55 protein-coding genes, 1 tRNA gene and 24 pseudogenes (1 of these 80 running past the window's edge) are annotated in these 115,343 nt (G+C 46.5%); 52 read left to right on the forward strand and 28 right to left on the reverse strand.

Annotated features, from left to right (window positions below):
* Positions 1–183: 183 nt before the first annotated feature.
* The 3 genes and pseudogenes from JCM16496_RS05230 to JCM16496_RS05240 form a co-directional block, all read right to left on the reverse strand.
* Positions 184–372, reverse strand: a complete 189-nt coding sequence (locus JCM16496_RS05230) for a hypothetical protein (RefSeq protein WP_005826290.1) — start codon at positions 370–372, stop codon at positions 184–186.
* Between the two features lie 91 nt (positions 373–463).
* Positions 464–4,019: pseudogene (gene nifJ, locus JCM16496_RS05235) on the reverse strand (pyruvate:ferredoxin (flavodoxin) oxidoreductase).
* A gap of 41 nt (positions 4,020–4,060) precedes the next feature.
* Positions 4,061–5,239, reverse strand: a complete 1,179-nt coding sequence (locus tag JCM16496_RS05240; RefSeq protein WP_025832821.1) for an ATP-binding protein — start codon at positions 5,237–5,239, stop codon at positions 4,061–4,063.
* A gap of 128 nt (positions 5,240–5,367) precedes the next feature.
* Between JCM16496_RS05240 and JCM16496_RS05245 the strand changes: the two are divergent.
* Positions 5,368–6,575: pseudogene (locus JCM16496_RS05245) on the forward strand (hypothetical protein).
* Here the strand turns inward: JCM16496_RS05245 and JCM16496_RS05250 are convergent.
* A pseudogene (locus JCM16496_RS05250) lies at positions 6,559–8,015 on the reverse strand (glycoside hydrolase family 10-like protein). The pseudogenes JCM16496_RS05245 and JCM16496_RS05250 overlap by 17 nt on opposite strands.
* Before the next feature lie 122 nt (positions 8,016–8,137).
* On the opposite strand from JCM16496_RS05250, the pseudogene JCM16496_RS05255 reads away from it, so the two are divergent.
* From JCM16496_RS05255 to JCM16496_RS05265, 3 genes and pseudogenes are all read left to right on the forward strand, one after another.
* A pseudogene (locus JCM16496_RS05255) lies at positions 8,138–9,579 on the forward strand (carbon starvation CstA family protein).
* Positions 9,580–9,584: 5 nt separating this feature from the next.
* The gene (locus tag JCM16496_RS05260) at positions 9,585–9,809 is read left to right on the forward strand and encodes a hypothetical protein (RefSeq protein ID WP_025832823.1); all 225 of its coding nucleotides are present in this window, start codon (positions 9,585–9,587) and stop codon (positions 9,807–9,809) included.
* 25 nt (positions 9,810–9,834) lie between these two features.
* Positions 9,835–10,323 (forward strand): outer membrane beta-barrel protein, encoded by a 489-nt coding sequence (locus tag JCM16496_RS05265; protein ID WP_025832825.1) that lies wholly within the window; start codon positions 9,835–9,837, stop codon positions 10,321–10,323.
* A 698-nt stretch (positions 10,324–11,021) separates the two neighbouring features.
* On the opposite strand, the pseudogene uvrA reads toward JCM16496_RS05265, so the two are convergent.
* Positions 11,022–13,802 (reverse strand): annotated as a pseudogene (uvrA, locus tag JCM16496_RS05270) (excinuclease ABC subunit UvrA).
* A 184-nt stretch (positions 13,803–13,986) separates the two neighbouring features.
* Between uvrA and JCM16496_RS05275 the strand changes: the two are divergent.
* Positions 13,987–15,936: a sensor histidine kinase gene (locus JCM16496_RS05275; protein WP_025832827.1), complete on the forward strand. Its 1,950-nt coding sequence runs from the start codon at positions 13,987–13,989 to the stop codon at positions 15,934–15,936.
* Between the two features lie 40 nt (positions 15,937–15,976).
* A pseudogene (locus JCM16496_RS05280) lies at positions 15,977–17,487 on the forward strand (glycoside hydrolase family 10-like protein).
* 66 nt (positions 17,488–17,553) lie between these two features.
* On the opposite strand, the gene JCM16496_RS05285 reads toward JCM16496_RS05280, so the two are convergent.
* The 7 genes and pseudogenes from JCM16496_RS05285 to JCM16496_RS24575 all read right to left on the reverse strand — a co-directional run bounded on the left by JCM16496_RS05285 (position 17,554) and on the right by JCM16496_RS24575 (position 29,037).
* Positions 17,554–18,102: a chromate transporter gene (locus JCM16496_RS05285; protein ID WP_025832830.1), complete on the reverse strand. Its 549-nt coding sequence runs from the start codon at positions 18,100–18,102 to the stop codon at positions 17,554–17,556.
* A gap of 2 nt (positions 18,103–18,104) precedes the next feature.
* A pseudogene (locus JCM16496_RS05290) lies at positions 18,105–18,694 on the reverse strand (chromate transporter).
* Between the two features lie 17 nt (positions 18,695–18,711).
* The gene (locus JCM16496_RS05295; protein ID WP_025832831.1) at positions 18,712–22,755 is read right to left on the reverse strand and encodes a hybrid sensor histidine kinase/response regulator transcription factor; all 4,044 of its coding nucleotides are present in this window, start codon (positions 22,753–22,755) and stop codon (positions 18,712–18,714) included.
* Positions 22,756–22,889: 134 nt separating this feature from the next.
* Positions 22,890–26,634, reverse strand: a pseudogene (gene purL / locus JCM16496_RS05300) (phosphoribosylformylglycinamidine synthase).
* Positions 26,635–26,822: 188 nt separating this feature from the next.
* Complete coding sequence (locus JCM16496_RS23525) at positions 26,823–27,656, reverse strand: discoidin domain-containing protein (protein ID WP_369346655.1); 834 nt, start codon at positions 27,654–27,656, stop codon at positions 26,823–26,825.
* A gap of 12 nt (positions 27,657–27,668) precedes the next feature.
* Positions 27,669–28,345, reverse strand: a pseudogene (locus tag JCM16496_RS24570) (beta-N-acetylhexosaminidase); the annotation flags it as partial.
* Positions 28,297–29,037: a family 20 glycosylhydrolase gene (locus tag JCM16496_RS24575; protein ID WP_262482758.1), complete on the reverse strand. Its 741-nt coding sequence runs from the start codon at positions 29,035–29,037 to the stop codon at positions 28,297–28,299. The pseudogene JCM16496_RS24570 and the gene JCM16496_RS24575, both read right to left, overlap by 49 nt.
* Before the next feature lie 176 nt (positions 29,038–29,213).
* Between JCM16496_RS24575 and JCM16496_RS05310 the strand changes: the two genes are divergently transcribed.
* The 7 genes and pseudogenes from JCM16496_RS05310 (at position 29,214) to JCM16496_RS05340 (ending at position 34,770) form a co-directional block, all read left to right on the forward strand.
* Positions 29,214–29,867 carry a LysE family translocator gene (locus JCM16496_RS05310; protein ID WP_025832834.1) on the forward strand — a complete coding sequence of 218 codons (654 nt, stop codon included), beginning with the start codon at positions 29,214–29,216 and terminating at the stop codon, positions 29,865–29,867.
* A 58-nt stretch (positions 29,868–29,925) separates the two neighbouring features.
* Positions 29,926–30,465, forward strand: a complete 540-nt coding sequence (locus tag JCM16496_RS05315; protein ID WP_025832836.1) for a DUF4924 family protein — start codon at positions 29,926–29,928, stop codon at positions 30,463–30,465.
* 42 nt (positions 30,466–30,507) lie between these two features.
* Positions 30,508–31,360: pseudogene (rfbD, locus tag JCM16496_RS05320) on the forward strand (dTDP-4-dehydrorhamnose reductase).
* Between the two features lie 21 nt (positions 31,361–31,381).
* Positions 31,382–32,956 carry a peptide chain release factor 3 gene (locus tag JCM16496_RS05325; protein WP_005826320.1) on the forward strand — a complete coding sequence of 525 codons (1,575 nt, stop codon included), beginning with the start codon at positions 31,382–31,384 and terminating at the stop codon, positions 32,954–32,956.
* Between the two features lie 145 nt (positions 32,957–33,101).
* Positions 33,102–33,383: a hypothetical protein gene (locus JCM16496_RS05330; protein WP_025832839.1), complete on the forward strand. Its 282-nt coding sequence runs from the start codon at positions 33,102–33,104 to the stop codon at positions 33,381–33,383.
* Entirely contained in the window at positions 33,380–33,691 is a 312-nt protein-coding gene (locus tag JCM16496_RS05335) for a type II toxin-antitoxin system RelE/ParE family toxin (protein WP_025832844.1), read from the forward strand. The genes JCM16496_RS05330 and JCM16496_RS05335 overlap by 4 nt, the downstream gene beginning before the upstream one ends.
* A gap of 53 nt (positions 33,692–33,744) precedes the next feature.
* Positions 33,745–34,770: a helix-turn-helix transcriptional regulator gene (locus JCM16496_RS05340; protein WP_025832846.1), complete on the forward strand. Its 1,026-nt coding sequence runs from the start codon at positions 33,745–33,747 to the stop codon at positions 34,768–34,770.
* Between the two features lie 129 nt (positions 34,771–34,899).
* On the opposite strand, the gene JCM16496_RS22640 is transcribed toward JCM16496_RS05340, so the two are convergent.
* Positions 34,900–35,058 (reverse strand): hypothetical protein, encoded by a 159-nt coding sequence (locus JCM16496_RS22640; protein WP_159102437.1) that lies wholly within the window; start codon positions 35,056–35,058, stop codon positions 34,900–34,902.
* 386 nt (positions 35,059–35,444) lie between these two features.
* On the opposite strand from JCM16496_RS22640, the gene JCM16496_RS05355 reads away from it, so the two are divergent.
* The 4 genes and pseudogenes from JCM16496_RS05355 (at position 35,445) to JCM16496_RS05370 (ending at position 39,493) form a co-directional block, all read left to right on the forward strand.
* Positions 35,445–35,957 carry an HU family DNA-binding protein gene (locus JCM16496_RS05355; RefSeq protein WP_439644517.1) on the forward strand — a complete coding sequence of 171 codons (513 nt, stop codon included), beginning with the start codon at positions 35,445–35,447 and terminating at the stop codon, positions 35,955–35,957.
* 160 nt (positions 35,958–36,117) lie between these two features.
* Positions 36,118–36,375: an OadG family protein gene (locus JCM16496_RS05360; protein WP_025832852.1), complete on the forward strand. Its 258-nt coding sequence runs from the start codon at positions 36,118–36,120 to the stop codon at positions 36,373–36,375.
* 45 nt (positions 36,376–36,420) lie between these two features.
* A complete protein-coding gene (locus JCM16496_RS05365; RefSeq protein WP_025832853.1) occupies positions 36,421–38,259 on the forward strand; it encodes a biotin/lipoyl-containing protein in 1,839 nt (612 codons plus the stop codon).
* Positions 38,259–39,493, forward strand: a pseudogene (locus tag JCM16496_RS05370) (sodium ion-translocating decarboxylase subunit beta). Before JCM16496_RS05365 ends, JCM16496_RS05370 begins: the two are co-directional and overlap by 1 nt.
* Positions 39,494–39,580: 87 nt before the next feature.
* On the opposite strand, the gene JCM16496_RS05375 reads toward JCM16496_RS05370, so the two are convergent.
* The 7 genes and pseudogenes from JCM16496_RS05375 to JCM16496_RS05405 form a co-directional block, all read right to left on the reverse strand.
* Complete coding sequence (locus JCM16496_RS05375) at positions 39,581–40,846, reverse strand: TolC family protein (RefSeq protein WP_128809461.1); 1,266 nt, start codon at positions 40,844–40,846, stop codon at positions 39,581–39,583.
* A gap of 61 nt (positions 40,847–40,907) precedes the next feature.
* Positions 40,908–42,883, reverse strand: a pseudogene (locus JCM16496_RS05380) (efflux RND transporter permease subunit).
* Positions 42,884–42,965: 82 nt separating this feature from the next.
* Positions 42,966–43,931: pseudogene (locus tag JCM16496_RS24880) on the reverse strand (efflux RND transporter permease subunit); the annotation flags it as partial.
* Positions 43,932–43,981: 50 nt separating this feature from the next.
* Entirely contained in the window at positions 43,982–45,034 is a 1,053-nt protein-coding gene (locus JCM16496_RS05385; RefSeq protein ID WP_025832856.1) for an efflux RND transporter periplasmic adaptor subunit, read from the reverse strand.
* A gap of 150 nt (positions 45,035–45,184) precedes the next feature.
* Positions 45,185–47,502 (reverse strand): annotated as a pseudogene (locus JCM16496_RS05390) (family 65 glycosyl hydrolase domain-containing protein).
* A gap of 221 nt (positions 47,503–47,723) precedes the next feature.
* Entirely contained in the window at positions 47,724–49,097 is a 1,374-nt protein-coding gene (locus JCM16496_RS05400) for an MFS transporter (RefSeq protein ID WP_025832858.1), read from the reverse strand.
* A gap of 19 nt (positions 49,098–49,116) precedes the next feature.
* Positions 49,117–50,119: pseudogene (locus tag JCM16496_RS05405) on the reverse strand (LacI family DNA-binding transcriptional regulator).
* Between the two features lie 225 nt (positions 50,120–50,344).
* Between JCM16496_RS05405 and JCM16496_RS25225 the strand changes: the two are divergent.
* From JCM16496_RS25225 to JCM16496_RS05500, 21 genes and pseudogenes are all read left to right on the forward strand, one after another.
* Entirely contained in the window at positions 50,345–51,322 is a 978-nt protein-coding gene (locus JCM16496_RS25225; RefSeq protein WP_439644518.1) for a ligand-binding sensor domain-containing protein, read from the forward strand.
* Positions 51,261–54,233, forward strand: coding sequence for a hybrid sensor histidine kinase/response regulator transcription factor (locus tag JCM16496_RS05410; RefSeq protein ID WP_439644519.1), 2,973 nt, complete (start codon positions 51,261–51,263; stop codon positions 54,231–54,233). Before JCM16496_RS25225 ends, JCM16496_RS05410 begins: the two co-directional genes overlap by 62 nt.
* 232 nt (positions 54,234–54,465) lie before the next feature.
* Positions 54,466–57,534, forward strand: a complete 3,069-nt coding sequence (locus JCM16496_RS05415; RefSeq protein WP_025832860.1) for a SusC/RagA family TonB-linked outer membrane protein — start codon at positions 54,466–54,468, stop codon at positions 57,532–57,534.
* Positions 57,535–57,570: 36 nt separating this feature from the next.
* Positions 57,571–58,863: a RagB/SusD family nutrient uptake outer membrane protein gene (locus JCM16496_RS05420; RefSeq protein WP_369346653.1), complete on the forward strand. Its 1,293-nt coding sequence runs from the start codon at positions 57,571–57,573 to the stop codon at positions 58,861–58,863.
* Complete coding sequence (locus JCM16496_RS24885) at positions 58,860–59,168, forward strand: RagB/SusD family nutrient uptake outer membrane protein (RefSeq protein WP_369346654.1); 309 nt, start codon at positions 58,860–58,862, stop codon at positions 59,166–59,168. Before JCM16496_RS05420 ends, JCM16496_RS24885 begins: the two co-directional genes overlap by 4 nt.
* 18 nt (positions 59,169–59,186) lie before the next feature.
* The gene (locus JCM16496_RS05425) at positions 59,187–60,290 is read left to right on the forward strand and encodes a SusE domain-containing protein (protein ID WP_244440256.1); all 1,104 of its coding nucleotides are present in this window, start codon (positions 59,187–59,189) and stop codon (positions 60,288–60,290) included.
* Positions 60,291–60,383: 93 nt separating this feature from the next.
* Positions 60,384–61,493: a glycosyl hydrolase 53 family protein gene (locus JCM16496_RS05430; protein ID WP_025832862.1), complete on the forward strand. Its 1,110-nt coding sequence runs from the start codon at positions 60,384–60,386 to the stop codon at positions 61,491–61,493.
* A gap of 77 nt (positions 61,494–61,570) precedes the next feature.
* Positions 61,571–62,746, forward strand: coding sequence for a glycoside hydrolase family 53 protein (locus tag JCM16496_RS05435; RefSeq protein WP_025832863.1), 1,176 nt, complete (start codon positions 61,571–61,573; stop codon positions 62,744–62,746).
* A 28-nt stretch (positions 62,747–62,774) separates the two neighbouring features.
* A pseudogene (locus JCM16496_RS05440) lies at positions 62,775–65,248 on the forward strand (glycoside hydrolase family 2 TIM barrel-domain containing protein).
* A gap of 80 nt (positions 65,249–65,328) precedes the next feature.
* Positions 65,329–67,052, forward strand: a pseudogene (locus tag JCM16496_RS05445) (AAA family ATPase).
* Between the two features lie 276 nt (positions 67,053–67,328).
* Positions 67,329–70,330, forward strand: a pseudogene (locus JCM16496_RS05450) (SusC/RagA family TonB-linked outer membrane protein).
* A gap of 11 nt (positions 70,331–70,341) precedes the next feature.
* Positions 70,342–71,961, forward strand: a complete 1,620-nt coding sequence (locus JCM16496_RS05455; protein ID WP_025832865.1) for a RagB/SusD family nutrient uptake outer membrane protein — start codon at positions 70,342–70,344, stop codon at positions 71,959–71,961.
* A 24-nt stretch (positions 71,962–71,985) separates the two neighbouring features.
* On the forward strand, positions 71,986–73,596 hold the full coding sequence (locus tag JCM16496_RS05460; protein ID WP_025832866.1) for a SusE domain-containing protein: 1,611 nt from the start codon (positions 71,986–71,988) through the stop codon (positions 73,594–73,596).
* Between the two features lie 81 nt (positions 73,597–73,677).
* Complete coding sequence (locus tag JCM16496_RS05465; RefSeq protein ID WP_025832867.1) at positions 73,678–75,003, forward strand: alpha-amylase family glycosyl hydrolase; 1,326 nt, start codon at positions 73,678–73,680, stop codon at positions 75,001–75,003.
* Between the two features lie 752 nt (positions 75,004–75,755).
* Positions 75,756–77,288, forward strand: a complete 1,533-nt coding sequence (istA, locus tag JCM16496_RS05470; RefSeq protein ID WP_025832869.1) for an IS21 family transposase — start codon at positions 75,756–75,758, stop codon at positions 77,286–77,288.
* Complete coding sequence (gene istB / locus JCM16496_RS05475; protein WP_025832871.1) at positions 77,285–78,085, forward strand: IS21-like element helper ATPase IstB; 801 nt, start codon at positions 77,285–77,287, stop codon at positions 78,083–78,085. Before istA ends, istB begins: the two co-directional genes overlap by 4 nt.
* Positions 78,086–78,164: 79 nt before the next feature.
* Positions 78,165–79,502 carry a group II intron reverse transcriptase/maturase gene (gene ltrA / locus JCM16496_RS05480; protein ID WP_244440257.1) on the forward strand — a complete coding sequence of 446 codons (1,338 nt, stop codon included), beginning with the start codon at positions 78,165–78,167 and terminating at the stop codon, positions 79,500–79,502.
* 903 nt (positions 79,503–80,405) lie between these two features.
* Positions 80,406–81,257: a hypothetical protein gene (locus JCM16496_RS05485; RefSeq protein WP_025832874.1), complete on the forward strand. Its 852-nt coding sequence runs from the start codon at positions 80,406–80,408 to the stop codon at positions 81,255–81,257.
* A complete protein-coding gene (locus JCM16496_RS05490) occupies positions 81,244–82,914 on the forward strand; it encodes a response regulator (RefSeq protein WP_025832876.1) in 1,671 nt (556 codons plus the stop codon). The genes JCM16496_RS05485 and JCM16496_RS05490 overlap by 14 nt, the downstream gene beginning before the upstream one ends.
* Positions 82,892–84,784 (forward strand): transporter permease, encoded by a 1,893-nt coding sequence (locus tag JCM16496_RS05495; RefSeq protein ID WP_025832878.1) that lies wholly within the window; start codon positions 82,892–82,894, stop codon positions 84,782–84,784. The genes JCM16496_RS05490 and JCM16496_RS05495 overlap by 23 nt, the downstream gene beginning before the upstream one ends.
* 229 nt (positions 84,785–85,013) lie before the next feature.
* The gene (locus JCM16496_RS05500) at positions 85,014–87,593 is read left to right on the forward strand and encodes an alpha-amylase family glycosyl hydrolase (protein ID WP_025832880.1); all 2,580 of its coding nucleotides are present in this window, start codon (positions 85,014–85,016) and stop codon (positions 87,591–87,593) included.
* Between the two features lie 12 nt (positions 87,594–87,605).
* Here JCM16496_RS05500 and JCM16496_RS05505 read toward each other — a convergent pair whose 3' ends face one another.
* Positions 87,606–88,589, reverse strand: a complete 984-nt coding sequence (locus tag JCM16496_RS05505; protein ID WP_025832882.1) for a GNAT family N-acetyltransferase — start codon at positions 88,587–88,589, stop codon at positions 87,606–87,608.
* A 104-nt stretch (positions 88,590–88,693) separates the two neighbouring features.
* On the opposite strand from JCM16496_RS05505, the gene JCM16496_RS05510 reads away from it, so the two are divergent.
* The 6 genes from JCM16496_RS05510 (at position 88,694) to JCM16496_RS05535 (ending at position 92,981) form a co-directional block, all read left to right on the forward strand.
* Positions 88,694–89,974 carry a DUF4026 domain-containing protein gene (locus JCM16496_RS05510; protein WP_025832883.1) on the forward strand — a complete coding sequence of 427 codons (1,281 nt, stop codon included), beginning with the start codon at positions 88,694–88,696 and terminating at the stop codon, positions 89,972–89,974.
* Positions 89,975–90,066: 92 nt separating this feature from the next.
* A complete protein-coding gene (locus JCM16496_RS05515) occupies positions 90,067–90,603 on the forward strand; it encodes a nitroreductase family protein (RefSeq protein ID WP_025832885.1) in 537 nt (178 codons plus the stop codon).
* A gap of 2 nt (positions 90,604–90,605) precedes the next feature.
* A complete protein-coding gene (locus JCM16496_RS05520; protein WP_025832887.1) occupies positions 90,606–90,941 on the forward strand; it encodes a hypothetical protein in 336 nt (111 codons plus the stop codon).
* A 4-nt stretch (positions 90,942–90,945) separates the two neighbouring features.
* Positions 90,946–91,743: a Rossmann-like and DUF2520 domain-containing protein gene (locus tag JCM16496_RS05525; RefSeq protein ID WP_025832889.1), complete on the forward strand. Its 798-nt coding sequence runs from the start codon at positions 90,946–90,948 to the stop codon at positions 91,741–91,743.
* A 79-nt stretch (positions 91,744–91,822) separates the two neighbouring features.
* Complete coding sequence (locus JCM16496_RS05530) at positions 91,823–92,353, forward strand: KdsC family phosphatase (RefSeq protein WP_025832890.1); 531 nt, start codon at positions 91,823–91,825, stop codon at positions 92,351–92,353.
* A 46-nt stretch (positions 92,354–92,399) separates the two neighbouring features.
* Positions 92,400–92,981, forward strand: a complete 582-nt coding sequence (locus JCM16496_RS05535) for a Maf-like protein (RefSeq protein ID WP_025832892.1) — start codon at positions 92,400–92,402, stop codon at positions 92,979–92,981.
* Here JCM16496_RS05535 and JCM16496_RS05540 read toward each other — a convergent pair.
* From JCM16496_RS05540 to pheS, 6 genes and pseudogenes are all read right to left on the reverse strand, one after another.
* On the reverse strand, positions 92,978–95,170 hold the full coding sequence (locus JCM16496_RS05540; RefSeq protein WP_025832893.1) for a tetratricopeptide repeat protein: 2,193 nt from the start codon (positions 95,168–95,170) through the stop codon (positions 92,978–92,980). The genes JCM16496_RS05535 and JCM16496_RS05540 overlap by 4 nt on opposite strands.
* Positions 95,171–95,251: 81 nt before the next feature.
* A pseudogene (locus JCM16496_RS05545) lies at positions 95,252–96,275 on the reverse strand (porin).
* Between the two features lie 76 nt (positions 96,276–96,351).
* The gene (locus JCM16496_RS05550) at positions 96,352–97,611 is read right to left on the reverse strand and encodes a phosphoglycerate kinase (protein ID WP_025832896.1); all 1,260 of its coding nucleotides are present in this window, start codon (positions 97,609–97,611) and stop codon (positions 96,352–96,354) included.
* 88 nt (positions 97,612–97,699) lie between these two features.
* Positions 97,700–98,374 carry an endonuclease III gene (gene nth, locus JCM16496_RS05555; protein ID WP_025832898.1) on the reverse strand — a complete coding sequence of 225 codons (675 nt, stop codon included), beginning with the start codon at positions 98,372–98,374 and terminating at the stop codon, positions 97,700–97,702.
* Positions 98,371–99,566 (reverse strand): annotated as a pseudogene (locus JCM16496_RS05560) (MFS transporter). Before JCM16496_RS05560 ends, nth begins: the two are co-directional and overlap by 4 nt.
* A 144-nt stretch (positions 99,567–99,710) precedes the next feature.
* On the reverse strand, positions 99,711–100,745 hold the full coding sequence (pheS, locus tag JCM16496_RS05565) for a phenylalanine--tRNA ligase subunit alpha (RefSeq protein WP_016273196.1): 1,035 nt from the start codon (positions 100,743–100,745) through the stop codon (positions 99,711–99,713).
* A gap of 356 nt (positions 100,746–101,101) precedes the next feature.
* Here pheS and JCM16496_RS05575 point away from each other — a divergent pair.
* The 3 genes and pseudogenes from JCM16496_RS05575 (at position 101,102) to JCM16496_RS05585 (ending at position 108,430) form a co-directional block, all read left to right on the forward strand.
* Positions 101,102–103,746 (forward strand): annotated as a pseudogene (locus JCM16496_RS05575) (zinc-dependent metalloprotease).
* Positions 103,747–103,780: 34 nt separating this feature from the next.
* A pseudogene (locus tag JCM16496_RS05580) lies at positions 103,781–107,073 on the forward strand (SusC/RagA family TonB-linked outer membrane protein).
* Between the two features lie 19 nt (positions 107,074–107,092).
* Complete coding sequence (locus tag JCM16496_RS05585; protein ID WP_025832899.1) at positions 107,093–108,430, forward strand: RagB/SusD family nutrient uptake outer membrane protein; 1,338 nt, start codon at positions 107,093–107,095, stop codon at positions 108,428–108,430.
* A 1,224-nt stretch (positions 108,431–109,654) separates the two neighbouring features.
* Here JCM16496_RS05585 and JCM16496_RS05605 read toward each other — a convergent pair.
* Positions 109,655–109,728 (reverse strand) — tRNA-Ala (locus tag JCM16496_RS05605).
* Positions 109,729–109,831: 103 nt separating this feature from the next.
* Between JCM16496_RS05605 and JCM16496_RS05610 the strand changes: the two genes are divergently transcribed.
* The 5 genes and pseudogenes from JCM16496_RS05610 to JCM16496_RS05630 all read left to right on the forward strand — a co-directional run.
* Positions 109,832–110,137, forward strand: a complete 306-nt coding sequence (locus JCM16496_RS05610) for a DUF4286 family protein (RefSeq protein WP_005826379.1) — start codon at positions 109,832–109,834, stop codon at positions 110,135–110,137.
* Positions 110,134–110,702, forward strand: a pseudogene (ruvC, locus tag JCM16496_RS05615) (crossover junction endodeoxyribonuclease RuvC). Before JCM16496_RS05610 ends, ruvC begins: the two are co-directional and overlap by 4 nt.
* Before the next feature lie 34 nt (positions 110,703–110,736).
* Positions 110,737–112,733, forward strand: a pseudogene (gene pulA / locus JCM16496_RS05620) (type I pullulanase).
* A 10-nt stretch (positions 112,734–112,743) separates the two neighbouring features.
* On the forward strand, positions 112,744–114,216 hold the full coding sequence (locus tag JCM16496_RS05625; protein WP_025832903.1) for an ATP-binding cassette domain-containing protein: 1,473 nt from the start codon (positions 112,744–112,746) through the stop codon (positions 114,214–114,216).
* Between the two features lie 123 nt (positions 114,217–114,339).
* A protein-coding gene (locus tag JCM16496_RS05630) for an LTA synthase family protein (protein ID WP_025832904.1) crosses the window boundary here: on the forward strand, positions 114,340–115,343 show its 5' portion. It continues 895 nt past the right edge of the window; the window shows 1,004 of its 1,899 coding nt (coding positions 1–1,004); the start codon lies at positions 114,340–114,342; its stop codon lies off the right edge, out of view.

Here is a 115,343-nt window from a genome sequence, read left to right on the forward strand (position 1 = left end):
AAAAGCACATGAACGCTTTCATGATGTTATAATATTAGAAGGCGCGGATTACGCGGAATAGCGCGGATTCAGTAAAATAAATCCGTGAAATCCGCGTAATTCGCGCCTAAAAGAAAGTGTTAAGAGGGTTTTGACCCTCTCTTAATACATTTGTTTACTTCTGTTTGATGATACCGGAACTTATTATTTCAGTATTTGAGGCAGGTTTTCCCTTCCCCAGAAGTAGTAAACACAGATTCCAATCCAGCTTGTGAGCAGGATGATAATTGCAACTAATAGTTTCTTCACGCCGTCTACCGGCCACTTCATGATTTCAAGTACGGCTTTGACACACAGAACCACACCGATAATCCAAATGATAAATCCAATCATAACCTGTGATATTTAGTATTGTTAGTTAAAAACAAATAGAGACTACGCCTTATTCAGGAGCAGCCTCTATTTTCTATTTAGTAATTAGGAATTACTCTGTAACTTCAGCGCCCCAGTTTTCTTTGGAAAGACGCTTGTAGCTGTTGTAGCGCCATTTAGCGTTTTCTTCAGCTGCCTTGAACAACTCGTCGGCTTCCTGCGGATATTGCTTCATTACGGATGCGTAACGAACTTCGCCCTTCAGGAAGTCTTGGAATCCGCTCCAATCCGGTTCCTTGCTATCCAGCGTGAACGGATTCTTGCCTTCAGCTTCCAAAGCCGGGTTGTAACGCCACAAGTGCCAGTAACCACACTTAACGGCCTTTTCTTCTTCAGCCTGGCTCTTGCCCATACCTGCCTTCAGACCGTGGTTGATACACGGAGCGTAAGCGATGATGAGTGACGGACCGGGATATGCTTCTGCTTCACGGATAGCCTTCAAAGTCTGAGCTTGGTCGGCACCCATGGCGATTTGAGCAACGTATACGTAACCGTAAGTAGTAGCCATCAGACCGAGGTCTTTCTTGCGTACACGCTTACCGGCAGCGGCGAACTTGGCGATGGCACCTACCGGAGTAGCTTGGAAGACTGACCACCTGTATTGGAGTAAACCTCAGTATCCAGTACGAGGATGTTGACGTCCTTACCGCTTGCAATTACATGGTCGAGACCACCGTAACCGATGTCGTAAGAGGCACCGTCACCACCGATAATCCACTGGCTGCGTTTTACCAGGTATTGAGACAGACCGGCGATGGCCTTGCAGCTGTCGCACTTGTCTTTGGCTGCTTCTACCATCGGAATGATCTTTTCGGCCAGTTCCTTGGTCTTGTCTGCATCGTACATGTTTTCAATCCAAGCCTGGAATACTTCTTTGTATTCAGCCGGAGTTCCTTCTGCTGCGATGGCATCTTCCATAGCCTTCACGATACGTGCGCGCATCTTTTCGTTGGCAAGCTCCATACCCAGACCGAATTCGCAGAAGTCCTCGAACAATGAGTTTGCCCAAGCAGGACCGTGACCCTTTTCGTTCTTGGTATAAGGAGTAGAAGGTACTGAACCGGAGTAGATGGAAGAACATCCTGTTGCGTTGGCTACCATTTCGCGGTCACCGAACAACTGGGAAATCAGTTTAACGTACGGAGTTTCACCACAACCGGAGCAAGCGCCTGAGAACTCGAACAACGGAGTAGCGAACTGAGAGTTCTTCACGTTGGCCTTGATGTCAACCAAATGTTGTTTGCTCTTCACGTTTTCAGCACAGTAGGTCCAGTTGGCAGCTTCCGGCAATTGGCTTTCGAGGTGTTTCATAGTCAGAGCCTTGCCACCCTTCTTCGGGTTGCCCGGACAAACATCGGCACAGTTGCCGCAACCCAGACAGTCGAGAACGTCTACCTGAATACGGAATGTCATACCGTCGAATGCTTTACCTACAGCCTTCAGTTGAGTGAAGTTGGCACCCTTCTGCTCTTCAGCATCGAGTACGAACGGACGGATGGAAGCGTGAGGACAAACGTATGCACACTTGTTACACTGGATACAGTTTTCAGCATTCCATTCGGGAACGAATGCAGCTACACCGCGTTTCTCATATTTGGCAGTACCTTGTTCCCAAGTACCGTCTTCGATACCCTTGAATGCAGATACCGGCAATAAGTCACCGTCTTGTGCGTTGATAGGACGAACCACTTCGTTGATGAATGCTGGGTCGTTGTTTTCAGCCTTGGCATCGTCTGCCAGATTGGCCCAAGCCGGGTCAACGGTCAGCTGCTTGTATTCGCCGCCACGGTCAACAGCTGCATAGTTCTTGTTGACAACATCTTCACCCTTCTTGCCGTAAGACTTAACGATGAACTTCTTCATCTGCTCTACAGCCAGGTCAACCGGAATAACGCCGGTGATACGGAAGAATGCGGATTGCAGGATGGTGTTGGTACGGTTGCCCAAACCGATTTCCTGTGCAATCTGGGTTGCATTGATATAGTAAACAGTGATATTGTTTTGTGCAAAGTACTTCTTCACTTTGTTAGGCAGGTTCTTGGCCAGCTCTTCGCCTTCCCAGATGGTGTTCAGCAAGAAAGAGCCGTTTTTACGCAAGCCGCGGGTTACGTCGTACATGTGCAGGTAAGCCTGAACGTGGCAAGCCACGAAGTTAGGCGTATTTACCAGGTATGTAGAGCGGATAGGAGTGTCACCGAAACGCAGGTGCGAGCAAGTGAAACCGCCTGATTTCTTGGAGTCGTAAGAGAAGTAGGCCTGGCAGTGCTTGTCGGTGTTGTCACCGATAATCTTTACGGAGTTCTTGTTGGCACCTACTGTACCGTCAGCGCCCAAACCGTAGAATTTGGCTTCGAACATGCCTTCGCCGCCCAATGCGATTTCTTCTTCCTGGGGCAGAGAAGTGAAGGTAACGTCGTCCACGATACCGATAGTGAAGTGGTTCTTCGGCATCGGCATAGCCAGGTTCTTGTAAACGGCGAGGATTTGAGCAGGAGTAGTATCCTTGGAACCCAAACCGTAACGGCCGCCTACGATAACCGGAGCATTCTCTGCACCGTAGAAGCAGTCTTTTACGTCGAGGTACAACGGTTCGCCGTTAGCACCCGGTTCTTTCGTACGGTCCAGTACGGCAATCTTCTTGGCAGTCTTGGGAACGGCGGCAAGGAAGTGCTTGGCAGAGAACGGACGATACAAGTGAACGGCAACCAAACCTACCTTTTCGCCATTGGCAACGAGGTGGTCGATAGCTTCGCGGGCAGCTTCCGTTACAGAACCCATGGCGATGATAACGCGTTCTGCATCTTCTGCACCGTAGTAATCGAACAAACCGTACTTGCGGCCTGTGATTTTGGAAATCTCGTTCATGTATTCCTCAACGATAGCCGGAACTGCTTCATAGTAGTTGTTGCAAGATTCACGGTGTTGGAAGAAGTGATCAGGATTTTCGGCCATACCACGGGCAACCGGGTTCATCGGGTTCAATGCACGTGCGCGGAATTCAGCCAAAGCTTCCTGGTCGATAAGCGGAGCGAGGTCTTCGTTCTCCAGCATTTCAATCTTCTGGATTTCGTGAGAAGTACGGAAGCCGTCGAAGAAGTTCATAAACGGAACACGGGCCTTGATGGTGGCCAGGTGGGCAACACCTGCCAAGTCCATAACTTCTTGTACAGAACCTTCGGCCAACATGGCGAAACCAGTCTGGCGTGCAGACATAACGTCCTGGTGGTCACCGAAGATACACAGTGCATGGCTTGCCAATGTACGTGCTGATACGTGGAATACACAAGGCAGGAATTCACCGGCAATCTTGTACATGTTCGGGATCATCAGCAACAGACCTTGTGAAGCTGTGTAAGTAGTAGTCAGCGCACCGGCTTGCAGAGAGCCGTGAACGGCACCTGCAGCACCGCCTTCTGACTGCATTTCCTGTACCAATACTGTTTCGCCGAAGATGTTCTTGCGACCTGCGGCAGCCCATTCGTCTACGTATTCAGCCATCGTAGAAGAGGGGGTGATGGGTAGATGGCAGCTACTTCGGAGAACATATACGAGATATGTGCAGCAGCCTGGTTACCATCACAAGTAATGAATTTCTTCTGTTTAGTCATAACTAAATTGAATTATTTATTTAAGTAAAAAAATCTCTCTCTTAATACAAGAAACCGAATAACCAGAGAGGTATTTGGTTGCCTCGGCCTATTTCCGCTTTATGCAGTACATAAGTAACTCCCGGATTATTCTTTATCTTTGTTCCTTCCGGACAAATCTTGAAAGGCATTACCTCATCTACCATGAAGGAGATGTTCTTGTCGCCCTTGTTCACTTTGTGGTCCTTCCACATTGTGTTGGCAAAGAAAGTGTCCAGTACATCTTGTTCTTCCACCTTGACGGGATAGATGGAATACATCAGATTTGAATTGTGCATCATTATCTTCGACGGCTTCTTGGGGAATTCTTCTCCCTTCGGATAGACCATATTGATGAGCCGTGCGTCGGCCAGATACTTGATGTAATTCATTACTGTGGCGCGGGAGGTCTGTATGTCGTTTGCCAGTTGGCTGACATTCGGCGCTTTCGGCCCGTCCACGGCCAACAAATATAGTAATTTCTTTATCTTCGAAAGGTATTTCAGCTCAATTTGTTTGATGAGCAGGATATCCACTTCCACCATCATGTTCATTGTCTTGAGCAGATTCTCCGAAAAGTTACGCTTTTCAAGGAAGAAAGGGTAGAAGCCGTGGTGCATATAGTCTTGCATGTAGTCCAATGGACGTACTTTGGAGAGGATGCCTTTGGCTATCTGTTCGTGGTTGCTCAGGATTTCTTCCAACGGATAGGCATGGAACTTCATGCCCGTCTGCAGGTTCAGGTATTCGCGGAAGGAGAATCCGCGCAGGTTGTAGCTTTTCACAATGTCGCGCAACTCCAGATTCTCTTCTTTCAGGCGCATTACGGAGGAACCGGTGAATACGATTTTCAAGTTGGGGAAACGGTCGTAGCACATGCGCAGCTCCTTACTCCACTCCGGGTACTTGAATACTTGGTCTATCAACAGCACTTTTCCTCCGCGGCGCTGGAATTCGGCGGCGAACTCCACGATACCATGTCCGGAGAAGTAGAAGTTGTTCATGTTGATGAAGAGGCAGGAGCGGTCTGTGCCGAATTTCTCTTTGGCATATTGCAGCAAGAAAGTAGTCTTACCTACGCCTCTTGTGCCTTTGATACCGATAAGACGGTCATTCCAGTCTATTTCGTCCATTAGGTCGCGGCGTACGGGGGCATTGGTATGCTCTACGAGATAAGCGTGTGTACGGTAAAATGCTTCCATGCTTTAAATTCGGTTTATCGGGCGACAAATATACAACTTTTTTATAGATTTGCAAAGTAGAGATGGCAAAATATTATATAACTTTGCACTCTCATACAAAACGTGAGTAATTGGTTAACATTTGAAATATGAAACTTTATGTGTTCAATCCTGATGCAGATATGGCATTGGGAAATAATGAAGAGAATTATATGGCGCCCGCTACCATCCGCCGTATGGCCGAAGACCTGGCTTTGTTGCCGATTTGGTATGCCCAGCCGGGTAGTGGTGTATTGGCTCCTTCCGCCTATAATGCGGAATATCTGAAACGGATGCAACAGCTGTTCCGGCTGGACGTGCAGTTGGTGACAGAGCCGGAGCTGGCCGATTATGCTGATGTGCTGGTGATACCTTGGGGATGGAATCCCGCTATCCGTAAACGATTGCTGAAGGGGGGATTCTGGAACGGAGACTTCCCTGTGCGGAGTACATGAGCCTGTACCGCAATCTGGCCTCCCGTTATTCCAGCCTGCTTTTGTTTTACCTTTTGAAAAGGTTTGGTTCTGATTATGTTCATGGCGAATGCCCCATTCTGTACGATGGAAGCAAGGGCAAAGAACTGCTCTCTGAGATAGATGCTAAAATGTTCGATAAAGGGTTTGTCATGAAGTCGTTATGGTCGGGCAGCGGCAAAGGGTTGCGCTGGTGCCGTCAGAAAGTAACGGAGTCTACTTACAAGTGGTGCGCCAGGATGTTGAAAGAGGATGGTGCTTTCATTATAGAACCTATATATGATAAGGTGGAGGATTTTGCAATGGAGTTCTATTCGGATGGCAATAAAAAGGTGCGTTTCATGGGCTACTCCCGCTTCACGACGGACAACAAGGGCGCTTATCGCAGCAACCTTCTGACTTCGGACAGCCAGGTGGAGGAGTGGATTCAGCAATATGTTCCTTTGGAGGCTTTAATAAAGCTGCGCGATGACTTGCAGGATTTTTTGGAACCGCTAGTTGGTAGACTTTATGTAGGATATTTTGGAATAGACATGCTGGTTTACCGTCAGAAAAAAGGACATCCGTATGCCATTAATCCTTGTGTCGAGATAAACATGCGGATGAATATGGGCGTTGTAGCCCACACCGTCAATAAGAATTTCGTGGCTCCGGGCAGCGGGGGCAGTTTCTCCATTGACAGCTTCCCGACCAACGAAGCTTTGCAGGAGCGGCATAAGCGGGATATGGAAAACCATCCGCTGGTAGTGAAAGACGGCAGGGTTGTTTCCGGCTATCTGCCTTTGGTACCGGTCACTCCGAAGAGCCGTTACCGGGCTTTCGTCTGTGTCACTGCTGCTGAATAGCTTCGCTTTCGTTCCCGCAACGGTCTATGGCTGTCACTGCAAAATATTTCCGGGCAGTCCACGGGCGGATGGGGGCATAGGTATATTCCGTGCCTTGTACTCGTTGTGCCAGGATATTCTCCGGATTGGAGGTATCTACGGGATAGGTGTCCGAACCGTAGATTACATACATCGGAGCATTCCGCTTGTCATTGTCCGTGGCAGGTTGCCAGCTTAGTTTCCAATAGCCGTTTTCCGGTGTTTCCACCGTGAGTCCGGCGGGAGGTGTAGGAGCTGCATTGTCTATCCACGGCATGGCGGGTTGCAGGGCCGGGGCGGTATAGAAGTCTTCTTCCAGCGCATCATAAAGCCCTTGCGTATTGTCCATCAGATACTTCACGCGGTAGTGTGCCTCGCCCGCCAGACCGTGGGCGCGGATAAAGTGCATCTGCCGTTCAATCTCGTCCAGCGTCCAGTTCCCTTCGCTGGGGTCGAGGAAGTAGATGCCCAGACCGGGAATGATTTGGCGTCCGTTGCTTTGTTCCTGCCAGTCGAGGGCAAAGGGATAGAAATGGTTGCCACGGAAATAGAGCATCGGATAAATCTGGTCCTGGATGCCCTCGCCCAGCCAACCCTGCACGTCTTGATAGACGGTGTGGAAGGCATTCCAGCCACGGGAGGGGTAGCGGGAGGTGTCTTTGTACTTTCCTACCGGGCAGGTGCTGACCTTTACCCAGGGTTTCATGGCTTTTACACCTTTATATATATAGCGCACTATTTCCGTCAGGTTGTCCCGGCGCCATTGGGCAAGGCTGCGTCCTTTGCTGTATTTGCGGTAGTCGTAGCTGTCGGGAAAACGGGGGGCGTTTTCCGGATAGCGCAGGTAGTCGAAGTGTACCCCGTCTACATCGTAGCGTTCCACTACTTCGCGGACAAGGCTCATCAGGTACTCTTTGGTTTGCGGATGTCCGGGATTCAGGAAGTATTCGCGTTTGTAGGGTACGCAGATGGCGCGTTTCTTCTTGGTGACGGATTCTTTGCCGAGGGCGGCTACATGCTTGCGGTTGCTAGAGGGATGGTCACCATCCAGGCATGGCACTCCATACCGCGCTTGTGGCATTCGGCTATGGCAAAAGCCAGCGGGTCGTAGCCGGGGTCGCCGCCCACCTTTCCGGTCAGTATGGAGTTGTAGGGCTCGATGGCCGATTTGTAGAGGACATCTCCCCGTGTACGGGTCTGGAACAGTACTGTGTTGAAATTGGCGGCTTTCAGTCTGTCCAATATTTCAATCAGTTCGGCCTGTTGCTTGCGGATGCCTTCGGGCGAAGTGGCGCGTGTCTGCGGCCAGTCCAGGCCATAGACGGCGGTTATCCAGGCGGCACGCACTTCATGCTTGGGCGGTTGCGCAGCCAGTGGCAGCAAGACGGCCATATATAGTAAAATGGAAATAATTCGTTTCATTTTTCTCTTTTCTTCTTTATTTCTGTCATATTTCTCGGCGAAGATAAGCAAAACACCCGATTATTTTGTGCTGTTTACTTGGAAACTGTTACATTTGCATACATTAAAGATATTAACACGCCATGATTACATTTACGCTTTGCCTGCTGGCGTTGATAGCCGGCTATTTTATCTACGGAGCTTCATAGAACGCGTCTTTGGTCCCGATGACCGCAAAACACCCGCCCTTACAAAAGCCGACGGTGTGGATTACATTCCACTGTCTACCTGGAAAATCTTTATGATACAGTTTCTCAATATTGCCGGGTTGGGACCTATCTTCGGTGCCATCATGGGAGCCAAGTTTGGTACGGCATCCTATCTGTGGATTGTACTTGGCAGTATCTTTGCCGGTGCAGTGCACGACTATCTTGCCGGTATGCTCTCCTTGCGGCATGACGGGGAAAGTCTGCCGGAAATCATCGGACGCTACTTAGGACTGACCACCAAGCAGGTGATGCGCGGCTTTACCGTCATCCTGATGATATTGGTGGGAGCTGTCTTTGTGGCCGGGCCGGCCGGTCTGCTTGCCAAGCTGACCCCCGAAAGCTTGGATACCACCTTCTGGATTATTGTTGTCTTCGCTTATTATATCCTTGCCACTTTGCTGCCGGTAGATAAGATTATCGGTAAGATATACCCGCTGTTCGCCGTTGCCCTGCTGTTTATGGCGGTCGGTATTCTGGTAATGCTTTATGTCACCCATCCTGCATTGCCGGAGATATGGGACGGATTGCAGAACACGCATCCCGATGCGGTTGCATTGCCCATCTTCCCCATCATGTTCGTCAGCATAGCCTGCGGTGCCATCAGTGGTTTCCATGCCACGCAGAGTCCGCTGATGGCGCGTTGCATGACAAGCGAGCGCCACGGGCGTCCCGTTTTCTATGGGGCAATGATAACCGAAGGCATTGTTGCCCTGATATGGGCTGCCGCCGCCACTTATTTCTTCCATGAGAACGGGATGGGGGAGACGAATGCCTCTATCATTGTAGACGCCATTACAAAAGACTGGCTGGGTGCCGTAGGTGGCGTACTGGCCATTCTGGGTGTCATTGCCGCACCTATTACCAGTGGCGACACGGCTTTCCGTTCGGCGCGCCTCATTGTGGCGGATTTCTTGGGAGTGGAACAAAAAAACATGCGTCGCCGTTTATATATATGTATACCGATGTTTCTGGTAGCCATTGGCTTGTTGCTTTACAGCCTGCGGGACAAGGATGGATTTGACATGATTTGGCGTTATTTTGCCTGGGCCAATCAGACTTTGTCTGTCTTTACGTTGTGGGCCATTACGGTCTATCTGGTACGCGAGAAGAAAGGACGTTATTATTACGTCACCTTTCTCCCCGCCTTGTTCATGACGGCAGTATGCACTACTTACATCTGCATTGCTCCCGAAGGTCTGGGGTTGCCGCTGCACGTATCTTATGCAACCGGGCTTTGCGCTTTGCTGGTAGCGGTGGCGTGGTTCGTAGCTGGAAGCGTAGGCTTTTACGTCAATAATCTTGAACGTTTAAAATAAAGAATATGAGAAAGAAGATAAAGAAATCCACCGGGCTCACCATAGCCCTGCTTATTTACGTTTCTGCTACTGCCGCTTATTTCCTTCCCCGCAATACGGAAATCAGCGATACAGAGAAGTATGTCACCGTAGCAGCTTCGTACCTCATCGTATTTGTGCTGTGGCTGGTACTCCGCAAGAAGGAGGCGCTGCAACGCAAGCGATTCGAAGAAGACAATAAACAACATTGATTATTTACTCAAAAAACAGAACAAGATGAAAAAACTGGCATTATTCGTTTGCTTGCTTGTTGTCACAGTGGCAGCTCAGGCACAGTTTGAAAAAGGTAAGTGGATTTTGAACCCGTCCATCACCGGTTTGGAATTTTCTCATGACACGGGAACCGACAAGACAAGTTTTGGCCTTGAAGCCAAGGGAGGTGCTTTCCTGCTCGACAACGTTGCCTTGCTGGTGCATGCCGGAGCTGCTTGGAATACCGGAGGGTCTGACCTCGATGTCTATACGCTGGGTGTAGGCGGACGTTATTATTTCGACAAGATTGGCGTGTATCTGGGTGCCGATGTCAATGTGGACCGTTGGGATGCGGGACACGATTTGGACGATACCAAGTTCTCTTTCGGTCTGGAAGCCGGTTATGCGTTCTTCCTGACCCGCACGGTGACCATCGAGCCTGCGGCTTATTGGAATATTAACGACGACCGTTCTAAATTCGGTCTGAAGGTAGGTTTCGGATTCTACTTCTAATCTCGTTTTGCTACTCCTCCACAGAGTTTGTTTTTGCAAAACATCTGTCATGCTATCACGCGAGGGGGGGTATTCGTCTGACTACAAATGCCTTATCGCGTGATAGATGGGTGTGATAGATAAATATTCTTACAAGTATCTGTCACGCCCATTTTCGTTCCCATTCCGATTGTACTGCATACGTCTTTCATTGATGCTATTATCTTAGTTATCAGTTCTTTCTTACTGCAAAGTCCTGCAAACTTTTTGCAGTGCCACTGCAAAGGTGTTGCAGCGCCACTGCAAAGGTGTTGCAGCATCACTGCAAAGGTGTTGCAGTGTCACTGCAAAAGGAGTGCAGTAACTTTGCAGTGGCGATACAGTGCCGCTTTAGCCGTTATCTTTCCTATTCTCATGCCGCTATTGCATGTATTCCTTCTATAGTCTTACGAAATTAGGAGTTTTCTTTGTGATTGCGGGAATGAGTATATTTGTATCTGATGCTATGAACCTGAAATGCAAAATGCCATGAATAGAGTTTGTATTGCTTTGCTACTTGTTGTCTTGCCGAATGAATAAGACGGAACGTATGGAGACGCTTGAAGATTCCGCAGGTACAGTACGGATAGACCAAGGAATTAAACACAAGCACGTAGGCGCAGGTATGTTATTCAGAATGAAAGAATAAGGCTCTGTGTCTCCGTGCCTCTGTGTTCTATTTAAGGAAGCGAGGGGCTTAACTTCTCCCTCAAGAATTGTCCCGTATAACTTGCCGCACACTTCGCCACTTCCTCCGGTGTACCGGTAGCTACGATGTTTCCTCCTTTGTCTCCTCCTTCGGGTCCGAGGTCTATCACATGGTCCGCACACTTCACCACATCCAGATTATGTTCGATGATGACAATGCTGTGCCCGCGGCGTATCAGGGCATCGAAGGCTTCGAGCAGTTTCTTGATGTCATGGAAGTGTAGTCCGGTGGTCGGTTCATCGAAGATGAATAGGGTCGGGTCTGCTTTCTCCTGGCTGAGGTAGAAGGCGAGTTTCACGCGCTGGTTCTCTCCACCGGAGAGGGTGGAGGAGGCTTGCCCCAGTTTGATATATCCCAAACCTACATCCTGCAAGGGTTGCAGCTTTTTCACTATCTTTTTCTGTCCGTGTTGCGTAAAGAATTCGATGGCTTGGTTTACGGTCATCTCCAATACGTCGTAGATATTCATGTCGTGGAACTTCACTTCCAGCGTGTCTGCCTTGAAGCGTTTGCCGTGGCAGGATTCGCATTCCAGTACAAGGTCTGCCATGAATTGCATCTCCACCGTGATGGTGCCTTCACCCTTGCATTCCTCGCAACGGCCGCCTTCGCTGTTGAAGCTGAAGTATCCGGCACTGTATCCCATCTGCTTGGCAAGCGGTTGGTCCGCCCATAGTTTACGGATTTCATCGTAGGCCTTGATGTAGGTCACGGGGTTACTTCTCGATGACTTCCCGATAGGATTCTGGTCAACAAACTCTACATTGCGCAGGTTCTGCAAGTCTCCTCCAATGGAAGTGAACTCGCCCGGACGTTCGTTGCATTCATCCAACTCCCGTTTCAGGCGCGGTAGAAGATGTCGCGTACCAGCGTACTCTTGCCCGAACCGCTGACACCGGTGACTACGGTCATTACATTCAGCGGGAACCGTGCCTCTACACCCTTCAGGTTGTTTTCGCGGGCGCCTTTTATCTCTATGTAGTTGTTCCACGGGCGGCGGTGCTCCGGCAGGGGGATGGTTTCTTCGCCCAGCAGATAGTGCACGGTATAGCTGTCACTGTCTTTCCGGAGGTCTTTCATATCTCCTTGGTAGACGACCTCCCCTCCCAGGCGGCCTGCCCGGGGACCGATGTCGATGATATAGTCGGCAGCGCGGATAATCTCTTCATCATGTTCCACTACCACTACCGTATTGCCCAACTGTTGCAGCTGGCGGAGCACGTGTATCAGTTTGTCCGTATCGCGGCTATGCAGGCCGATGCTCGGTTCGTCAAGAATATACAGACTGCCCACCAGGCTGCTACCCAGTGAAGTGGCAAGGTTGATTCGCTGGCTTTCACCGCCGGAGAGCGAGTTGCTGAGGCGGTTCAGCGTGAGGTATCCCAAACCGACATCCAATAGGAACCGGATGCGGCTGTTGATTTCTGCCAGGATGCGGCGGGCTATGTCGGCGTCATGCGGGTCCAGCTGCAGGTTGTCGAAGAAGAGCTTCAACTCAGTGATGGGTAAATCTACCAGTTCGGAGATGCAGCGTCCTCCCACGCGTACGTAGTTTGCTTCGGGTTTCAGGCGGGTACCGTGGCATTTGGGGCAGAGCGTCTTTCCGCGGTAGCGTGCCAGCATCACACGGTATTGTATCTTGTACTGGTTTTCCTGCACCATCTTGAAGAAGGCGTTGATGCCCTCAAAGTAGGGTGTCCCTTCCCACAGCATCCGGCGTTGCTCGTCGGTCAGTTCATAATAGGGAGTGAAGATGGGGAAGCCGGCTTTCTCGGCTCCGTGTATCACCATATCCCTCCATTCGCCCATCTTTTCGCCCCGCCAGCATACTACAGCACCGTCATAGACGGACAAGGAGCGGTCGGGTATCACGAGATGCTCGTCGATGCCGATGACCCGTCCGAATCCCTCGCATACGGGGCATGCGCCGATGGGAGAGTTGAAGGAGAACATCTGGTCGTTCGGTTCTTCGAAGGTGATGCCGTCTGCCTCGAACTTGGTGCTGAAACGATAGAGGCAGGTACTCCCGTCGCTGGTAGAAACGCAGCAGGCAGGCACCGTCTCCTTCGTACATGGCTGTTTCGGCCGAGTCGGTGAGGCGGCTGACGGAATCCTTTTCTGAAGAGGCTGTCATACGGTCAATCAACAGAAAAACAGTGTCTCCGGCTTTCAGCTTGTATTCGTCGATGCGCATCATTTCACCGTTCACTTCCAGACGGGTGAAACCTTGCTTCATGTCTATCTCCAGTTGTTGTTGCAGGGTGCGGTCTTCGCGCAGCAATATCGGGGCGAGCACGGTATATCTGGTTCCTTCCGGATATTCCAGCATGCACTTCACGATGTCTTCTGCCGAGTGTTTCTTCACTTCTTGTCCGCTGACCGGACTGAAGGTCTTCCCGACACGTGCGTAGAGCAACCTCAGATATTCGTATATTTCAGTGGAGGTACCCACGGTGGACCGTGGGTTACGGCTGCTTACTTTCTGCTCAATGGCAATGGCAGGTGGAATCCCTTTGATGAAATCGCATTCGGGCTTGCTCATACGTCCCAGAAACTGGCGGGCATAACTGCTCAGGCTCTCCACGTAGCGGCGCTGCCCCTCGGCATATAATGTATCGAAAGCAAGTGAGGATTTTCCGGAACCGGACAGTCCGGTGATGACTACGAGTTTGTTACGGGGAATCTCTACGTCAATGTTCTTGAGGTTGTTGACACGGGCTCCCTTTATGATAATCGATGTATTTTCTGCCATATAAAAGTCACTTATGTGATTTAGGATTTGCAAAGATAATGCAAACCGGGGTAGAATAAAACGAACCTGCTGGAAAAATCGCATCAGATAGGCAAGGTTAAGATTTGTTATACTTTAGGATGACTGCTAATTTACATTAAATAAAAGCACTAAATTCGCATCCGACTCCTTTTAATGTCCGAACATGGTAAAGCGTAATATAAAATGGCTTCTTGTGGTGCTGGTATTAGGTTTATATCCCTCAATCCTGCATGCCGAAGACCCTTATGGAGAGATGAAAGCTCTGGCAGATAGTGCGCAGAAAGTGTTGGGACAAGACCGACTGCCTTCCATCAATGCCCGGTGGATGAAACTTGCCCGCGAACTGAACGATACGGTACAGATTAGTGATGCCCATAACAACTTGATTTCTCATTATTATCAGTTGGGGGACATTGACCACTTGAAAGCCGCAACCTATGAATATATGGACTGGTGCCGGAAATACCAACGGACACGAGACCGGTATATGGCGTGGCGGCAGTACATTCAGCGCATGACGGAGAAAGGTATGCAGGAGGAGGCGATGGCTGAAACCGTCAGGCTCCATCAGGATGCCGAGCAGGCCCGGGACAAATACGGATTGGCATGTGGCGAAATGTGCATCGGGTATAACCATCGGGTCTTTGGAAACAACGTAAAACTGTGTATAGAGAATTACAACAATGCACTGAAACTTTTTGAGGAGGGCAGCTATTATCGTGACGCATACGTGGTGTTGCTTAATATTATCCAGACTTATCTTTCACGCAGTGAGTATGCCGAAGCCGGCGAGTATCTGAGTAAATTGTCGCAGCTGGAGGACAAACTGAACCGTAAACAAGTCAGCATAGACCCTTCCCTGCACTTGCGTTTCTGTGAATTCAGGGTTATAGGCTTATTGGCCAATGAAGGTAGAAAGACTGCTGAGCCTTATATTGAGGAGACCGACCGCTTCTACCGTCAGCATCCGGAGAGCTCGACGCCCGAAGCATGGTTTGGCTATAAGATAATGTGTTGCCGTATCCTCGGTGATTTGAAAGGTAACATTGCTTACGTGGATTCACTCATGGATTATCAGCATTCACTGGGGCTTTGCTATCCTTATAACCATTATATGAAAGGAGAACTGCAGGAACAGTTGGGCGATTATCGTGCGGCTTGCCGCAGTTATGCCAGATATGCCGCCGTGAGTGACTCCGTGCGTACGGCAGAAATGGATGACAAGCTAAGCAAATATACGGCACAGTTTGAGGTGGACCGGTTGAAGATGGAGAAGCTGGAACTGAGTGCCAGATTGAACAAGGAACGACTGATGATAGCCTTGGCCGTTGGCGGACTGGTATTGTTGCTTTTGCTGCTCATTACTTATCTGTATATCCGCACCCTCTCCATGAACCGTAAGTTGGAAGCTGCACGCAGGGCGGTGAAGAAAATGAGTCAGGTCAAAAGTTCCTTTATACAGCATATCACCCATGAAATCCGTACTCCGTTGAATTCCATTGTCGGCTTTTCTACCTTGCTGGCTCAGGAGAAACTGGATGATGTGGAGAAGCGCGAGTATGTTGAACAAGTGGAGAGCAACAATACATATCTGTTGAGCTTGATGGAGAATATACTCAATATTGCGGATATGGATTCGCAAGTGTGGGAGGTGCCGCGGGAGGAGATAGAGGTGGATGCGTGTTGCAAGGAATGTATTGAGAGCTTCCGCCAGGAACTGAAGCCGGGAGTTGAACTGGAATATGTGCCTGCTTCCGGCATTACGGCCTTTTATGCAGCCCGGCAATGGCTGAAAATGGTGCTGGTGTCTTTGTTGGATAATGCGGTGAAGTTTACGGAAGAAGGTCATATACGCGTTTCCTGTGAGGAAGATAAGTCCCGACATGTATTGCGCTTCGTGATAGAGGATACCGGTATAGGCATCAGGCCGGACGAATCGGACCGTATTTTCGAACGTTTTTATAAAGTGGACACGTTTACCAAAGGGTCCGGATTGGGGCTTGCCATAGCCAATGAGATAATGGAGTTGGTGGGAGGCCGGATTTATCTGGATGACACCTATTGCGGAGGATGCCGCTTTATTGTGGAATGGCCGATGAAGGACAAACCTTAATTATAAACTATTTTAAGTATTAAAAAGCTGTAATTAGAGAATGAGAGTAAAATCCCTTTTATGTGTATTCTTCTTGCTGCTAATGGCGGGAGGAGCATTTGCGCAAGTGCAGACCGGGTCTGCCTATCCTAAACGTGAATTTCGTGCAGCATGGATACAGTCAGTAAACGGACAGTTCCGTGGAATGCCGACCGAAAAGCTGAAGCAGAATCTGATCGGGCAGTTGAATTCCTTGCAGAAGGCGGGAATAAACGCCATAATTTTCCAGGTACGTCCCGAAGCGGATGCTCTGTATGCTTCCAGACTGGAACCGTGGAGCCGTTTCCTTACCGGAGTGCAGGGTAAAGCGCCCGAACCTATTGGGACCCTATGCAGTTTATGATTGATGAATGCCATGAGCGTGGTATGGAGTTTCATGCATGGATTAATCCGTATCGCACGAAGACAACCTTGAAGAGTGAGTTGGCTCCCAATCATGTCTACAATATCCATCCGGAATGGTTTGTCACTTATGGCGACCAGTTGTATTTTGACCCGGCACTGCCCGAGAGCCGCCGGCACATCTGCATGGTGGTGAGTGACATTGTTTCCCGCTATGATGTGGATGCCATTCATATGGACGATTACTTTTATCCTTATCCCATTAAGGGCAAGGATTTTCCTGACGATGCAAGTTTTGCACGTTTTGGCGGAGGTTTCAGCAATAAAGGAGACTGGCGCCGGAGCAACGTGAATATGCTGATTAAGAAACTGCATGAAACAATTCGTGAAATCAAGCCGTGGGTGAAGTTCGGGGTTTCTCCGTTTGGCATTTACCGGAACGAAAGCAGTGACCCGCTTGGCAGTAAGACCAAAGGGTTGCAAAACTACGATGACCTTTATGCGGATGTACTGCTGTGGGCCCGTGAAGGTTGGATAGACTATAATATTCCGCAGATTTATTGGCATATAGGACATCCGGTTGCCGACTATGAGACACTGGTGAAATGGTGGGCCAAGAATACGGAAAACCGTCCTTTGTTTATCGGTCAGTCCGTAATGAACACTGTGCAGAATGCCGACCCCAAGAATCCCTCAATCAATCAGCTTCCCCGTAAGATGGCTTTGCAGCGGGCTTATCAAACCATCGGCGGCAGTTGCCAGTGGCCGGCCAGTGCGGTGATTGAGAATGCGGGCAAGTATCGTGATGCTTTGATTGCCGAATATCATAAATATCCGGCATTGCCTCCCGTTTTCGATTTTATGGATAACGAAGTTCCAGGAAAGGTGCGTAAGATGAAACCGATATGGACGGAAGACGGATATATTCTTTTCTGGACAGCTCCCAAGTATAAAGAGGAAATGAACCGTGCCGTCCAATACGTGGTCTATCGTTTTGGCAACAAAGAGAAAGTGAATATAGATGACCCTTCCCATATTGTAGCCATCACGCGCGATAATTTCTATAAACTTCCTTATGAAGACGGAAAGACAAAGTACCGCTATGTGGTGACAGCCTTGGACCGTCTGCATAATGAATCGAAATCCGTTGGAAAGAAGATTAAACTTTAAAAAGTAAGGATTAAAAATTAGGGATTAAGGATTAGGGATTAATCATTAACGTTTAATCCCTAATCCTTAATAAAATATCAGCCCTGCTATTCCGCAGGCTACAATCATTCCTATCGGGTTCAGTTTATATTTCTTGGTGCCTACAAATGCCACGAGGAAGATGAGGCAGCTGATGACGAAGGAATACGTGTCTTCTTTGGGAGAACTGAAGTTTTCCGGATTCATCAATACCAGCGCTGCTGAGGCCAGCAGACCGACCACTGCCGGACGGAGCCCGCTGAATACCGCTTCCACGGAAGGATGTTTCTGGTATTTCAGAAAGAATTTGCTGATGGTCAGCATCAGTAGGAAAGAGGGGAGCACTACGGCAAAAGTAGCGACAATGGAGCCCCATACGCTACCGGTGGCAGAAAAACCTACATAGGTTGCCGAATTGATGCCTATCGGGCCGGGTGTCATCTGGCTGATTGCCACAATATCAGTAAACTCTTGAGGGGAAAGCCAGCCATAGCGGGTGACTACTTCGCCTTGTATCATAGACAGCATGGCATATCCACCGCCAAAGCCGAAAAGCCCGATTTTAAAGAATGTATAGAATAACTGTAAGAAAATCATGATTAGTGATTAATGTTGCTATCTTTTTTAATTTTTAATTCTTTAATTTTTACTTCTTCGGACGTTGAAAAACGTCCGAAGAAGTATCCTCCCACTCCTGCTGCAATGATAATCCAGATGGGTGAGAAGCCCAACAGCCAGATGAGCAGTGCTGAAACCACCGGTATCCATATGTTGTATCGGTTTATCCGGGCCGATTTGGCCATGCTGAATGTAGGGGCGGCAATCAGTGCAACCACTGCCGGGCGAATCCCTTTGAATATACGCTCCACAAGGGTGTTGTCCTTGAAATTGTGAAAGAACAACGCTATGGCGAGGATGATGAGAAACGAAGGAAGTATGGTTCCCAATGCAGTGACTATGCTCCCTCGTATTCCCCGTAGCCGGTACCCTATAAAAATGGATATATTGACGGCAAGGATGCCCGGAGCAGACTGTGATATGGCAAGCAGGTCAATGAAATCTTCTTTGGCTATCCAGTTTCGTTTGGTTACGATTTCGTTTTCTATTAGCGGTACCATGCATAACCGCCGCCGATGGTAAAGGCTCCTATCTTAAAGAAAATGGAGAATGCTTCAAGATATATATTCATATTCAAAATGTTGTAATTTACTTTATTTCTTTATCATCTTTCCCTTCTTTCCCGCTCTTGGCATACTGGCTTGGGCTCATATTGAAATGTTTCTTGAATACTTCACGGAAATATTTCGCATCACTGAAACCGGTGAGCTCTGAAATCTCGGTGATGGTATGCTTTTGTTCTTTCAAAAGTTGGGCAGCATGTTTCAGTCGAATCAGCCGGATGTAGTCAGCCGGAGCTTGGTCGGTCAGTGCCTTTATCTTATTGTAGAAGCTGGTTCTACTCATATTCAGCAGGTTGCAGAGCACGTCGACGTTGAAGCTTGGGTTGTCCATATTGTCTTCGACGCTCTTTTTGACGGTTGCAATGAATTTCCAGTCCAAGTCGTTGGAGCAGTTGATGCAATCCGTATTGTTCTTCTCGTCGTTCAGGTCCAGGCTGGCATATTTGTGGCGCAACAGTGCCCGGTTAGTCAGCAGGTTGGCAATGTTTGCCCGCAATATACCGATATTGAAGGGTTTCACAATATATTCATCCGCTCCGCTTTGCAGTCCCTCGATGATATTCTTGTCGGTATTCAGTGCTGTGAGCAGGATGATGGGGATATGTGATGTCTCGATGTCGTTCTTCAGGATATGACACAATTCGTCTCCTCTCATTTCCGGCATCATGATGTCTGAAATGACGAGGTTTGGCATATACTCCTTGACAATGGTCAGTGCCTCTTTTCCGTTGGAGCATACTTGTATGTTGTACTGTTCAGACAGTGTTCTGCGCAGATATTCCCTTAATTCGTCATTGTCCTCTACAATAAGAATTTTCTGGTGGCTACTGTTGTTTTGCGACTGTTGCTGCGTCTTGTCGTAGATGCCGCTGGAAGCAGCGGATGATGTAGCGGGGGCATTGATAGGCACTCCGGAAGCTGAATAAACAATCCGTTCGTTTTGGGGTTGAGGGCGTTGGATTGCCTTGCGGAAATGCTTGTTCCCTTTGGGGAACGTGATTTTGATGCAAGAGCCTTTTCCTTCCATACTGCTGAAGTTGAGCTTTCCTTTATGTAAGCGTACAAGTTTCCCTACCAGAAGTAGTCCGATGCCGCTGCCGGTAACTTTGGAATTGATAGCATTACTGCCGCGGAAATGCATCTTGAACAGCTTTTTCTGTTCCGAAGCCGGAATTCCGATACCGGTGTCTTCCACCTCAATACTCCAGGTGTCTTCTGTCTCGGAAGTAAAGACGTGTACATTGCCTCCGTCCGGTGTATATTTCAATGCGTTGGATATGATATTCTTCAAAATGGAATCCATCTTGTCCTTATCTAACCATACGTTCAGATAACGGAAGCTGCTTTCGTAGGTCAGGTTGATGTGTTTTATGTTTGCGTATGAACGGAAAGCATCGATTGTCTCCTCCATATATGTGCTCAGTTCGTATTCGGATACGTATAGACTTCCGGAATAGGTGTCTGCGCGCTCGAAATTAATAAGGTTGGTGGTCAGTCGCAACAAGGCATTTACGTTTCGCAGGGCTGTATTGATATTGCTCTGTCCGCTGGAAGTCAGTTGCTCGCGTTCGGTGATTTCTTCCAAGGGTGCTTTGATGAGCGTCAGTGGAGTACGTATATCATGCGCCGTGTTGACGAAGAAGCGTATTTTCTCATCAGATTCTTTCCGCTGTTTTCTCAAGACTATTATTCGCAGAGTGATGCTTGCAATGGATATGATAATCACTGCATAGAGTATCAACGCCCAGAAGCTGAGCCAGAGGGGTTGTTCGATAATGATGTCCATACTGCGTTCCTCCAGGACAATACGGCGGTCTTCGTTGGAGATGGCACGTACGCGGAGGGTATAGTTGCCCGGACTCAGGTTGGTAAAACGGATGACGTTTTCCTCTCCCGGACGGCTCCAACCTTCATAGAAGCCTTCCAGTTTCCAGGAGTACAGAATTAGGGAAGGATAGTCATAGTTGATGTCTAAGACTTGCAATGAGAAGATGTTCTGGTTGTACTTCAAACGCAAGGTTTTTGTCTCGTCAATATCCAGAATAAGTGGAGAACCTTCATCCTTGGGATAAACGGTCTGATAGAATACCCGCAGGTCACTGAATACCATTTTGAACTTATAGTCACGCGGCAGGACCATGTCCTTGTCGAACTCTATGGCTCCATCCGTACTGCCGAAAATGAAATTGCCGTTTTTTCTCAAGGTGCCTGAGGCTGCGTTGAAATGGTCAGACTTCAGTCCTTGTTCTTTGGTCCAGTTATGGAATGTCTCTTCGGCAGGATAGAAGGTGGACAGACCGTGTTCTGTACTCAGAAAGATATTTCCTTTACCGTCGGACAATAGTGTATAGATATTATTGGAAATCAAGGCGCAGTTGTCTCTATGATAATGTCTGAATGTGTTTTTGGTCGTATCATATACCAGTAGACCGGCATTGCTGGTACCGATATACAGCATTCCGTCGGAAGCTTGGTATAGGGAGTAGATATAGTAGGATTCTACCGGCATCTGGATATAGCTATACTTGCCGGTTGCTTTTTCCAATAGGTACAAGCCGGTGGCAGTGCCTATCCACATATGTGTGGAGTCCTTCTCTATGATGGCGGTGATACCGTTCAAGTCGGGGAAGTGCCGTATGCTTTTTCTGGAATAATCTATTTCTTTTAAGTTATAATACCCTCCGGACCAGATGTTTCCTGAAGAATCTTTCATAATGGAACGGATATACTTGTCTGGCCGGATATTCAGATTGCTGAATAAGGATGGGGTAAAGAAGTCTATGGACAGTTGTTTCTTGTTTATCTGGTAGATGCCGGAACTATACCCTCCGGCCCAGATGATGCCGGGCTCCACCTCGCACAGTGAGATGAAGGTGTGATTTTTACTATGGCTTTCGGAGTCGAAGGTGCTGAGAAAAGAATGCCATTGTTTCGTCTTGCTGTAATAGAGGCTGATTCCGTTGTTCGTGGCAAACCATAAATCTCCGTCATGGTCCTCGATAATGGCGTTTACCTGGTCATTGATGAGTGATTGTTTATTGCCGATAGAGTGTTTTATCCATTGGTAATCGGCATATCGGTTGTTGCGTACAGTTATGCCGATGGGATAATTGGCCATCCAGATACGTTGCTCGCTGTCGATGTAAATGTCATTGATAGTATTTCCGTTCATTGAGTTGTACCGGTTGTAGTCGGCAATGATATACGGTTCGGATGCATAGGTATCGGTATTCATCTTGTAGACACCGGCTCCGTCCGTTGCGATGAGAATCTCATTGTCATTGAAGGCACGGATACAGTTGATGCTGATGTCCATCAGTCCGGATGGTATATGCATGACCTTGTGCTTGTTTAGGTCATAGGAGAATATTCCCCGCTGGAAAGTACCGATAAAAACCTTGTGGGATGGTTTGTGATAGTATAGTTCGTTGATTTGTATCTTCAAGGTGTCCAGTTGGTTACAGGGACTGAGGGTGAGGATGTTGTTGGCCAGCTTAGCATAATGTATGCCGATGTCGGTTCCGATGAAGAAGTGGGTCGAATCAATCTGTGCGATATCCGTAATTCGTTCTCCTATTTCGTTTTGAATGAATGTTACCTTCTGGGTATTGCTGTCGTACAGATATAGGGCATCTTCATTGCAAAGCCATATTATGCTGTTGGCATCCACAAAACCGTAACTGATGGGGGTTGGACGTCCTTTCACTTCGCTTTCGGGTAGCTTGTATTCCAGGGAAAAACAATCGTGTTGTGTATCATAGCGGAATACGCGTCCTTTTTTGCCTATTTCCCATATGGAGCCTTTGGGGTCTACATAGAGCCAGTTCAGGTTCATCATGGAATTCACTTCTTTATCTCCATCCATCAATTTGTACGGTTTGAATTCCTTTCCGTTGTATCGGTCGATGCCGTCGTGGGTAAGAAACCACATGTAACCTTTAGGTCCCTTTTGAATAGCATATACCCGTCTGTTGCTTAAACCGTCTTCCACACCAATGTATTTGTATGTTTGTGCGATACTTGTAATTGGTAATAATAGCAGTATGTAGAAAAAGAGGTACTTTTTCATAATTGTCGAACGGTTTTTTTGAATTGTTCTATTAAGGAGGAGTCGTGAAAATAAACACAAAAGTAATGCTTTTGTTTGAGAAAACCAAGAAGAAGGCAAAGAATGGAAAAAATGAACAAGCGCGGGTTTATTTATCAACCCGCGCTTGTTACATTTCTATTAAGAAGTAAGTTCAGTTCATTTTTTATTGGCTTCCACCACTTGCGTGCATTGACAAATGCTTCTATCCAAGGAGTGATTTGGTCGCTGTTTACACGGTCTGCGGGGTAGCAACCGTTCTGCCAGGGGAAGATGGCGCGTTCCAAGTGGGGCATCATGGCCAGATGACGTCCGTCGGCACTTGCCAATCCGGCTATGGAATAATCCGAACCGTTGGGGTTGGCAGGGTATTCGTCGTATGAGTATTTCAGCACAACGTTGTATTTGTCCTCATCGTATGGCAAAGAGAATTTGCCTTCGCCGTGGGCCACCCAGATACCCAGTTTACTGCCGCTCAAGGAGCCGAGCATTACACTGCGGTTGGTGGGAACGGTAACACCGAGGTGTCTGGATTCGAACTTGTGGGAATCATTGTGCAGCATCTTACCTTTCTTTTCAAGCTCGGGATTGATAAGGTTAAGTTCCATCATCAACTGGCAACCGTTGCAGACACCCAGCGAAAGCGTATCCTCGCGTGCATAATATTTGTCGAGCGCCTCTTTCGCTTTCGGATTGAACAGGAAAGCACCGGCAACCCTTGGCAGAACCGAGAACGTCGGAGTTGGAGAAACCGCCGCAGTAAACAATCATGTTTACATCCTCCAGCGTCTCGCGACCGCTGATAAGGTCGGTCATGGTAACATCCTTCACATCGAAGCCTGCCAGATAGAGTGAGTAGGCCATTTCGCGTTCGCCGTTGGTTCCCTTTTCACGGATGATGGCGGCGCGGATGCCTGAAGGGGTGCGGCGGTCTGGGTCGATGCCGTATTGTGAGAACTTGCCTTTGAAGTCCGGCATGAAGGCGAATTCCACCGGTTGCATCTTGTAGTTCTCGAAACGCTTCTTGGCACAGCCGTTCATGGACTGCTTACGGTCAAGGAGATAAGAAGTAGAGTACCATACATCACGCATATAGTCGATGCCAAACTGATAAGTAGCATCGCCTTTTGATACAAGAATATGGCGTTCGTCTGTCGGTTTGCCGAGCTTCACGTAACCTACGCCTGCATCTTCCAGGATTTGCTTCACTGCTTCCTTATGCTTGTCGCTCACCTGGATGACGATACCCGGGTTCTCTGCAAACAAAATCTTGACAAGGTCTTGCTCCTTGATTTTATCCAAGTTGATTTCCATACCGCCTTCCACATTGGCAAAGCACATTTCAAGCAGTGTAGTGATAAGACCACCGGCAGAAATATCATGTCCGGCAAGAATCAGTCCCTTATTGACCAGCTCCTGCACGGCAAGGAAAGCATCGCGGAAGTATTCGGCATCCTGCACGCTGGGAACTTCGTCACCTACCTTGCCCAGAGTCTGGGCAAAGGCGGAGCCGCCGAGTTTCAGGTTGTCGAAACTGAAGTCTATATGATAAATGGTAGTCTTTTCATTGTTGACCAGCACCGGAGATACGACTTTCTTGACGTCGGAAACTTCTCCACCGGCAGAAACAATTACCGTGCCCGGAGAAATTACTTTGCTGCCGTCGGGGTATTTCTGTGTCATGGAAAGAGAGTCTTTACCGGTCGGTACGTTGATTTGCAGGGCGCAGCAGAAGTCACTCAATGCCTTTACTGCCGTGTATAGACGGGCATCTTCACCTTCTTGCGAACGGCAAGGCCACATCCAGTTGGCAGAGAGGGAAACGCTGTCCAGACCTTCGGCAAGCGGTGCCCAAACCAAGTTGGTCAATGCTTCGCTGACGGAAAGAATGGAACCGGCTGCCGGGTCGGCAAGTGCTGCCTGAGGAGCATGACCCAGAGAAGTTGCGATACCCTTTTCGCCGCGATAGTCCAAAGCTACCACACCGCAATCGCTCAGAGGCAACTGCAATTCACCCTGGCACTGCTGGCGGGCAATCTTGCCTGTTACAGAACGGTCCACCTTGTTTGTCAACCAGTCTTTACAAGCTACAGCTTCCAGTTGGAGCACATTGGTGAGGTATTCGTGTAGTTGGGAAAGTTCGTATTGGGGCATTTCGTAGTGACGTTCCACGGTCTTGTCCACCATATAGGTCTTGGGGGAAGAGCCGAACATCTGTTCTACGGCGAGGTCGAACGGACGTACACCGTCAGCTTGCTGGAAGGCAAAGCGATGGTCGCCGGTCGTTTCACCGACTACATACATCGGGGCACGCTCACGTTCGGCTACCTTGCGTACATGTTCGATGGCCTCTTCCTGAATCAGCAAGCCCATGCGTTCCTGGCTTTCGTTGGCTATGATTTCCTTGGCAGACAGAGTCGTATCGCCGATAGGCAACTTGCTCATGTCAATCAGACCACCGCATTCCTCTACCAATTCAGACAGACAGTTTACATGTCCGGCAGAGCCGTGGTCGTGGATGGAAACCACCGGATTGGTCTCTTCTTCACAAAGTGCGCGTACCACGTTGTAGGCGCGTTTCTGCATTTCGGCGTTGGCGCGTTGCACGGCATTCAGCTCGATGCCACTGCTGTAGCGTCCGGTATCTACGGAAGACACGGAGCCGCCGCCCAAACCGATGCGATAATTGTCTCCACCGATGACAACCACTTTGTTGCTGGCTTCCGGTGTACCTTTCAAACAGTCGCGCTGGGTACCGTAGCCTACGCCTCCGGCAAGCATAATCACTTTGTCGTAACCATAGACTTCATCTTTTTCCTTATGTTCGAAAGTGAGCACTGAACCGCAGATTAGCGGTTGGCCGAATTTGTTTCCGAAATCACTGGCACCATTGGAAGCCTTGATTAGTATTTGTTCGGGAGTCTGATACAGCCATTTGCGTACCGGCAGAATCTCTTCCCAGGGACGTCCTTCTTCCGTACGGGGATAGGAGGTCATGTAAACGGCTGTCCCGGCAATAGGCCAAGAGCCCTTACCGCCGCCCATACGGTCGCGAATCTCACCGCCCGTACCGGTAGACGCACCGTTGAACGGTTCTACTGTTGTGGGAAAGTTATGTGTTTCCGCTTTCAGGGAGATGACACTCTTGATGTCCTTTACTTGGAAATAGTCGGGCTTGGAGTGGTCTGCGGGAGCAAACTGCTCGATGACCGGACCTTCGGCAAAGGCCACGTTGTCTTTGTAGGCAGAGATAATCTTGTTGGGATTCTCTTGTGTAGTCTTCTTTATCATCTGGAAGAGTGAAGATTCCTGTTCCACTCCATCGATGATGAATGTCCCGCCGAAGATTTTGTGACGGCAATGCTCAGAGTTGATTTGTGCGAAACCGAATACTTCGGAGTCTGTCAAAGGGCGTCCGAGGTCTTTCTCTACCTTCTTGAGGTAGTCCATTTCTTCTTTGGAAAGTGCCAGACCTTCCTTTTCATTGTATGCCTCCAGGTCTTCGATGTGTACAATCGGTTCCGGTTGCCGGTTGGTTGTAAATACATTCTGGTCCAGCCCCTTGTACATACGTTGCAGCATCGGGTCGTGGTCTGCGTTCTCATCTTTTACGGGGAAGTACTCCTCGATGCGGATGATGCCGTCCAGTCCCATGTTCTGGGTGATTTCTACGGCGTTTGTACTCCAAGGAGTAATCATCTCGCGGCGCGGGCCGACGAAATGTCCTTTCAGGTTATCTTCACTTTCGGGGGTGGCTTCTCCAAAAAGCCAGCAGAGTTTGTCGCTGTCTGCCTGGGGGAGTTCATGATTGCATTCTACGGCAATCACACTCTTGGATGGGGTTCTGAAAAAAAGAATCATAGTTATATTTACGATTTTACGATTTACGATTTTACGATTGAAGTTACTTCTTTGAGTATCTTCATCTTTTCTTCTTGGGGGCAAAGATACGTAAAATCGGTGGGGAGGAGAAAAAAAGGAAAACAAAAAACGCATGCAATTTTACTCGTATGCGTTTTTTGTTCTGTTTCATAAAAAACGGATGTGTGTTATTGTATGACGATTTCATCCGTAAATAAGAATTGCTTCTTCCCTTGTATGGCATGGAAGCGTACATATCGTGCCTCAGTGGGGGGGCCAATCCAGCCGAAGTCACGGAATATCACGTCCTTTCCGGCCTCTTCCTCGCTGCAGGTATCACTGCCCAGCAGGGTGAAGTTCTTGCCGTCAACAGATGCCCATACTTCCACTTTGGCGGGGAGAAATACTTGTGGGGTACGGATTTGCATGAAGTTGGCCATGACCCGATGTATGGCGGTCACTTCGCCCAGGTCGATAATGGCATCCAAATCATTGGGGCAGAAGCCCTGCCATCGTCCGTCCATGTAGCTTTTGCCGCCGCGAAGTCCGTCGAGGAGACCGGTGTCACCGCCGCCTTTGTATACTTCTTTATGCTGATAGTATCCACCGCCCGGTGCATAGGTTATCTTTTTGCCTATACCCTTGTGGTAGTCGGTGCGCAGGTGAAGGCTTTTCCCGATGGGCTTTTCTCCGTCGAAAAGACGTGCGGTCAGCAATATGGAGTCTTTTACGGCAAACGGTTTCTTGTATAATTGGGAAGATACTGTCGGTTCGGAGCCGTCCGTTGTGTAGCGGATGTCAATCGGATGTTTTTCGGAGGTGAGGGACAGCATGATTTTTTTCTTGGCATAGTCAACGGTCTGGCTGGTCTGCACTTGTTCCGACAAGGTGAACGGGTTGTACCCTTTCGTCCGGATGTATCGTATTTCGTTGTTGATACGTCTCTTGAAACTCTCCGGATGCTTGTTCTTCGTGGGAGTCCAGCCTACTTCTGCCAAAGCGATGATGCGCGGGTATATCATATATTCGGCATGTTCGTAAGTGGGCAGATATTCGGCCCATACATTGCCTTGTACACCTAATATGTATTTGCAGATATCACTTCCCAATGAATCGGGAGCCGGGTCGTAGGAGTAGGTCTGTCCGATGGGGACGCAGGCGCCAAACGCCAGCGGCTGTGTCTCGGGGTCATCCTGGTAGTGGTCCAGATAGCAGTGGCTCTCCGGTGTCATGATGCGTAATGCCCCATGCGGGCGGCGGCAATGCCACCCTCCGTACCCCGCCACGACATGACGGTTGCGTTGGGAGCCAGGCCTCCATCCAGTATCTCGTCCCAGCCGATGATTTCACGCCCTTTGCTGTTGAGGTACTTCTCTATGCGGGCTATCATATAGCTTTGCAGCTCGCTTTCATCTTTGAGTCCCTCGTCCTTTATGCGCTTCTGGCATTTGGAACATGCTTTCCAGTGACGTCTGCTGGCTTCATCGCCTCCGATGTGGATATACCGGGAAGGGAACAGCCGTATCACTTCATCCAGCACATCTTCGAAAAACTTGAAGGTCTCCTCGTTGCCGATACAGACCTCACCGGATGTATAGGGCTTTCCGGTACAGGACAGTTGCGGATAGGCCGCCAGCACTTCTCCTGAATGTCCGGGCATCTCTATTTCGGGAATAATGGTGACATGCCGCAGGCGGGCATATTCCAGCACCTCACGTACATCCGCTTCCGTATAGTAGCCTCCATAGGCTCCTTCTTCGTCCTTTTCGCAGAGTGGTGGTCATATTTCCCCCAATCCTGCAAATTGGCGGCTTTTCTCCAGGCTGCGAATTCTGTCAGGCGGGGATAGCCGGGAATCTCCAGCCGCCATCCGGCACCATCGGTCAGATGCCAATGCAGTCGGTTGATTTTGTAGGTGGCTACCAGGTCTATTTGCTTCTTGACATAATCCGTGTTGAAGAAGTGCCTTGAAACATCCAGGTGCAGCCCGCGATAGGGGAATCTGGGCTCGTCTTTGATGGTCGTGACTGGCAGTTCCTTCCCGTTACGGGCAAGTTGTGCCAGGGTCTGCAGGCCATAGAAGGCACCTGCTGCGGAGGAGGCCTGGATATTTACGCCTTGTTTGCTGACAGTCAGGTTATAGCCTTCGGCAGCAATGGGAGTATCCGGTGTGTCCGTTACTTCTATCGTTACAAAAGGGTTCTCATTGACAAGCTTCATGGGGATGGCAAAGTCCGGCAGGTAAGCCAGCAGGTCATCCATGTCGGATTTTGCCAGATTGGCCGAGAAGGTTACCGTAGATGGCAGTTCGACTGTTCTTGACGTTGTTTGGGCATACTGCGGATATGGAATCACACCGAGTTCCTTGGGAGCTTCACATGCCGTCAGTAGTAAGACGGCCATGGAAACGATTGTTAAAGGTTTTTTTATTCGTTTCATTAGGGGGTATTGTTAAGTTCGGAGGTAAATATACGGAATAATATGCAAAAAGGATAATCTTTACTTTTTAAAATCCTTTTCCATCGAAAAAACGTTAACACTATTCGTTCGTCTCACAAAAAAGTCCGATATTTGCAGCCATGATTCAGATAGAAACCATATTTGACATATTGTGGAAGGGGTTCATTATCGGCGTCATTGTGTCCGCGCCATTGGGTCCTGTAGGAGTATTATGCATTCAGCGTACTTTGAATAAAGGACGGTGGTATGGTTTCGTAACGGGGGTAGGAGCCTCGCTGAGCGACATAGCCTATGCCTTGCTGACGGGCTACGGGATGAGTTTTGTCTTTGATTATGTCAACAAGAACATCTTTTACCTGCAGCTTTTCGGAAGCATTCTTCTGTTGGCATTTGGCATTTATACGTTCCGCAGCAATCCGGTACAGTCCATCCGTCCGGTATCTACCAATAAGGGTTCCTATTTCCATAACTTCATAACGGCGTTTGCCGTCACACTTTCCAATCCACTGATTATTTTCCTTTTTGTAGGTCTTTTCGCCCGCTTCGCTTTTGTAAGTGAGGGCGTGCTGGTGTTTGAGGCTGTCACCGGATACCTGGCCATCGCATTGGGTGCTTTGGCTTGGTGGTTTGGCATAACCTTTTTTGTCAATAAGGTCCGTACACAATTCAACCTGCGCGGTATCTGGATACTGAATCGTATTATCGGGAGCATTGTCGTTGTGGTGTCTGTGCTGGGACTGGTGTTTACACTGATGGGTGAATCACTGTACTGAATTGACAATTGGCGATTGACAATTGAAAATTATAAGAATGGATAATTGACAGTTTGAAATGAAGATTGCGCAACAACTGAAAGAGAAGAATATAGCCGAATACCTTATATATATGTGGCAGGTGGAGGATTTGCTCCGTGCCAACGGCTGTGACATAGACCGGATACGCCAGAACCTCATTTTGCGCTATCCGGAGGAGGAACGGCCTGCGCTGGAAGAATGGTATGGAAACCTGGCGGATATGATGCGTGCGGAAGGCGTAACGGAAAAAGGACATCTGCAAATCAACCGGAATGTCATTCTGAACCTGACGGAGCTGCATGGCGAATTGCTGGCTTCTACGAAATATCCGTTCTATAATGCGGCTTATTTCAAGGCACTGCCTTTTATCGTGGAGCTGCGCCAGAAGAGCGGTCGGAAAGAGGAGTCTGAGGTAGACACTTGTTTCGAGGCGCTTTATGGAGTGCTGCTGTTGCGCTTGCAGAAGAAGGAAATCAGTCAGGGCACGGCAAAGGCTATGGAGGCCATCAGCGGTTTCGTCTCGTTGCTTGCCAACTATTATGACAAGGAGAAGCGGGGAGAATTGGAACTGGAGTGACTCCAATCGTAAATTGTAAATCGTCAAATCGTAAATAGAAAGATGAATATTCTGATAACCGGTGCCAACGGTCAACTTGGCAATGAAATGCGAGTGTTGTCGAAAGAAAACGGACAACATACTTGTTTTTTCACTGACGTGCAGGAATTGGACATTTGCGACGAACAAGCTGTGCACGGGTTTGTGAAGGACAACCGGATAGATGTAATCGTGAATTGCGCCGCTTATACGGCGGTGGACAAGGCAGAGGACAATCAGGAACTTTGCGACAAGCTGAATCATGTCGCGCCGGGCTATCTGGCTGCTGCTGCCGAAGCTTGCGGCGCTGCATTGATACAAGTGTCCACCGACTATGTCTTCGACGGAACCGGACACACCCCCTATACGGAAGAGGCGGCTACTTGTCCCAATTCGGTATATGGCTCTACCAAACTGGCAGGTGAGCAGGCGGTGATGAAGCATTGCAGCCGTGCATGATTATCCGTACGGCGTGGCTCTATTCCATTTATGGAAATAATTTTGTGAAGACGATGCTTCGTCTGGGACGTGAACGCGAGACACTGGGGGTTGTTTTCGACCAGATAGGCACGCCGACATACGCCAATGATTTGGCACGTGCCATTTTTGCGGCTGTCAACCGGGGGATTGTTCCCGGTGTCTATCATTTCAGCAACGAGGGAGTGTGCTCTTGGTATGATTTCACGTTGGCTATCCATCGCCTGGCCGGCATAAAGACCTGCAAGGTAAGCCCGTTGCATACGGATGAGTTTCCTGCCAAGCGCCGCGTCCGCATTATTCCGTGTTGGACAAGACAAAGATAAAGAAGACATTCGGTATCGATATACCCCATTGGGAGGCGAGCCTTGCCGTCTGCATGAAGAATTTGGAAGAGTGATTATTACTGACTAATTGATATATGGCCAATAACAACGAAATAGAGAGACGGAGAACGTTTGCGATTATCGCGCATCCGGATGCCGGTAAGACATCATTGACCGAGAAGTTGTTGCTTTTTGGTGGACAAATCCAGGTGGCGGGTGCCGTAAAGAGCAATAAGATAAAGAAGACGGCAACGTCGGACTGGATGGATATTGAAAAACAGCGTGGTATTTCCGTCACCACTTCTGTAATGGAGTTCGACTACCATGACTACAAGGTCAACATCCTCGATACTCCGGGTCACCAGGACTTTGCCGAAGATACCTACCGCACGCTGACGGCTGTGGACAGCGTTATCATCGTGGTGGACGGTGCGAAAGGTGTGGAAACACAGACACGCAAGCTGATGGAGGTCTGTCGTATGCGTAATACGCCGGTGATTATCTTCATCAACAAGATGGACCGTGAAGCCAAAGACCCGTTCGACCTGCTGGACGAGCTGGAGGAGGAACTGCACATCCACGTGCGTCCCTTGACGTGGCCTATCGAGAGCGGTGTCCGTTTCAAGGGTGTCTACAATATCTACGAGCATAACCTCAACCTCTACCAGCCCAGCAAGCAGGTAGTGACGGAGAAGGTGGAAGTGGACATCCATACCGAGGAGCTGGACAACCAGATTGGCGCCCAGCTGGCCGACAAGTTGCGCGGAGAATTGGAACTGATAGACGGTGTTTACCCCGAATTCGATAAGGAGGAATACTTGAAAGGGGAGCTTGCTCCCGTATTCTTCGGTTCGGCACTGAATAATTTCGGTGTGCAGGAACTGCTGGATTGCTTTGTGGAGATTGCTCCCAGTCCCCGTCCCGTGAAGGCGGAAGAACGTGAGGTGGAGCCGGAAGAACCTAAATTTACCGGATTCATCTTTAAGATAACCGCCAATATCGACCCGAATCACCGTTCATGTATCGCTTTCTGCAAAATCTGTTCCGGGAAGTTTGTACGCAATGCCCCGTACTTGCATGTACGTCATGGCAAGACGATGCGTTTCTCGTCGCCTACGCAGTTCATGGCGCAGCGCAAGACAACTGTCGATGAGGCTTGGGCGGGAGATATTATCGGCCTGCCGGATAACGGTACGTTCAAGATTGGCGATACGCTGACCGAAGGCGAGGCGCTTCACTTCAAGGGACTTCCGAGTTTCTCTCCGGAGATGTTCAAGTACATTGAGAATGCCGATCCGATGAAGCAGAAACAGCTTGCCAAGGGTATCGACCAGTTGATGGACGAAGGTGTGGCGCAGTTGTTCGTCAACCAGTTCAACGGGCGTAAGATTATCGGTACGGTGGGGCAGTTGCAGTTCGAGGTCATCCAGTATCGTCTGGAGAATGAATACAGTGCGAAGTGCCGTTGGGAGCCACTCAGTCTGTATAAGGCCTGCTGGATTGAGAGCGATGATGCGGCGGAGCTGGAAGCCTTCAAGAAGCGCAAATACCAGTACATGGCCAAAGACCGCGAGGGTAGGGATGTATTCCTGGCCGATAGCGGATATGTGTTGCAGATGGCGCAGATGGACTTCAAGCATATCAAGTTCCACTTTACGAGTGAGTTTTAAGCGATATGATTTTTGCTGACTCACGACTATAAATAATGCAGGTCGAAGAGAAAGAAGAGGTACAAAGTAATGAAAAACTTTGTACCTCTTTATTTATTGTGGGAAGAAAGTGTTACCTTTGTTTTCTATATAATATGCATTGATTATGAAAACAGTTGAATTGGATGCTTGCCGAAATGAATTGGCTCGTGATATATTGGCTACTGACAATATGGAGGTGTTGCGGACGGTGCGTCGTGCTTATCGTCGTGCGGTGGACCGGGCCAAGTTAAGAGCAGAGAAACTGAAGGTCGAGGAGCTTGCTCCTTATACGGTGGAGGAACTGGACGCACGGATTGATGAGGCGGAAACGGAGTTTGAAGCCGGAAAGGGAGTCGCGGCAGAAGTGGCGCATCAGCGTATGAAACAATTTATTGCGGGATTATGAGAGTTGAATGGTCATCTCGTGCCTTGCATGAATGGGAAAATACGTTACGCTATATTTTTCGTGAATTCGGCAGGAAAGCTGCCGAGGAGTTTGAGCGGGATATATTCCGGTGGGAGGAGCGTATAGCCGTAAATCTTGAGTTGGCTCATCAAGAACCTTTGCTGAAAAATCGGGCTAAATTTTATAGGGGATTGATTGTGAGTAAACATAATAAATTGATTTTCTATGTAGAAGAAGAGGTCGTTTACATTGCAGACCTTTGGGATATGCGCCGTGAACCTTCGCGGTTATCAAAACATTTAAAGTAAGCTCATTCCTTACCGATTTTACACCTTACTTATTATAAACACAAAATTTCAAGATGAAGCACACCTCTTTCTTCCTCCTGCTCCTCCTCCTTTTAGGCCTGACAGCCTGCTCGAAATCTTCCGGTAAAGCTTTGATGAACTACGAACAGTCCCTCGTCCGTGCCGACTCACTGGTGCAGTGCGGTGCTGTCGACAGTGCCCAGACCGTCTGTTTGCTTTCCGACCTGCACCGTGAATACGAGCAAGTAAAGGAACTTTCCGGTGGAAGCCTTGTCCGTCTGAAGCCGGTCGATAGGCGGAAACAATTTCTGTGGGGTGTATTCACCGCTCTGATGATAGGCCTGAATGTATGGCTATCCATCAAGGACATCAAGTTCTCCAAAGAACGCAAGCACCGCCGTTATCTGGTCGGTTTGAGTGAGAATGAACAACGCCTGCGCAGCAATGAACGCGAACGTGAAGAGCTGGAAGAGTGCCTGCGGGAAATGTCCTTGACGGATGAAGAGCGGGAAGAGGTACGCCAGTCTCTGATGAACCTTATGGCGCACGGCCATCTGCTGCACGAAGAGAATGAATCTCTCCGTACCCGCCTCAAAGAGTACGACAAGCTCCCTTTGCCCCGGGAGCTGGAACTGCTTAGGCAGCAGGGAGAGCGCGCCAGCCTGCTGGGTAAGCAAGTGCAGGCACTTACTTCCACGCTGATAGATGGTGACGAGATGTTGGAACGCCTGCATCGCCAGCCTAAGTTTCTTACCGATGCCCAATGGAAATATCTTCGCGAACTTGCCGACCGTGTTTACAGTGGCTTCACCCTTCACCTTGCCGAACGTTTCCCCCAGCTTACACCTGCCGACTCTCAGCTTTGCCTGCTGATGTGTCTACGCTTCAGCAATGCCGAAATTGCCACACTGACGGCTGTTTCGCCTGCTTCCGTTTCCCAGCAGAAGTTCCGCTTGAAGAAGCGGCTGATGCAGACAGATGAGGAGCTGTTTCAGGGTGGGGAGACAGTGGACGCGGTGGTGTGCGGTTGCTGTTTACAATATCATGACAAAGTGTTGTCGCGAAATCGGGAAGCTTGATGGAGGTAGGCTTTGTCGTTAGATGAGGCAGCCTCTGTCGTTATGAGAGGCAATCTCAGTCGTTATGGAAGGCAACCACAGTCGTTATCTTTGATTACCCCCGTCAGAACCCATTCTGGCAGGGATTTTTTACTCCAGAATAACGAATTCGGTATTTGGAGCTACTTTGGTGGAATTGCGATAAAACACTACATGTTGTGGAGCTTTTAAAAAGTCGGTACGGCGGCAAATGAATGTTTCCGGCTTTATTCGTTCACTGTTTTCTGCTATCCGGCTCTTGGGCTGCATGGTAGAGATGCTTTATCTTCCAGGTATTCATTATCAGTCCGTTACCTATACTCGTTGTAGAGATTCTTATGGTTTTCTTTATTTCCAGCTTTTGTTCTTGCTGTTATGCTGTAGAGTATCTGTTTTTGTAATTCATTGATTGATTGTATTTTGCGTAAAGCTGTTGTAGAGGCTCTTTTCTTGTTTTCCCCTCTTGTGTACCCTAACTTTGCAACATCGAATTTGAGAAGAACGAAAGATTTAATCGTTGAGGCCTCACGGTGCATTTCTTTCTTCTATCTTCTTAAAAGAGACGGGACTTCGGTCAGTCCTTAACCCGACCGGTCAAAGCGGTGATGACAAGTTCGCTTGCAACTATTATCTATTTACTTAATACTTTATTAATTATGTTTTATAAGAAAACTCAACAGAAAATCAATGGGTTGTGGTATCCTAAATCTATTACATGGGGCAAAGCCATTACCACCAACCAGGTTGCGGACCAATTGGCATTACTCTCTACGGTGACCCGTGGTGATGCATATGCTATCGTCAAGAATCTGGGAAAGGTACTTTCGCTCTACATGGCACAAGGGCGTACGGTGAAAATAGACGGAGTGGGCACTTTCTATTATACGGCAGCTGCCAACAAGCAGGGAGTGCAGACATCCAAGGAGGTGAGCGCTTCTCAGATAGTAGGAGTGCGCGTCCGGTTCATTCCTGAGGTGGAACGCGATGTGAACAGTAAAGTGATTACCCGCAGTATGGTGGATAATAATATATGCTGGGAAGAGTGGGGCAAGACCTCTTCTTCCGGTGGCAGCAACCCCGATGGCGGCAACCAGGGCGGCAACGACGGCGACCAGGGAGAGAACCCGCTGGCTGATTCTGCCCGTCCCGCCAATTGCCCCTTTTTTTGACATAAATGGGGCATTATACACTTCCCGTACCACCTCTCCGGTAGTGCGGGAAGTGACGTTTTAGCATCTTTTATTATTTTTTACCACCTTTCTTTAATGGATAATCGCTAATTTCGAACGATTTTTTTTAAATCCCACGGAATAACTAATAAATTATAATATGGAAAACTTGAACATAGCGTTTCTGCTGATGGTGGTAGGTATGGCAACAGTCTTTGCTATCCTGCTGATTGTTATTAACTTAGGGAAAGCTCTTATTGCATTGGTGAATAAATATGCGCCCGAAGAGGTGGCACCGGCCAAGGCTGCGGCAAATGGTCCTGCACCTGTCCCCGGTAATATTTTGGCGGCTATCAGTGCTGCCGTTACAGTGGTGACACAAGGTAAGGGTAAGGTAGCTAAGGTAGAAAAAATCTGAAACAATAATCTTATATAAAAACAAAAACACACCGAATAATTTAGTATGAAAAAAGAAATTAAATTCAGCTTGGTATTCAGGGACATGTGGCAGAGTGCCGGAAAATATGTGCCCCGCGTTGACCAGCTGGTGAAAGTAGCTCCCGCCATCATCGAGATGGGTTGTTTTGCGCGCGTGGAAACCAATGGCGGAGGTTTTGAACAAGTAAATCTGCTGTTTGGAGAGAACCCGAATAAAGCCGTGCGCGAGTGGACGAAGCCGTTCCATGAAGCCGGCATCCAGACCCACATGTTGGACCGTGCCCTGAATGGCCTCCGCATGAGTCCCGTGCCTGCCGATGTGCGCAAGCTGTTCTATAAGGTGAAGAAAGCGCAGGGTACGGACATCACGCGTACCTTCTGCGGTCTGAATGATACCCGCAATATCATCCCTTCCATCGGTTATGCACACGATGCCGGAATGATTTCCCAATGCTCGCTTTGCATCACCCATTCACCCATCCATACCGTAGAATACTACACGAATATGGCTTTGAAGCTTATCAAGGCAGGTGCCGACGAAATCTGTATCAAGGATATGGCAGGCATCGGACGTCCGGTTTCTCTGGGTAAGATTGTGGCCAATATCAAGGCAGCGCATCCCGATATTCCTATCCAGTACCATAGCCATGCGGGGCCCGGTTTCAATATGGCAAGCATCCTTGAAGTGTGCGAAGCGGGTTGCGACTATATCGACGTAGGCATGGAACCGCTTTCCTGGGGTACGGGACATGCCGACTTGCTCAGTGTGCAGGCCATGCTGAAGGATGCAGGCTTCCAGGTGCCCGAAGTCAATATGGAGGCATATATGAAAGTACGCGCACTCATCCAGGAGTTCATGGACGACTTCCTTGGCTTGTACATCAGCCCGCGCAACCGCCTGATGAACTCCCTGCTGATTGGTCCCGGACTGCCGGGTGGCATGATGGGCAGTCTGATGGCAGACTTGGAATCCAATCTGGAGTCCATCAACAAATACAAGGCAAAACGCAACCTGCCCTTCATGAAGCAGGATGAGCTGCTCATCAAGTTGTTCAACGAAGTGGCATATGTTTGGCCGCGCGTAGGTTATCCCCCGTTGGTGACTCCGTTCAGCCAGTACGTCAAGAACCTTTCCATGATGAATGTCATTGCTATGGAGAAGGGCAAGGAACGCTGGGGTATGATTGCTGATGATATTTGGGATATGCTGCTGGGCAAAGCTGGTAAGTTGCCGGGTGAATTGGCACCTGAACTTATCGAGAAAGCAGAGCGCGAAGGACGCAAGTTCTTTACCGGTAATCCGCAGGACAACTATCCCGATGCTCTGGACAAGTACCGCAAGCTGATGAAGGAGAACAAGTGGGAATTGGGCGAGGACGATGAAGAACTCTTCGAATACGCCATGCACCCGGCTCAATACGAGGCTTACAAGAGTGGAAAGGCCAAACAGGACTTCCTGGGGGATGTGGAAAAACGCCGTGCCGAACGCGACAAGTCTCCGCTGGACGATGCCAAACCCAAGACGCTTACCGTGCAGGTGGACGGTCAGGCTTACCGCGTGACAGTGGCATACGGCGACATCGACCTGCCTGCTTCGGCCACCGATAAAGTGACCGCTCCCCCTGTAGGCGAAGGTCAGGACGTTCCGGCTCCGCTTGAAGGCAAATTCTTCTTGACAAAGAATGCGCAGGAAACTCCGTTGAAAGTGGGTGATAAGGTGAAGAGTGGTGACCTTCTCTGCTATATCGAAGCTATGAAGACATACAATGCCATCCGTGCAGACTTTGATGGAACGGTTGTTGCCATCTGCGTCAATCCGGGTGACTCTGTTTCTGAAGATGATGTATTAATGAAGATAGGATAATGGAAGATATATTTGCAAAACTCTATGATATGACGGCCTTCAGCAACATCATTGCCGATCCGTCGTTCCTCGTGATGTATGCCATCGCTTTCATCCTGCTTTATTTAGGCATCAAGAAGCACTACGAACCACTGTTGCTGGTGCCCATCGCTTTCGGTGTGCTCATCGCCAACTTCCCCGGTGGTGATATGGGTGTGATTCAGGCAGATGAAAACGGAATGGTTATGGTAGGCGGGGTGATGAAGAATATCTGGGAGATGCCGTTGCACGAAATAGCCCACGACCTCGGACTGATGAACTTCATCTACTATATGTTGATTAAGACCGGCTTCTTGCTCCTGTCATCTTTATGGGTGTGGGTGCGTTGACAGATTTTGGCCCGATGCTCCGCAACTTGCGCCTCTCCATCTTCGGTGCGGCTGCCCAGTTAGGAATCTTTACCGTACTGCTTTGTGCCGTATTGATGGGCTTTACCCCTAAAGAAGCAGGTGCATTGGGCATTATCGGTGGTGCCGATGGACCTACGGCTATCTTTACTACCATTAAGCTGGCTCCTCATTTGCTGGGGCCGATTGCCATTGCAGCTTATTCCTACATGGCGCTGGTGCCTGTCATCATTCCGATGGTAGTGAAACTGTTCTGCACCAAGAAGGAACTGATGATTAATATGAAGGAGCAAGAGAAACTTTATCCTTCAAAGACTGAAATCAAGAACTTGCGTGTATTGAAGATTATCTTCCCGATTGCAGTGACTACGATTGTTGCCTTGTTTGTACCTACGGCAGTACCTTTGATTGGTATGCTGATGTTCGGTAACTTGATTAAGGAAATCGGTTCTGATACAAGCCGTTTGTTTGATGCGGCAGCCAATAGTATCATGAATGCGGCTACCATCTTCTTGGGATTGAGTGTCGGTGCCACGATGACCAGTGAGGCATTCTTGAATTGGACGACTATCGGTATTGTGATTGGTGGTTTCCTGGCATTTGCATTGTCCATTACGGGAGGTATTTTCTTTGTGAAGCTGTTCAATCTGTTTAGCAAGAAGAAGATTAATCCGTTGATTGGTGCTACCGGCCTGAGTGCCGTGCCCATGGCAAGCCGCGTCTGCAATGATATTGCAACGAAGTATGACCCGAAAAACCATGTACTGAATTACTGTATGTCCAGTAATATTTCCGGTGTAATCGGCTCGGCTGTTGCGGCGGGTGTACTGATTTCATTCCTGGGATAAACTTGTCAGTAAGAAAAAGATAAAGAAACTCCGGTATGGCTTTGTAAAGCTATGCCGGAGTTTTTTATATAGTTTTTGGGGAGTATTTCATTCACTAACCACCTTCCTATATTCAGCCACCGCCATCTTCTCCGCCAGATACGCATCAATCAGGTTGGTGTGTGCCTGTGTCCACGAGAGTTGTGCGGACAATACATCTGCCATGCTGGCTTTTCCTTCATTATAAGAGAAGGTGACAAGGTCCAGATTCTCTTCGGCGAGTGTCATATTCTCCCGGGCTGTCTTGACTTGCTGTTCAGTTTCCGTCAGTTTTGTGGTGGCTGCGGAGAGCTCTTCCAGAATATTGTCCGTTACATAGCTTTGTTGCAGCTTCTGTATGCCGATATAGGCTTTCTGTTGGCGGTTTGTCTTGAAGCGGGCTCCCCAACGGAAGATGGGGATGCTGACATTGACCCCTGCGACGGGAGTATGAGGTACATCCTGCCCCATATAGGCGATTCCCGTGTCCCAACCGGTAGCGAGGAACATGCTGACTTGTGGGTTGTAGCGGCTGAGGGCGGCATGCCGTTGCGCTTCACTGCGGGCGATGTTCACGGAGGTACTGGCATATTCTGCTCGGCGGGGCAACACATCATCCAGGCCCAAAGGAATGATGGGGGCAGTCGGTATGTCTATTTCGGCTATGCTGTCTATGGGAGCGTCCGGTTCCGAGCCCATAAGGATATTCAGTTTTTGCAGGGCAAGGGCATGGTTCTGGCGTGCCTTGATGTACTGCAATTCGGCCTCCTTACGCCGGGTGGAAATCATCAGCAAGTCTGTGCGGCTGATGGCACCGTCATCAAAGCGGTCTTGGATGATGTCGTACTGCTGTTGTACAATATTCTGAAAGGTAGCCGCGGCTTTCAGACCGGCACGGGCGGCAGAGGCATTCCAATAGACGGCGTCACTTTGATAGTGTATCTGGTCGAGGGTCAGCTCTGTGGTAAGTTGGTCCAGTACCTCTTCGGCTTGCGCCACTTTCTTTTGGGCTATTAGGGAGCCTCCGGTATAAAGCGGCTGCGTCAAGGTGGCAAGTGCCTGATAGGTATAAGGGCGGTAGTCCCCTTTCGGACTGTTCCATTGGTCCAGATGATTGAGATTGGCGGTACCCTCGGCGGTGATGTCAATCTGGGGCAGGAAACCGGTGGAGGCAATCTTGCGTGCCTCGGTACTGGCGAATGTTTTCAGATGCTGTTGTTTCAGAATCTGGCTGTATGCTTCTACCTTGTCGCGGTATTCTTCGCGGCTCAGATATTGCTGTGCTCCGGCATTCATTCCAAAGCCACAGAGTAGTATAAATAGAATCTTCTTCATGATATATCACAAATGCATTAAACAAAACTATTCCCCTTCTCCTTTAGGAGACTGGGGCTTTTTAGATTTTATGAATGGCGCAATAAGCCACCGGCAGCACGAATAGTGTCAATGCCGAGGCTACCAGTAAACCACCCATGATGGTTGCCGCCATGCCGCCGAACATGGCGTCGAACAATAACGGCAACATTCCCAGGATAGTGGTACCCGATGCCATGGCCACCGGGACAATACGGGTGGTCGTTGCACTGATAACGGCTTCACGCGGTGCTTTTCCGGCAGCGGTTTCCGTATCAATCTGGTCTACCAACACGATGGCATTCTTGATATTCATTCCAATCAGCCCCAGCAAGCCGAGGATGGAGAAGAAGTCGAATGATTTCCCCAATACCACCAGTCCCAGTACAATACCTATAAAGATGAGCGGCAGCATCAGCAGGATAACAATCGGTTTCCGGTAGCTGCGGAACAGAAACAGCAAGGTGACGAACATAAGGAAGAATGTCAACGGCAGGTTGGCTGCCAGTGCGGCATTGCTTTCTGCCTGGCTTTCCTGCTCTCCGAAGTATTTCATGGTGTAACCTTCGGGCACTTCAATCTCCTCTTGCACCTGCTTCCATATGCGGTTGAAGGCGGCAATGGCATTCACACCGCGGCGTGGGTCGGCCTGTGCCATCATCACCATCTGCCGGTTGTAGTCTTTCACGTTGGAGAACTTGTACTGGAAGTCGAACCGACTGACGACTTGTTCCAGAGTGGTTGTTTCGCGTGCAGTGCCGAATACGGGGAGTGTACGCAAGTCGTTGATGCGGAAAGAGTCGATGGTTTTATCCTTCAACAGAACGGGAAGTACTTGGTCTCCTTCCCTATATTCTCCAAGTGTCATGCCGTTCGTACCGATCTGGATACTCTGTGCCATGCTTTGCCGGGAGATACCCAACGGTTGTGCACGCTCCTGACTGTAAACGGGATGCCATACCGGTATCTTGTTACCCCAGGAGTTACGCACGTTGATAAGTTCGCCGTCACGGTGCATAATGTCCAGAGCCTTGTTGGTCAGCATGACCAGCGTATCCGTGTTATTGCCGATGAACCCGATTTCGATGGCGGCATCTACGGCCGGAGAGAGCTTGAACAACATGGTACGGGTGATGGCATTGGGATAGTTGGCCTTCATGTAGGCATCGAGGTTCTCTTCTTGCTCCTTGGTATATTTGCTGTCCGTTACTTCCACCAGGATATTGGCGAAGTTCGGTTTGGGGCCGACGGAAGTGGAGGCCAGATAGTAACGCAACGGCGTGCTGCCGAATGTGACGGATACCCGTTTCACTTCCGGCTGCTGCATCAGGTGCGCTTCCACCTTTTTCATCTCGGTTTCTACTTCGCGGATGCTGTACCCGTCCGGATAGAATACATCTGCCGAAAGTAGGGTTTGTCCAGAGAAGGGAAGAAGTTCTGGGGCATCAGTCCCATGACGATGAGGGAGAGGATGAACAGTGCTGTAATGCTTCCAAGGGTCAACGCCTTCTTGCGTATCAGTGTGCCGAGGATGGAGGCGAATTTATGGTAGAAAGGCTTGTCGTATGGGTCCTTGCCACCATCTTTAGCCTTTGCTTTCAGTATGAGGTTGCCGAATGTAGTGGTTTGTGTCAACGCCAGCACCCAACTTAATCCCAAGGAAATGGCCAGCACTACGAATAGAGGTTTCACGATTTCGGCTACGGAAGAGGGAGCCAGATACAGTGGCAGAAACGAACAGATGGCAATGAACGTTGCTCCCAGTAATCCCCATTGGGGACCGGTGGCACCGTCTATCAGCGCTTTCCGGCGGTCGATGCCGCGGGCAATGGCAATCTGGGCATTATCTGTCACCACGATGGCATTGTCCACCAGCATTCCCATGGCTATGATGAATCCGGCGAGGGAGGTCCGGTTCAGACCTACGCCAAGAAACGACATAATGAGCAGGGTACCTCCGATAGAGAATATAAGGGAAGAGCCAATCAGTACTCCTGCACGCATGCCCATCACCAGCATGATGATTACAATCACAATCAGGATGGATTCTATCAGATTGATGATGAACGTTGTTGGCTTCTTTGGCAATCACGTTTTCGGGATACAGACTTTCCAGTTCCAGTCCCACGGGGATGAGGGGCATGAGTTCGGCAAGCCTCCGGTCTACCAGTTCACCGGTTTTTACCACATCCTTTGTAGGGTCGGTGGAGATGCCGATACCGATGGCGCGCTTTCCGTTGACGTGCATGATATTGCCGGGAGGTTCCATGTATCCTTTTTCAATGATGGCGATGTCGCCCAGCTTGACTTGTCCGCCGGAGGTAGTGATAACCTGGTTGCGGATATCATCGACAGTCGTGTAGGTACCGTTGGCCACGATGCGCAACTGTTGTTCTCCGGTGCTGATTTCACCCGTATTGATAATCTGGTTCTGCGATTGCAGCAGGCCGGCCAGCTGCTTGGGGTCGATACCCATTCCTGCCAGCTTGTTTACGGAGATGAATATATGGATGACCTCTGTCTGTGTACCGAAAAGGGCTACCTTCATCACACCGTCTGCCGTGATGACTTGTGTCTTGATTCGTTCCGCCCAGTTTCTCATTTCTTCATAAGAGAAACCGTCGTCACCCACCAGGCCGTAATAGATGCCGAAAACGTCTCCAAAATCATCCGAGACGGTCGGCACAGAAGAGCCTGCGGGCAGTTGGGGCTGTATGTTGAGCACTTTGCGCCGCAGTTCGTCCCACTTCTGCGGAATGGATGCGGCAGAGAGTGACGGTTGCAGTTCGAAGGTTATCTTGGAGAGTCCGTACATGGACTCTGACTTTATCTTGTAGACGCCGCTCATCGACTGTATCTCTCGGGAGATGGGTTCGGTGACGAGCCGTTCCACTTCTGCCGGCTCCGCTCCCGGGTAGCGTGTCATGATGACTGCCGACTTGATGACGAAAGGTGCGTCTTCCTTCTTTCCTAACCTGTCGAATGACAGTATGCCGCCGATAAGCAGCACAGCCAGAAAGAAGTAGACTATCTTTGTGTTGTCTAATGAATATTTGGCTAGATTCATAATGAATATTTTTTAGATAAATGGGGAATGTAATGTGCCAATGTGATTAATCACATTAGCACCTTTATAACTTCTCCTTCTGTCAGCTGGTATACTCCGGCTGTCACAACGGTTTCTCCCGGTTCCAACCCTTTAGAGATAAGCAGGTTTGCCTCTCCCGTTGGAGAATAAACGGTCACTTCGCGGCGGCTGACTTTATTACCTTCCACCACCCATACATACGTTTTCCGGTTTTCACTGTCGCCGAATACGGCGCTTAACGGTACATTCATCTGCTTTTCTTCCAGAAAGGGAGCAACATCCGATGCCAGCTTTATCTTGCATGTGAATCCCGGTTTTACGTCATAACGTGTACGGTCAAAGTGCGGGTCGTCAATTGTTATTGTCACCGGAATACCCGTCCCTGCTGTGGAGATGTCAAGATACTCTTCCAGTCTGGCATCGAAAGCCTCTGCTGGGTAGCTGTCGAACACCACCTTGAACTTTACGTCCTTGGCACGGAGCAGATAGAGATAATCATCCGGTACGGTGAACTTGATTCGTAGCTTTTGTGTATTTACCAGCTGTACAACCCCTTCTCCCGCATTGACACGCTGATAGTTCTCTACCAGCCGTTTTTCGATGGAACCCTCGAAAGGGGCTGTCAGCCGCGTATCCCGCATATTGTTGCCGGACAATTCGTAGGCGGATTTTGCTTTCTGATAGTTGGCTACGCTGATTTCGTATTCCTGCACAGAGATAGCCTGGCGGCCAAGCAGCCGTTTATTACGTTCCACTTGTGCGGCAGCTGTTTCGTAGGCAGCCTTGTCGGCTGCATATTGCAGGGAGATGTCGCGTGGGTCGATGGCGGCAATCAGTTGCCCCTTCTTTACCCGCTGTCCCTCTACAACCGGGAGATTGATGATTTGTCCGCTGACGCGGAAGGCCAGTCTCACATATTCCACGGCTTCCACCATTCCGGAGAAGTCTTTGCGGATAACCGACTGTGAACTGACTTGCGCAGTCTTCACCGGTCGGATAAGGGTATTGCTACCCTTTTGTTTTTGCCCGCACGACGTGATGAGCAACGCCATGACCAGGGCGAAAAGAAACATTTTTTTCATTGGTAAACAAGTTATTCGTTCAGGTATATCTAAAAACATAAAACCGGGAAAACAACCAAATGTTCTCCCGGTTATAGGATAAATGATGATTTAATGTGCCAATGTGCTAATTGGCTGCGCAATGTTTATGCTGCGCTATCATGCCGCAGGTCATTGGCACATTAGCACATTAATTTTCAATTCCGTCCCCCGTTCCAGCGTATATGGGTGTCCGTAGACTTGTATGTCCATTTTGCTGCCTGCTGTAAGCGAGATTTCGATTTCTTTTCCTACCCGTATGTGAAGTGTGCTTTTCAGATAATTCACCTTGAATGAATAGCTGTCCCATTTTTGCGGTATGACGGGAGAGAAACACAACGTCTCCTTCAGCACCTGCATACCTGCAAATCCGCGTACGATGGCCAGCCAGCTGCCGGGCATACTGGTTATGTGCAGACCTTGGTCCGCTTCGTTGTTGTAGTCGTCCAGGTCAAGCCGTGTGGCATGCAGGAAAAGCTGGTAAGCTTTTTCCACTTTGCCGATGCGTGCAGCCAGGATGGAATGGATGTGGGGAGAAAGGGAGGATTCGTGTACGGTCATCGGCTCATAGAACTCGAAATTGCGGCGGACGGTTTCCGTGTCGAAATAGAAATAATAAAGGTAAAGTCCGAGCAATACGTCGCTCTGCTTGATGTAGCAAGAGCGCAGAATGCGGTCCCATGACCAATGTTGGTTGATGGGGCGTTCTTCGGCAGGAATGTTGTCTGTACTTTCCAGTACTTTATCCATATAGCCGTCATTTTGGATGAAAATACCCCGTTCTTTGTCTTCCGGCAGATACATGTGTTCGATGATGTCTCTCCACCGGGCACTTTCCTTCACTTGGTCGAGATTGGTGATGCGGCGTATGTGGGCATATTCATCCGGATATTGCTGTGCCACCATCTCCAGAAAACGGAGGGTCATCTTGAGGCACTGTATGCAGGAATAGTTGGTGTACCAGTTGTTGTCCACATTGTTTTCGTATTCGTCCGGGCCGGTAACCCCCAGTATGACATATTTTTGTTTGGGTTGGGAGAAGGATACCCGTTGGCTCCAGAAACGGCTGACGGCAATCATTACTTCCAGGCCATATTTAGCGATATAGTCCATATTGCCCGTCAGCGCTGCATGCTGAACGATGGCATAGACAATGATATTGTTACGGTGGATTTCCTCGAAGGTTATTTCCCATTCGCTGTGGCATTCCTCTCCATTGTTGGTTACCTGCGGAAACAACGCTGCACCGTCCTTGAAACCCAGTTTGCGGGCGTTCTCTATGGCCTTGGGCAACTGGTTGTAGCGGTAGGTCAGCAGATTCTGTGCGATGTCCTTCGGAGTGGAGAGGAGGAAGAAGGGTACACAACACAGTTCCGTGTTCCAATAAGTATTGCCGCCATATTTTTCTCCGGTGAATCCTTTGGGGCCGATGTTCAGGCGCGGGTCATCTCCCCGGTAAGTCTGATACAGCTGGAATATGTTGTACCGGATACCTTGTTGCGCTTCCGGGTCCCCTTCGATGACGACATCCGTTTCGTCCCAGATTTCCTGCCAGGCCCTTCGATGCTCTTCTACCAGCGTATTCCAGCCTATGCTCTTGGCTTCGCGTGCCTCGGCCACGGAGTGCTCCACCAATTCACTCCGTTCGTGGTAGAGGGAAGATGCAATGGCGGTGTATTTGATGAGTGTCACGTTGTCTCCGGGTTTCACGTCGGCACCTACGCTGAAACCGGTCTGCTTTTCCTTTTCTATCCGTATGGGGTTGGCAGTGGTTTCCTTGTTGTTTTTGAAGAATTGGTAAGTCATGGCGTAGCACACTTGTGCATTTTCCCGGCGGGTCTGTGTCCAGAGATAGGCACAGCTGCTGGTAGAACCGGAACGCAGGATGTTCCATATTTTCAGGTTTGGCTGGTCGGCGTCGTCTACTATATTCCCGTCAAGGATGGGCACGAGTGAGATTCTGCCGGTATAGTTGATGGAAGACACGCTGTACTTGATGAGACAGAGGTTGGGTCTTGCCATATTTGTGATATGCTCTACATGGATGCGGAGCTGGTTTCCGCGAGGAGACGTCACCTCCATGTCCCGGTAGGAGATACCTTCCTTCATATCCAGCGGCGGTTGAAGCTGTCGACATCCCAGCCTGCCAAATCGAGTTCCTCATCGATGAGGCGCAGGTTGATGCGGCTCCAGTCGGCAGCCTTGGGTATGCGGGTGTAATATGGGGGAAATCCGTTCTTCCACCATCCTACGCGGGTTTTGTCCAGGAAAGTGATGCCGGCCACAAATGAACCACGGTAACTGTCACTGCTGTAAGGCTCCTCAAAATACCCCCGTTGCCCGAAACGTCCGTTTCCGAGACTGAATATACTTTCCGACATCCGTTGGCGGTCGGGGTGGAATTGGTCTTCGATGATGTTCCATTCATCGGTCTTGAGGTATTTCTTCATGGCGACGTGTTTTCTGTAGTTATCGCCGTAAAGTTAAGCAATATGCGGAAATAAAGAAGAAAAGTAAGGACAAAAATAAATAAAGGCAAGGAAAGACACCAAATAAGCACCGGGAAAGATATTGCTCGGCACCGGGGAAGGCATCGTTCCCCGGTGCCGAACGATGCCTTCCCCGGTGCCGGTCAATATCCCTGCTTCAGGATGTTTTGTGGGGGCGATTCTCAGTTTGCTTTCTCCCCTTTGGTCTCTTTGATTAAATATACACAGAAAGCACCGATTATCAGCATGACCCCTGCCAACACAAGCATGTTGATTTCAGGAGGCAGTCCTCCTTTGGGAGTAAACAAGGCAAGGATGCTGCCGCCCAAGGCTGCCGCTATAATCTGCGGAATACAGATGGTACCGTTGAACAGTCCCAAATAGGTACCCATATGTCCTCCGCTCAGTGCATTGGTCAAGATGGTGAACGGCAGTGCCAGCATGGCAGCCCATGCGCAACCTATCAGCAAGAAGGAAATGAACAGCATATAAGGGTCGTGCATGAAATAGGTGGAAATGAAACCTATACCTCCCAGAACAAGGCTGAGTGAGTAGACCCGGCGGCGGTCCTTGAACATCGGTATACAGATGGCCCAAAGCACAGAGCCGATGGCTTGTACAGCAAACAGTACACCTACCCAGTCGGCGGCATTCTGATATTGCAGGCTTTTGGTGTCGAGTACTACTTTGGTCACACCATCTACCAAGTGCTCTACCGTAGGAGCGTCAAAAGCATTGGCAGCGATGCTGCCGTTGGTATAGGTCCACATGAACATAAAGGCAAACCAGCAGAAGAACTGTACCAGTCCTACAGTCCAAAAAGCCTTCGGAGCCTTGATGAGCAGCTTCAGCATGTTGGTCTTTTCATGTTCCTCTTCTTCGGTGATGCCGTGATATTCAGCATATTCGGCAGGCGGCATCTCCTTCACCTTGACTGATGTATAGATAACGCAGAATATCAGAATGGCGGCTCCTATATAGAAAGAGTAAATTACCGAGTCGGGGATTACTCCTTGGGGAGCTGTATTGCTGATGCCAATCCATGCAAAGATGAACGGGAAGAGATAGCCCACCAGGCTGCCTGCATTGCAGAGAAAACTCTGGATGGAGTAGGCGAGCCCTTTTTGTTTTTCGTTCACCATGTCGCCCACCATCATTTTGAAGGGTTGCATGGCCATATTGATGGAGGTGTCGAGGAACATCAGCGATACCAGTCCGAAAATCATGGCTGTACTTACTGCCATGCCGAAGCTTCCGGCATTGGGTAGCAGGCACATGACGAGTACGGCCACCAACGAACCTATAAACAGATAAGGAATGCGCCGTCCGAAGCGTGTCCAGGTCTTGTCACTGGCGGCTCCCACGATGGGTTGTACAATGATACCTGCCAACGGCGGTAATATCCAGAAATAACTCAAATTATGCGGGTCTGCACCCAAAGTGGAAAAGATACGGCTGATGTTTGCACTCTGCAAAGCATATGCAATCTGTACGCCGAAAAAACCAAAGCTGATGTTCCACAGCTTCCAGAAACTTAAATCGGGTTTTACTTTCATGATGATTTAATATGTTTTATTATTTCGTTGTTCCTCTTATCACCAGATTGGTACGTACTATCTTGTTGTTGTTTTTCTCTTCTCCCTCCAGCTTTCCGGTCAGAATGCTGAAAGCGCTTTTACCTACTTCCTCGCCATGCTGCTCCACGGTAGTCAGCTTCGGTCGGTACTTTGGGCAATGGCTCCGTCGGTGAATCCGCAGATGGATACTTCATCGGGAACTTTTACGCCGACTAGTTTGCAGGCATACAGTATGCCCGAAGCTGTCTCGTCGTTGATGGCAAAGAAACCGTCAGGGCGGTTTTCGCTTTCCAGCAGGTCGGGAGTGATGGAGATGGCGCGTTCACGGGTGTCGCACAACAGAATCATGCTGTCGTCCACCGGAATTTTATACTTCTTCATGGCATCCAGGTAGCCGTTCCGGCGATTCTTGGTAATCTCCAGGTGGGGAGCCGCACCATAGAAAAGGATGCGCTTGCATCCGGTCTGTATCATGTATTCCACGGCGGCAAAGGAGCCGGCATAGTCGTCCACCACCACTCGCTCGGTTTTCAGCCCCGTACATATACGGTCGTAAAAGACGATGGGAATATCATTATTCAGCAATTCCTGGTAATGGTCGTATTGGGAAGTGTCCTTGGCAAGTGAAGCGATGATCCGCAGACGCGGGCGGCAAGGAACGAGTGTACAATCTTCACTTCCTGCTCGTACGATTCGCTGCTCTGCGCCACTATGATGTTATAGCCGGCGCCTGCCGCCGCTTTCTCAATTCCGCTCAATACGCAGGAAAAGAAGTGGTGTACCAGTTGGGGGACAATGACGCCGATGGTATTGCTGCGGCTTGCGCGGAGGTTTACAGCCAGTACATTGGGCTTGTAGTTATGTTCGCGCGCGTATGTATGTACAAGGTCACGGGTTTCCTTGCTGATGTCCGGATTGTCTTTCAGCGCTCTTGACACGGTGGAAGGGGAGACATTCAGCGCCCGGGCAATATCCTTGATGGTAATCTGCGGTTTATTCATGGTATAGTTTTGAGGACAAAGATAAGGTAAACTTCCCTAATCCGATTGCAAAAATAACGTAATATGGTAAATTGTGCTTATTCGTTGAGGTTTATCGGGTTGTAAGTTTGTGCAAACGATTGCGGTTTCTTATCTTTGTCCGGACCTTTAATGAATATAACCTTGAGTATGTACAAATATATTCTTTTTGTTTTTATACTTTTACAGACTGTCCTTCCTAGCCGTATGTGTGCACAGAAGCCCGATTATCGGTTGTTTCAGAATATCAGTCTAGGGACAGAGGCATCTGTCATCAGCTGTTTTCTGCAAGATACACAAGGACTGGTATGGATAGGTTCGGATAAAGGTCTGTTCAGCTATGACGGCTATTCCACCCAACCGCATTTCATCTTTGGCGAACGTAGCAATACGCGTATTTATTGCGGAGAAGTAGTAGACAGTACCTATCTTTATCTGGGAGCAGACAACGGGTTATTGATATACAATTACCGGACAGATACTTATGAGGAACCGGGAGTTGATTTTCCGACGGACATCCGTACACTGGTGATGTACGATGGATTGCTGTGGTTGGGCACACTGAACGGGCTGTATACGTATCATCCACAGACCCGTGAGATTTCTTCCGTAAAGGAAGGCATCCCTCATCAGACAATTTACTCTCTTATCCATTCTTCAGACCATCAGCTTTACATTGGTACCTATAATGGCTGTTGCCGCTATACATCCGCTACCGGACGTTTTGAAATGATAGAACTACCTGCTAGCAGGAATAAAAGTAATCTGTTTGTAAACTCTTTGTTGGAAGATGCGGTGAGGAAATGTATTTGGATAGGTACGGAAGGATGTCTTTTCAAATATACTCCTGCCGACGGGCAAATACAGAGAATTGATGCTTTTCATGACAATTCTGTCAAATCAATGGCTTTGGATGGATATGGGCAATTGTTGGTGGGGACAGACAATGGACTGTACATATACGGAGAAGATTCACCTTTACAGCATATCGTGCATGATTCGCGGAACCTCCAGTCACTGTCCAACAACATTGTATGGACTGTTTATGCGGATTGTGAACGGAATATCTGGCTGGGAACGGACTATGGCATATCTATGGCACGTTGTAAAGAGACATTACGCTATGTTCATATCGCGGATTACCGGGACGGGGGAAGGAAACCAGTTTTATTCCATGTTGCGTGATGTGCATGGTAATTTTTGGTTTGGGGGAACAAATGGACTTATCCGTTTCACGTTTTCTGAGGAGGAAAGGCCGGAAGGCCGGGTGCCGGGAAAGGGCAGGGATGTTACCTGGTACAAGATGGGAGATAAGAATTTTCCTTTGACCCATAACCGGGTACGACAGTTGTATGAAGACCGGGACGGATACCTTTGGGTGGCAACAGACGGGAGCATCAGCCGCTATGATGAGGAAAGTCGCCAGTTTATATCTTATAGTATAGTAGACAGTACCCGTCGCTACAATACTAACTGGGCATATGGCCTTTTCGAAGACAAGAATGGAAAGTTATGGGTAGCTACTTGTTTGGGCGGTATTTTTGTCGTAGACAAACATAAACTGCTGCATGCCTCTACACAACCATATGTAGCCGAAGGAACCTATTCCATACACAATGGTTTGTCGGGTATGTTCATCAACCAGATGGTTCCCGACAGTGAAGGAAATGCACTGGCCCTGCTCAGTAGTGCCAACAGTATTGAGAAAATAAATTCTTCTACCAATAATATTACCCATATTGCTTCAGGAGAGTTCAAGGAGGGGCAAAGGCCCAATTTTGTCTTGTGTGCCGAGGATGGTTGTATTTGGATTGGCTTTCCCGGTGGAGTAATGCGTGTGGAGCCTTCGGATAATAGGGTAAAGGTTTTGCCGTTCGATGCTTTCAATCATTATGAAGTGCTTTCCATGATAGAGGCTGAAGGAAAGATATGGATATCCACTACTGACGGATTTTGGGTGGCAGACCAGCGGACATTGGAAGTGCGACGCCTGAGTATTGCCGACAAACGTTTTACCAGCTTGTTCTTTGATAGGAAAGAGGGTGAGCTATACTTGGGCACAGCGGATGGCTTTGCCATTTCCTCCCCGGATGCATTGCTGGCGGAACATCCGGAACGCCCGTTATTGCTGACAGCCCTTTATGTGAATAACCGGCTTTATTTGCCCGGTTCGGAGAAAAACTGCCGGAGCATCCGTCTTATGGAACAGATAAACTTGGAGTACAACCAGAATAATCTTGCTTTTGAACTGTCGGATTTGCCTTACTCGCTGGAGGAGAAAAGCAGGATTGTATATCGTCTGGAAGGGGTAGAGCGTGAGTGGACTCTTCTGGCTCCCAATACCAACCGCATCATTTATAATAATCTGGATTATGGAAACTATCGGTTAATGGCAAGTAAGCTGGATTCCTATGGCAAACCCTTTGAACAAATATATAGTTTGGATGTCCATATCCTTCCACCATGGTACTATACTTCGTGGGCGAAGGCATTTTATATGCTGTTATGCTGTGCTTTGATTATTTGGACCATTCACTTTTTCCGTGTGAAAAACCGCTTGAAACTGGAACATTTGGAAAAGGAGAAGATTTTGGAACAGTCGCGTGCCAAACTGGAATTCTTTACCAATCTTTCCCATGACCTCAAGACACCTTTAAGTATGATTATTGCTCCTATCAGCAGGATGCTGCCGGAAATCAGGAATCAGCAGGAGAAGAAGCAGCTCGAATTGGTTCAGCGCAATGCCATGAAACTGAATTCATTGATTCATCAAGGGCTGGACTTGAACCGGGTGGATAGCGGCAATAGGACTTTATTGATTTTATCACAGATAGAACTGGTCTCTTTTGCACGTGATTTGCTTGCACTCTATACAGAAGGGAAAATGAAGGAAAAACAGCTCGCTTGTGAATTTCGGACGAACCGGGAACAACTATACATTCAGATGGATGCCATCAAGTTGGAGTCTGTTTTGGATAATCTGCTTTCCAATGCTGTGAAATATACGCCGGAAGGCGGAACTGTTACTCTTTCTTTGGATGCTCCCGAAGGTGGGAGGGAGGTGTATATCTCTGTGGCAGATACCGGTACCGGAATACCAGTTCAGGACCAACCGTATATTTTCCAGCGTTTCTTCCAATCATCCAAGACTGCGGGAAAAAATGAGGGAACTGGAATCGGACTTTATTTGGTGAAAACCTATACGGAATTGCATGGTGGCAATGTTCGGCTGATGTCAGAGGAGAATGTTGGTACTACGGTAACCCTGACTTTGCCGGTTGTGAATCAAGAGCAGACAGCTCCGGTAGGGGTACCTGATTCATCACCGGATATTCTTTCACCGGATGCTCCTCTTGTATTGATTGTAGATGATAATGCGGAAGTGGCGGAATTCATTTATCAGATTCTGCATGCCAAGTATCGCTGTCGTGTGGCAGAAAATGGTAAATCCGGATTGGAGCTTGCCATGGAATTGCTGCCCGATTTGATTGTTTCGGATGTAATGATGCCTGTAATGGATGGGTTAGAGATGGTACGGCGTTTGAAAAAACATATCCCTACATCCACCATCCCAATCATTCTGCTGACGGCTAAGAGTGATAAGGAGACAGAACTCGAGAGTATACAGTTACACGTTGATACCTTCATAGCCAAACCTTTCGAGCCGGATATCCTGCTCTTGCGGGTGGAGCAGTTACTCTCCAGCAAGCAGACTCATGAGGCCAAGGCGCGTATGGAGGTACTTGCTACTCCGAAAGCGATAGAGGCCGTTTCGTATGACGAGAAATTTTTGGCAAATGTCACCCGCCTGATAGAAGAGCATATTTCGGATTCCGAGCTGAATGTGAATACCCTTTGTGACTGGGCGGCGACCAACAACAAGCAGATGTACCGCAAACTGAAACAGCTGACGGGAATGACCCCTGTGGAATATATCAAGTCCATCCGCATGAAAAAAGCAGCCATGTTGTTGCAGCAGAAAAAGTTTACAGTGGCAGAGGTAATGTATATGGTAGGCTTTTCCAATCACTCTTATTTTTCTAAATGTTTTCAGGCAGAGTTCGGACTTCCCCCTAAACAATACGCGGCGGAATAATGCCGCTTTTATAAGGACAAACCCTCATCAGAATATATCTGGTGAGGGTTTGTCCTTTTTTTATCCTCTTATGTCCGATATCTGCTTTCGGGGAAAATGATGTTGCTCTAAATTTGCCGGTGAAAGGCAAGACCTAAATTTGATAGCGGAAGAATAGACTCCTGGTTACAGATACTTTCTTACGTACAAATATACAGATAATTGATATTGTTAACTTTAATTTATTGAATGCATGAAGCAAGTTAATCTTAGAATCTATCGGATGATTCTGCCCTTAATCCTAGGGCTATTCTTGTCAGTAGGCACTTATGCACAAAGCATCACTGTGAAAGGGCATGTTAAAGATGCCCTGGGTGGAGTGATAGGCGCAAGTGTAGTAGAAAAAGGAAATACCACAAACGGGACTATCACCGATCTTGACGGTAATTTTTCACTGAATGTACCCAAAGGTTCTACTTTGGTAGTTTCTTTTATCGGTTATAAGACTCAGGAGGTTGTTGCAGCTTCCAGTGTAGTCGTGACCCTGCAGGAAGACAGTGAATTGTTGGATGAGGTTGTGGTCATCGGTTACGGTGTGGCTAGGAAAAATGATTTGACCGGGTCTGTAACGGCAATTAAACCGGATGAAATGAACAAGGGGCTGACGACATCTGCCCAAGACATGATGCAAGGCAAGATTGCCGGTGTCAGTGTTGTCAACAATGGTGGTGAGCCGGGTGGCAGTGCCACTATTCGTATCCGTGGCGGTTCTTCATTGAATGCCAGTAATGACCCGTTGATTGTAATTGACGGACTTGCCATGGATAATTATGGAGTGCAAGGAATGTCCAATCCGTTGGCTTTGGTAAATCCGGCTGATATAGAAAGTTTTACTGTGTTGAAAGATGCTTCGGCTACAGCCATTTATGGTTCCCGTGCCTCCAATGGCGTTATCCTGATTACCACTAAAAAAGGACAGAGTAACTCTAAGCCCCGTATTTCTTATAATGGTAATGTGTCCGTCAGCATGGTTACGGACAAACTGGATGTACTGAATGCCAAAGAGTTCATGAAACTTGTACAGGACACATATGGTTATTCTGATGAAGAGTTTCTGGCGAGTGCGGAATATCAGGCATTAGGATATACGAATGCTCAAGGTGAGCATCTTTTTGCCGATACCGACTGGCAGGACGAGATTTATCGTACGGCAGTCAGTACCGACCATAATATCACTGTTTCCGGTGGATTGAAGAATATGCCTTATCGTGTTTCCCTGGGCTACACCAATCAGCAAGGTATCTTGAAAACATCAAGTTTTGAGCGTTATACAGCCAGTGTGAATCTTTCCCCTTCTCTTTTTGATGAGCATTTGAAGGTTAACTTCAACGCAAAGGGCATGTATTCTGTGACAAGCTATGCCAATACCGATGCCATTGGAGCTGCCACTTCAATGGACCCTACCAAGCCGGTTTATGGCAGAACGGAATTTTATGATAAAAACTTCGGTGGATATTGGGAATGGCCCGAAGCAGTAGACTGGAAAGATTCTGAATGGGGATACAACATCAATACTTTGGCTACGGCCAATCCCGTCGGGATGCTGAATAACCGTTCGGATAAAGGAAAGTCAAAAGTGCTGATGGGGAACATCGAACTGGATTATAAGATTCATGGTTTCGAGGATTTGCATTTGCATGTCAATGGTGGTATGGATGTGGCAAGCGGCAAGTCCAACAAGAATTACAACCGTTTTGACCTTGACAATTATTATTATGGACGTGTCGGTTGGAATACACAGGATACATACAATTTGTCATTGAACATGTATGTACAGTACATGAAGGACTTCGGGAAAGCGCACCATTTTGATATCATGGCCGGTTATGAATGGCAGCATTTCCACAAAGAGACAGATTACTATTATTATGGAACTTACCCTGATACGAACCTTGAACATGCCGGTGAAATCTATAATCCGTCAGAAAATACACTCTACAAGACGGAGAACTATCTGGTTTCTTTCTTTGGCCGTATGAACTACTCTTTACTCGACCGTTATCTGCTGACCTTCACCTTGCGTGATGATGGCTCTTCCCGTTTCTCCAAAAAGAACCGTTGGGGATTGTTCCCGTCCGTTGCATTGGCATGGAAGGTGAAAGAGGAGGGTTTCTTGAAAGATGTGGATGCTGTTTCCGATTTCAAGTTTCGTGCAGGTTATGGTATCACCGGACAGCAGGAAGGCATTGGCGATTATACCTATTTCGCTTCATATACCCCCAATTCGGAAGGAGCATATTATCCGGTTTTGGGTAATGGCATCACTTACCGTCCGGATGCCTATAATAATGACTTGACCTGGGAAAAGACCACTACTTATAACATTGGGGTTGATTTGGGATTCCTGGACAACAGAATCACTGCCAATTTTGATTATTACTATCGCAAGACGAAGGATTTGATTAATGATGTTTATGTAGCTGCCGGTTCCAATTTCAAGAATAAGGTGACGAGCAATATCGGTTCACTGCATAATAAAGGTTTTGAATTTGCAGTGACATGGAGAGCCATTCAGCAGAAGGATTGGCGTTGGGAGTTGGGATTCAATCTGACACACAACACTAATGAAATAGACGAGCTGGTGAAGAGTACAGGTGACAAATACATCATTCGTCATGGAGGAATTGCCGTTGGTGATAGTGGTTCCAATGGAATCAAGGGATATTCCGTAGGCGAGGCTGTCTCTGCCTTCTACACCTATCAGCAAGTCTATGATGAGAAAGGCCAGCCGATAGAGGGCGAATTCGTGGACCGTGACAATAATGGCATCATCAATGATAACGACCGTTATTTCTATAAGAAATCAGACCCGGACGTATTGATGGGACTTTCCTCGAAATTGATTTATAAAAATTGGGATTTTAGTTTCTCGCTGCGTGCCAGTCTGGGTAATTATGCTTATAATGCTGTTGAATGTAGCCGTTCTGATTTGTCGGTTACCGGTATTTATTCGGGCAACGCATGGCACAATGTGCCTCAAATGTCACTGGCCAAGAACTGGAAGAAAGTGGATGCCTTGGATGCCCTTTCTGATTATTTCATCCAGAATGCCTCTTTCTTGAAGTGTGACAACATTACGCTGGGCTATTCTTTCGACAAATTGTTCGGGCAGAAAATCAGCGGGCGTGCTTATCTCACGGCCCAGAATGTGTTTACGATAACCAAGTACAAAGGTCTGGATCCTGAAATCAACGGTGGATATGATGGCAGTATCTATCCTCGTCCTCTGGTGGGAATTTTCGGACTCAGCCTTAATTTTTAATCCTTTAAAACTAAGAATAGTATGAAATTCAACAATATGAAATCATTAATTCCGGTTGCTGCCTTTACACTTATGATAGGGTTTTCGTCTTGTGTGGGAGATTTGGATGTGAAGCCTATCAATCCGCAGCAAACCATGACTTTGGATCAAGATGCTCTTTTTAACAAGATATATGCAAGCTTCTGTTTGACCGGACAGACCGGCCCGAGCGGTAATGCGGATATTGACGACATGGACGAAGGACGTTCAGAGTTTTTCCGCATGGCATGGAACCTGAATGAGCTCACTACGGATGAGGCACACTGGATATGGCTCACAGATACCGGTATGGATGAAATGCTCCACAATTCTTATGGAGCGAGTGCCGCATTCTCTATCGGACTATATTATCGTCTTTATTTTACTGTCACGTTGTGTAACTTCTTCTTGGAGCAGATTCCGGATGATGGCGGTACGTCTTCCATGCAACGTGCGGAAGTCCGTTTTATCCGCGCTTTACAGTATTATTATATCATGGACTTGTATGGTAACGCAGCATTTACGGAAGAAGTCTCTTCTGAATTGGCAGAACGCTATACACGTACCCAGTATTTCGATTATATTGAGAAAGAACTGAAAGAGTGTGAGGCTGATATGGCAGAACCGGGACAGAATACTTATGGGCGTGTTGACAAGGTAGCTGCATGGAATTTGCTGGCCCGTCTCTACTTGAATGCTGAGGTTTATACCGGTACTGCCCAGTGGCAGAATGCCATGGATTACGCAGAAAAGGTGATAAACAACGGATATTATCATCTGTGTACGGAGGGAGCTACCAATCCGGTGACTGGTGAGGTTTATTCCGCCTATCAGATGCTTTTCCTGGCAGACAACAATACGAATGGGGCACAGTATGAAAACATTTTTCCGATACTCTTTGACGGGGTTACTACAAAAAGCTATGGTGGGATGAATTTTCTGGTTCTTGCCACTTATAATTCAACAATGGATGTTACAATTCCTTCCGGCACGAATTGCAGCTGGGGAAAGTGCGCCCGGGTCCGCAAGCAATTGCTTGACAAGTTCTATACGGCAACTCCTCCTTCGGGAAAGACGGTTGCGGAAATGACAGCTCCGGCCAATGATGACCGTGCTCTTTTCTATGGTGACGGCTTTTCCGCTTCCATTAAAGACGAAACGGATGCGACTGCAGGTTTTGCATGTGTGAAGTTTCGTAATGTCCGTTCGGATGGACAATCCAATCAGGTGGTCGATTATGTAAATGCGGACCTTCCTTTTTTCCGTGTTGCTGAGGCTTATTTGATTTATGCAGAAGCTTCTACCGTTTGAACGGGTCTAATGCGGATGCAAAGGAGAAAATCAATGAACTCCGTTCCCGTGCCAATGCTGCCCAGAAGAATCTATATACGTTGGATGATATTTGTGATGAGTGGGCGAGAGAATTCTGGTTTGAAGGCCGCCGCCGCATGGATTTGATACGGTTCAATAAATATGCCGGTCAGGCATCCTATAAATGGGAATGGATGGGAGGCACTTATGAAGGTGCGCAATTCAGCAATATCAGAGCAATTTTTGCGCTTCCTGAAAACGATTTGGCGAACAATTCCAACTTAATTCAGAATCCGGGTTATTAATCAAAAAAAGAACAGAATATGAAAAGATATTTATTCACTTTGTTGTTGGCGGGATTGGCGATGTTCACTGCATGTACAGATGATAGAGACTCCAATCCGACAGTACAGCAACCCAGTACTTTCGAACTGAATATGCCTGCCTTGGGAGGCGGTGTATATGACTTGGCTAACACAGACTCCATCAGGTTGACCTATGAACAACCAGACTATGGTTATACGGCTCCCGTCAAGTATTATGCGCAGATTTCCGTCTCCGGTACCTGGAATGACGCCACTTCTGCAGAAGCGGATGACGCTACATATATCGAAATGGACGGCTCTGTTACAGTTTGTGAGTTTGGTGCGGCGGCTGATTTGGTGAACAAAGCTATCATGAAATTGGGCAATTATACTGACCCGAGCCAACTGCCTGCTGAGGGGATATCCTTGTACGTGAGAATGAGGGCAAGGCTGAATGCCGGTTACGAGTGCTATTCAAATGTCATAGAACTTTCTGTTGCTCCCTATTATGTAGCTTTGGTATCAGCTGCTCCGGAACTGTGGTACCTGATTGGAAGCTGTATCGGTGATGGCTCTTGGGGAAGCGAAGTAGGTACGGGAGTCATTCCATTGTCACCGGTGGAAGGTGCCAAGTATGATGATGTGACGGGTAAGGGAGAATTGACCTATACCGGTTACTTCCCGTCCGACAAAGGTTTCAAGATTGTAAGGGTGCCCGGTGAGTGGGATGACCAGTGGGGAGCTGATGGAGGTGACTTCAACAAACCGCGTCTCAAGGATGCCGATGGTGAGGGAAGTGATTTTTATGTTCCTGCCAGTGGATATTATAAGATTTCCTTGAACACGAAAGAGAACACTCTCTCCATCGTTGCCACTGATGAACCGAAAAATGTTTATGATGGATTATTGATTTCCGGTGACTTCAACGGTTGGGGTACTGATACGAAGATGATTCCCGTAAATACGGTTGAAGGCGTGGTCAATCATGTCTGGAAGTATGAGTTGGATGCGACAAGTGGAGATACCACGGCAAAATTCTTATATGCTGGATGGACCCCCAACTGGGGAGCTTCCACTTTCCCATATGGATTCGGAGTGAACGGAGTGCCAATATTCCGGTAGTTGCCGGCAAATACATAGCTATCCTGAATGACATTGACGGTTATTATCATTTCTTCAGCAAATAATTAATAAAATAATAAGGTAAGATTCGATATGAAGAAAAAAGTATTGTTTTCAGGAATTCTGCTGGCTTTCCAAGTATTATCGGGGCATGCCCAGCAGCGTCTTTTGGGGGGAGATATTTCTTTGCTCCCCTCTTACGAGGCGGCAGGAACTGTATATAGAAATGCAGTTGGAGAGCCGGTTGCTCCCCTTGACTTTTTCAAGGAACAAGGTTGGAATGCCGTTCGTGTACGGCTTTTCGTTGAGCCTTCCAAAGCCTCTGCGGAGCATAAGGGAGAAGGAGTATGCCAGGATTTGGATTACGTAACCAAATTCGGACAACGGATAAAGGATATGGGTTATCAGTTCATGCTCGACTTTCATTATTCCGATACATGGGCTGACCCGGGGAAACAGTTCATGCCGGACCGTTGGCTGGATGCCGAAACGGCCTCATTGCCTGACAGTGTGTACCGATACACTAAAAACACCCTTCGGTCTATGGTGGAAGCTGGTGCATGTCCCGATTTGATACAAGTCGGAAATGAGATAACGAATGGGATGATGTGGCCTGCTGCCAAAGTCGATCCGTTGGGAAGTGATAACTGGGATTTGTTAGTGAGACTTTTGGAAAGTGGCGCCAGGGCTTGCCGTGAAGTTTGTCCCAAAGCAAAGATAATTATCCATACCGAGAAAGCCGGCGAATGGAATAAAACCAAGGCCTACTACAATCGTCTGCAGCAGCTTGATTATGATATTATCGGACTCAGTTATTATCCTATGTGGCACAAGGCGGTGGGGGTACTTGCCGCCACGCTCGATTCTTTGGCAGTCCACTTCCCGAATAAGGAGGTGATGATAGTGGAGACTGCAGCCTATTATTCGCACGAGAATGACAGATGGGCAAAAAGTGCGGACGAATATTCCGAGTTTTATCCGGTCAGTGCAGAAGGGCAACGTATCTTTACTCGTGAGCTGGTAGCTGAACTGCGCCGTCATGCCAATGTAACCGGGCTGTTCTGGTGGTTTCCCGAGGAGAATGCCAGTGGCAATGCTGTGACGGAGGGATGGTTGAACCGTGGACTCTTTGATAACCATACGGGAAAGGTGCTTCCGGCAATGGAAGAGCTCAGTCGGTTTGTACAGCCGATTGACCGTTGATTTCAAATTATTGGGAACCTCATCCCTTAGTAAATGTGCTAAATTATTATATTTGCGGAAATAATTAAGATAACGCCATGAAACACATGAAGTTTTTGACTTTCTTTTTTTGTATTGCCTTTGCCGTATTTGCATGCAGCAGCAATAATGAGACAGACCCCAACGCAGGTGGACTTCCCGATAAGGAAGAGCCTCTTACTACGGACTTTGCTAAAGGTGCCGACATAGGCTGGTGCACCGAATATGAATCCAAAGGATACGACTTCTACAATGCTAAAGGCGAGAAGCGTGAATGCACGGCTTTGATGAAGGAGCTGGGACTCAATGCCATCCGCATTCGTGTATGGGTAGACCCGAGCGACAACTGGTGCAACACTGCCGACGTGATGGTGAAGGCCCAAAGAGCCAAAGCGCTGAATATGGATGTGATGATAGATTTCCACTACAGTGACTGGTGGGCAGACCCCGCCCAGCAGAATAAACCTGCCGCATGGATTGGTAAGAATCTGGCAGACTTGAAGAAAGCTCTCAGCGACCATACGGTGAGTGTGCTTCGGGAACTGAAGGCGGTCGGTGTCACTCCCAAATGGGTGCAAGTGGGCAATGAAATTCGTCCGGGCATGCTGTGGGATAAAGACAAGGCTTTGAGCGGCGCATCCTATGACGTGAAGGAATCCGACTTGAAAGATGCTCCGGCAAACGCTTCTTCCGAGGTGGTATATCCCATGAATTGGGCCAATCTCGGCGCATTTATCACTACCGGATATGATGCCGTGAAGTCGGTCTGCCCCGATGCCATCGTCATTGTTCACCTGGACAACGGATGGGACAATGGTTTGTTCAACTGGTTTTTCGACGAACTGAAGAAGAACGGAGGCAAGTGGGATATGATAGGTATGTCACTCTATCCTTACTGGTCGCGCGATGCCAAGCCGGAATATACAGCGGCTGATGCCGTTATTACGGACTGCATCAAAAATATCAAAGCGGTAAGTGCGAAGTATAACTGTGATGTAATGGTGGTGGAAACTGGCATGGAGTGTGCCGACGACAAAGGGAATCTGGCAAGTGCTTCCGTACTGGCAGAAGGGAAACGCCAACTGGCCCGTGTCCTGAAAGAGTGCAAAGAGAATACTGACGGACGCTGCAAGGGCGTGTTCTACTGGGAACCGGAGTGCAGGCCGAGCCAATATCGGCTGGGGGCATTCACAAAAGACGGTCGCCCCACTGTGATAATGGATGCTTTTAAATAATTATATTAACAAAATCTTTTAAAGAAGAATGAGAAAGACAATACTTATCTTTTCCTGCTGCGCTTCTTTTGCCTTGGCGGCAATGGCGCAGCGTACAGAAGCATTGTTGGAAAAGAACTGGAAGTTCACCAAGGGAGATGTTCCCGAAGCAACACAAACAAATTTCGACGACAGTAAGTGGGAAACAGTGACCATTCCTCATGATTGGGCCATCTTTGGTCCGTTCGACCGCAACAACGATTTGCAGGAGGTAGCGGTTACGCAAGACCTTGAGAAGCAAGCTTCCGTAAAGACCGGGCGTACCGGAGGGTTGCCTTATGTGGGTGTCGGTTGGTATCGTACGGCTTTTGATGCTCCTGCCGACAAGCAGGTTACTCTGGTTTTCGATGGTGCTATGAGTGAGGCTCGGGTCTATGTCAATGGGAGAGAAGCTTGTTTCTGGCCTTTCGGGTATAACTCTTTTCATTGCGATGTTACCGGTTTGCTGAATGCCGACGGTAAAAACAATGTGCTGGCTGTCCGTCTGGAAAACAGACCCCAGTCCTCCCGTTGGTATCCGGGGGCGGGATTGTATCGCAATGTCCACCTAGTTACTACGGAACGTGTCCATGTTCCGGTTTGGGGTACACAGCTCACCACACCGCATGTTTCTGATGAATACGCTTCCGTGCGTCTGCGTACTACAATACGGAATGCCGGTGATGCGGATGTTCGTATTTCTACTGATATTATTGCGCCGGACGGTAAGATAGTAGCCCGTAAGGATAATAGCCGGAAAATTAATCACGGACAGCCATTTGAGCAGAATTTTCTGATAAATGCTCCGTCTCTGTGGTCCCCTGAGACACCTTATTTATATAAGGCAGTATCTAAGATTTATGTAGATGGCAAACAGACTGACGAATATACCACGCGTTTTGGTATCCGCAGTATTGAGATTATAGCTGATAAGGGATTCTTCCTGAATGGTAAGCACCGTAAATTCCAGGGGGTATGCAATCACCACGATTTGGGCCCGTTGGGTGCGGCTGTCAATGTGGCTGCTCTTCGCCGTCAGTTGACATTGTTGAAGGATATGGGATGTGATGCAGTCCGCACCTCCCACAATATGCCTACACCCGAATTGGTGGAACTCTGTGACGAGATGGGCTTTATGATGATGTTGGAACCTTTCGATGAATGGGATATTGCCAAATGTGAGAATGGGTATCACCGCTATTTCAACGAATGGGCAGAAAAGGATATGGTAAACATGCTGCATCAGTATCGGAACAATCCTTGTGTGATAATGTGGAGTGTAGGAAATGAGGTTCCTACCCAATGTAGTCCCGAGGCTACAAAGTGGCTTCTTTCCTGCAGGATATTTGCCATCGCGAAGACCCTACACGCCCCGTTACTTGTGGTATGGACCAGGTGACTTGCGTGCTTGCCAACGGGTTTGCGGCAATGATTGATGTACCCGGTCTTAATTATCGGGCTCACCGTTATGTGGAGTCTTATGAGACCCTTCCGCAGAATATCGTACTCGGTTCGGAGACGGCTTCCACTGTCAGTTCTCGTGGTGTCTATAAATTTCCCGTACAGAAGGGAGCTAGTGTGATGTACGATGACCATCAGTGCTCCGGTTATGATGTGGAGTGTTGTTCCTGGTCGAATCTTCCCGATGAGGATTTTGCTTTGGCTGATGATTATGACTGGACAATCGGACAGTTCGTCTGGACGGGTTTTGATTATTTGGGTGAGCCTTCTCCTTATAGTACGGATTCCTGGCCCAGCCACAGCTCCGTTTTCGGTATCATAGACTTGGCAAGCCTCCCCAAAGACCGTTTCTATCTGTACCGCAGCCTATGGAATAAGCAGGCAAATACCTTGCATGTCCTTCCGCACTGGACGTGGCCTGGCAGGGAAGGGGAGAATACTCCGGTTTTTGTTTACACCAGCTATCCCAGTGCCGAACTGTTCGTCAACGGAAAGAGTTATGGCAAACAACGGAAACTTACTGCTGATGAAAGCCGTGCTTTGGAAGGTCAGGACTCTCTTGCTTTGCAGCGTCGCTATCGCTTGATGTGGATGGATGTTCCTTATGAACCGGGCGAAGTGAAAGTGGTGGCTTATGATGCTTCCGGCAAGCCTGCAGAAGAAAAGGTGATTCGTACCGCTGGCAAGCCCCATCATCTGGAGCTGGTTGCCGACCGCACCCGCTTGTCTGCCGATGGTAAGGACCTGGCATATATCACAGTCCGTGTCGTGGATAAGGACGGTAACCTTTGTCCGGCAGACAGCCGCATGGTAAACTTCTCGGTGAAGGGTGCCGGAAAATATCGCGCTGCTGCCAATGGAGATGCTACCAGCCTCGATTTGTTCCATTTGCCCAAGATGCCGGCTTTCAGCGGTCAGCTGACGGCTATTGTGCAGAGTGGTGAGCAAGCCGGTGAGATTGTGTTTGAGGCAAGGGCTAAAGGATTGAAGTCGGGAAAGCTGGTACTGCAAGTCGGGGAATAGTCTAATAATTCTTATTTCCTGATGTCCGAACGGGAATAATTTCCTACCTTTGTGTATTACTAACATAAAGGTAGGAAATTATGAACGATATGACGATTCCTTATGCCATCGCAGACTTTGTTGAGATGCGTGAGCGCGGCTTCTACTATGTAGACAAGACACGTTTCATTCCGGAATTGGAGCGTTACAAAGCTCCTGTCTTTCTCCGTCCGCGTCGTTTCGGAAAGAGTTTGCTGATTTCCACCTTATCTTATTATTATGACTTGAATGAGACCGAACGCTTCGACGCTCTCTACGGTGGGCTTTATATCGGCACCCATCCTACTCCGGAGCGTAATCGGTATATGGTGTTGCGTTTCAATTTTTCTGCCATGGTGATGAGCAGCAGCATAGAAGCGCTGGAACGCAACTTCCACAATTTGAATTGCGGGCCGATAGAAATGCTGGTAAAGAGTAACTACCGCTATGCCCGCTATTTTGAAGGCTTTGCTTTCCGCGACTTGAACAATGCCTCTTCTATGTTGGAGGACATCATGAATTGGATAAAGTCGAACAATCTCCCCAAACTTTATATTCTTGTCGATGAGTATGACAACTTCACCAACCAGTTGCTTACCTCCTTCAAAGACCCCCTTTACGAGAACATTACTACCGGTGACAGCTTTTTGCGTACTTTCTTTAAGACCATCAAGAAGGGGATCGATGAAGGCAGTATCCGTTCTTGCTTCTGCACAGGTGTGCTTCCCGTCACGATGGACGATTTGACCAGCGGTTACAATATTGCCGAAATCCTGACGCTTGAACCTACGTTCACCGAGATGCTGGGTTTCAACCATGACGAGGCCTCCACATACCTGCGCTATGTGGTCGATAAATACGGTAACGGTGAAGATCGCTTCGACGAGCTTTGGCAGCTTATTCTGAACAACTATGACGGTTATCGCTTCCTGCCGAATGCCCGTCCGTTGTTCAACTCCACTATACTGACTTATTTCTTCAAAAAGTTTGCCGTGAACAAAGGCGAGATTCCACCGGAGATGATAGACGAGAATCTGCGTACGGACATCGGCTGGATACATCGGCTCACCATCACACTGGACAATGCCCGTGAAATGCTGGATGCCTTGCTGATAGACGGGGAACTGGTTTATTCCCAGCCCAACCTGCGTAGCAAGTTCAACAAACAGAAGTTTTTCGACAAGCAGTTCTATCCGATAAGCTTGTATTATCTGGGGATGACGACGTTGAAAAACGGTTTTAAGATGACTTTGCCTAATCTTACCATGCGCAGTATTTTCATGGATTATTTCAATGACATGAATAAGGTGAGCAGTGATGCACGACGTTATGTTCCCATTTATGAGCATTTTGTGACGCAATCGCGCCAGTTCGAGCCTCTTGTCCGCAATTATTTTGAAGAATATCTTGGTCAGTTCCCTGCCCAGGTGTTCGATAGGGTGAATGAGAACTTTATCCGTTGTTCCTTCTTTGAACTTTGCAGCCGCTACCTGAGCGATTATTATACCTTTGCATTGGAGCAGAATCTTCCTTCCGGTCGTGCCGACTTGGTGCTGACCGGCATTCCCGGTACCGATTTCCACAACGACTGCCGGGTGGTGGAATTCAAATATTTCAAGATGGGTGACGCTGCACGTATAGAGGCATTGACCAATCCCGAGCCGGAGATGTAGAGCAGGTTTGCAACTATGCTGCCGACATCAACCGCCAGTTCCCTGCCTACCGGATGCGGAAGTATGTGGTCTATATAGCCGGAAACAAGGCTTTCAAGGTTTGGGAAGTTTAGGCAGATTCGTTGCAACACACACTTCAGACCAAAAGCTCCATCCGCATCTGCTGATGAAGCACATTGATAAATGCATCATTGCAACCGCATGCAATCGTTTGCATTGTTCACTCCTCACATTTTGCACTTTCCTTATGCTTTACTAAATTAATAAAGCATATTTTTGTTGCGTCATGCTTTGGGTACTTGAAAGACGTTGGAAAGCAAAAGTACGAAAATTATTTTCGAATAATATATATAGGTAATTAATATTGTTAACTTTAATTTATTAAATGCATGAAGCAAGTTAATCTTAGAATCTGTCAAACGATTCTTACCCTAATGTTAGGGCTATTCTTGTCTGTTGGCGCTTATGCACAGAACATCACCGTGAAAGGGCATGTAAAAGATGCCTTGGGTGGCGTGATAGGCGCAAATGTAGTGGAAAAAGGAAACTCCACGAATGGTACAATCACTGACCTTGATGGTAATTTTACGTTGACTGTTCCTCAGGGAGCTACGTTGGTCGTGTCTTTTATCGGATACAAGACGCAAGAAGTAGCTGCTGCTCCTTCAGTAATTATTACATTACAAGATGATGCAGAATTGTTGGGAGAAGTGGTCGTAATTGGTTACGGTACAGCTAAAAAGAATGATTTGACCGGGTCTGTTACGGCTATTAGTGCAGATAAAATGGTAAAAGGTGCTGTTACATCTGCTACTGATATGTTGGTTGGTAAAGCTGCCGGTGTAAGTGTGATTACTGACGGTGGTGCTCCGGGAGCTGGTGCTACAATTCGTGTGCGTGGCGGTTCTTCTATGTCTGCATCCAATAATCCGTTGATTGTTATTGACGGTGTGCCTGTAGATGACGGTGGCATTAATGGTATGTCAAATCCTTTGGCTACTGTCCATCCCAATGATATTGAGACTTTTACTATTTTGAAAGATGCTTCTGCAACAGCCATTTATGGTTCTCGTGCATCTAACGGTGTTATTATTATTAATACTAAAAAAGGAAAGTCTGGACGTGTACAAGTTGGTTATAGCGGTACATTCTCTATTAATACAAGACCTAATAAAGTAGATGTAATGTCTGCAAATGAATTTAGAGAATTTGTAACTTCTAAATTCGGTGAATCAAGTGCTCAGTTTAAAGCATTAGGTCAGGCAAATACTGATTGGCAGGATGAGATATTTAAAACCTCTTTCAGTACAGACCACAATGTTAATGTTTCTGGCGCTATACCGCACATGCCCTATCGTGTATCAGTTTCTTATACCAATGAAAATGGTATATTGAAGACTTCTAATATGGAGCGTTTGACTGGTGCTATTAGCTTGAATCCTAATTTCTTTGATAAGAAATTGAATATTCAGTTGAATGTGAAAGGTATTTATAATACAAACCGTTTTGCAGATACTGGTGCGATAGGTATGGCGACGCAATATGATCCGACACAGCTATTTACATGGATGGAAATCCCTATGGTAACGGCTACTTTATGTATATGAAAAGTGGCAATAATCCTACACCGGTTGATATTGGTTTGGCTAATCCCGTTTCTATTTTAGATTCAAAGCATGACGAATCGACTGTTTATAGAAGTATTGGTAATGCACAAATTGACTATAAGTTTCATTTCCTGCCCGAATTGAGAGCAAACTTGAATTTAGGTTATGACGTGTCTAAGAGTGAAGGTGATGTTATTATAGAAGATAATGCTCCTATGACTTGGTGCCAAGGTAACTATAAAACAGGGTTTGGTGAAAATAGCAGTTATTATCAATTGAAGCGGAATACATTGCTGGATTTCTATTTGAATTATGCTAAAGAGTTTGGTGCACATCATGTCGATGTTATGGCTGGTTATTCTTGGCAGCATTTCTATAATTCTACATGGACCAAATATCCTTATTCTACAGTAAAAGCTGAAGAAACTGGTAAGGAATTCTATAAGGATATGGAAGATTATTCAACTGAAAACTATCTTGTTTCTTTCTTTGGGCGTTTGAATTATACATTATTGAACCGTTATTTGGTGACATTTACCTTGCGTAATGATGGTTCTTCACGTTTCAATAAAGACAATCGTTGGGGATTATTCCCTTCAGTTGCTTTGGCATGGAAGATGAAAGAAGAGAATTTCTTGAAGGGAGTGGATTGGCTTTCTGATTTGAAGTTGCGTTTGGGCTATGGTATTACTGGTCAGCAAAACCTGAATAATGGTGACTATCCTTATATGGCTCGCTATATGTATTCCAAAGCTGGAGCAAATTATTATTTTGGTAACAACAAGTATTCATTGATTGCTCCTCAAGCTTATGATGAAAACTTGAAATGGGAAGAAACTACAACTTACAATATTGGATTGGATTTCGGTGTATTGAACAACAAATTGACAGGTACTCTTGATTTGTATTATCGTAAAACTGATGATTTGCTGAATACAGTTACAGCTCCTGCCGGTACAAACTTTAGTAACCAGTTGTTGACGAATGTAGGTACATTGGAGAATAAAGGTATTGAACTTACTTTGACGGCTCATCCTATCACGACAAAAGATTGGGACTGGACATTGAGTTATAACATCTCTTATAATAAAAATGAAATTACTAAATTGACATTTAATGATGACCCGGCTTATAAAGGTGTGATTCATACTGGTATTGATGGAGCAACCGGTTATAATATCATGATAAATGCTGTTGATCATCCTTATAATTCATTTTATGTATGGGAACAACTTTATGATAAGGCTGGAAATCCGATAGAAGGTGCTTATGTTGATCAAAATGGGGATAATAAAATAGACGAAGAAGATTTGGTCGCTTACAAAAAGTCTGCTCCTGACGTATTCATGGGATTAACTTCTCAATTGTCTTATAAGAATTGGGATTTATCATTTGCTTTGCGTGCAAGTATTGGAAACTATGCTTATAACAATGTACAATCCAATCGTGAGGCTTGGGATGGTTCACAAATGTATGACCAAACTGGTTTCTTGAAAAATCGTTTGACTTCTGCATGGAAAACAAATTTCAAGACAGGGCAATACCGTTCTAGTTACTATGTTCAGAATGCTTCTTTTGTACGGATGGACAATATTTCATTAGGATACACTTTTAACAAGCTGTTCAATGATAAACAAAGTGCACGTGTTTATGTCACGGTACAGAATCCGTTTGTTATTACCAAATATGATGGTTTGGATCCTGAAATTAGCGGTAGTGGAGTTGATAATAATATCTATCCTCGCCCTCGTGTGTTTATGTTAGGCTTGAATCTTAATTTTTAATCAATGAAGTTATGAAAATATTAAAATATAAATATATATTGTCGGCAGCCCTTTTGAGTACGATGTTAGGGGTTACCTCTTGTGTGAACGATCTGGATACGGTTCCATTGGATAAGGATGAATTGGTTTCGGATGTCGTTTTTGGAAAGGAGATAGGAGCTTATGAACAAAGTTTGGCTAAAATATATGCAGGTTTGGTAATAGGTGGTAATGCAGGTGGAGACTCAGACCAGGATGTTGCCGGCATTGACGGTGGTTCTCAGGCTTCATTTATTCGCGTATTGTGGAATATGCAGGAATTGGCTTCTGATATCGCTCATTGTTGCTGGAATGATCCTGGTATTCCAGACTTCAATCATATTTCTTGGGCTGCTTCAAGTCCATGGATCAAAGGATCATATTATCGTTTGTATTATCAGATTAACTTGTCGAATGCGTTTTTACGTGAAACAACTGATGATAAACTTGCCTCACGAGGTTGTTCAGAGCAAGTAAAGGCTTCTATTAAAACTTTCCGTGCAGAAGCTCGTTTTATGCGTGCTTTGATGTATCTGTATGCTTTGGATTTGTATCGTAATGTTCCGTTTGTAGATGAAAACAGCCCTATTGGTAGCGTTCGTCCACAACAAATTATGAAAGATCAATTATTTGAATACATTGAAAGTGAAATGTTGGCATGTGAAAGTGATATGCTTGATCCTGTAGTTGGATTTAATGATAATTATGGACATGCTAATAAAGCTGCTCTGTGGGCTGCATTGTCTCGCTTGTATTTGAATGCAGACACGTATGTAGGTGTAAATAAATATACTGAATGTGTGACTTATTCTAAAAAGATTATTTCAGCAGGTTACCAATTGGAACCGGTTTATGGCGATATGTTCAAAGCTGATAATGACCAATCCAAAGAGATGATTTTCCCATTGAGATATGAAGGTGAAGATACAATGACCTGGGGAGGTATGACAGCCTTGCTGTGCTGGGGATCTACTGACTTTCAAGAAGAAACTAATGCAAAGGGAGGCTGGCAAGGTGTTAGAGCTAAGTCTTCTTTATATAATATATTTGAAAAAGAAGATAACAGTGATAAGGATACTCGTAAAGCAATGCTACGTACAGAAGCTACAAAGAATTTTGAGATAGTGAAAGAAGATGATTTTGTCAATAATGGCATTCCTGTTACCAAGTTTTATAATGTGAATAAAGATGGAAGTAAACCTGCATCTGCGGAAGCTTGGACAGATTATCCATTATTCCGTTTAGGTGAAATCTATTTGAATTTAGCAGAAGCTGTTCTTCGTGGCGGACAGGGAGCAACAAAAACAGAGGCTTTAGGATATGTAAATGATTTGCGTAAACGTGCTTATTCAGACAAGGCATCCGCACCTATTTCCGATAGTGATTTTACTTTGGACTTTATGATGGACGAACGCGCACGTGAGCTATTCTACGAAGCTCAAAGACGTACAGACTTGGTTCGCTTCGGTAAATATACTTCTGCTGATTATGTTTGGCCATGGAAGGGTGGAGTTGCAGCAGGGAAATCTGTGGAAAGCTTTTATCAAGTATTTCCCTTGCCTTCAGACGATATTGGTTCTAATCAGAACCTGGTACAGAATGAAGGATACTAATATTAATGATTAAACATGAATGATATGAAGACAAAATATATTTATTTACTTTTGGCTGGAATCTTCGCATTGATGTCTTGTGAGGAGGATGCTACCCCCATATTGGAATTGAAGACTGCTGCTGCATTGCATGCGCTCTCCCAAACAGATATTACTATTACTAAAGACAATAAGGATGCGCAATTTCCGGAAATAGCTTGGGATAAGGCAGATTATGGAGTTTCTGCAGTAGTTAATTATGTTGTAACTCTAACAAATACTTCTACCAATAAGAGTGTTGTAATAGGAGAAACTGGGGATGCAAAACTGGCATTTACAAATAGTGAAATGAATTCTTTATTGGCTAAAGTAGGAGCATATCCGGGGCAAACGTATGATTTTACTGTTTCTTTGGTTTCTGAGGCATATGATGCTTATACTGATGCAGCTAGTAACTCAATAACTTTTAAGGCTACACCTTATGATCCTAATGTAGATAATATTACATGGAAGTATGCTTATGTAGCTGTTGGCTATCCTGATTGGGACTACACTACTGCCTATTTGATAGGTGACCCTGACGGTGATGGTATTTATAGTGGTTATGCCAATTTTGATGGTGCTGCTTCTTATGCAATCATTGATGGTGCAGACCTTACGAAAGTATTGGCTAAAGACCAGCAAGTTACTGCTGATGGTAAAGGTTTCATTGAAATTACTTTAGATGCAGAAGGTAAGGTAACCCAATCAGAGAAAGGGCTGGTTTGGGGAGTAATTGGAGATGCTACGTCTAGTGGTTGGGACAAAGATACCCAGATGGAATACGATACCACTACTCGTCTTTGGACAGTGGTTACTCCGTTGCTCGATAAGGAATTCAAATTTAGAGCCAATAATGACTGGGGATTCAATTATGGAGCAGAAGAAGGTAAACTTTCTGAGTTGGCCGGTAACTTGGTTGCTGGAGGTCAAAATTTCAAAGTGGTAAAGGCAAGTCCCTATATTATTACTTTAAATTTGACTAATGCAGGAAAATATACTTATAGTATGGAAGAAACAACGATTGAGCTTTCTAGCTCTGCAATGACATTGCCTGGTAGCTATCAGAGTGGTGATGGTTGGAAGCCGGAAGCTGATGACTGCTATAAGGTAGAATCTGCAGCTCGTGATTTCAAATATACTGGCACTCACTATTTCCCTGCCAATACAGAATTCAAATTCTATGATTCTGGTACGTGGATTGGTGTTGTTGGAGATATTACTTGGAATGAGGCTAAGACATCAACTACGTTTGTTATCGGTGATGGCGGTAATGTTAAGATTGAGGCTGCCGGTTATTATCGAGTAGGTGCCGATACTAAGAAGATGGTTGCTACTTTGGATAAAACAGGTTGGGAGATTATTGGTGACGCTACTCCTGGTGGATGGGATAAAGGCACTTTAATGGATTATGATGCTGAAACGCAAAAGTGGTCGGTGACTATTACATTAGGTGATGGTGAAATGAAATTCAGATGGGATGCAGCTTGGACTATAAACTTTGGTGGTAGTTTAGGTGCGCTGACGCAGGATGGTGGAAATATTAAAGTTTCTGCTGGAACATACACGATTGTATTGGATCCGGAAGCTAAGAATGCTACAATGACAGCCAATTAAGGATCTCTTATTTATAGAAAAAGGATTAAGGGGGGAACCTTTAATCCTTTTTTATTTGTCAGACCAATGAATTGTAAATAGATGAGGAATTTATTTTATACTATACTTGTATTATTGACAGTGTATGCTTGTGCCGGAAAACGCGAGATAGTTACTGAACAAAAGCAAGTATTACCTGCTGTAGAAGACGTTGTGATGTACGAAATCAATCCACGTGTTTTTGCTCCGAAGAATGCATTTAATGTCATATCAAAACATCTTGATTCTATTCAGTTTTTGGGTGTTAATGTTGTTTGGTTTATGCCAATCTATGAGATTGGTGAGGTAAATACGGTGAATTCTCCTTATTGTATCAAAGATTATAAAAGAATAAATCCTGAATTTGGAACAGTAGAAGAATTTAAGCGTTTAGTGGAGTTATGCCATGAAAAAGGAATAAGTGTAATTTTAGATTGGGTTGCTAATCATACATCTTGGGACCATGTTTGGATTAAAGAACATAAAGAGTGGTATACTCAGGATAGTATCGGAAATATAATTTCTCCTGCAGGAACAGGATGGAATGATGTGGCAGATTTGAACTACGATAATGCAGATATGTGCCTTGCAATGATTGATGCTATGAAATATTGGATACAAGAAGTTGGTGCAGATGGTTTTCGCTGTGATGCTGCTGATTATGTTCCATATACTTTCTGGAAGCAAGCTGTTGATTCTCTGAGGGCTATTCCAAATCGGAAATTGTTAATGTTGGCAGAAGGTAAGCGTAGAGATCATTTTGATGCAGGATTTGATATGAACTATGCTTGGGATTTGATGGAGGCAATGCGGGATGTTTTCGTTAATGATAGTAGTGCGGCACGCTTGTTGGAGGTGGATTGGAGCGAGTATGACTCAATTCCGGCAGGAAAAATGAAATTACGTTTTATTACCAATCATGATGAGGCTTCTAAAATGTCGCCAATTGTGGAGTTAGGAAGTGAAAGGGCGGCTATGGCTGCTTTCGTTGGAACAGTTTTTTTGCATGGTGGAGCATTGATCTATAGTTCACAAGAAATTGGACATGAGGCTCCTATTAATTTTTTTGCATATACATCCGTGGATTGGTCCGAATGTTCGGATATTTATCAAGAATATGGGTGTTTAATGGGATTGTATAATAAATATCCTGCACTTCGGAAAGGAATATTAACTGGGTATCCTGCTTCAGACGTCTTGATGTATCAGAAAAGCGATGGTAAAGACGCTTTTATGATATTGGTTAATGTGCGTAATAGAGATGTTTCTGTTATCTTACCGGAGGGTTGGAAGCATCATGTAGCTACTGATATTTACGAAAATAAACCTCTGGAATTGATGAATGAAATTAAACTGAATGCATTAGAGTATAGAATAATTAGATTCTGACGGCTGGATTTTAATATTCAGTGAAGATAATGTGCTGAAAGAACATAAAGTATTATGGCAAAAAAGGGCTGCAGTTTATAATAACTGTAGCCTTTTTTGGGGGTTCGCCCGCCATGGGCATAATCTAACGGGTGCAAGTCCCAAACGCAGCCTAATAGCGGCAAGCGTACAGCCGAAGGCAAGGGTGTCCGTAGCGATGCGGAATCTGAAGGAAGCCGTAGGCAAATCACTGACTTGACGAACAGAAACTTGATATAAAGGCACATGCTCGTGGGTAAGGTCGCCAAACGGATTGAAGCCCTATGCTATTCGGAACGAGTTGTGTAAATCAAGCAAGTATAAGTGAGAAAGATTATGTTCTTAATCGGGGAGGTCTCACGGACACAGCAAATAGTTTTTTTTTACGAAAGTTGTGGAGTAAAGTTTGCCGTGAGAAGTCAGCAGACACCATAGTAGTGGGGAAAAAAGTCAATACACCCCACGAAGGGCAGAACCTAATAATTAAGCGAAAGTAATTGAAACGTACTGTATGAAAGTAAGAATGCAGAAAACATCAGCCCAAGCTAATGGCTACCCTCAAAGAGATAGGTCGGCAACCGAAAGGTATGAGGGAGTTGTAATCGGTAACTTTGTCTCGTCAAAAATCGGAAAAGTAAAATCGACATGATTATAAAAAATAGCATTGTAATTTTGTGGTGCGAACTACTAATTACAATGCTATGACCGAGACTTCCCAATTAAAGAAATATCTGATGTGGTACAAAGTTAACGAATTATTTTCAGATGGCCTAAACAAAACTCAAATAGGCCAATCCTTATGCCTTCACCGTCAAACGGTGTCTAAGTATCTGTCCATGACAGAAGAGGAGTTCATGTCCAGCCAGAGCTATGACCGTCATTACGGTCATAAACTTGACAGTTATGAATCTTATGTCGTCAATGAGCTTCGTAAGTGGCCCTTTCTGTCGGCTCCCCAGCTCCATGACCGCTTGAAGGAGCATTTTCCGGATCTTCCCTGCGTAACCCCCAAAACGGTATTCAACTTCGTGAAGCGAGTGCGTTTGACGCACGATCTTCCCAAGGAGGTTGAGAAAGGTTACCGCCCCTACGAGAAGCAACCCGAGACTCCCTATGGCGAATACGCCCAATGCGACTTCGGTGAACGGTGGATGAAGACACTTCAGGGACAGTCTTTAAAAGTGTATTTCTTTGCGATGTGTCTGAGCCGCAGCAGGTATAAGTTCGTCTACTTTAGCCGTACACCGTTTACCACCGCTCTTGCGGTTTATGCCCATGAACTGGCTTTCAAGTTCTTCGGGGGAGTACCCCGAAAGATAGTTTATGACCAGGACAAGGTGTTTCTTGTCAATGAAAACCTTGGTGACCTGGTGCTTACCCGCGTTTTCCGCGCCCTTGTCCGTGAACATGGCTTTGAGCCCGTGTTCTGTCGCAAATCCGATCCCCAGAGCAAAGGTAAGATAGAGAATGTCGTCAAATATGTGAAGTACAACTTCCTCCGCGGCCGCGAGTTGGTTGACATGGACCTGCTCAACAAGGAAGTCCTTGGCTGGTTGGAACGCACGGCCAACGGCACGGAACATCACGGCATACGTCGTGTCCCGTCTGAGGAGTTTGAGACGGAAAAAGCATACCTCATGCCTTATAAGGGAGTCCCGACTGTTCCTTGCGAAACCCTCTTGCCGCATCACGTGCGAAAGGACAACGTGATAACCTACCGGGGCAATTATTACAGCGTTCCCACAGGCACCTACCACGGCCATCAGACGCTGGTCTATATCGAAGAAAAAGAAGGCCGGCTATATATCTACAGCCATGAGACAGGCAAAACCCTTGCCGTTCACAAAATAAGCGGAGATAAGGGGCGTCTGGTAAGCAATACCTCCCACCGACGTGACCGCGAAGCCTCGCTGGATGATTATGAGGCTTTTGTACGCAAAGAACTTCCCGCAAGCACGGTGATTGATACATATTTATCACAACTACGTGTGCATAAGGCCCGTAATTACCGCGACAACCTCCAGTTTATAGTCCGGCGCCACGCGGCATACTCGGACATCACGCTTACCGAAGCTTTTGACGAGTGCCTTAAAGCAGGTGTCTTCAACGGATGCAGCCTGATGGAGGTAGCCGAGACCCTCAGGATCCGTAAAGGGGAAACCCCCATTGAGGTCCGGACGGAAACCGAGCCGGTTCCCGGGGCTGATACATCCGCCATGATCCCCGAGAAAACAGACATATCCACCTTTAACACCCTTTTCGTATGATAACAAACGAACAAATCAAAACCCTGTGCTCGCGTCTGCGCCTGTACGCTCTACCACGCCTGCTGGAATCCGAAGCTCATCTGGCGCAGGAGCAGGGAAAAAACCATGTCGAGTTCCTGCATGACCTGTTCTCCCGCGAGGTTCAGGAAAGAGACAGCAAGGACTTCCAACGGCGACTGAAAGCGGCGGCCTTGCCGGCAAGACACGACCTCGACCTTTTCGACCACAACTACTCGCAAGGTATAACCGCACCAAGATTGCGTGAACTGCGCCGGCTGGGGTGGCTCGAACAGAATTACAACCTGATACTCATGGGACCTTCCGGAACAGGCAAAACCTTTATCGCCGCAGGACTCGTGTACGAAGCTGTGGGGCAGGGATACAAGGCGTATATGGTCACGATGGAGGATGTCATAAACACCATCAAGATGAAAACGCTGATGCCTTCGGTCATGAGCGCATACAACCGTCTGCTCAAAGCCGACCTGGTAGCCATCGATGACATAATGCTCTTCCCGGTGAAAAAAGAGGATGCCGCAGGATTCTTCAATCTGATCAACACGCTTCACGAGAAAGCCTCACTGATAATTACCACGAACAAGGCACCCACCGAATGGGCCAAAACGCTGGATGACGAAGTGCTGGCTTCAGCAATACTGGACAGGCTGTTATATCACTGCGAGGTCATAAAACTCACCGGGCAAAGCTACCGGATGGGAAACCGAAAATCCATTTTTGAAGAGGAAAAAGACACATCTTTGCTGGGGGTACCCCCAGCCAAAGATGACCGGCATTAAAATGTAATCAATAGTATAAACTGATAGTCTCTATTATTAGACGGTGATTTAACTTTACCGAAAAATGACGATTTAAAATTTGCTTATTACAGGAGTGCAGACTTTCATGTGGATATGTGAAGACAACTTCGCGGAAGTACCATTCGACAAGGAACATCTGTTGGAACTCATTCTCAGTCCCGACAATCTTAACCGCGCGTACAAGGCAGTGGTAGGCAATAAGGGCAGTGGCGGTATTGACAGGATGTCGTGTGAGCAGTTGCTACCATGGCTCTTGGCCAACAAAAATGATTTGACAAGTTCCTTGCGACAAGGGACATACCGTCCCAATCCCGTCCGCAGGGTAGAGATACCCAAAGACAACGGCCAGAAGCGGTTCTTGGGAATCCCCACCGTGGTAGACCGCTTAGTCCAGCAAGCCATCAACCAGGCACTGACCCCAATCTATGAGCGAGAGTTCTCCCGGACGAGCTACGGCTTCCGTCCCAATCGGAGCTGCCATAGTGCGCTAGTAAAGGCGCAAGAGATAGTTGATAGCGGCTACCGATATGTGGTCGACCTCGACCTTGAACGCTTTTTCGATACCGTCAATCACAGCAAACTCATAGAAATCCTCAGCCGCACGATAACTGACGGCAGAGTAGTGAGTCTAATACACAAATATCTAAGCAGCGGAGTAATCACCCGGGGACTTTTTGAAGCGAGCGAAGAGGGGACACCGCAAGGCGGGCCTCTAAGTCCGCTGTTGAGTAACATAATGCTTAACGAATTGGCTAAGGAACTCGAACGCAGAGGACATCCCTTTGTCCGATATGCCGATGATGCCATGATATTCTGTAAATCCAAACGAGCCGCACAGCGTGCAAAGTCAAGTCTCACACGATTTATCGAGGGGAAACTCTTTCTGAACGTAAACCGGGAGAAAACCGTAGTGTCCAATGTACGAGGAGTTAAATTCCTCGGCTACTCCTTTTATGTAAACAAAGGCAAATGTCAGCTTACTGTACACCCCCAAACCAAAACCAAGATGAAAGCCAAGCTCAAAGAGTTGACGAGTCGCAGTAATGGTTGGGGTTATGAACGCAGGAAACAGAAGCTGAAAGAGTACATACGGGGTTGTATAGGGTACTATCATCTTGCTCAGATGAAACGGCTTTGCCTTGAAACCGATGAATGGTTAAGGCGGCGGATACGAATGTGTATATGGAAAGCATGGAAGAAACCCAAGACGAGGATAATCAACCTCCAACGATGTGGCATAGCCGCTTGGCAAGCCTATCAATGGGGGAACACGCGTCTTGGTAATTGGCGTATAGCCGACAGTCCAATCTTGACACGAGCCATATCAAATGAGAATCTGAAAAAGGCAGGGTATATCACGCTGACGGATAGTTATCTCAAATGGTATCCAAAATAGGAACCGCCGTATGCCGAACGGCATGTACGGTGGTGTGAGAGGGAAAACGAAAGTAGGAAGAAAACTTTCGTTTTCCTCCTACTCGATTCACAACAATTTAATCTACATTGCTCATAGTAGAACGCTATATTGGGGATTCTTTTTGTTTTATCGAAGAACACTCAAGTTTGCAAATGAGAACTAAGAGTTGAACACATTTTGCCTTCATCCTCTCATCGTGTATCTCAGGTTGCCTCGTAATATCCGGGCAAAACAGTGGCAAGAAAGATGTAGACTTTACTGATTACTATATTTGAACACAGATGTTTGTCTTGTTAAAATGTTTTATTTGTCGGAGGCTCACCGTAATTGGCTGAAGCATAAGGATGCTTGTCTTGACGATGATAAATGCCGAGGGAAAGCAATCTCGCAACCATGCTCAATTTTTGCAAAATTCAGCTTTCGCCCTCCATTAAACTTTCTACACTATCAAACGTTTTTTTTATTCTTTGCCTCACGTGCTTCTTTAATGGCCGCAACCGTTTATTCGTAGAGCTCTGTGAACTATGCTTTCTTTGAATTTTTCAGTATTATTCCTCGTTTTATCGAGTAATAATAATTACTTTTTGCTATATTTGAAAAATCTTTTAATCTTATAATCAGATATGGAAAGCTTGGTAATCACTACAAGAAGCTTCTTTCCCGAGAAAGTTTTTTCTAAGGGATAGAAAATGTACAAAAATAGAATATATAGGGGGAAAAGATATTGATAGTTCGAATTGGAGAAAAATATCACTGCCTATCTATTTATTAGACCTATTTTCGGAAGTAGGAATTGGCAATATCGAATATCTGCTACGGAAATATAACCCGGGAGCTCGTTTACATGTATTTTTCAGTAATTTCATAAAGAGTGTAACTGATTTGATTATTGCAAAAGATGGAAATTTGCCCAATATAGACAATGTTTATAATGAAGCTATGATAATATTGGATAGTTTACGTGGACTGATTAAGTATGATAAGTTTAAAGAAGGGCTCAGTAAGTATATTCCCCTATGTCCATTAAATAATAATGATAACGCTAATGACACACGGAAATATTTTTTGGAAGATTTAATGGCAGAGCAAGATTCCCCGTTTTATTGCTATGAATGTCCGGTAAATAGTGATGAATACCCATTCAGGTCAGATTATAGATGTTTTGTCATACGTTCATTTAAAAGAAAACTATCACCGGATTTAGGGAGAATATATTTTGGCTCTTTAGTTGAACTTTTTGGAGACAAGGCTGATTACCTTGTTCACGACTACGATTTTGGTAGAAGGTTAATGCAGAGTTCTTATGGTCCTAATAAAAGAGTACCCCTATTATTGTTCAAGCATAATAAAGGAGATATTTATCAGATATTAAAAGAAGGTAGCTTTTCACTTTTATATTTGTATGTAAAAGATGGATACGAATTAAAATCCAAGATACAGGCGATGGTAACAAGAATAGAGAAAAAACTTGGACAAATTAAAGATACGAATGAAAGTGTTGACCAATCTTTAAAAAAGAAATACAAGGATGTCGAAAGTCTATATGAAAATTTCAAAGAAAAGGCTTTACTACTGCCAGTCATGGATAAAGATAGTATTATGCCGTCATTAAACCGACTTCAAGAATGCCTGAAGTTAGGTATATCCAACGAATACAGTTTATGCAAAATGATGTTTAACATAATGAAATTGAATGATTATGTTTTGTGGAAAAATAAAATTGGAGAACGATAAAATCAGGATAGCCAATGAAAATGAGAATCTAAATTCTGAACATGCGATTCCGGTATTTTTAAGTAATATAATAGAAAATCTGGAGGTCCCTGACATGCACAATACCATTGAGTTATGCAATGTCCATTATATTGAAGTGGAAGATTTTGAAAAGGATTCAGATACCCCCAAAAAGCCTGATGAATATTTGGCAAGTTTGCTAAGAACTGAGGATCACCTATTCAAAGACAACAACAAAGGAGTACTCCCTACGTTGCACCTGTCTGCTGTAGATTTCTTCAAGACCGACATTTCCTTTTCCACAGGAGTTGCCATACCCAGATGTATAAAATACATTGATAGTAGTATTTGGCATTATTATGTCCCGTCATATTTGGATGAAACGGATTCAAATCAGGAAATCTGGCTTGAAAACATGAAAAGTCGGCTATCAGAGGTAATAAATACAATTATTGACAACACAAAGATGGGATTATACTATCTGTCTGTCACACAGGAGCAAGCAGACTTTTATGCTCGAATTATACGGCAGTCTTATTTGGTAGATATAGGCGCGCACAAGAAAAAAATATCTCCATTTATTTTCCATTCTGAAAGGGAGATGAAAGAGGCTATGAAAAAATTATTGAAAAAAGAAAAAGAAATCTCTCCTTATATGCCCGTAATCACTGGCATGGGAAATAGCGAAAAACATCCCAAAGCTCAATGGCGGCTCTTATTGGTGGATGATTATGCTAAAAAGAAAATGAAGACATATCCTCTTGGAAATAAATCTTTATGCAAAGAAGAGATAGTCGATAAAATCTTAGGAAGCATGTTCGAAGATAAAGAATGCTATGTGATAGAAAGTGTTGATACTGTAAAAGAAGCTATTGAACGACTAAAAAAAAGGAGATATGATATTATTTTATTAGATTACCTTTTAAATTATAAAGAAGGCGGGCAACGCGAATATGGATTTGAATTACTGCAGGCTATAGAAGAAGGTGATAAGCAGTTGCAAGAAAACAAGGGACCGTTTGGAAAATATTGGATATTCCCTATAACATCGTTCGACGAAGCCTTTTCACAGAAAATCAGAGAGCAAGGATGGGGTTATAATTCAAAACATTGGATTCTTGCACAAGGAGCTTGTCCGTTAGATACCCCTGAAAGTTTTAAGTATCATTTTTTCAAGTTTATCAATGGGCAACTGGAAGGGTTGGAAATAAAATTGAAGGATTGTGGTGGAAGCGATATATACACATTAAAGCAATTCTTGATAGCTATTTTTGATGATGAAACCCTTGTAAGAAGTCGCGCCATTAAAAATTTCAATGCATTGTACTTGCTGAAAGCCAATTACAATAAACTAAAAGATGATATAAAACCCCAATCACATCTCAATAGTGACGAAAAAAAAATAATGTCATCTCTACTGGTAAAATCAATTTATGAAGACATCAATGATTATGACAGTGAATTTTGGGGGCACATCTTATTTATGATGTACATAACTGCCTATCCACCTTCTAATCAGTGGTATAGGCTGTCGCATGAATTTCTTGCTATAAAAAGCAAGTTGGAAAAGGGGCAAGATAAAAGTGTCTCAGATAAAATAGTAAAATATATAAACTGTATAAAAGTATTTAAAGATGGGAAAACATACTTTTTTTGAACCTGATGACAAGCTATGTGCCATTCATGAAAATAAGGCGTATTTTTTTAAATACAAGGGACTAAAATGCCAGGTGCAAGATGAAAGGAAGCAATTCCCTGTCTATTTATATATCTCTCAATGCAGTTTGAATTTCCTGTATCATAATGGGAAAGATGATATTCATCAACATAATTACCTATTTGAAATATCCTTAGGAAATATAGACGAAGGTCTGGCAGAAGCTTACAGAGGAGATATAGCTTTAGGCAATGATACGTTATTAAACGAAAGCATGGAACATGTTTATTTGAGGAGAAGGAATGAGGTGAATCAAGAATTTAGTTTTTCTGATTTGCCGTTGTTTGAAATGGAATATCCTCTTGACTTTCTTAGAAGGTGCAGTACTAATAATTCTTTAGTAAATTCCATTAAGGAGAATACATATGTTAAAAGGATTATCGACGTTAAAAAAGAGGATAAATCATCTCCTAATAAAAGATGGGAAGACTATAGCTATCCCTTATCCCGCAAAATATTCTTGGATTTTATGTTCGAATTTGAAATTAATAATACTTTCAAAGATCTTCCATATTACAATCAACTCAGAGCTAATTTGCATTCAAACTACACGTATAAGGCCTTATATACAAAATTGAAATTCTATTACTTACGTACAATAGTCATGAACAATGTAGACTCGGGCATTGCCTTGAGGAAATTGGAGGAACTAGTTGATATAAAAAACGAATGGATTAATATCATCAGGAATCCTGCTTCAGAATATTTATTCCATCACTCCAAATGGTTTGATGAGGTTGAAATAGAAGGGACTAATATCTATGAACCTTCAAATGAAAAGATAAGCAAATTGATAGCCCGTGCCGAAGAGAAAGAAATTGAATACAAAAAGCCCTCAGATAAAGGGTTCACCGAGTCTGACAAGAAGTTTTTCCAAGAGTTATTTAGCAAAGACAATGAGAGCACTACCTTTTTATATGACCGTTTGTTACAAAAATACAACATTTTAACAGTCCTAATGACTGATATAGGAACTCGGCAAAGAATCAATAAATGGATTATTATAGTACCTGTTGTTGCTTTTGTAGTGGCTCACTTTTTTTCCCCTATTAACGTTGATACTATTTTAGTATTCATGGGGGGCTTGCCCTTGATAACAATTATACTTATTAGCTTAGGAAGGTGCTTTGTGCCTAAAAAGACCTCGTTAAGCCTTAACCTGTTATATCCGCGCTTGTTTTTTGCAATTTCTTCTGCGTGGATAGTCGTAGGCTTAAATGCCGATTTGTTTAAAACGTTCGCGCTGACAAAGTTTGGTTTTAGCTATCACTGTATCGGACTTTTTATGATAATAGTAATGTTCCTGTTTATATATAGGGAAGTTAGAAAGCTGAATGTATTCTTGCCTAAAGGAGAGTGCATTAAACGAACATCTATCATCTTTTCATTAGGTTTCCTGTATTCTTTTTTAGTCGGAATTCTGATGTTCTCTTTTGTGGGAAAAGGATTTGTCATGAATGACGAAGTGTTGTTGACCAACTTCTACAAATCGAAATTAAGCGATCCTGCATTTGTGGTGAAATCTGATAATCCGGATAATAAGTTGTTCTTGCATGATATGATACAAGCTTGTAAAGGAAGAAATGCCTTCACTATGAATGTAAAAGATAAATGGGAAGGTTTGAGGCAGATTTATACGCAATCTTGTTCTGCAGAGTATCCAATATGTGCAACATTGTTTTACATAAAAGATAGTCCTGTAATTATCTACTTCCCAATACTCCTATATATGCTGATATTCTTGACTATGTTCATTGGTGTCTTCTTTGAATTGCTATCCAACGATAGGCATATGACCGACCCCATGTAATGAAAAGATGAAGGTAGTTCGCGCCACTTTCCATTAAATTCGTATCGAAAATGTGTGAAACATCGCATTTCCGGTATGAAAAATATGATTGACTATGTTCGACAGGACTGTCAGCTTGGCATGCAAACGTTTTCGTAATCTTATCCTTGTTTTCTTTTGCGTTAATCGGTCTGCCGTTTCTTTTCCGGCTATATTTGTGAAGCGATAACTTTGAATACTTTATAATATTATGAAAATAATCAATCAACGTAAGCTTTCTGTTCTATGGCATTCAATATGCTTCGGTTTAGTGCTGGTATTCACGGCATGTGGTGACGATAAAGAGGAGTTTCAGGAGTTTCTGACCCCTGATTCCGGTAGTGAGTCGATTTTTGAAAAAGGTTTTAGCTTTGGTGAAGCTGCTTCTTCGCAAAGCGTCAGTTTTGAGGCTGGGCAGCAATGGACAGCCAAACTGAGTGGCGAGGATACCGGTTGGTGTAGCATCAATCCGGCAAAAGGCGCATCTGGGAAAGCTACGATTATGGTTTCTGTCGGCAAGAATGAAACTGGAAAAGCGAGGATGGCACAATTGAATATTATATCCGGTTCTAAGAAGAAAGAAATATCTGTCACTCAGGCTGCCAATGCAATTGTTGTTCCGGATGGTTTGAGCTTCATGCCGACAGCGCCGGATGCCGACCAGCCCCTTGTGATTACTTTTAAAGCGGATGCAAAGTCTGCTCTTTATGGACATAAGGGAGATGTGTATGTGCATATAGGGGTGGTCAGTGAAGGTACTTGGCTGTTCGTTCCGGCTGCGTGGACGGAAAACAAGGACAAATGCAAGATGACTTCAACCGAAGCCAACGTATGGAGCATTACGCTGAGCCCGAATATCCGTGAGTGGTTTGGAAGCGGGAAGACACCGGTGAACCAGCTTGGAATAGTGATTCGCAATGCCGACGGCAGCAAGAAAGGGATAGAATCGGATTCCTTTATCGAGGTGACCGACACAAAATATGAAGGTTTTGTACCTGGTGAAGTTAAAACAGCGGCAGTACCGGCTGGTATGGTCGAGGGTATCAATGTGGTGGATAATTCTACGGTGACATTGGTGCTTTATGACAAAGATACGAATGGAAATCATAAGGACTTTGCACATGTAGTGGGCGACTTCAACAACTGGACGTTGAGCAATGATGAGAAGTCGCAGATGTATCGTGATGATGCTTCCGGATGTTGGTGGATTACATTGAAGGGACTGGATGCAAGCAAGGAGTATGCTTTCCAGTATTATGTGGGTACGAAAGAGGGCGAAGTGGTTCGTCTGGCTGATGCCTATACGGAAAAGATTCTTGATCCTGATAATGACAAGTATATTCCGGCTTCTACCTATAACGAAAGTATGGATTATCCTGAAGGGGGAGTAGGAATCGTTTCGACCTTCAAGATACAGAAAGACAGTTATAACTGGACGATTAATGACTTTAAAATAGCAAATCCGGAGCAATTGGTGATATACGAATTGCACTTACGTGACTTTACTACTTCCGGTGATATTAATGGTGCGATAGGTAAGCTCTCTTATCTGAAGGCTATGGGAGTCAATGCCATCGAACTGATGCCGGTACAAGAGTTTGACGGAAACGATAGTTGGGGGTATAATCCTTGCTTCTTCTTTGCGATGGACAAGGCTTATGGTACAAAAGCTATGTATAAGCAGTTTGTTGACGCTTGTCATGAAGCGGGTATGGCAGTTATTTTGGATGTGGTTTATAATCACGCCACCGGGAACAGCCCTTTTGCCAAGTTGTATTGGAATGAAGACAAAACGGCAAGCAACAACCCGTACTTCAATGTCGATGCTCCCCATCCTTACAGTGTGTTCCACGACTTCAACCACGAGAGTGCGTTGGTGCGCAAGTTCGTGAAGCGTAACCTGCAATTCTTGCTGAAGGAGTATAAAGTGGACGGTTTCCGTTTTGACTTGACGAAGGGTTTTACACAGACAAAATCTACAGAAAGTACGGCGTCTAATTATGACGGAAAACGTGTGGCCATCTTGAAAGATTATAATGCAGCCATCAAGGAGGTGAAGAATGACGCATACGTTATTTTGGAACATTTCTGTGACTCGAGAGAAGAAAAGGAGTTGGCGGTCGATGGCATGCACTTGTGGCGCAACTTGAATAATGCCTATTGCCAGTCGGCTATGGGGTATAAGTCGGACAGCTCGTTCAGCGGTCTTTATGAAAAGACTCCGGCATGGGTAGGATATATGGAGAGCCATGATGAAGAACGCGCGGCTTACAAGCAGACGCAATGGGGCGATGGCGTGCTGAAAACCGAACTCAATGCCCGTATGGAGCAATTGGAACTGAACACGGCATTCTTCCTTACAGTGCCCGGCCCTAAGATGATTTGGCAGTTCGGAGAGATGGGGTATGACATCTCCATAGAGGAGAATGGACGTACCGGTAGGAAGCCTTTGCATTGGGAATATCTGGATAATGCTGACCGCAAGGAGTTACACGATGTTTATGCGGATTTAATGAAATTGCGCAATGCCCATCCGGAACTGTTTGATGAGAGTGCGGCGCTGACGTGGAAAGTGGGAGTCTCCGACTGGGACAACGGACGTTCACTGTTGGTAGAAAGCGTAGCCGGAAAGAAATTAGTGGTAGTGGGCAACTTCACCCATACGGCTGTAAATGTTGCTTTTCCGGGAACAACCGGCAATTGGAACAACTATTTCACCGGGAAGAGTGAGCCCGTAAATGCGCAGGTTAATGTACCGGCTCATGGATATGTAGTCTACACTAATTTCTGATTTCGGTAAGAATCATTCATACATCTTTATCAGCACCCGATTCAGCCAGTTCCAACGAAAACGGAACCAGCGTCGGGTGCTGCTTTGTTTTCCTCCAAAGCGGAGAACGAACTCACGGTAGCCATGTTTACGGAAGGGAAGTCCCACGTCCATGAATTCCAAGTGTCGGTATCCGCGTTGTTTGGCATCGTCCAGTGCTTTCCATACGGCAAGAATACCCGGATATTGCAGGGCATAAGTCTTGCGCATGCCACCTGAGAACCATAGATAGGCGCTATCATCTGAATAAATGCATGCACTGCCACCGATAATCTTCTCCTTATAAGTGACGATGAAGATTTTGCTTTGCTGCCCTTTTGTCAACTGGTTTTCGAGATGCTGAAAGAACTTGATGCTGGGGAAGTGGCGCCGTATCTTGGAAGAATATACGTGGCGCAACATCTGGGCAAAACAGAGAATCTCCTCTTTGGTACGTGCTTCCCGCACTTGGGCGCCGTTTTTGAGTCCTTTCTTTATTTGCCGGATACGTGACGGGCTGAAACGCTCTTCCACCTTTTCGATGCTGTGCAGCGAGTTGCGCACCCGCAGCCAATTGATGGCGATGTATTGGTTGTCGCGGAAGGATTTGTATCCGAACATGGCATTTTCCAGGTTGCGGAACTCGATGAGAAAAGAATCGCGCAATGCTTCATTGGTAAGCCTTTGCAGCATGTCACTGAAGATAGTCTCTTTGTCTGCCTCGTTATTGAAATATTCTCCCGTACCGTACACTTCACATCTTTTGATGATGCCGGGGGGAAACATGCGGACACTTTTACGTATAGCGGCAAGCAGTTTTGCAACGGGCTTGTCATCTTCGGATGCCACAATGAGTATGGGGGTATACCCCGGAGTTGCCTCGTAGATTCGGAACAGCTCTGTGGAATGGAAGGTGTTGGTGCCTGGCAGGTCAGGAACCTTGCTCCCACGGTAATATGTAGTGAGTTTGAGGGGCATTGCTTGCAAACTTAACAAAAAAACTGAAATTTCGGTTGGCATGGGTAGGCTTTTTTATTAATTTTGTCATTATGGCTGAAGTCTTACATAAAAAGGATAGATATATGATTTTCAAGAAAAAGAAAACGGTTCTCGAAGAACAAGCATTGGGCTATTGGGAAGAGTCCTCTTACATGATGGCAGTGCCCAAGGGCAGTAAAGTCGATTTGTCAGTACGCCTTTTTGAGCGCGTGGCTGCTATCTCTGGAGTGGAATTGTTGAAAAAACGTTTGCCTGATGAAGACGAACCGGGATATATGGAAGTCGGATATGATGGCGAAGTGTATGAAATAGGTTTTTATGAAGGTGATTTTTCAATGCCTGATATGTTTAATCGTCGGGATTATTATTTCACTGACGAAGAACTGAATGCTATTGGTAAAGCCGATAGGGCACTTACAGTGTTTATGAAGTTCGGTGTTGACGGGCAGAAGTCCTACCATCTGCAACTGAAGATTGCTGTAGCCATGGTGCCCGACCTGCTTGCCATTGTGGACGAAAGTGCCGAGAAACTGGTTTGTGCTCGGTGGGCCACTCTGGCTGCCGACTCGGCGGTAGTTCCCGGAACGAGTGTTTTGTTCACGGTACATGCTGTGGCCGGTGAAGGAGGCGAGGTGTGGTTGCATACGCACGGATTGAACCGTTGTGGTTTGTATGAACTTGAGATTCTGAAATCAGACAAGGAGAATTACAACAACCATTATTACTTGATTTCCACCCTTGCCAGTCATCTGCTCGATAAAGACGGCAAGCCTTCCGAACCAGGTGCTGGCGTATATATCGGGATGTTGAATGACCGTTTGCCGATAGTGGCCACCTACGTTTCGTGGACAAAGGCGCTGGATGAGTACCGGAGCCTCGCCCTTGGCAGTGTGGACGACCGCAAGGAAGGGCACAACGGTCGCACGGCACCCGTGTTCATCTATACGAGTGAGGACGACGAGAAGAAGGGCAGACTGCGGAAGGTGTCCGAATACGATAGCATGTGGGGCGAGAATCCGCTATTCTTTATCAGTACCCGCGAAACCAATCGCATGAGTGCGTTGGCTCGCGAGCGTTTCGGTCTTGTAAAATACATGGCAAAGAAGGACGAAGGCTCTATCTTGCTTAAAATTGGCTTGAAGACAGACAGTGCCGAGCAGGCTGACGACCGCGAACATATTTGGTTCAAGCTGTTGGAGTTTGATGGAGAACGCTTCAAGGGACAGCTTATACAAGAACCTTATGACGTCAGCCACATGCACGAGGGTGATGAAGCGTGGTTTACGGTAGAGGATGTGACCGACTGGATAATCTATTTAGAGGAATTTTCGGTTGCTCCGGATACTGCCTATCTGCTTGTCTGATACAAAAGGAGGCAGGGAGAAGATTGTAAGGCTTTTATTCGCCATTCCCGGATATTTTATCTAAATTTGCCTTCGCTAAACACGAATATGTTATGGAAAGTTTCAGTGAATTGATAAAAGCACGCCGCAGCATGCGGAAGTTTACAGAAGAAGAATTGACACAAGAACAAGTCGTTACTTTGATGAAAGCAGCCCTGATGGCACCCACGTCGAAGCGCAGCAATGCATGGCAGTTCATAGTGGTGGACGACAAGGATAAATTGAAGGAATTGTCCTATTGCAAGGAGCAGGCGTCGCAGTTTATTGCCGATGCGGCACTGGCAGTAGTGGTCGTTGCCGACCCGCTGGCAAGCGACGTGTGGATAGAGGATGCCTCCATCGCCTCCATTTACCTGCAACTTCAGGCCGAAGATATGGGGCTGGGAAGCTGCTGGGTGCAGGTGCGCGAACGTTTTACGGCTTCCGGTATGCCTTCCGGCGAGTATGTGCACGAGGTGTTGGATATTCCTTTGCAGTTGCAGGTGCTCAGTGTTATTGCTATCGGCCATAAGGGGATGGAGCGCAAGCCTTTCAACGAAGACAATCTGCAGTGGGAAAAGATACATATCAATAAGTACGGAGGAAAGTAACAGTGAGTGCAGCAAAAGCAAACAATAATCGTGATACATATAAAGCCACTGCCATCACACTGATTGTATTCGGCATTCTTTACTTGGTGGACAAATTGGTGCATTTTTCCGCAATCGGCTTGCCGTGGGTGATGAATAAGGATAATTTTCTGCTGTATACCGCAGTGATTTTTTTGCTGTTCAAGCATGACAAGTCGGTGGGATTGGTATTGACAGGCTTATGGCTGATATTGAACTTCGGGTTGATAACTGCCTTGCTCGGTACGATGTCGGCTTATCTGTTGCCGTTGGCATTGCTGGTATTAGGGGCTATTTTGTATTGGTTGGCAACAAGATAAGCGTATGGCGGGAAGAAGTATAGAAGATACGTCTATTGCCTTTATCGGTGCCGGAAATCTGGCTACTAATCTGGCAAAGGCTCTTTATCGGAAAGGGTTCCGTATAGTGCAGGTCTACAGTCGTACAAAAGAATCGGCGCAGGAACTGGCACAGACGGTGGAGGCAGTATATACCACGGAGCTGCAGGCGGTTACGAAGGAGGCGCAGCTTTATATCGTTTCGCTGAAGGACGCGGCGTTTGTAGAATTATTACCCCAGATTGTTTCTGGAAAGGAGAATGCTTTATGGGTGCATACAGCCGGCAGTATTCCTATGAATATTTGGCAGGGGCATGTAGCGCGTTATGGAGTGCTTTATCCGATGCAGACTTTCAGTAAGCAGCGTGAAGTGGATTTTGGACAGATACCGTGTTTTGTGGAAAGCAATTCGGAAGAGGATGTGCAGCTTCTGAAGGACATCGCTTCCGCCCTATCGGAAAAAGTGTATGAAGCAAGTTCCGAGCAGCGCAAAAGTTTGCATCTGGCGGCCGTGTTTACGTGCAATTTTACCAATCACATGTATGTGTTGGCTGCTGAGCTGTTGAAAAAGTACGGGCTGCCGTTCGAGGCAATGCTCCCCTTGATAGACGAGACGGCCCGCAAGGTGCATGAGCTGGAACCGCTTGCCGCACAGACAGGACCGGCTGTACGCTATGATGAGAATGTCATTGACGAGCATCTGCGGATGCTTGCCGATGAGCCGCAAATGCTGGAACTATATCGGGAGATTAGCGAGAATATACATCGGTTGGCAATAAGATAGCCGGATGCCGATGCTTGCCTCTTTTGAACTAATGTTTTGCTGTATATAGGTATATTATAATGAACAAGAAAAAAGTGCAATGAGTACCATAAACTATGATTTGAAAAAGATAAAAGCCCTTGTTTTTGATGTGGACGGTGTGCTGAGTGCCAATGTTATCCCTATGAGTTCGGAGGGTGAGCCTCTGCGTACGGTCAACATAAAGGATGGTTATTCCCTGCATTTGGCTGCTAAGCAAGGTGTGTTGCTGGGTATAATTACGGGTGGACGTACAGAAGCGGTCCGCAAGCGTTTTACTTCTTTAGGTTTTGAGGATGGAAATATCTATATGGGTTCTTCTGTTAAAATCCATGATTACCATGACTTCCGTGACCGTCATGGCTTGAAGGACGAGGAAATATTGTATGTAGGTGATGATATTCCCGACTTGGAGGTGATGCGTGAGTGTGGTTTGCCGTGTTGTCCTAAGGATGCTGTGCCTGAGGTAAAGGCTGTGGCTCGCTATATTTCGTATACAGAAGGCGGTTATGGCTGTGGTCGCGACATTGTGGAACAGGTATTGAAAGTGCAAGGGCTTTGGATGGCAGATGAAAAAGCTTTTGGTTGGTAGTTGTTTCAATCGTTAAATTGTAAATCGTCAAATCGTAAATGACATGATGTTGGATAATCTGAAGAAATATAAGGTGATTCTTGCCTCTAACTCTCCGCGAAGGAAAGAATTGCTGGCTGGTTTGGGAGTGGAATATGAAGTAAGAACTTTGTCCGATGTGGATGAATCTTATCCCGAGACGTTGCGGGGAGCGGATATTCCTCTCTACATATCCAGGGAAAAGGCGGATGCCTACCGTGATATGATGCATCCGGACGAATTGATGATTACGGCAGATACCATTGTCTGGTTGGATGGACAAGTTCTCGGAAAGCCCAAGAATAGGGAAGAAGCTATGCAGATGTTGCGCGACATGTCCGGACGTACCCATGAAGTGTTTACCGGTGTATGCATCACTACCACTGAGTGGCAACGCAGTTTTGCGGCGGCAACAGAAGTGCGTTTTGCCAAACTGAACGAAGAAGAAATTGCCTATTATGTGGACAAATACCAACCCATGGATAAAGCCGGAGCGTATGGTGTACAAGAGTGGATTGGATTCATTGGGGTGGAAAACATATCCGGGAGTTACTATAATATAATGGGGCTCCCCGTACAGAGGCTGTACAGGGAGTTGTTGGAGGTCTAAACCAGATCCATCATTAGAGGGATGTCTTTTTCACTGATTCCTTGTCTGACAAGTGTTTCTTTGTCTTTACCGAACATTTCTCTAAAAATCTCCTGCCCGCCATATTCCAAAGCTGCTTTACTGTAAAGTTCTGCAGCTTTTTCTATTTTGCCCGTTCTCCAAGCAATATGTCCGGCATTGAGATAGTCTGCCGCGAGTGGTTTGGAGACGAGTATCTTTTCGTAATACTTCATTGCTTGCTCATACTTGCCGTTGACAAACGAACACCAGCCTATAGCACGCCATGCTTTGATGCAATTGCTTTCGATGAAATCAAGTTTGAAGAAATATTGCAGAGCCTCTTCATATCTTTCCAGTTCGGCAAGGCAGCTTCCGGCGTAGAAAAGGACATTATGGCTTTCCGGCTGGATTGCCTCCACTTTCTTATAGTATTCCAGTGCAGAGGCAAAGTCCCTTATCTGCCGGTAGCACGTAGCGAGATGACGGATTGTCCAGACATGGTCGGGCTTTAGTACATCGGCTTTCAGGTAGGCGTCTATCGCTTCCTTATACCTCTTTTCCTTTTGCAGGCAATAGCCAGCCTTTTGGAAAATGTCTGCATTTGCATGGTTCAAGGCTATCAATTCCTTATAAAGCTCCAATGCTTCTGCCGGGTGCTCTTTGCGGAAGTGGAAGTCGGCAATGGTAATCAGCAGCTCGGGTTTGCACAGGATCTCTTTGAGTGCCGGGATACGGTGCAGGGCAATCTCTTCCTTGAAGATGTCACGGAACTCGTGTCTGCGCTGGCTTAACTTGAAGAAACGGTATAAGTCGTGGACATACTGGTTGCTGATGACATCCGGTCGTTCGGCATACTGCCGCAAAGCGGAGGATTTGCTTTCGTCCATGAGTGCGTCCAAATCCTGGGAAGTCATCTGGCTGAGCATCATCGTACGCTGTGACTGTGGTATATGTGCCATTGTAAAGCAAAGGGAATACTTGTCACTATTGCAGAAGAAACCGGATTGGAGGATAAGGGAGAGGATGGCATTGTCTCCGGTAGGCTTGAATCCGAATTCCTTGATGATGCTGGAGTGATGCATGTCGAACGGATAGAACCAGTTGTACGGTTCCTTAAAGAACGGATAAGTCTTGAGTTGTGCAAACGTACTCATATAGACATCAGCACCTTCCAGCTGTAATTCGTTCATCTCTCGTATCTTGTCTCCCAGTCCGGAACTTTCAAAAGCTTTCTCCCAATCCGGATTAAGATCGTTTTCCTCAGGGTTCTCTTCAAAACCGAACTTCATGTTGCGCATGATGTTCACATTCCTCATCATCTCCGGAATGATTTCTTCACGCATCTTCTTGTCTATCTTTTCCGTTTCCTGGCTACGGAGCAGCTCGATGTAAATACGGTTCAGTTGCTTGCCGAAACTGCCGTCTTCATTGAGCAGGGAAAGGCGGGCTGTCAATTCGGGATAAAGCGACAAACGGGTGGGATGAAAAAGAAGAGCAAAAACGATACCTACCAAAGCCCGTTGGTTTACTTGCGTATTGGCATGCGTTACGGCGTCCAGCAACCATGAGAATTTACGGGTATCAAAGCATTCCATCAGACTGAGCATGACGGCACTGGTGAACAGGCACAAATCATTGACGGGAAGCATTTCTGATTCCAGTAATCCTTTGGCTTGCTGTTCGTCTTCTGCAGACCAGTTGCTGTTACTCCATGTGGAAAGGAAAAGAACCTGGGCGGTTTGTTCGTGCCGTTGCAGTACGGCGTCCATACCCTGGTTGTCCGGCATCAGCTGACAAACGGCCAAGTCATCAGGGAAAGATTCCAATACCTTCTGCAGTGTGGCAATGCCGTATTCTTTGGGGAGGCGTTCCCGGTTATTGCGCAGGGAATGGTAATAGTGTGTGGAAACTCCGTCGAGGAAAGACAGACGTGCCTGGTCGGCGACTTCCCAAGTTTCGGTCAGAATCTGGCGATATACTTTCTGTCGTTCAGGATCGTCGATTCCCTGGCGCATGTATTGCAGCATGTACTGATAGGATGTCTGAGCTTGTTCCAAGCGGTTGCGGAGTGTCCAGTCACCGCTGTTCCAAAGAAAGGCTTCCAGTTGGGATTGTGCTTCCTTCAGCCGTTGCTGCTTGAGTAGAGTAACGATATGCTGATATTGTTCTTGTATGGCTTGTTCGTTCATAAATCAGTCTCTTTTGGGGTATGTATTTTATAAAACTACAAAAAGGATGCCAAAAAGTTCATAAATTTCCATTTCCCCATCTCAGAAACGAACTTGCAACTGTGCTTGAAGCAGGTTTGAGTTTTCTCCTTTATGGCGGTTACAGTATGTATACTGGGCTTGCAGACGGCATTTGGGATAGAACCAATACTGTACACCTGCTACATAATTGGTCTGTTTATCGGAAATAGTTTTATTTTTGTTGAAATAGTCATAAGAGGCTATTACGTCAAATTTGGGAAGCACATGCAGATACGGTTGCATAGTAACCGTCACTTTTAACGTGTCCGTCTTCTCCAGCCAAATATTCCGTACGTACATCTACGGATTTTGTTTTGATGGTGGCACCTGCCGACCAGCGGTTTCGGGTGTAATTCTCTCCTATGGCTATGTCCGGATTAATGGAAGAAGCGGCTACGGCGCATCCTTTCCCTTTAACAAAGGAACCGCCGACGGACAACCATTTCAATGGATGTACCATAAGGCTGCCTACAATATCTTTCTGATTGTTTTTATCTTTTAGGTTGATGCCTTGTCCGTTCATGATGGCAAGGTTATAAGTCATCAAAGAGTCGAACAAGTCTCCATAAATCAACAATCCCATATCACGACCGCTTGCAGAGCCATACAACGGATCACTGCCATTGATACCGGCCAGGTAATTGACGGCTTGAGAATAACAGTTTATTAATTCGACAAAGCAGGGAGACATTGGGTTCTCAATGGTATACATGGTTTTGAACTGTCCGATACGTGCTGTGAGCTGGGGTAGAAAGCGGTATTCCGTGTAGGCTTCCAGGATTTTTCCGGTATTGGCAAAGCTGTACATGAAGTAAGCCGACCATTTATCGGTGATTTTACCGCGCGCCATGAAGATAACTCTCTTTATATCGAAAGTATTGCTGGTACCTTCGCCCGCATCATCGTATGTATATCCCACTTGGGCATAGCCGGAGAGGGAAATGCGGTCTTTTAAAGTGTTGACTACATCATTCAGACAAGCATCTTGTGCTTTCAGGATGCATGTGGCTGATAAAAGGATGCAGGATAGTAGAATTCGTTTCATTATAGGGATAAGGATAGTAGTAAAAAAGGCAACCCTTTTTTCAAAGAGCTGCCTTTGGGTGTTATTTTGCTTGTTTTTATTCGTTGATAGCAGCGATACCCGGAAGAACTTTTCCTTCGATTGCTTCGAGCAATGCACCGCCACCGGTAGATACGTAAGACACGCCGCTTGCCAAGCCGAACTTGTTGACACAAGCTACAGAGTCACCGCCACCTACGAGTGAGAAAGCACCGTTCTTGGTAGCTTCTACGATAGCTTCGCCTACAGCGCGTGAACCGTGAGTGAAGTTCTCGAATTCGAATACACCCGTCGGACCGTTCCAAAGGATGGTCTTGGAGTTCTTGATGACATCTGCAAAGATCTTTTCAGTCTCAGGACCGATATCAAGACCTTCCCAGCCATCAGGAATTTCGTCAACCGGGCAGAACTTGGTGTTGGCATCGTTGGAGAAAGAATCGGCAATCTTGGCATCAACAGCCAAAACAAGGTTTACGCCTTTTTCTTTTGCTTTCTTCACCAGGTCAAGAGCCAAATCCAGTTTGTCATCTTCGCAGATAGAAATACCGATTTTGCCGCCCATGGCTTTGGTGAAAGTATAAGTCATACCGCCGGCAATAATCAGGTTGTCTACCTTGTTCAGCAGGTTTTCAATGATTTCAATCTTGGAAGAAACCTTGGAACCACCCATGATGGCAGTAAACGGACGTTGGATATCGTTCAATACTTTATCAACTGCCTTTACTTCTTTTTCCATCAGGTAACCGAACATCTTGTTGTCCTTGTCGAAATATTTAGCGATCAATGCAGTAGAAGCGTGTGCACGGTGAGCGGTACCGAAAGCGTCGTTTACATAGCAATCTGCATAAGAAGCCAATTTCTTGGTGAATTCTTTCTGGCTTTCCTTAACAGCAGCTTTGGCAGCCTTCTTTTCTTCGTCTGTAGCATCTTCGGCCAAACCGCGGGGTTTGCCTTCCTCTTCAGCGTAGAAACGGAGGTTCTCGAGCAACAACACTTCACCCGGTTGCAGAGCAGCGGCCTTTACGGCAGCTTCTTCACCCATGCAGTCGTTAGCAAATTGCACCTCAACACCCAACAGCTCTTCGAGATGCTTCAGAATGTGCTTCAAAGAGAACTTGTCAGCCGGACCTTTCGGACGACCGAGGTGAGAACCGATAATTACACTACCGCCATCGGCCAAAATCTTCTTCAATGTAGGAAGAGCGGCACGCATACGGGTATCATCTGTAATGTTAAAGTTTTCGTCCAAGGGTACGTTGAAGTCCACACGAACGAATGCCTTTTTTCCGGCAAAGTTAAATTGATCAATTGTCATAATACTCTATTTTATTTAAAAGTGTTACTAAATTCTTTTTAGTGAGCGCAAAGTTAGCATTTATTTCTTTTTTTTGCTATGAAACCGTTGTTTATTCTTTGTCTTTGCCGCTCTCTTTGCTAACTTTATATTTCTGGCAGTAATATTTGCACATTAATTGCAAACCGCAGGTATCACATTGTGGAGTACGTGCCTGGCATACATAGCGACCGTGCAGGATAAGCCAGTGGTGAGCTATGGGGATGTCTGTTTCAGGTATATGTTTTACCAATTCTTTTTCGACACTGAACGGAGTTGTACATTTGTCTGATACGAGACCCAGGCGATGGCTGACGCGGAACACGTGTGTGTCTACTGCCATAGCCGCTTTGTTGAAAACGACGGATTGGATGACATTGGCTGTTTTGCGGCCTACGCCGGGCAGTTTTACCAGTTCTTCGAGGGTATTGGGGACCTCACTGTTAAAGTCTTTCACCAGCATCTGGGCCATGCCTACAAGATGCTTGGCCTTGTTGTTGGGATAGGACACGCTGCGGATATACTCGTATACCACGTCGGGAGTCGTAGCGGCGAGTGCTTCGGGAGTAGGGAAGTCCCGGTAAAGGGCAGGGGTAATCATATTAACGCGTTTGTCTGTACACTGTGCAGAGAGAATAACCGCTATCAACAGTTCGAACGGATTGTCATAATGCAACTCTGTTTCGGCTATGGGACGGTTTTCCCTAAACCAAGCAAGGATTTTTTCATAACGCTCTTTCTTTCTCATCTTAATTTGTTTTTATGATAGTGAGGAGATACTTTCAGGTTGAAATAGAAGATGGAGATAACCGTGAGGCAGGCCCCGAAGAGATAGGCTTTGTCAAAACTGCTAATCTCGGCAATATATCCGCCTGTCAGCATACCGATGCCAATACCTACATCCCAAGAAGTGAGGTAAGTGGAGGTAGCTGTTCCCCGCTGGCTGTTGGGAGCCAAGTTGACAAACAGCGTGTTGTATGCCGGAAACATGATACCGAATCCTACTCCAAGCAGCAGGGCTACGACGAAGAATACAATACTGCACATCACATCGTCCCACCGAATGACGTAAACGCATGTTGATAGCAGGAAGAAACTGGATGCCACGATATAGAGTCCTGCTGCAATGACTTGTGTTATTTTCCCTTTATCACTAATTTTCCCGAAAATATGCGTGAGATTGCCATACCCGCCGCCATGAAAGTGAAGAAGAAGCCTGTGGTGACGTGCAGGCCGATTTCCCGGGCATACATGGCTACATAGTTGGTTGTCATTCCGTAAGGAATAGACAGCAGCAGCAAGCTTACACCTGCCGGAATGCCTTTCAGCAGAATGAAGCGGTCCAGCGATATAGGTTCCCTCTTTACAGGAGGTTTATAGGGCGTTTTCACCAATGAGGCACAGATGAATCCGGCGAGGCAAGAGCAGAGTGAACAGCAAAAAATGGTAGTGAAACTCATGCCGGCATCATGCAGAAAGAGTCCCGACATAGGACCTACAGCCATCGCAATGTTGTTGGACAGCCCGTAATATCCAAGTCCCTCTCCACGTCTGGATGAAGGCATAATATCAATGACTACAGTATTGCCGGCTACTGTCACCATGCCGAACGAAAACCCATGTATGATTCTGAATAAGATGAACAAGGTGAGCGCCCCCGCAATGATATACCCTGCGAATATGCTCATAAAAATAAAGTACGCCAGCAAATACAGAGGTTTGCGTGCAAAACTATCCAAGAAGTAACCGGAAAAAGGACGGATGCACAAGGCGGCTACCGTATAACATGAGAGAATAATACCTATGGTAGAGCTTCCAACACTGAATACTTCCGATAAATAAAACGGTAGTACAGGAATCAACAGCCAAAAGCCAAAGTATAGTAGAAAGTTGGCTGCAAGGATAAAGCAATAGCCGGGAGTAATGAGCCTGTCTTTCATCGGATGGATATTTTAAAAGGTATATCAAAATACTTATTCACCACAGATTACACGGATTTACACAGAGAAGATTCTTTTATACCAGCATCTTTAAAAATGAATCTGTGTAAATCCGTGTAATCTGTGGTGAATGCAGCTCTTGAATTAGTAAGCGCTCTCGAATTCTTTCAAGAAGCGTGTGTCATTTTCAGAGAACATACGAAGGTCTTTTACCTGGTATTTCAGGTTGGTGATGCGTTCGATACCCATGCCGAGGGCATAGCCGCTGTACACCTTGCTGTCGATACCGTTCAGTTCCAGTACATTCGGGTCTACCATACCGCATCCCAGAATTTCTACCCAGCCCGTGTGCTTGCAGAAGGGGCAGCCCTTGCCACCGCAGATGTTGCAGCTGATGTCCATTTCGGCACTTGGCTCTGTGAAGGGGAAGTAGGAGGGACGCAGACGGATTTTCGTATCACTGCCGAACATCTCCTGGGCAAAAAGCAGTAAAGCCTGCTTCAGGTCGGTGAAAGATACATTGCGGTCTACGTACAAGGCTTCTACCTGGTGGAAGAATGCGTGTGCACGGTAGCTGATGGCTTCATTACGGTATACACGTCCCGGACAAAGCACGCGGATAGGAGGCTGTGTAGTCTCCATGACACGGCTTTGCACGCTGGAAGTGTGTGTGCGGAGAATGATGCTGTGCGATACGTTTTCTGTATCATTTTCGATGAAGAATGTATCCTGCATGTCGCGTGCCGGATGGTCTTCGGCAAAATTCATGGAGGAGAATACGTGCCAGTCATCTTCCATTTCCGGTCCATCGGCAATGTTAAATCCCATACGGGCAAATATATCGATGATTTCGTTTCTCACGATGGAGAGCGGATGGCGGGTTCCTAATTCTACCGGGTAGGCTGAACGGGTCAAGTCAATATCGTCGCAGCCGGTATCCTGGCTTTCGAACTGTTCTTTCAAAGCGGCAATCTTTTCTTGTGCTTTGTTTTTCAGTTCGTTCAAGCGCATACCCACCTCTTTTTTCTGTTCGGCGGCTACATTGCGGAAATCTGCCATCAAGTCATTGATGGCTCCTTTTTTACTGAGGTACTTGATGCGGAGTGCCTCTAATTCCTCGGCGTTAGCGGCTTTCAGCGCCTCTACTTCCTGCAGAAGCTGATTGATTTTAGCTATCATATCGTTGTTATCTTATTTATTTTCTAAGTTAAAAACGGTGCAAAGATACAATATTATCATTGTTTTGCCTCCACTTGGGGAAGATAATTTGGTATCAGTGGTACAAAATTTTATGTGAAGAAGAAATGATAGAGGATAGGAGAAAAAGCGATATATATGTAAAAGTCTTCATATTGTTTATGGAAAAAACATAAATGAGCGTTGTTTAGTGACTTTTAAAATATACTTTTACTATCTTTGCGCCCCGTTTACCGTTCTATGGAGGTAGAACAGACTGGCGGTTGGTATTTATTAACATACGTCAAAGAGAGAGAGTTAACGGACTAATTGTTGCATTAAAGTTAGAGTTTGAATTGATGAAATTGAAGACAATCCTGCCAGTCGTGGCAGTTGCGGGAGTACTCATGTGTGAGCCTGCCGTATTGTTGCATGCCGGTACATCTGATTTTGCTTCTCCCGAAGCTATGGGATGGTTCCGTAAGAAAAAGAAGAGTGAAGCCAAGGATAGCGTTCAATCCAAGAGCGACTACGAGAAATTGACTGGTTCCGATGCTATTGCCCGAAAGGGAATGTTCAATGTTTACCAGAAGAAGAGCGATTATTACTTTGAAGTGCCGGCAAGGTTGCTGGGACGTGATATGCTGGTAGTAAACAAATTGCAGCGTGTTCCTTCCGAACTGAATGAGGCGGGCGTAAACCGCGGAACGAATTACGAAAACCAGATGGTACGCTTCGAATTGGACAAGGCTGCCGGCAAGTTGCTGGTGCGCCAGAGCCGTCCTCTTCCGTTGGCGCCGGATGAGGATGCCATACGGCAGTCCGTACTGGATAATTATATTTCTCCGCTGATAGCCGGCTTCAAGATAGAGGCGTTCAATAACGACTCTACGATGATAGTAGTCAAGGTGAACGACATTTATGATGGTACGGAGACGAGTATCAATAATGTCTTTACGAATATCAATCTGGGAACTTCGGCCATCAAGAATCTCTCCCGCATTTTATCTATCAAAGCTTTTGAGAACAATGTGGTGGCTACTTCCGAGTTGACAACTAAGGTGACCGAGGGAACAACGACTGTGTTTGTTACGGTCGAAGTCAGTTCCTCTTTGTTGTTGTTGCCGGAGAAACCGATGATGGGACGTCTGGATAGTCCACGTGTAGGTTATTTTACCAATCCGTTATTGAATTACAGTGACGGTCAGCAGCGTGTAGACAAGAAACCGTTCATCACCCGCTGGCGTCTGGAACCGAAACCGGAAGACCGGGAGCGTTACCTTCGCGGTGAATTGGTGGAACCTGCCAAGCCGATTGTGTTCTACATCGAGAACTCTACGCCCCGTCGTTGGCGGAAATATATCAAGCAGGGAATCGAGGATTGGCAGGCTGCTTTTGAACGTGCCGGATTCAAGAATGCCATCGTTGCAAGGGAGCTGACGGACAGCATGAATGTGGATAAGGATGACGTGAACTACTCCGTGCTGACCTACGCCGCCTCCACCAAAGCCAATGCCATGGGTCCCTCTATCCTCGACCCCCGTTCGGGCGAGATATTGGAAGCGGACATCATGTGGTGGCATAATGTACTGGGCATGCTCCAGGAATGGATTACAGTGCAAACCGGTGTCGTACGTCCCGAAGCAAGAGGAGTAAAGCTGCCGGATGAACTGATGGGTGATGCCATGCGTTTTGTGGCATGCCATGAAGTGGGTCACTCGCTGGGCTTGCGTCACAATATGATTGCTTCCTGGACTTTCCCGACAGATTCCCTGCGCTCCAAAACATTTACGGACCGTATGAATACCACTTCTTCCTCTATCATGGACTATGCACGTTTCAACTATGTGGCACAGCCGGGTGACGGTGTTACGGCACTTTCTCCCCATATCGGCCCGTATGATATGTTTGCCATAGAATACGGTTATCGTTGGTATGGTAAAGAAACCCCGGAGGCAGAGAAGGACTTGCTTGCCGACTTCCTGAGCCGTCATACAGACCGTTTATATAAATATAGTGAGGCGCAGGATGTACGTGATGCCGTAGACCCGCGTGCGCAGAATGAAGATTTGGGCGATGATGCCGTCCGCTCGTCCCTGCTGGGTATTGAGAACTTGAAGCGTATTGTTCCTCAAATCATCCAATGGACTACCACCGGCGAGAAGGGGCAGACTTATGAAGAAGCTTCCCGCCTATACTATGCGGTTATCAACCAATGGAACAATTATCTTTATCATGTATTGGCAAACATCGGTGGTATCTATATAGAGAACACGGTTGTGGGAGACGGACAGAAAACCTATACTTTCGTAGAAAAAGAAAAGCAGCAAGCTGCCCTGAAGTTCCTGCTGGACGAAGTGCTGACCTATCCCAAATGGCTGTTCGACACGGAAGTGGGAGAGTACACCTACTTGCTACGCAACACTCCGCTGGGCGTAGTGGAGAATGCGCCGACACAAGTGTTGAAGAATGCCCAATCCTATATCCTTTGGGATTTGCTGGGCAACAACCGCCTGATGCGTATGTTGGAGAACGAATCGGTGAACGGCAAAAAGGCTTTCACGGTGTAGAGCTGATGGATGGCCTGCATCGCAACATCTTTGCCACTACGGAACGCGGTGCCTTGCCGGACGTCATGACACGTGCCTTGCAGAAGAACTTCGTAGATGCGCTGATTACGGCAGCCGCCGAAAGCGAAGGAGTGAAGATAAACAAAAAACTGATGGACAACCATTTCTTGCTGGACCATCAGACTGCCTTTTGCAGTTGTGACGAGCATGCCGGTAAGACCTTGGATGCCGACCGTATGGGGGCCCACCGCGAACTGAACTTCTACGGTTCGCAGATAAACCGCGTATCGGATGTCATCTCCGTGAAGCGTGGCGAGTTGCTCCGCATCAAGGAACTGCTTCAGAGCCGTTTGGGTACATCGGATATAGCCACTAAATATCATTATAAGGATCTGATTTTGCGTATCAATACGGCACTGGGGATTAAGGGTTAGGGATTAAGGATTAATTTAATTTTATATGTAACGCATGAAAAAACGTGTATTAATCGTTTTGTTATGCCTTGTAGGAGCTTTGTCATCTGCTTTTGCTGCAGAGAAAAAAGTCCAGGGCGTAGTAATATCTTCTGAGGATAACCTACCGCTTATCGGTGCTTCCGTCTATGTGACTGCGGAAGACTTGAAAAAGGCGGGAAGTGCTCAGACTACAATGGGGGTCATCACTGATGTGGATGGTCAGTTCTCTATCGCTATACCTGCGGGGATAACCCGTTTCTTTTGTAGCTACGTGGGGTATGACGTATTGGAAGTGAAGCTTGTTCCGGGAAAGGAACATTATGAAATAACACTTCATGCATCTTCCCAAATGCTCGATGCCGTTGTTGTGACGGGTTACCAGACGGTGGAGCGCCGCAAGCTGACGGCAGCGGTATCCAAACTGGATATATCGGACGAGACCATCGGTGCGGTAAAAAGTATCGACCAGGCGCTTGCCGGACAAATTGCCGGACTTTCTGTCAGCCCGACTTCCGGTGCTCCGGGTGCTCCGGCAAAGATACGCATTCGCGGTACCGCTTCATTGAATGGTACACAAGACCCTTTGTGGGTGCTGGACGGCATTCCTTTGGAGGGAACGGATGTTCCCGAACCGGATGAGCTGAATGACATCACCAACATGAAGCAATCTTCCATTGCAGGTCTGAATCCGGCAGATATTGAGAATATCACCATCCTGAAGGATGCGGCAGCTACTGCCATCTATGGTGCGCGGGCAGCCAATGGCGTCATTGTGATTACAACAAAGAAGGGTAAGGTCGGTAAACCGGTTATCAGTTTCTCGTCCCGGTTTACCTATACTCCTACATTGAGCCTTGACCGGTTGAACTTGCTGAACTCAGCGGAGAAAGTAGGATTGGAAATGGATATGATCCGTAACAACTATTCTCCTGACAATCATAAAGGAGGCGTATATAATATTCTTTCCAATTACAATGAGTTGTCTGCTTTCCAGAATGGAGGATGGGATGCTTTGAGCAGTGATACACAAGCTGCCATCAACCGTTTGAAGAGTGTTAATACAAACTGGGGAGATATCCTTTTTCGCGATGCTTTCAGCCAGGAATATAACTTGAGCCTTTCCGGCGGTACGGAAAGGGTTACGTATTATACCTCTTTCGGCTATTATAAAGAGGATGGAAATGTGGACGGTGTGGGTATGGACCGTTTCAACTTGGTAGGAAAGACTTCCTATAAGGTGAACAGTATACTGAAAGTGGGTGCCTCCATGTTTGCCAACCGTCGCAAAAATACCAATTACTTGACAGATGCATACGGTATGTCGAATCCCGTGTTCTATTCACGCAAGGCTAATCCGTATTTTGAACTTTATGACGGGAATGGCAACTATAATTACGACTATGATATTCAGAACAACACTGATAAGGATTTAGGATTCAACATCTTTGAAGAACGGCAGAACACGTCCAATGAAAGCGTGGTGAATTCTTTTTCATCTATATTTGATGCAGAGCTACGGTTCAATGACAAGTGGAAACTGACTTCCCAGTTTGGCTATCAGTTGGAAAAGACTTCCAGAGAAGAAATAGCGGACTGGGAAAGCTATGCCATGCGTTATTACTATAAGTTGAGCGAATACTCCCAGGGCGGAGAAACCAAACACTTCCTGCCCGAAGGAGGTATGCAGAAGTCTTATGAGAACTCCAATTCACAGATTACCTGGAAGGCGATGGGAGAATATCGCGACAGCTTCAATGATATTCATGAACTGGAAGTGATGGCGGGTACCGAGCTGCGCAAGACCTGGTATGAAACCTTGTTCTCGGCAGGGTATGGCTTCGACCGCAAGACGTTGACGACCAAACCGGTGATTTTCCCCAACGAAAGTTACGCCACGTCTTTCCCGCTCCATCAGACGACTTATAAGGAGAATGCTTATGTGTCTTTCTACTCTACGGCCTCCTACTCTTTATTGAACCGCTACACGGTGGGAGGAAGTATCCGTTTTGACGGTTCCGACCTTTTCGGTGTGGATAAGAAGTACCGCTATCTTCCTCTTTATTCTGTCAGTGCCTTGTGGCGTCTGTCACAAGAACCGTTTATGCAGCAGGCCAAGTGGGTGGATAACCTGGTGTTCCGTGCATCTTACGGTCTGCAGGGAAATATTGACAAGAATACTTCTCCGTTCCTGCTGGGTACATATCGGTCGGAGAGTATTTTGCCCGGTGTGTCGGAAGATGTAATTATCATTAATTCCGCTCCCAACAAGAAGTTGCGTTGGGAAAAGACGCAGTCTGTCAATGCCGGCTTTGATTTTTCTGTATTGAACCAGGCTATCAATCTGAGCGTGGACTATTATTACCGTAAGGGTACCGATTTGATAGCTTTGCGCATGCTTCCTCTGGAGACGGGCTTTACTTCGATGAACGTCAACTGGGCAAGTATGGAGAACAAAGGTGTGGAAATCAGCTTGTCTACCCGTAACATAACGACAAAGAACTTCTCCTGGTACACAAATTTCAATTTTGCCTATAACGGTAATAAGGTATTGCAGGAAAACATACCGGAGCAGCAGACCACTCCGGGACGTGAAGGCTATCCCGTAGGGGCAATTTTCGCACTGAAGACTGCGGGAGTGAATAAGGAAACCGGTAATATGATGTTCTATAATCCGGAGGGAGAGAAAGTGACCTTGAAGGAGCTTTACCGCCTGAAGGACGAGTGGGGGATAGGTATTGCCTCTTCCGATGTAACTGCAGCCGAAGAGAGAACCTTTTATTCGTATATCGGGAGTAGCGATGCTCCTTATACGGGAGGTTTGATTAATACCTTCAGCTATAAAAACTGGGAGCTGAATGTCAATTTCTCTTTGACGTTTGGCGGGTACGTACGTACGCAGCCTCTTATGACATCATCAATCCGGATTATGGCAAGAACTATAATGCGGATGTGCTGAACCGCTGGACTCCGGAAAACCCGAATGCGGAGCTCCCGGCATTTATGCTGAGTGCTTCCAGCCCGGAAGAGTATTCCTGGTATGATTCTAAAACCATCTGGAGGGATTTGGATATCTGGGTGAAGAAGCTGAACTACGTACGTTTGCAGAATCTGCGTCTGGGTTACCGTATCCCTGAGCTCCTGACAAAGCGTTTGGGAATGAACTCGGCAACGGTATCTGTTGAGGGACGCAATCTCTTCGTGTTTGGTTCGGGATATAATAACTACATGGATCCGGAGTCGATGTACAATCCTTATGCAACTCCCGTACCCAAGTCGGTTACATTCAGTTTGAACTTGAATTTCTAACTTCAAAAGCAGAAAGAAAATGAAGAAAACAATAAGTCTGATGATAATGGCCTGCATGCTTCTGCTTGCGGCATGCGACAACTATCTGGATATACAGCCTACCGGTAGCGTCATTCCCAACTCTTTGGCTGAGTATAGGGCATTGCTTACCCGTTCGTATAAGGATGTGAGTAAATACAGTGACCGGGGGAAGGCCTGCTTCCGTTCCGACGAGATGCAGGTGCGGGATAATGAATATGACCAAAATTATTATATGGATATAGAGCGCTGGAACGACCTTGCTCCCAATGCCTATACCTCATCGTTTGAATGGGCCAAGTATTACAATGTGCTTTTTATTGCCAATCATGTCATTGAGAGCAGAAGTGATATCAAGGAAGGCACTGAGGAAGAGGTAAACCAGCTTGTAGGAGAAGCGTATATGCTCCGTGCTTATGTACATTTCTTATTGGTAAATCTCTATGGACAGCCCTATACTAAGGAGGGAGCTTTGGATACCAAATCGGTGCCGCTGAAATTGGATACGGATTTGGAGAAAGTCCTGAAACGCAATACGGTGGAAGAAGTTTATACTTCCATCCAAGCAGATATTGACGAGGCACGCAAACTGGTCACGAAGGCAGAATGGGAACAGAGATATTCATATCGTTTCAATGCGGCTTCGGTAGAGGCGTTTCAGTCACGCGTGTCCCTTTACAAGGGCGAGTGGCAGGCGGCTTGGGATGCTGCTGAGGCAGTGCTTGCCGTGAAGTCTGTATTGGTAGATTTGAATGATGCCGCTGCAACTCTTCCTAACAGTTATAATTCCGTGGAAAATATTACTCCGCTGGAGACACCTCTGAGCAGTACAATCAATGGGGCTGCTCTGGCTACTCCGGTTTTTCTCTCCCTTTATGCTGAGAACGACCTTCGACTGGACAAATATTTTGCTGAAACGGATGAAAAAGGTTTCCGGAAGAGCAGGAAGGCGGGAAGCAACAACTACTTGTGTACTTTCCGTGTGGGTGAAATGTATCTGACGGCTGCTGAGGCTGCTGCCCGACTTGGAGAACTGTCTCAGGCACGTACCCGCCTGCTGGAACTGATGCGGAAACGTTATGCACCGGAGGCCTACGAAGCGAAATCCGTTGTTGTCAATGCCATGGATAAGGAAGCGTTGGTACAGGAAATATTAGATGAACGTGCCCGTGAACTTGCTTTTGAAGGACATCGCTGGTTTGACCTTCGTCGTTCCACCCGTCCGCGTTTGGAGAAAGTGCTTGATGGCAAAACCTTTGTGCTCGAAGAAAACGATGCCCGCTATACACTAGCTATTCCTAAGGAAGCGATTGAGGCTAACCCGGGACTACTGAATTAACGGTTATTGGGTGGAATTAAACAAGAGAAGGTGTGTCACGGTCGTAATATTGCCGCTTTTATCACGAAGCATTATGGCTTTCCGGGCGAAACATTGCCACTTTGGAGACGGGAAATAGAACGGTCTTTAGCGTTGTTTGTCCGTTCTTTTCTTCTCCAAGGGCTCATTTGGGACTCAAGGTTCACTATAGGCGTCCCGGAGATGTGCTTTGGATTCTGTTGAAACGATAAGATGCTTATTATCAGTGTGCTAAGATTTGTGCGTTCGTTTTGTCTTGTAGCATGTTTTTACTTGCTTCTGCTATCTTCCTTTTTTGTGTGTAATCATTTTTAATCGTCATATATCCTTTTGCTTTTCTTCGTCACATAGTCCGCTATGCTCCTGCTGTAAAACGGATAAAAATCCTCGGGAACAACTTTCGGAAACAACTGAAATAAAATCAAGAGGGGGTGTCATCTGTGTGCCGTCGGTCGTTTTGACCTTCACCTTCGATGCGGATTTTCTTTGCGTCTTTCGGTTATACCCCGTCTCCTTAATAAAATGATTTAACAAATAATACCTGTCCCTCCTCTGTCTTTGCTACGGCAAAAGCCTATAGTGAGCCTTGAGCCCAAGATGAGCCCTACACACTGTTTTTCTTCTTTCACTTTGCAGGTATGTTGCTGATTGTGAGTGATGTATGGTTTTCTTGGCTCGAACCTTGAAAAAATGTTGTTCGGTGGCTTGTCACATAATCCCTTATCCCACTTTCCTGCCTTGATTGCGAAAAATCATTATATTCGTCATTCATGACCTGTGGAAAGAATCATCAACTACTCGGCAGACAGTCTATCTATGCAAAGTGACGGCTGCTCACCTTGCCGGAAACTCGAAAGCGATGCTTATCCCGCTATCCCGAGGGGGTGTGTCAAAATTCACCATGTGGTGAATACCAGTTTCGATACATCCTCTTTTTATTTCTGCAAAGAAAAATATATTCAGCTTATCGACAAACTTTAATAGAATTAATAGAAAAGGCAATCAAGCATATCAGACGAGATTTTATTTTTCTCTCTTCTTTCTATGATTATATATAAGGACTACAGCGACTTTTTTGCAACCATTAATGGAGAGCGGTTATATGAATATAAAAGATTGGGGGAGTAAGAGGGGGAGTAGTAGAAAAAGAAAAGTCCCTGAATTATTGAAATTCAAGGACTTAAATAATTGTTTTTAATGGTTCTGTGGAGCGTATGAGACTCGAACTCATCACCTCGACACTGCCAGTGTCGCGCTCTAGCCAGATGAGCTAACGCCCCGTTGCTAACGTTTGCAGGCTTGCTTTCGTTTTTGATGGTGCAAATATAATGCATTATTCTGAAATAATTGCTATGTTTGCGAAAGAATTTGAAAAAATAAGTTATGCTGATATATAATACCACTTATCATGTAGAGGAAGGAGAAGACAAAAACTTCCTGATATGGATGCAGGAACACTATCTTCCCGAGGTAGAAAAGAACGGAACATTGTATGCTCCACGTATAGCCCGTATCTTGAGTCATATTGAGGAAGGAAGCATCTGCTATTCTGTTCAGTTTGAGGTAGAAAACTCTGCCAAACTGCATCGTTGGCATCAAGAGCAGGGAGTGAAACTGAACGAGGAACTACTGAATATCTTTAAAGATAAAGTGATTGGCTTTCCTACATTGATGGAGGTAATAGTGTGATACAGCCGGTCAAAGAGAAAATAATATTGGGTATAGACCTGGTACCACCATTATGGGGTATGGCGTATTGCGTGTGGCAGGTGTCAAGCCGGAAATGATAGCCATGGGAATTATCGACCTCCGCAAATTTGGAGACCACTATCTGAAGCTGCGCCATATTCATGAACGGGTACTGAGCATCATAGAGAGCTATTTGCCGGACGAGCTCGCTATTGAGGCCCCTTTCTTCGGAAAGAATGTACAGTCCATGTTGAAGCTGGGGCGTGCGCAAGGCGTAGCAATGGCAGCTGCTTTGAGCAGGGATATTCCCATTACGGAATATGCTCCTTTAAAAATAAAGATGGCCATCACCGGAAACGGACAAGCATCCAAGGAACAGGTGGCGGACATGTTGCAGCGTATGCTGCATTTTCCTAAAGAGGATATGCCTACTTTTATGGATGCAACGGACGGGCTTGCTGCTGCCTATTGTCACTTTCTGCAGATGGGGCGGCCCACGGTGGAGAAAGGCTATCATGGTTGGAAAGACTTTATTGCCAAAAATCCGGATAAGGTGAAGAAGTGATAAGAATTGAAATGTAGAATCTAAAAATAATATTATGAAATTGAATGAACTTGCTATCATTGGAGTGGCTGCAACGACGGTTGTAAGCTGTACTCCCGCGAAGACGGAGTATGCTTCGTACGAACTTTACCCTGTCCGTTCGGGTAGTTTGACAGAGATGGAATATACACCTGCTGCCACGCAATTCACATTGTGGGCACCTACGGCGGATGAAGTTCGCCTGATGCTGTTCGAAGCAGGAGACGGAGGGCATGCCTATGAAACTATTTCAATGGAACCCTCTGAAGAAGGAACTTGGAAAACTAAAGTTGAAAAGGACCTGATGGGTAAATTCTACACATTCAATGTGAAAATCAATGATAAGTGGCTGGGGGACACTCCGGGTATCAATGCCAAAGCTGTAGGGGTGAATGGAAAGCGTGCCGCCATCATCGACATGAAATCCACGGACCCCGAAGGATGGGCAGATGATAAACGTCCGGCATTGGCCTCTCCTGCCGATGTGATTCTTTATGAAATGCACCATCGTGATATGTCCATCGACCCGTCGTCGGGCATTGAGCATAAAGGAAAGTTCCTGGCACTGACAGAACAAGGGACGGTAAGTCCCGACAAGCTGGCAACCGGCATTGACCATCTGAAAGAATTGGGGGTGACACATGTACATCTCCTTCCGTCTTATGACTATGCCTCCGTTGATGAGACAAAGCTGGACGAGAACAAGTATAATTGGGGATATGATCCGCAGAATTACAATGTGCCTGATGGCTCTTATTCTACCGACCCCTACAAACCGGATGTTCGTATCCGGGAATTCAAGCAGATGGTGCAGGCTTTGCACAAAGCAGGTATCCGTGTTGTTCTGGATGTGGTGTATAACCATACTTTCAATACATCCGACAGTAATTTCGAACGTACGGTTCCGGGATACTTTTACCGTCAGCGACCGGACGGAACGTATGCAGACGGTTCGGCTTGTGGCAATGAAACTGCCAGCAACCGTCCGATGATGCGTAAATACATGATAGAGTCTGTATTACATTGGATTAATGAATATCACATTGACGGCTTCCGTTTTGACCTGATGGGTATCCATGACATCGAGACAATGAACGAAATCCGTAAGGCGGCAACGTCTGTAGATCCGACTATATTTATATATGGTGAAGGATGGGCGGCATCGGCTCCACAGATGGCAGAAGATTCTCTGGCAATGAAAGCCAATACTTATAAGATGCCGGGTGTTGCTGCTTTCTCTGACGAAATGCGTGATGCTTTGCGCGGTCCGTTCAATGACAATCATCAAGGTGCTTTCCTTGCCGGATTGCCGGGAGGAGAGGAGAGCATAAAGTTTGGTATTGTAGGAGCCATCAGGCATCCGCAAGTAAATAATGACTCTGTGAATTATAGTAAGGCTCCGTGGGCGGAACAACCTACACAGATGATCAGCTATGTTTCCTGCCATGATGATATGTGCTTGGTGGATAGGCTGAAAGCAAGTATCCCGGGTATTACTCCCGTAGAATTGGCAAAGCTTGACAAACTGGCGCAAACAGCCGTATTCACTTCCCAAGGTGTACCGTTTATTTATGCCGGTGAGGAAGTGATGCGTGACAAGAAGGGAGTGCACAATAGTTTTGAGAGTCCCGATTCCATCAATGCGATTGATTGGAGACGAAAGGCGGAGCATGCAGATGTATTTGCTTATTATAAAGGTTGATACAGCTTCGTAAGAAGCATCCGGCTTTCCGTATGGGTGATGCGGATTTGGTGCGTAAGCATTTGGAGTTCCTGCCGGTTGACGGCAGCAATGTGGTGGTTTACCGTCTGAAAGAAAATGCCAACGGTGATGCATGGGGAGATATTATAGTAGTCTTGAATGCCCGTAAGGAGCCTGCCAAACTTACCGTACCCGAAGGTAAATATACAGTGGTCTGCAAGGATGGCTTTATCAATGAACAAGGTTTGGGCACACTGTACGGCCCCGAAGTTGTTGTTCCGGCCCAATCGGCACTGATTATGTATAAATGATGATTGGATGATGCAGCAACATACCATACACATAGCGGGGGGCGTAGTACGCAACCCGCTTGTTCGTTTGACAGAGCCTGTCACCCTTGATTTCCTGGCAGGAGAACACATTGCCATTGTAGGACCGAACGGAGCCGGAAAGAGCCTCCTGGTGGATATGCTGACGGGAAAGTATCCTTTGCGTGATGGTGAGCTTACCTATGATTTCTCTCCCTCCCTCACGAAAACGGCCTATGACAATATCAAATACATTGCCTTCCGTGATACTTACGGTTCTGCCGATGCCAATTATTACTATCAACAGCGTTGGAATGCCCACGACCAGGAGGATGCTCCGCTAGTACGCGAAGTGCTGGGAGAGGTAAAAGACGATGCCTTGAGGCGGCAGCTATTTGAACTTTTCAGCATAGAGCCGATGCTTGACAAGAAAATCATTCTTCTCAGCAGTGGGGAGCTGCGCAAGTTTCAGTTGACTAAAGCTTTACTGACTGCTCCCCGAATCCTTATCATGGACAATCCTTTCATTGGGCTGGATGCGCCTACCCGTGAACTGCTTTTCGGTTTGCTGGAGCGGCTTACCCGGCTGGGCGAGTTGCAGATTGTCCTTGTGCTCTCCATGTTGGATGACATACCTTCATTTGTTACACACGTTGTGCCGGTAGAGGACATGAAGGTGGGCGAAAAGATGGAACGCGAGGAGTATGTGCAGGCATTCCGTGCGGGCAATCAGATACGTATTCAGGAAGAGGCCGGAGCGTTGGAGGAATTGCAGCGGCGTATTCTCGATTTGCCCTACGAACATGCGAATTTCACTTCGGACGAAGTGGTGAAATTGAACGGGGTTAGCATCCGTTACGATGACCGTACCATTCTGAAGGAGCTGGATTGGACAGTGATGCGTGGTGAGAAGTGGGCGCTGAGTGGCGAGAACGGTGCCGGCAAGTCTACCTTGCTTAGTTTGGTTTGTGCGGATAATCCGCAGTCATACGCCTGCGATATCAGTCTCTTCGGACGGAAGCGCGGAACGGGGGAGAGTATTTGGGAAATCAAGAAACACATCGGTTATGTCAGTCCGGAAATGCATCGTGCTTATCTGAAGAATCTGCCTGCCATAGAGATTGTCGCTTCCGGTCTGCACGACAGCATCGGATTGTATAAACGTCCTCATGCCGAACAGATGTCGGTATGTGAGTGGTGGATGGAGATTTTCGGTATTGCCGCCTTGAAAGACAGTCCTTTTCTGCAACTCTCCAGTGGAGAACAGCGTCTGGCATTATTGGCACGTGCTTTTGTCAAGGACCCGGAACTGCTGATATTGGATGAACCGCTTCATGGACTCGATACATACAACCGCCGTCGAGTCAAGAAGATTATAGAGGCATTCTGCCATCGTCGGGATAAAACGATGATTATGGTAACCCACTATGAGAATGAATTGCCGCAAACAATTACTAACCGTTTATTCTTGAAGCGAAACCGCTGACCAGATAAGCTTAAAATATCCTATAAGCCTATCTTTCAATGTAATTATTGACTAATATTGGTGAGAAATAGAATAAAAAGATTTATTTTTGCACCTTATATTTAGATATACAATAAGGCACCGATGAAAGATAGGCTCATAGGATTCATTAAGACATACTGCTTGTTTGTCTGCATTTTTGTGTTGCAGAAACCACTATTTATGCTGTTTTACAAATCGCTGTACCCGGATGCCTCGTGTGCGGACTGGTTCAGTGTCATTTGGCATGGGTTACCTTTAGACTTGTCTCTGGCCGGTTATCTGACAGCTATTCCCGGTTTTCTTTTCATAACCTCTGTATGGACACTTTCTAAATCCCTTCATTGCATCTGGTGCGGCTATTTCCTCTTCATTTCAGTACTTATCTCCATAATTTTTACTGTCGATTTAGGATTATACGAGTATTGGGGGTTCCGTTTGGATGCTACTCCGTTATTCTATTTCTTTTCCTCCCCTAAAGACGCAGTGGCCAGTGTCAGCATTTGGATGGTGCTGGGGGGAATTGTGGCAATGGCTGTTTATGCTGTCGTGCTGTATGCTGTTTTCTACGGCATCTTGCTGCAGAAGAACCTGTTGCTGCGGATGAAACTGCCTTATCGTCGCCTGAAGGTGTCAGGTATATTGTTGCTGATGACGGGGCTGCTGTTTATTCCTATCCGTGGAGGCTTTACAGTATCTACCATGAATGTGGGGAAAGTCTATTTCAGTGCCGAGCAGCGTCTGAACCATGCAGCTATCAACCCTGCATTCAGTCTGATGGAATCTCTTGCCAAGCAGAAGGACTTCAGCAAGCAGTACCGTTTTATGGAAGCTGCGGAGGCCGACCGGCTTTTTAAAGACATGCTTGACCCTGCAGTTGCCGGTGGTCAAACGGAAGAAACTGATTCTGTGCAGCAATCTGCCGATTCACTGCATACTTTATTCAATACTCAACGCCCCGATGTACTCTTTGTGATTCTTGAGAGTTTTTCTTCCAGGTTGATGACAGCCTTGGGAGGTGAGCCGAATATTGCCATCCATCTGGATAGCCTGAGCAGGGAAGGCGTGCTCTTTACGAACTTCTACGCCAACAGTTTCCGTACGGACCG

Source organism: Bacteroides rodentium JCM 16496 (assembly GCF_000614125.1).
GTDB lineage: Bacteria > Bacteroidota > Bacteroidia > Bacteroidales > Bacteroidaceae > Bacteroides > Bacteroides rodentium.

What these genes read in the sequence shown, in the direction of transcription:
- JCM16496_RS05495 (WP_025832878.1), top strand. Translation starts at nt 82,892, where the DNA reads ATGGGAAAACATACTTTTTTTGAACCTGATGACAAGCTATGTGCCATT.
- JCM16496_RS05525 (WP_025832889.1), top strand. Translation starts at nt 90,946, where the DNA reads ATGGCGGGAAGAAGTATAGAAGATACGTCTATTGCCTTTATCGGTGCC.
- JCM16496_RS05260 (WP_025832823.1), top strand. Translation starts at nt 9,585, where the DNA reads ATGAGAAAGAAGATAAAGAAATCCACCGGGCTCACCATAGCCCTGCTT.
- JCM16496_RS05505 (WP_025832882.1), bottom strand. Translation starts at nt 88,589, where the DNA reads ATGCCCCTCAAACTCACTACATATTACCGTGGGAGCAAGGTTCCTGAC.
- JCM16496_RS05610 (WP_005826379.1), top strand. Translation starts at nt 109,832, where the DNA reads ATGCTGATATATAATACCACTTATCATGTAGAGGAAGGAGAAGACAAA.
- JCM16496_RS05325 (WP_005826320.1), top strand. Translation starts at nt 31,382, where the DNA reads ATGGCCAATAACAACGAAATAGAGAGACGGAGAACGTTTGCGATTATC.
- JCM16496_RS05230 (WP_005826290.1), bottom strand. Translation starts at nt 372, where the DNA reads ATGATTGGATTTATCATTTGGATTATCGGTGTGGTTCTGTGTGTCAAA.
- JCM16496_RS05420 (WP_369346653.1), top strand. Translation starts at nt 57,571, where the DNA reads ATGAAATCATTAATTCCGGTTGCTGCCTTTACACTTATGATAGGGTTT.
- JCM16496_RS23525 (WP_369346655.1), bottom strand. Translation starts at nt 27,656, where the DNA reads ATGATATACCCGCGCATCATCGCTTTGGCAGAAGTAGGCTGGACTCCC.
- nth (WP_025832898.1), bottom strand. Translation starts at nt 98,374, where the DNA reads ATGAGAAAGAAAGAGCGTTATGAAAAAATCCTTGCTTGGTTTAGGGAA.
- JCM16496_RS05360 (WP_025832852.1), top strand. Translation starts at nt 36,118, where the DNA reads ATGGAAAACTTGAACATAGCGTTTCTGCTGATGGTGGTAGGTATGGCA.
- JCM16496_RS05375 (WP_128809461.1), bottom strand. Translation starts at nt 40,846, where the DNA reads ATGAAGAAGATTCTATTTATACTACTCTGTGGCTTTGGAATGAATGCC.
- JCM16496_RS05365 (WP_025832853.1), top strand. Translation starts at nt 36,421, where the DNA reads ATGAAAAAAGAAATTAAATTCAGCTTGGTATTCAGGGACATGTGGCAG.
- JCM16496_RS05585 (WP_025832899.1), top strand. Translation starts at nt 107,093, where the DNA reads ATGAAGAAAACAATAAGTCTGATGATAATGGCCTGCATGCTTCTGCTT.
- pheS (WP_016273196.1), bottom strand. Translation starts at nt 100,745, where the DNA reads ATGATAGCTAAAATCAATCAGCTTCTGCAGGAAGTAGAGGCGCTGAAA.
- JCM16496_RS05385 (WP_025832856.1), bottom strand. Translation starts at nt 45,034, where the DNA reads ATGAAAAAAATGTTTCTTTTCGCCCTGGTCATGGCGTTGCTCATCACG.
- JCM16496_RS05240 (WP_025832821.1), bottom strand. Translation starts at nt 5,239, where the DNA reads ATGGAAGCATTTTACCGTACACACGCTTATCTCGTAGAGCATACCAAT.
- JCM16496_RS05530 (WP_025832890.1), top strand. Translation starts at nt 91,823, where the DNA reads ATGAGTACCATAAACTATGATTTGAAAAAGATAAAAGCCCTTGTTTTT.
- JCM16496_RS05500 (WP_025832880.1), top strand. Translation starts at nt 85,014, where the DNA reads ATGAAAATAATCAATCAACGTAAGCTTTCTGTTCTATGGCATTCAATA.
- JCM16496_RS25225 (WP_439644518.1), top strand. Translation starts at nt 50,345, where the DNA reads ATGTGTGCACAGAAGCCCGATTATCGGTTGTTTCAGAATATCAGTCTA.
- JCM16496_RS05455 (WP_025832865.1), top strand. Translation starts at nt 70,342, where the DNA reads ATGAAAATATTAAAATATAAATATATATTGTCGGCAGCCCTTTTGAGT.
- JCM16496_RS05335 (WP_025832844.1), top strand. Translation starts at nt 33,380, where the DNA reads ATGAGAGTTGAATGGTCATCTCGTGCCTTGCATGAATGGGAAAATACG.
- JCM16496_RS05415 (WP_025832860.1), top strand. Translation starts at nt 54,466, where the DNA reads ATGAAGCAAGTTAATCTTAGAATCTATCGGATGATTCTGCCCTTAATC.
- JCM16496_RS05310 (WP_025832834.1), top strand. Translation starts at nt 29,214, where the DNA reads ATGATTCAGATAGAAACCATATTTGACATATTGTGGAAGGGGTTCATT.
- JCM16496_RS05430 (WP_025832862.1), top strand. Translation starts at nt 60,384, where the DNA reads ATGAAGAAAAAAGTATTGTTTTCAGGAATTCTGCTGGCTTTCCAAGTA.
- JCM16496_RS05265 (WP_025832825.1), top strand. Translation starts at nt 9,835, where the DNA reads ATGAAAAAACTGGCATTATTCGTTTGCTTGCTTGTTGTCACAGTGGCA.
- JCM16496_RS05400 (WP_025832858.1), bottom strand. Translation starts at nt 49,097, where the DNA reads ATGAAAGTAAAACCCGATTTAAGTTTCTGGAAGCTGTGGAACATCAGC.
- JCM16496_RS05540 (WP_025832893.1), bottom strand. Translation starts at nt 95,170, where the DNA reads ATGAACGAACAAGCCATACAAGAACAATATCAGCATATCGTTACTCTA.
- istA (WP_025832869.1), top strand. Translation starts at nt 75,756, where the DNA reads ATGTGGTACAAAGTTAACGAATTATTTTCAGATGGCCTAAACAAAACT.
- JCM16496_RS24575 (WP_262482758.1), bottom strand. Translation starts at nt 29,037, where the DNA reads ATGGCCGTCTTACTACTGACGGCATGTGAAGCTCCCAAGGAACTCGGT.
- JCM16496_RS05315 (WP_025832836.1), top strand. Translation starts at nt 29,926, where the DNA reads ATGAAGATTGCGCAACAACTGAAAGAGAAGAATATAGCCGAATACCTT.
- JCM16496_RS05515 (WP_025832885.1), top strand. Translation starts at nt 90,067, where the DNA reads ATGGAAAGTTTCAGTGAATTGATAAAAGCACGCCGCAGCATGCGGAAG.
- JCM16496_RS22640 (WP_159102437.1), bottom strand. Translation starts at nt 35,058, where the DNA reads ATGCAGCCCAAGAGCCGGATAGCAGAAAACAGTGAACGAATAAAGCCG.
- JCM16496_RS05410 (WP_439644519.1), top strand. Translation starts at nt 51,261, where the DNA reads ATGTTCATATCGCGGATTACCGGGACGGGGGAAGGAAACCAGTTTTAT.
- JCM16496_RS05535 (WP_025832892.1), top strand. Translation starts at nt 92,400, where the DNA reads ATGTTGGATAATCTGAAGAAATATAAGGTGATTCTTGCCTCTAACTCT.
- JCM16496_RS05340 (WP_025832846.1), top strand. Translation starts at nt 33,745, where the DNA reads ATGAAGCACACCTCTTTCTTCCTCCTGCTCCTCCTCCTTTTAGGCCTG.
- JCM16496_RS05460 (WP_025832866.1), top strand. Translation starts at nt 71,986, where the DNA reads ATGAAGACAAAATATATTTATTTACTTTTGGCTGGAATCTTCGCATTG.
- JCM16496_RS05285 (WP_025832830.1), bottom strand. Translation starts at nt 18,102, where the DNA reads ATGATTTTCTTACAGTTATTCTATACATTCTTTAAAATCGGGCTTTTC.
- JCM16496_RS05275 (WP_025832827.1), top strand. Translation starts at nt 13,987, where the DNA reads ATGGTAAAGCGTAATATAAAATGGCTTCTTGTGGTGCTGGTATTAGGT.
- JCM16496_RS05625 (WP_025832903.1), top strand. Translation starts at nt 112,744, where the DNA reads ATGCAGCAACATACCATACACATAGCGGGGGGCGTAGTACGCAACCCG.
- JCM16496_RS05435 (WP_025832863.1), top strand. Translation starts at nt 61,571, where the DNA reads ATGAAACACATGAAGTTTTTGACTTTCTTTTTTTGTATTGCCTTTGCC.
- JCM16496_RS05465 (WP_025832867.1), top strand. Translation starts at nt 73,678, where the DNA reads ATGAGGAATTTATTTTATACTATACTTGTATTATTGACAGTGTATGCT.
- JCM16496_RS05295 (WP_025832831.1), bottom strand. Translation starts at nt 22,755, where the DNA reads ATGAAAAAGTACCTCTTTTTCTACATACTGCTATTATTACCAATTACA.
- istB (WP_025832871.1), top strand. Translation starts at nt 77,285, where the DNA reads ATGATAACAAACGAACAAATCAAAACCCTGTGCTCGCGTCTGCGCCTG.
- JCM16496_RS05510 (WP_025832883.1), top strand. Translation starts at nt 88,694, where the DNA reads ATGATTTTCAAGAAAAAGAAAACGGTTCTCGAAGAACAAGCATTGGGC.
- JCM16496_RS05355 (WP_439644517.1), top strand. Translation starts at nt 35,445, where the DNA reads ATGTTTTATAAGAAAACTCAACAGAAAATCAATGGGTTGTGGTATCCT.
- JCM16496_RS05425 (WP_244440256.1), top strand. Translation starts at nt 59,187, where the DNA reads ATGAAAAGATATTTATTCACTTTGTTGTTGGCGGGATTGGCGATGTTC.
- JCM16496_RS05330 (WP_025832839.1), top strand. Translation starts at nt 33,102, where the DNA reads ATGAAAACAGTTGAATTGGATGCTTGCCGAAATGAATTGGCTCGTGAT.